This window comes from Corynebacterium sp. HMSC078H07 (assembly GCF_001812805.1).
In the GTDB taxonomy this organism is placed as follows: Bacteria; Actinomycetota; Actinomycetes; order Mycobacteriales; family Mycobacteriaceae; genus Corynebacterium.
Genome location: NZ_KV810455.1, coordinates 1 through 107566, shown reverse-complemented (window position 1 = coordinate 107566; position 107566 = coordinate 1). Strand labels below are relative to the sequence as shown.

Here is a 107566-nt window from a genome sequence, read left to right as displayed (position 1 = left end):
TGGGACTTCGGCTTCTCCCCCTCGGACGGAACCTCGTCATTGTCTTTCTCTTGGCCGCAGCCCGGGGCGAGATTGAGGGTCAGCTGCGCGCTGTCCACCTCTGGGTTGTAGTCGTGGCTGTACATACCCATGAACAGGAAGTCAACGCCCTCGACGTCACCAGAATCATTCGTTCCGGGCTGTCGCTCGTACATCACGTCGGAAGCATTAAGCGTGAGAGTATCGCCGTCCTTGCTCCACTGTGCCTTACCTTGACCGAACGCCCCTTCACCAGTACGCTTGTTGGCTTCAACGCGGTCCTCCGGGGTGTACTGCGTCATGTGCTTGCCTTCAACAAAGTAGGCCTCGTAGCCGGAGCCGAGCTGGGCCTTATCGCCTTCGGTCTGCACGAATGGGTTCGTCATCTTGGAGTACAGCGCTCCGTGGTGTCCAGTGAAAGTAATCGAAGAGTCCTTGGCCTTGATCTTCGATGCAGTGACATTGCCGGCCTCGTCCACAGAGACTGTGGACGCTTCCGGATCGACTTCGAAACCGAAGGTGAAATCGCTGCCTGTCGGATCGCCGTTTTCCTTCACCGTTCCGGTCGTCTCCCAGTCACCGTTAGCGATTCGTCCCTTGATGTAGGAGCGCCAGGAGTGCTTGATACCCCAGTTGAAAGTGCCGGATTCGATGGTGCAGGATTCTGCTTCTGCCGCGGTTGCCTGCGGCACAGTAATCGCCGTCGCTGCGATAGCGGTCACCAAGATTTTTTTAAACATGGAAGTCCTCCAGTTGATGCGAGAAAAATGAATTGATTGTGGGCGCGGCACGCTGTGGTTGTACCTGCAGCCCGTCGACGGAGATCGGCCAGCCGTACACCTCTGACAAGATGGGACCGGTGAAAACCTCCGCCACGCGCCCTTGAGCTGCGATCCCCCCGCGTGAGACGCACACGATGTGATCGCAATATGCGGCTGCCGCGTTCAGGTCATGGAGCACCACGAGTGCGGTTACTCCTGCCTCGCGGGCTAGGGCTTTCGCAGAACCCAGTAGCTGTTCTTGGTGGCGGATATCGAGGGCCGCTGTCGGTTCATCCAGCAGGATTATTGGAGTATTTTGTGCAAGAACACGGGCAAAGGCCACCCGCGCACGTTCACCACCGGAAAGCGTGCTGATATCGCGTCCGGAGAGATGCGCGGCTCCAGCTGTTTCAAGGGCAGCTTCGATAAACTGCTCGTCAAGTTCGGCGTGGGGCGTTCCGCGCCAAGGGCGGCGGCCCATCGCGACAACATCGCGTACCAGAAATTCAAAGGACACCGAAACATCCTGAAGCATCACCGCACGTTTGCGTGCGAGCTCACGGGGCGAGGTCTTCGGCGACAAACCGCCGACACTGATTTCACCGGAGAAGTCGATATCACCCGCGATCGCGCCAAGGACAGTTGACTTCCCCGCACCATTCGGGCCAATTAGTCCGGTGACCTCGCCTGGCCGGGCATTAAAGGTCACGCTGTCAACGAGGGTAACCCCGTCGACTTGGACGGTGAGGTTGTCCACGTTCAGCATCAGTGCACCCCCTTTCGCATCATGCGGCGCAACAGGATGAAGAAGGTCGGTCCGCCAACTAAGGCGGTAAAAATACCGATTGGGAGGTCCGCAAAGGGAATCAAGGTTCGTGCTGCCACATCCGCAAAGCCGATGAGCACCGCACCACCTAAGGCGGATGCAGGAATGAGGATGTGGTTTTGCGGTCCTACGATGCTGCGTAACAAGTGGGGAACGATGAGCCCAACGAAGCCGATGAGGCCGGCGAAGGACACAGCAGCTGCGGTAAGCACTGCGGATGCCACAATTGCCACGATGCGCAACACAGACACATCTACGCCAGTGTGCACAGCAGCGCGTTCGCCCAGCGCAAGAATGTCAAGTTGCCTGCCCAAACGCAGGGCTACTGCTATACCGATAAGGACGATGGGAAAAACAACCCATACGTGCTTCCACTGCGAGCCATTGAACGAACCCATCTGCCAAAAAATGATGGCTTCCCGGTTGGCGGTCGGTGCTAGGTACACCATGAAGGAGATGATTGCATTGCACACTGCATTAATGGCGATACCCGTGAGGATCAGGTGAACCACCGTGACGCGACCGTTATAGCGTGCAAGTTGGTAGATAATGAAAGTAACTAAAAGTGCGCTCAAGAAAGCCAGCGCTGGCACAGTGAAAGTTCCCACGAAGGTGAGGTTGAAGACGAATGCTACAGCCGCCCCAACACCTGCACCGGAGGTCACTCCGATGATGGATGGCTCCGCCAGAGGATTGGCAAAGATGGCCTGCATCAACGTGCCGGCAACGCCTAGAGCAGCACCTACGAGTAGCCCCAAAACCAAGCGCGGCAGGCGAATATTCCATACCACGCTGGCTGTGAGGGACTCTTGCCCCGGCCCTAAGGCCAGAATCGGGAACAGATCAGAAAGCGCAATGTAGTACTGTCCGAGGACGATCGAGATGAGTCCCGCTAGAACAGCAAGCACCGCTAAGAATATGAATACCGATATCCGCTGAGTGCGGCGTCGTGTGAAGACGTCGCTATGCATTGTCTGGGTCATATACAGCCTTTGCGAGTTTGACCAGTGTCTGACCGGTCATGGGGCCGAAGGCCAGGGACTGGCCGTCAGGAATGGTGACGATGCGCTGCTTTTGACCAGCAATGGTCTGAGCCACACCAGGACGTTCCAGTAGTCCGTCGACTCCGCCAGTGGATTTCAAACCATCGGTCATCATGATGATCACCTCTGGGTTGATGCGGGCCAGCGCTTCTGCGTTAGCAGGTTCGGCATAAGAAAGGTTGTTCTCCGCAGCGAGGTCGACTCCCCCTATTCCTTCGATGAGGTCTTGGGCGCCGGTCCCCTCCCCCATGATGAAGAACACGCCACCGTTCCCGCGGGCGTAGAGGAAGGCCATACGCATTGGTTCCTCGGGGGCAATGGTCTTAATGGCTTCCTTCGACTCATCAATTTCCTTGATGGAGCGCTCTGATAACTTGCGGGCCTCGTCCGGAAGCCCGACGGTCTCACCCAGCGTAATGATGTCTTCGTCAACCGAGTCGATGGTCCGCTGCGGTTCCATGACCACAGTGGTCACGCCTGCTTCACGGATCTGATCGATCGCATCACGGGGCCCAATGGAGTGGTCCACGATAACGAGCGTCGGATTAAGTTCTAGGACTGCCTCAACATTGATATTGTGGCCGCCTTCAGTCACGACAGGACGATCCGCCAGATTCGGTTCAGTGGAAGAGACGGTGCGGCCAACGATATTGTCCGCGAGCCCCAATCCACTCAGCGTTTTGGTGTAGGTCCCATAAATATCGAGCGCCAGAATCCGCGAGACGTCCGTGACGGAGACGTCATAACCATCAGCGTCAGTAAGTTCCACCGGAAGGGCGGGCTGGACTTTAGTACTTACCGGCTCGATATCGGCGAAGTCACTTACCTCAGTAACGCCTTCGAAGGAGCGCGGGTCGGAAAGGTCCTGCGGGTCCGGTAGCTGGTCTGTATAGCTTCCTTGCACGCCACAGGCAGTCAATCCCACGATGCACAGAAGCGGGAAAAGGAGACGTAGGAGAAGTTTCACGGCGATCTTTCTAGGAGTTGTTCATAATGAGGCGGCTGGTGGAGCCTCCGGCGATAATGAGCCCGGCGATGAACAGGAGGAGGTAGGTAACTAGGTCATCGGTGGTGCCGTTCTCGGAGTTCGCGGACTTGATCTGGAATTTCTTTGAACCATCTTCGTAGCCCTGCGACGAGTCACTGGCCAGCGCGTTGTCTACTGCTTCGGAGTTGACGCCGCCACTGCCCTTCGCCTCGGAGCCGGCACTGTCTCCCGCACTGGACGAGCCGCCACCACTATTGCCGCCAACAGCGTCGTTGCAATCGGCGTTTCCGCCCAGGCTGGCGTTGAAACTTAGCGGATCGAGTTGTGTTCCAGGTTCATAGAATTCGGCGAATGCCTTGGAGCCAACGTCAGTCAGGGATACTGTTGCTTCACCCGAAACGGCATCTGTCCCCACTTCCAGAGACGTGAAATTCAAGTCGGCGATGGCGGTGCGTCCGAAGTCCTTCTTCTCGCCTTCCATGTTGGAGGAGCGCACGTCGCCGATTAGTTTTCCGGTTTTACCGTTGAAGGAGATTTCTAGATTCGCAATATTGAGGTCGAGCTTGCCGTGGTGGCCGGTGAACTGGATGCTTCCGCCGTAGCGCACGGAACCCGCGCCGTCCTTAACTGCGCCTGAGTTGCCGGAAAACTGGAATCTACTATTGCTGTATCCGACTCCCGAGAGATCCCATTTTCCTTGCGCAATGGAGCCGGTGATATAGGACTGGAATGACTTCTTCACTCCCCACTGCGCCCTAGCTTGGGTCACACCGGTGGCTTGGCAGGTTTCGTTGGCTGCAGAGGCTGCCCCTGACGAAGAATCCGCCGAGCTCGTCGCCCCCGAAGCACCGGAGTTAGGCACTCCAGCTGTCGACGCTCCCACGCTGGATCCGTTGCCAACTGCTGCTGTTTCTGGAAGGCTGTTGGCGCTTCGGCCCGGGGTACTGGTGCTACCGGAGGTAGAGTTGCCAGACTGCGCGCTAGCCGACACCGCTGGAGCCGCAGCCGAGTTGGTGTCGCCTCGCTTCTTGAATGAGTCCAGCTCGTCCAAGAAGGCTTGGGTATTACCCATAAACGTGGTGACACCGTTCATGGTGTCGTTGGTTTCGGACAACATAGCCATGACTTCCTTGTTGAAGCCCGTAAAATTGCCGGTAATAGAGTTCAGCTGCCGTTTCGAGCCAGATCCATTGTCGGCTGCACCGCCGGAACCAGAGCAGGATCCATCCAACGCGATGGTGCCTGAGGAAGGATCGAGTTCTTCGCCCTGCTCATAGAAGCCCGTGAAGAGCTTGACTCCCCCGGCGCTAAGAGACGTGGTTCCCGTCAGGTTCACTGCCGAGCCGTTGTCCTTGACAGGCTCCTGCAGATTAATGGTGGCGATGACCTCATCGTCGCCCTTAATCTGGGCCCCGCGGGTGTAGTTGCTTCGGTTCAGTTCATAAGAAACGTAGTCAACCGTCACTTTTGCTTGGTCACCGGAAGCAATGACCTTGAAGTCCGACATTGTCATGTCGAGAACCCCGTCATGTCCTGTGAAGTTCAGCGTGCCTTGGAACGGGATGGTGACTGTACCGCCAGAGGACGTGGGCGCGCTGGCTTGGAACACAAAAGCACCGTTGCCTTTTTCATCACCGCTAAAGCCGATACCGCTGGCTCCCCAGCCGCCGCGGGCGATATTGCCTTTGATGTAGCTTCGGAAGGATTGCTTGATCCCCCAGTTCCACGTACAGGAAGTCTCTGCGTGAGCTACCGGGGCGCTGTTCAAAAATGGAACGGCGCCGAGAGCAAGGGGAGCTGCGATCATCACACCGCATGCTGAGCGCCAGAGATTGCGAATCATGTTGAGAACCTTGTTTCATCCAGGACTAATTATAGGCTAGGCTTGCCTTGGTAAGGTCAGCCTGCCCTAAATTAACAGGTTTGTCAACATATCAACTAAACCGGAGGAAACAGCATGCACAGCCACCCCCACACCGATATCTTCAGGAGCATCTACCCCGACGTAGATCCGGCCCAAAAGTTCCCCCCTACTCTGTCGGAACGCGTGGCGTTAGCGTTCGCCGTCGGCGTTTTCATGTTCGGCGGAGTGAAGGGAGACCTACTCATCGCTGGCGCAGGGCTGGTGTTTGTTGTGGGCTGCGTTTGGACGCTTTCCCGAAAGACTCCCCGGCGCATCCGTGCCGAAGCGCGTAGCCGGTTCCCCCAAGAACCATGGGTGGAAAACCCTAGCCCCCTTATCCCCGCTTTATGGCTCGTGCTCGGTGCACTCGCCGTATCCGCGTGGTGGTTTACCCCTGATGAGTTTCTCACATGGAGCGCTTCCGCAGTGGCTATCCTGGCAGCCGCTGTAACGTGGTACATGCCGGCTATACAAGCTCGTCGCACGGATGTACCTGAAGGACCTGATTCAAACCCATAACAACCCCGAGCTTCCGTGATGCCGCGAGCCCGATCCTTGAAGCTAGCAGGCACAAATGGGCAGGTTACCCACCCCACAGGAGCCCGGTTCCGCAAAGTTCAGCACATCAATAGGACAGTAGGCGGGGAATACAGCTACCATGCCATCTGTGTCTGATAGATTCCGCCAATTGCCGCCGCCTGGCCCCGCTTGGGGAGGCAGTCTCATGGGTACCTCGATCGTATCCCGCCTCCTTGTCGAAAACGGTTTGATGATTGGCTCCGCCGTGTTTGCTGGCATTGCCTGTGTCATCTTCTTGGTTCTCACCATCGGTTTTGCGCGCTACCGCCAGCCCAGCTTTGCGCGCACAACAATGGCGGAATGGTCGATGTACTTTATTGGAATCTTGGCGCTCGGCGCGGCACTGTCGGGTCTAACGGGTATTCCAGCGTTCCGGCTCGTGGGTTTCTGGATCGGTGCTCCCGTCACCGTTGTCACGTGGGCTATTCAGCTCACCCGCTTCGACGGCCAGCCACGGTTTACCTGGGGATTGCCGCTGGTGGGACCCATGATTTCCTCCTCTGTCGCCGGGTTCTGTGCCCGCGATTACGGCCAGTTCTATCACTTGTTGGGCACGGGCTTTTTCGCCATGTCGATTCTCACGGCCGTCCCAACGTTCATCCGTGTGTACTGGGCCGCGTGGCACAGCAAAGTGGATCTCAGTGGCCCGAACTCCGCCACCGCCTGGGTGCCGCTGGGTGTGGTGGGACAGTCCACCACTGCGATGCAGATCCTCTACCCAGGTAAGTTCTCCGTGTACTACGGTCTCACCGCGATGATTATCGCTATCCCCCTTGCTCTGTGGGCAATGGCGAAGTTCTACCCCAACGTCGTACGGTGGGCGGAGTACACACCGGCCTGGTGGGCATGCACCTTCCCGCCGGGAACGGTGAGCATGGGAGGCCACCAAGTCGCTCTCGTCAACGGCTCTGAGCTTTTAGATCTCATCTCCCTGAGCCTGCCTATCTTGCTCATTGTTCACTGGACAGCCTGTTCCAGCCGCTTTGTCAGCTGGGCAATCGAGGGCCGCCGAATTGCTGAACGCACAAAAGAAAGTGGCCAGCCCGTTGCGGGCTAGCCACCGTGCAGCGCAGTTTGTTTACTTTATTTACTCCGCAGCTTTGACGAACTGAATGACGTGTCCCTGGGTGACGAAGGCAATGGTCGAATCGTCGATGGCGTAGACGTGTGGCTTGGCGTAGACAAGATCGGTGAATGCCTTAGCATCCTCCATCACGGACTTTTCGCAGCCCTTTTTCGTGGTCATCACGTCCTTCAATTCCACGGTGCCGTTCTTTTCGTCGACCGCGTAGGTGCCGCTGCCGCCGTTGCAGCCGTCATCAACGGCAACGGTGCCGTCTTCTTGGAAGCCGATGGTGATGTTCTTGTTCTTCTTGGCTTCAAACGGGCCGTCAAGGAGAACCTTGTTGGCCTCATCGGCAGAGAGTGGTGCCTTCAGGCCCTCGACGTCATCGATCTTTTCGACAACGCCGGAGCCCTTCTCATCATCTTGGCCGCCAAAGATCTTGGAGCTCAGCTGTGCGAACTGGCTGGAGCCGGAGGCGAAGGGGTTGGTGGGGGCAGATTCCACAGCACCAGCAACGCCGGTGCCAAAGGCGCTGCAGGTCAGTGCTGCGAACGCGGTTGCAATGGTCGCTTTCTTGAATGTGTGCGTCAACATGGTTTCACCCTAAAAAGCATCACGCTACAAACACAAGGCTTTTCATGGGTTTGTACTACAACTTTATACTTTCCCCAAGGAAACCATTTGTCTCACAGCTTTGACACGCACCGGCAAGATTTTACTTGTCTTCAGACTTGACGAACTGAATGACAATACCCTGGGCGCCCAAGGCATAGGTGGAATCGTCGATAGGGAAGACTGCAGGCTTAATCTCTAGAATCGACTTGAAATCCTGGGCATCAGCCATCACCGGCTTATCGCATGCCATCCTGGTCTCAGTGAGATTGTCAATGACAATCGCATCAGCCCCGTCGAAGTGGTAGGTGCCAGAACCGTGGTTGCAGCCATCGTTGTAGGACAGGGTGCCGTCCTCGTTGAAGGTGACAGATACGGCATCGTTCTTCTTGGCCTTGAAAGTGCCGACAATCGCCTTCTTCGCTTCATCGGCAGGAAGCTTGTCCTTGAAGCCGTCGACCTCCTCATACTTCTCGATGAGGCCGGAGCCCTTCTCATCATCCTTGCCGCCGTCATTGTTGCCGCCCTTGTTGCCAAACAGCTTAGAGCTCAGCTCTTCGATCTGGCTGGAGCTGGAGGCGAAAGGGTTAGCGGAGGTCGGTTCCGCAGCACCAGCAACGCCGGTGCCGAGGGCACCGCAGGTCAGTGCTGCGAGTGCGGTTGCAATGGTCGCTTTCTTGAGTGTGTGTGACATCATGGTCTTCACCCTAAAGAGCGCCCCACCCGCGTCTCAAGGGATTTCATTTGTTTGTGCTACTACTTTATGCTTCCGCCAAGAAAACAATCTTTCTCCCAGCTTCGCCATGACACCACCACTCACCTTCATCGCGCTCGACGGCGCCGACGTTGATGCGGTGCGTGCTCTTCTTGCGGGCTTGCCCAGGGAGGGTATATATCTGCGCCGCGGCACCTTGCTGCTCGAAACCTCCTACCTAGGGCCGGGCGCGCGAGATGTGTACGCCACAGCATGGGGCTATGGGATGAGCGATGTTACCTTGCTCTTTGCCCTGTCCTGTCACGGACGGCTGCTGATGACCGTGGGACAGCTGGTCTTGGTAGGCGTCGACAAGCACAGCCCCTGGATTGGCCGAGAAGAACTGGAGGACTCCATCGTCGACGGTGAGGTCAGTGTGGTGACGGAGCCGAAAGAACTGGCTTACTGGTTACGCTTGACGTAGCCCATGCGGGGCCGGAAGCCCTGTGGGTGTTTCATCTGCGCCACAGCATCGCCGATAACCATGCGGTGGCGGGCGCTGACGGACGTCGGCATCTGCGCCACGGAGAACCACTGGGCATCCAGGTTTTCCTCGTCAGAAACGACGGGTTCAGCATCGTCCGGAACAGACACGCGGAGGGTGGTGTCCATAAACATGCACTGATCCCCATTGGGGAAGGTAACGGGGCCGACCTGACCCACGCCAAGGAGAGCCTCAATGCGCCCATCGAGGCCGATTTCTTCCTTGACTTCGCGCAGCGCTGTGGTGGTGATTTCCTCACCCGGCTCGCAGATTCCAGAGACCGGAGCCCAGGCACCATTATCGGCACGCTGCGCCAACAGCACCGAAGGCAGCTCCCAGATAGCGGATCCGGTAGGCACCGCGCGCACAATTACCGCGGTAACAGCGGGAAGAAAGAGCTGGTCGTGGCCGATTTTCTCACGCAAGGACACAATATACTCAGGAGTGGGCATGGCCCTTATCCTACTGGTTTAGAGGGGGTCCAGAATCTTCGGGAGGACGGCATTGATATCGGCTGCCACGGTAAAGGACATTTCCGCGCCGGCAGCGGGCGCGCACTCGGCGCCGTCGATAGCCGCATCAGTCGTACCGGAAAGCACACCCACGATGACTCCTTCCTGCGGGGTTCCTGGCGCTCCATACACCGGCGCGCCGGAGTCGCCGCGGGCCGAGCAGGCCTGCGCCCGCGCGGACATCGTATCCACCGTGCGGTCGTCATACGTGAGCTTGCCAGGGCCCGCGCGGTGTGTGAGTTGACCGCACGTCTCTCCTGTGATGCGCCCCAGCTTGCACACCTGGTCAGGCAAGGTACTCTCCCCCGCCGCGGCGACGGAGGTCGGCATATCCTGTGGCGTGTAGAAGTCAACGTCGCGGGTAATCTCCACCAATGCGAAGTCGAGCTCGTGTGTTTCCGGCGCCAACAGATCCGAATAGATGATGGTTCCCACAGGCTCCGCTGGGTACGTGAATTCCCCTTCGGCGTTGCCGGCCCACACGGTATCGCCAGGCTCACCGCAATGGGAGGCGGTGACGGCGATCGTGCGGCCGTCGCCAAGCACAAAGCTCCATGCCACCGTGCACAAGTTGAAGTCGAAATTCTCCCCTGGAACGGGCTCACCGGAGCTGACATCCAGGGCGGCGCCTGGAGGCACCGGGGATGCCTGCGGTGTTGTTGCCTGTGGTGGTGCGGCCACCACGGTCGAATACGGCGCGCTGCCTGCCGCAGAGAGGGGTTCCTCCACAGGAATGCAGGAGGCCGTAGCGAGTCCCACGGCGAACAGGACGCCGGGGAGGATGCGCCTAGTCATCCTGCTCGGGGCTAGCCTCTTCCGTGTTCTTGGCCTTTTCTTTTTCCATCTCCGCGACCTGTTTCATGTCACGGATGAACTTCTCTGGATCAAACTCGGTGTAGTATTCCGGTCCTGAGAACTGTTCCTGTGCCATGGTTTAGACCTCCGTTGTGCTAATCGACGCCATAATGTAATCCTTCACCGCTGCCGCATCATTTGGCAGTTCCTTAACGCGGCGCTCAGAGTCGAGGATGCCCTGGAAGCGCTCAGGAACCTCTGGTTCTTCACCGATGGCCTCCACGATAGTCTCGGAGAACTTCACCGGCAGGGCCGTCTCCAGACACACAATGGGGCTTTCCACTCCGTATTCTTCCTTCACAGTGCGGGCCACCTTGATGCCGTCTGCGGTGTGTGGGTCGACGAGGACATCGTACTTCTCGTGCACGTCCTTGATGGTGGCAAGACGGTCTGCGTGCGTCGAGGCACCAGACAGGAATCCATAGTCCGCGTGGGCAGAGTCGAGCACGCGCTTGTCGACGCTAAACCCGCCTTCCTTCACCTTGGCACCGAAAAGCTCGTCCACCTGCGCGGCATCGCGGCCAAGCAGATCGAAGACGAAACGCTCAAAGTTGGAGGCACGGGAAATGTCCATCGACGGCGAGGAGGTCTTGTGCGTCTGCGCCGAGGAGCGCGGACGGTAATTACCCGTGCGGAAGAATTCATCCAAGACGTCGTTCTCATTCGTGGCCACGATGAGACGGTCAATCGGCAGACCCATCTGGCGGGCAATGTGCCCGGCACAAATATCACCGAAGTTACCGGTCGGGACACTGAAGGAGACTTTCTCGGTGTTTTCCGCGGTGACTTTGAGGTAGCAGTTGATGTAGTAGACAATCTGCGCCATGAGGCGAGCCCAGTTGATGGAATTCACCGCACCAATGCGGTATTCCGCCTTGAAGTTTGCGTCAGCGGACACAGCCTTAACCACGTCCTGACAATCATCGAAGACACCATCGAGGGCGATGTTGAAGATGTTGGGGTCATCCAGGCCGAACATCTGAGCTTGCTGGAACGGGGTCATGCGCCCGGCCGGGGTCAGCATAAACACGCGGATGCCCTGGCGCCCGCGCATGGCGTACTCCGCAGAAGAACCCGTATCACCCGAGGTAGCGCCCAGAATATTGAGGGTTTCACCCCGGCGCGCCAGCTCGTACTCGAAGAGCTCGCCGAGCATCTGCATCGCCATATCTTTGAACGCAGCGGTGGGCCCCTCAGAAAGGTGGCCGATGTACAAGTCCTCCCCCAGCTCGCTGACCGGGACGATCTCCTCGTTGGCGAACTTCGGGAAGGTGTAGGCGCGCTGCGCGATAGCCTCGAGATCCTCTTCCGGAATATCATCCACGAAGAGTTTCAGTACCTCCGCCGCCAGCGCTGCGTACCCGCCCTCCGCGAGCGTGTGGCGCCACGAGGTCAGGGTGGCATCGTCGATGCGCGGGTAGGATTCCGGCAGGTACAGGCCTCCGTCAGGGGCCAGGCCTCCCAGGAGGATGTCCGTAAAGGAAGCCGGCTGGCGGTCGGTGTCTCGGGTCGAAATGTACTTCACCCCCTGCATCTTAGTGGGTTGGGCGTAAAGTATCAGCCATGTCGGCTCCTCATCCTCGCGAAGTCATCACCACTAAAGCCCTGTCTGTGTGGGTTGCCGCGATGATGGTGTACATCGTGGCGATGACTGGCCGTACCTCCTTCGGCGTGGCAGGGTTGGAAGCTATTGACCGCTTTGAGGTGGATGCCTCCCGGATTGCGGTTTTTACCTCGGTTCAGCTGGGCGTTTATGCTCTCGCGCAGATTCCTACTGGGTTGCTCATTGATAAGTTTGGGCCTCGGCGCTTGCTCGTCATCGGCTCCGTCATTATGGGTATCGGCCAAGTGGTCTTGGGTTTTACCGCCAACTATTGGGTTGCCATCGCCGCGCGCATTTTAATCGGCTTAGGTGATGCCACCGCCTTCCTCTCGGTGATGCGCATCCTGCCTTATTGGTTCCCGCTGCACCGCACTCCTATGTTTACTCAGGTGACCTCATCACTAGGTCAGCTGGGCCAGTTCATGTCCGCCATCCCGTTCTCCCTGGTGCTGGGGTGGGCTGGGTGGACCACCGCTTTCGTCACCCTGGGCGCGGTGGGCATCCTTATCGCTGTGGCCGCTGCGGTGGCGGTGGCAGACTCGCCTGAGACCCTGGGCATTGTTTCCGCCCCGAAGGAGCGGCCTAATGCTCAGCCACACCGCTTGGGCTCACTGCTAGCCTCGGTGCTGCGTTCCCCGGTGGCCTGGCAGGCTTTCTTTATCCACTGGGTGGGACTCGCTGCCACCAATGTTTTCGTCATGCTGTGGGGAATGCCGATGATGACCGCGGGTCTGGGCTTTTCCAAAACGGAGGCCGGATGGGTACTCACCTGGTTTAGTGTGTGCATGGTCCTCGTTGGACCTCTCCACGGCAAGATTTCCTCCCGTGCCAGTGGCTATCGCCCGTGGCTCACGCTTGGTTTCGTCGCGGTTAATATCACTGTTTGGATTGTCTTCTTCCTAGCGGGCGGCAGCTACTTGTCCTTGTTTATCCTCATCAGCCTGGTGTCGTTGTGCACGCCCGTGGCGAACTATGGTTTCGATATCGTGCGGGAAAACCTTGACCGCACCGTGGTGGCCACCGCGACTGGCCTGGGGAATATGGGCGGATTCATCTCCTCCATGCTCGGCGCGCAACTGTTTGGCGTGGCGCTCGACCACCTGGGTCACGGCCCGGACTACCCCATGACGGATTTCAAGCTTGCTGCGTTCGCAGTGCTGGGCGTGTGGTGCATAGGAATCGTGGGCGTCATCGTGACCCATTTCTTGCGTGGAAAGGACTCTGGCCCACGCGCCACCATCGTGCAGGTGGGTTAATCTGCGGGCAGCGCGCTTATCGCCGTTTCCAAGGGCACCCCATTCGCCACCGCGAACATTCCCAGTCCCCCGCCGATAGGAACGAGGATAGCGAGGCTTACGCCGCACACGGTTCGCAGGAACTCTCGCAGTTGTCGCCGTTTCTCCACGTCAACGCACCAACCTTTATCGTTTCGTTATCTGTGCGTTTGAGAATAAGGCGTCCTCCTGCCAAGAGCGTGCTGGGTTTCTGCCGACTACCTGCCAGAAGCTGGGGGTTTACTGCGCTGGGTTAGATTCGGCGACGATGGGCCCCATGGCCGGGGTCACCAGGCCGGCGTCAAAAGCAGCGAGCGTGCCCGCGGCATCCTCCTTGGTGATCTTGTTGTTGGCCACGGCTTTATCCAGCTCGGCTTTGAGAATCTGGCGGGAGCGATACACATCTGAGGACACCGAGAGGATTCCGCGCGGCACGGATTCCGCGGGGATGCCGAGCGCTTCTGCCAACGCCACGATGCGGTCTTGCTCCGCTGGATCCACGTACGCGTTAAGCGATTGGTCTTGGGGCACTCCACCATCGACGACGTCCTTGACGGTGAGAGCACCTTCGGATACCTGCTGACGCTCTGTCACCCACCAACCAGTGACGACAACAGCGACAACCGCCAGCACCACCGCGATCCACACGGCGATAATTTGCTTGGACTTCACGCCCATCAGTCTAGTTCGCTCTCATCCGCACGGCTTAATCCGTGTCGGGGTCAAACGTGCCAAAGGAGCTACCACGCGGCGGGTACGGCCGGTCGAGGCGCTCGGAAAGGGCATCAATGATGGAACGGATGGTGTTTTCGGCAACGGGACGGTCAAAGTGTGAGCGCTGCTGTGTGTCCTTCTGCGGTTCGACTGGGCGCACGCGTGGCTTATCGACGTCCACCCGCATCACCGTTCCATCCACACTCAGCGCTGCGTGCGGATCACTATCGGCAGCCCGCGCTGCGGCGAGAAATGCTTCGAGGTCGGCGAGGGTGGCATCTTTCAGGTCGAGGGAAAGGTTAAGGCTCATGATGTGGTGTTCCTTCTCTGTGGATTGAGTGTGGTCTGTTGTTTGTGCTTCTGTGGGTCTTCAGGATATGAGCAGTGGGAAAATCTTTTCCTAGTGCTAAGGATATAGATTTTTAGGGAATCGGTTTAGTCATGTTCAAAGGACTCCGCTTCTCCCCAGAACACCTCATCCACCACTTTGCGGGCATGGCGTGTGACTTTGAGATAGTGCTCGAGGAAATCTTGGTTATTCTCTGGCGCCCACCCAGCAGCACCGGCGACCTGCGCCAACTGCGGTCCTGGTGCCGGTAGTTGGTCCACGCGTTTGCCGCGAACAAGGACTAAAGCATTTCGGGCATCGGTGGCCAGTAACCAGGCTTCACGCAGCTCCTGGACCTGCTGTGCCGGAATAACCTCATGTTCCTCCAGCGCATCCAGCACGCGGAGCGTGGAAGGATCATGTAACTCCGGTACCTCGTGTGCATGCATCATTTGCAGCAGCTGTACGGTCCACTCGATATCGGTCAGACCACCTCGCCCCAGCTTGGTGTGGGTATTGCGGTCAGCACCGCGCGGCAGGCGCTCATTATCTACGCGTGCCTTCATACGGCGAATATCACGAAGCGTCTTCTCGCTCGCTCCTTTGTCTGGGTAGCGGAACGTATCGATCATGGCCATAAACCGCTCTCCTACTGCCTCATCGCCGGCAACAAAGGCGGCGCGCAACAGGGCTTGTATTTCCCAGGATTCGCCCCATCGCGAGTAGTAGCGCTCATAAGATTCAATCGAGCGTGCTACGGCGCCTGACCTTCCTTCAGGCCGCAGGCCCAAATCGACCTCAAGTGGCGGGTCTCCAGAGGGCTTAGCAAGGCGACGACGCAGCTTGTCGATGATGCCAATGGCCCACGCCATGGCCTCTGATTCCTCATTGCTTTCAGTGGGCTCAGCAACGACGATGACGTCAGCGTCCGAGCCAAAGCCTAGCTCCATTCCGCCTAGACGCCCCATGCCGATGACCGCGATACGTGCAGGAGGTTCCGCGTCCTCGTTGTCTATCCGCCACGCGCGGACTTCAGCCCTCAGTGCAGCTTCAAGGACGGCATTCCAGATCGTGGAAAGCTCGTGACACACCTGCTGGACCGGTAGGAATCCGAGAAGGTCTGCTGACGCAATACGGGCAAGTTCCACGCGGCGCAGCGACCTCGCGACGGCCACAGCCTTATCCGGATTGGCATGACGCTTGCTCGAATTGATGAGTGCCTTCGACACCTGCTCCGGCTTAGTCTCCAGTAGCTTCGGCCCGGCTGCTCCATCAGAAAGCTGCTTGACCACATCTGGCGCTTTGATGATGAGCTCCGATGTGAACGGCGAGGTGCCCAGAATCTTCATGAGGCGTTGTCCTACGACACCTTCATCACGCAACATGCGCAGGAACCAGTTACGGTCATAGGCTGCTTCCGATAGTTTGCGGTAGTTCAACAGCCCCATGTCGGGGTCTGCAGTAGCGGAGAGCCATTCCATCAGTGTGGGCAGCAAGATGGCCTGGATACGGGCCTTGCGTGAGCTGCCTGCTGCCAAGGATGTGAGGTGCTCGAAAGCGCGATCTGGGTGCCGGTATCCCAAAGCTGCGAGCTGCAAAAGCGCGGCTTCTCGGGAAAGTTTGAGCTCGTCTGCCGACATCGACGCCACAGAGTTGAGAAGTGGGCGATAGAACAGGCGCGAGTGCAGTTCTGAAATGAGCAAGCGGATTTTTCGCAGATGCTCATTCATTCTGTCCGCGGCTGATTGCTGGCCGTGGGAGTGAAAACCTGCGTTAATAGCAAGCCACTTAAGTGCAGCGGCATCATCATTTGCCGGCATTGTGTGCGTGCGGCGGAATCGCTCCAGTTGTAGACGGTGCTCTAGCAACCGCAAAAACTCATAAGCTTCAATGAGCTGTGTGCCGTCTTCTCGCCCCACGTAGCCCGCACGCACAAGAGCTGCGAGCGCATCGACGGTGGCCAGCGAGCGAAGCGTTTCATCAGAGCGCCCATGCACCAACTGAAGCAATTGCACTGCGAACTCAACATCGCGCAAGCCGCCTTCGCCGAGTTTGAGCTCGCGATGGCGCATGTCCTCCGGTACATTCTCGAGGACGCGACGACGCATGGCTTGAACATCCTCAACAAAGGACTCACGCTGGGATGCCGTCCAGACCATGGGTCCGATTGCGTCGAGGTAGTCTTCCCCAAGCGGTAGATAGCCGGTTTGTGGACGTGCCTTGAGCTGTGCCTGGAACTCCCACGTTTCTGCCCACCGCTTGTAATACGCAACGTGCGAATCCAAGGTTCGTACTAGTGCGCCAGATTTTCCCTCTGGTCGCAGGTTCGCGTCGACCTCAAAGAAGCAGGCCGAGCCGATGCGATTGAACTCTGAAGCCAAGCGCGTTACTCGAGGCGAGGCGTCCGAACCAACAAAGATGACGTCAACGTCTGAGATGTAGTTAAGCTCCCCTGCTCCACACTTGCCCATTGCCAGGACGGCCAATTGCGCATCAAGCGGTTGATCACCATAGACAACGCGAACTGCGCCTGCTAGAGCGGCCGTCAATGCGGCGTCTGCCAGAGCCGTCGTAAGCCGCGTCACCTCGCGGAAACCGACGCGAGGTTGCGGTCGCGACTGTCCCTTTCGCGAGTGAAAGGTACCAGCAAGGTCGTGCGCGGCGATGCGCATCATCAGAGTGCGGTACACGGTTTTGAGTTGCGTCTTATGATCTCCTGGCGCGGCGCGGTAGGTTCCGGGGGTCGTCAGATCTTTACTCGCGGAATCAGGGCGCTCTGGCTCCTCGACGAAAGTTGCGGGTTCTGCCCCCACCGTAGTGAGCAGGGTATGAAGCATCTCGGTAGGCGTCGGCAGTGCTCGCTGCAGTTCCTTCCACGTGTCCGGGTGCGCTGCGAGATGATCACCAAAGGCCGAAGAACCACCAAGTAGTGCAATAAGACGCACGCGGAAAGTCTCGTCTTCCTGCATCGCGGTAATGACCTCGGGTGCTCCGTCAACAACCCGCATGAGGGTATTGAGCGCCATGTCAGGATCGCCTGCCGCAGCCAAAGTCCACAGCACATCGAGTGACTCGGCGTTGTCCCACCCTAATTGAGCAAGGTCTTCGGCAGCAGTTGGCCTCGTCAGCCCGAGAGTTGCCGGTGACGGTACAGATGCAGGACGCATGCTTCTCCTAGAAGTTCAGGTTGTGGCGCAGCTCAAAAGCCGTAATCTGCTGCTGGTATTCGTGCCATTCATCCCACTTAGCGCGCAGGAAGTACTCAAAGACATGCTCTCCCAAGACTTCCGCCATAAACTCAGAGCGCTCAAATTCACGAAGCGCCTGATCCAAGCTCGTAGGCAAATCCTTGTAGCCCATTGCGAGGCGTTCCCGTCGCGTCAGCTGGTGGACATCGTCTTCTGCTGGATCTCCAAGCTCGTATCCTTCCTTAATTCCTCGAAGACCTGCGGCGAGCAGCACCGCGTAGCCCAAGTAGGGGTTCATTGCCGAATCCAGCGAACGAATTTCTACCCGGCGCGACATTTCCTTGGACAGGCGGTACGTGGGCACACGCACGAGTGCAGACCTGTTGGATACTCCCCAGGTCACCGACCCCGGAGCTTCGCTACCGAACATGAGGCGCTTGTAGGAGTTTGTCCACTGGTTGGTGATTGCGGTCATCTCGACGGCATGCTCGAGAATTCCAGCAATAAATTGCTTTGCCGTTTCCGACAGAGAAATTTCGTCATCCGGATCGTGGAAGGCATTCGAGTCACCCTCAAAGAGGCTCAAGTGCGTGTGCATACCGGAGCCCGAACGGTGCTCGAAAGGCTTGGGCATAAAGGTGGCATGCACGCCTTGCTGAGAGGCTACCTCCTTGATGACGTATCGGAAGGTCATAATGTGGTCTGCCATCGTCAGCACATCCGCATGACGGAGGTCAATTTCCTGCTGCCCTGGGGAGGTTTCGTGGTGACTAAATTCCGTAGCGATCCCCATGGACTCCAATGCATACATGGAGCGACGACGGAAACTGGGCGCGTTGTCATGAGTGGCCTGGTCAAAGTACCCGCCGTTGTCCGTCGCAACGAGGTTGTTGATATCGCGGGCATCTTCGAGAAGATAAAACTCGACTTCCGGCGAGGCCATACAGGTAAAGCCCTCGTTGGCGGCCTCGGTGACTTGGCGGCGCAGTATATGGCGCGGATCCACCATTGAGGGTTGGCCATCAGGCTGGGCAATATCGCAGAACATGCGCGCCGACAACAGCTCCGGTTCACCTTTGTCGAAGGGCATGATCTGAAATGTCGACGGATCCGGCATCGCAATGGTGTCCGCCTCAGAAATGCGTGAGAACCCCTCGACCGATGAGCCATCGAAGCCAACGCCTTCTTCAAACGCAGATTCCAGTTCCGAGGGGCTCATTACCACGGATTTCAAGGCACCCAGGATGTCGGTGAACCACAGACGGATGAAGCGGATATCGCGTTCTTCAACCGTGCGGAGGACGAATTCGTGTTGGCTGTTCATGCTTTAAACCCTACCGGCGGTCACTGCACGCGAGCCGAAAGTTGCCGTGATTGCCCCCGCGCTGTCAATCGTTGTTCCTGTTCGCAAGAGTAACTCGGGGGCAAAGAATTTCTAACTCACAAACGCCTATCCAGACAGCATGCTTGAATGGCAGCACACCCCGAACACATGTACCAAACAGAAAAGGGCAATTATGAACGCTTACCACTCAGCTCTCTGCGACCGAGCCATTGAACTCGTCATTAGCGCCGCGCAACGTGGCTGGTCTCCTAAAGACCTTCTCCACGTACTTGGAAACTACTGCTACCCCATTATCTACCGTGCCGCTGGCCGGATACCGGCCCACATTACGTCCACGGTTCTCCGCAAAGAATGGCTCACCCTCGAACCGCCAACATCCATGGCTATGAGTACTCAAGAGGTGGAGACTCTCGTTGAAGAGGTAACGAGACTTCCTTGGCTGCGTGACGTCGATGTTCTCGCAGAGAAGACCAATTCCAGTCCTTTACGCAACAGAAAGGAAGAAAAGATTCGAACCAAAATCATCAATCTTCTCAAGAAGGCAGAGTCGACTCCATACGAGGAAGAAGCCAGTGCGCTCATTGCCAAAGCTCAAAGCCTTCAGCAACAGCATCGCCTCGACGGACTGTGTAGCGATTCCCCTCTAAAATTCGTCTCCAAACGAATTCACATCAGCGCGCCGTACATCAACCATCAATCGACATTGCTCAGTGCTATCGCTGACAGAAATGGCTGCTCCGCGCTACAACTTCACCCTAAGGGAATTATCACTATTTTCGGCGCTGAAGATGACCTCGACCATGTCATCGATCTCTTCACATCTCTTCAGCGGCAGTGCGATTGGCATATGCGCCACGGCGAACACGCCGAGATTGCGCAGCAATTAGGAAATCTCGCTTCATACCGCCGCAGCTTCATCTTGTCCTACGCTTCTCGCATTGGAGAACTCCTCGATGAAGCTAATAAGTCTTTTACGCCTCAGGACGCTGACGACACTGACTCAGGACCGTCAGCACAGCAGGATGCTCAAAACGCACTAGCTCAATCGCGTCGCGCACTTCATGCTCTGGATCAGCGAAGACTCGATGCAGAGGCAATCCGTGACCGCTACTTTCCACGCGCACGGACGATATCTCTGGCCATGGGAAGCCATGCCGGCGTCTCCGCAGGGGCATCTGCGGCCGAAAAATCTCACCTCAGCGGCGATTCTGCAGGGGTGAAAGGACGCCGACAGCTAACACGCTAAGCAAATAGAAGGACGCACAAATGGGTCCCGTACCCAGGTAAACTAGGTACATAAGACAGGGCATTTTCCGCCCGACAATGAACAATCCCTCCTGCCGACGAAGGTGTGTGTATGTCTCCGAAGACGTTCTTAGAAGTCGAAGCCAAGTTCGCCGTGGACGAATCCACCCCGGTACCTGATCTCACCCAGCTCGAAGAGGTCGCACGAGTCGCGGAAACCCGTCATCACTCGATGTCCGCGATTTACTATGACACCGAGGATCTTCGCCTTACCCATGCGAAAATCACGTTGCGTCGTCGTACAGGCGGCAATGATGATGGCTGGCACATCAAGATTCCAGGCGATGCGGGACGCACTGAGATTCGTGCCGAGTTGGGCGAGCCGGTTGACGGCCGCTACGAGGTTCCGGCAGAACTCATCCACGAAGTTCGCTCTGTAATCCGCAATCATCCTCTGGCCCCCATCGCACAGGTCGACAACAACCGCACCGAGTTGTTGTTGGTCGACGACACTGACCAGCCTGTCGCGGAGTTCTGCGATGACCACGTCACCGCTTTCTCCTTCCTTCCCGGCGGCACGCAGTGTGCATGGCGCGAATGGGAAGTTGAACTCGCGGGAGAACTTCCTGCCACCAAGAAGGGCGGCTCACTCCTTCGTCACGCCACTTCGCTTCTTATTAGCTCTGGGGCTCGCGTGTCGTCTTCACCGTCGAAGCTAAAGTCAGCCTTGGGTGACTCCATCAACAGTGTTGCGTTGCCGCCGGCTCTTGCAGTGTCGAATCTTGACCCGGACTCCCCCGCTGCTGCTGTTGTAAACGCGCTCAAGGCTAACCGCGACAAGCTCGTGGAGTACGACCCACGCGTTCGCCGCGACGAGTGGGATTCCGTTCACCAGATGCGCGTTGCTACCCGTGAGCTTCGCAGCCACCTCCAAACGTTCCACGGAATTGTTGTCGGTCCGGAGATCGAACGGTTGGAGTCGGATCTCAAGCAACTGGCCAGTATGTTGGGCGTTGCCCGCGATGCTGAGGTTGTCGAAGAACGGTGGCAGAACCTCCTTGCTTCCGAAGATTCGGATGTGCTGGATGAGGCAACCCGTGAGCACATCGCGCATGACATGGGCCGCGACTACCGCCGAGCTCATCGTCGCGTCATTGCCGCTCTCGATTCCGACCAGTACCTTGACCTCCTCGATGCTCTGGATGCATTCCTGGCTAACCCACCAGTCGCGGGTGAGGACACCGAGTTCGAGGGCGATGCAACTGATTCCGATGCGGAGTCTGCAGCATCCGAATCGGCAGAAGAGATTGAATCTCCAGAGAAGCAGGAACAGCCGAAGGAATCCAAGCCGAAGCATGCTAAGAGCGAGGATGCGGAGCACCATGACCTCGACACCGTTATGGCGTTGCACCTCAACCAGGCTTACGACAAGCTGGTGAAGCGCCACAAGAAGGCGGTTAAGAACTGGGATAACACCGAGTTGACCTTGCATGAGCGCGAGGAGTACTTCCACGACATGCGTAAGGCTGCCAAGAAGCTGCGCTATGCTGCTGAGGCTGCGGGCTCTGCCACTAACCTCAAGACCAAGAACCTTTACAAGGCCTGCAAGAATATGCAGTCGGTCTTGGGTGACTTCCAGGATTCGGTCACGTCCCGAGACAAGCTCATTGAACTGGCAGAAACGGCACGTCGCCGGGGCGAAGACACCTTTGGCTATGGCCTGCTCTACCAGCGTGAGCGTGCCATCGGCTTGGAAGCACTCGACGCTTACGCAGAGAGCTTCAAGGCGATTAAGTCAGCCTTCAAGCCGCTGCGTAAGAAGCTGGATAAATAACTCTGCCTACTCGAGCGGTGTAGAACGACACTGACCCCGCTGTTTCCCTTATCACCCAGTGTGCGAGGCACTCGGTGGATGGGATTCAGCGGGGTCTCTTCTTTGTCAGCAGTCGCCGATCAAAGGTGTTGCTTTAGTAATCGTCTTCGGCTGCGTCCTCGGCATCGGCCGCGGCCGTGCGGGCATTGGCAATCTCGATGGCGTGCTCGGCTTCCTCACGGGAGTCATAGGGGCCCATGCGGTTTTCCCAACCGGAAACCTTGCCCTGTGATACCTCACCGGTAGAGGGATCGTAGAACCACTTCTTGTCAGCGTCAGCCATTGTCTTCTCCATTCTGGGATGCTCATCCCTCATACTGTGAACCGCGGGAATTCGCTCACTTCTCTGGCGCGGTGGCCGGAAAGGTGGGCTTTCGGGTCTCGGTGCACCCCACACTACAGACCGGCGGCGCATCGTGCGGCTAGAATAGACAGGTCACTCTCTTCTGCACCTGTGCAGAGAACCTATCGCCACCAGCAAAGGAGTACCTTCCCCGATGCCCCAGTGGACTGCCCCTTCAACACCGGTCGTCGACCGCGCACGCACCGCTCACCGCGATAATGTCGGCACCGAGCCAACACACATCGCGAGTGCCCCGGCCACGTGGTCACTCATCGGCGAACACATCGACCACTTCGGCGGCATCGCCATCATGGGCTTGGCGGATCTTCGCGCCGCAGTTGCCGTTAGCCCCAGAGGCGATGGCACCGTGTCCGTTCGCTGCCTGTGCGCTGACGGCAGCACCACCGAAGATTCCATCACCTTGGAAAAGGTGTCCGCTCTTGCTGCCGAGCAGCAGCCCAGCGTCGATTCTGAGGGCCAGCCTGTTGTACCCCCTGCACCGAAAGGTGGGCTGGCAGCCCGTCTGGGCGGCATCGTCCACACGATGATCAACCGCCAGCTGCTGTCCCGCGAAACTGCCGGTGCAGACATCACGGTGGTCACGGACATTCCAGACAACGCGGGCTTGGGTGCTGCTGCAGCAGTCGATATTGCGACCGCTCTTGCGCTGCTGGGAGGGGCTGATGAACCGTTCGATGCGCCTTTGCGCGCACGTCTGGCTGAGGTCTGCTCACAGGCCGTAGGAACCTTCGCGAGCTTCCCCGCCTTGCGTGCCCGTCACTCCGCGGCACTGCGCGGAACGGGTGAATCCATCACCATCATCGACTACGCCGATGGTTCCGTCACTCAGGCACCACATGCGGTGAACCAAGACCTCGTAGCTTATGCGCTTGCTGTCCCCGGCGACTTTGACTGCGAGGAAACGATCGCTGATATCCGTGCCCGCGAGCGTTTCATCGATGATGCCTGCCATGCCTTCGGCACGGAATCGCTACGTCTCTTGCCGGATGCACCACAGCGTGTGCTTGATTGGTTGGCAGCCGTCCATAAGATTCACGGCCCTGAGAATCAGCCCACCATTGCCCAAGCCACGGCATGGTTGACGTTTTATGCAGAGGAAACCCAGCGTGCCCAAGGCGTGGCCCGTGCGCTGCGCTCACGCCGCGGCACGGAGCTTTTCCCGTTGCTGACGCAATCGCAATCTGCCCTTGCTACGGTCTATGGTTTTGATTCTGCGGAAAAGCTTGCCCAGCTGGCGACTGCCCGCGGTGCTGCTGCCGCACGCTCAGCGCATGCGGGTACCTCAACAGCGGTCATCGCGTATGTCCCGAGTACTAAGGCCACCAACTTTGCCGCAGATTTGGCTGAGGATGGGTTGCTCGTGGTTCCACTGAACGCCGGCGCACCGGCGGTGACCGAAAGCTAGTCGGCGGGCCAAGCAAAGAGCACGTCGCGCCCAGCGACATCAGCCTTAACCAGCGATACGGTGGTCTCGCTACCCGTGGGAGGCTGGCCCACAGCCTCCCCCATCACGGGCGGCTCAAGGATAAACAGGCGTGCCTTGTCACGCTTTTCGCCGCCATCGACCACGACTGACTCGAAATTGGTGCCTACCCAGGGAGCGAGCACGGTGGCCTCAGTGAGATTGAGGCAGGCTCGGTCTACCTGCGAAGCTAGCTGGGACGTGGAGCGCATCGTAGAGATGACATCCCCGGCGCGGTTGCGTACCCATTCAGGAACCTCGTAGCCGCCACTTAACGCGAGGCAGACTTCGGTGGCGAAGCGATCGACGAGTCGACGCAATGGAGCGGTGACGTGGGCGTAGTAGCCGCCGATACCCGCATGAACGTCAGCTGGAGATTCTTCGAGCCACACATAATCAGCACCGCGTAGCAGGCGCTGGGCTTCGCGCATAACTGCCATGCCGCGGGGAGAATCAGCATCGACTGAGTGCAAGAACTCAGAAATCGATTGGCCTTCCAACGAGAAACCCAGTGCTTGGGCTTCGGAACGGAACTCAGCCTCAGCTTCCGGGGTAGCAGCTGCCAAGGTGCGCAAGAAACCAACGCCATGGGATTCCATGAGGCGGCCCGCGCACATGCCAGTCAGCAGGGAAATCTCCGAGTTATAGTCCATGACTTCGTAGCGCGGCTCGATGATGAGCTCATAGTGGTCTTGGTCCTCGCCTGCTTCTGAGTCGGAGGCCTCGGACACTCGCTGAGACGGCAGGCGGAGGTTAATGGCGTCGCGGCGCAACGAGGAGGCTTGGCGTAGCTTGCCTACTTCCGGTAGCAACGCAATGGAGGAATGCAGGGAGCCGTTCTCCAAATCCTCGTGAACCCGGTCGTAGTCCAGCCGTGCGCGGTTGCGCACGAGGGCACGCTCCACCGAGAAATCTTCCACCTCACCGGCGGAGTCGAGGTCAAAGGTCCACAGGACGGCGGGACGGTCGACGTCGGCAAGCAGCGAAGCCCTATCCTCCGAAAGCTCAGCCGGGTGCAGCCGCGCGGGCTCATCGGGAAGGTAGATGGTCTGCCCGCGCTTGAGGGACTCCTCTTCCAGGGCTGAGCCGGGTTCGATGAAAGCAGCGACGTCGGCAATGGCATAGAGCACGCGGTAGCCGCCATCGCGGGCTTCGATGAACACCGCCTGGTCCAAGTCCATAGAACCTACCGGGTCGATGGTGACCAGGGGAATATCGCGGGCATCGCGGCGCTGGTCCGCGTAGCGGTCCTGCGCGGAGGCAGCCTGTGTGGTGACCTCTTCGGGGAAGGTGGTCGGGACGGAAAACTCCTCCGCGATGGCGCGGAAATCCAACGGTGCGGCATACAGCTTCATGCCGCCCCATTGTTCCAAAAAATAAAAGTGTGGGCACGAATGAGCCAACCTATAAGCCGGATTCTGTACCGCGCACCACGGCGCGGTGGTAAACATCCATCCAGGCCAACCGTTGCCAGTTGGCTCAAGCAGCTACCTTCAGGCTTCGGCGAGCAACCTACTAACGCCTGATCGGGCCCGCTAGCGTGGCGGGCCGTGATGCCTTGCTCCCAGTGGGGTTTACCCAGCCACCGCCATCACTGACGGTGCTGGTGCGCTCTTACCGCACCGTTTCACCCTTACCGCTTGTCCTACGCCGCACCGAAGCGAAGCGGAGGCACGCGGCGGTTTACTTTCTGTTGCACTTGCCCGCGGGTCACCCCGGGTTGCTGTTAGCAACCACCGTGCTCTGTGGAGTCCGGACTTTCCTCGGCCCGCGCCTAGCCCCAGGAAGGGGCCGGTTCGACGGAACGCGTTTACCCGGTCGGCTCATTCGCGCCTGTTAGTTTATCCCAGTGCTGCCAAATGCCCCACATCGTTGAATCGGTGCAGGACACCGCGGTCATCGAAGAACTCGACTTCGCTAAGAGAGGCCAGGCCCAAGAAGAGGTGGAGCGGGGTCTGCGGCCCCGAGTCAAGGGCTTGGCGGATAAAGGACTTAATCGGGTTGACGTGGGAAACCACGAGGACCGTCTTGCCTTCGTAGCGCTTCTGCAGCTCACGACGGGCAGCGCTGACGCGGCGGTGGACCGCACGCAGGGACTCACCACCGGGGCAGGATACGGAGGTATCCTGCAGCCAGCGCGCGTGGAGCTCAGGGTCTGCGGCGTCGGCTTCGGCGAAGGTCTTGCCTTCCCAGCGGCCAAAGTCCACCTCGATAAGCTTCTCCACGGTCTCAACCTGCAGGTCCCGGCCCTCCACTACCGCGGCCGCGGTCTGCTGGCAGCGGCGCAACGGGGAGCAGACGACGGCGTCGATGTGGGTATCTGCCAGAGCCTGGGCGGCAGCGAGTGCCTGCTTCTTTCCCAATTCGTTGAGCTCCGGGTTCGCGCGGCCGGAGTACTGCTTGGCAGCGGGCATCGGCGTCTGGCCGTGGCGCAGCAGGATAAAACGCGTCACGGGGCCGGACTCGAGGCGCCAATCGGAGGCCGTCGAGGAATCGGTTGGGGTTTCCGCAGGCGCAGTGCTTGGCGACGCCTCCCCCGCCTCCCCACTACCCATATCGAGGATGCCAACGGGCTCGCCCTTCGCTGCGGCATCCATGGCGACGTTGGAGAGTTCATCGGCCACCGAGTTCTGGGCGCGTGGAACCCACTCGAGGGTGTAGCTGCCAATCTGGTTGAGCAGGCCACGTGCCTCAAGGGCGAGTTTTTGCATGTCGGGGTGCTTGATCTTCCAGCGCCCGTTCATCTGTTCCACTACGAGCTTGGAGTCCATATAGAACTCCACCTCGTCCGCGCCCAGCTCCACGGCGGCCTCCAGACCGCGGAGGAGGCCATGGTATTCGGCCACGTTGTTGGTGGATTGCTGGCCTACCACGTAGGCGATTTCCTTCAGCAGCTGCGAGCGGTCCTCGTTGTAGACCGCAGTACCGGAACCGGCGATGCCAGGGTTGCCGCGGGAGCCACCGTCAGCAAAGATGACGAGTTTCATGATGCCGGGCGCACCAGGTAGGAACCGCAGTCGCCGCACTGCGGGAGGACGTCGGCAGCCGCGTTGCGCACCGCATTCTGTTCAGCCGGCGGCAACACGATGAAGCAGCCGCCGCAGGCACGGCCGGTGAACGCCGCTGCACCTACGCCGTTTTCTTCACGTACGGTCTCGTACTCGTCGAGGACATCCGCCGGCAGCTGCTCACGCAGCTCGTTGATGCGAACCTGCGGGTCCGGCTGGTTTGCGGCGGCTTCCTGGGCAGCTTCCGCCGCGCGTTTGAGTACCTCGAGCTTGCGCTCAGAATCGGAGACCCTGGCGCCGTGAACATCCAGGTTGGCGCGCAGAGCGTGAATTTCGTTGTGGGCTTCCTGCAGCTCGCTCATCAGGTCTGCGATGCGGGACTTGGCTGCATAAAGGTCGTGCTCAAGATCCTTGCGCTGCTCGGGGTCGGTAGCAGCACCAAGCTGGGCCTTGTCGTCGCGCTCGCGTTGGCGCAGCTTGCGCTCATCTGCCTGAATGCGCAGGATTTCCAGCTCCATGTCGTCGACGGCGAGTTGGGCGGAGCCAGAGGCGTCGATAAGCCGGGCGTGTGCGGCCTGGGCCTTCTCGTATTCCTCTTGTTCCGGGATCGTGGCGGTACCCCCCAGCGCCTGGGAGCGCTCCAATGTGGCCAGTTCGAGCAAGGTCTGCTGCAGGTCCTGTGACAGCTTCATTTAGTTCTCCTTCTGCGCAGAAATAGTCCAAGGGTCAGTGCGGAGATCAATAATCTCGGTCTTCACGCGCAATACGCTCTCCACAATATCGCGCGCCTGGGCGGTCCAGGGAAATTCGCTGGCCCAGTGGGCAGTATCCACCACGGCTGGGCCTTCCGGATCCATGAGGTGGGCAGCACGCAGGTGCTCATCCACCGGGTGGTGGCGCAGGTCAGACGTGACATAAACATCCACGCCCAGCGCTGCTGCCTTATCGAGGAAGGAGTCTCCCGAACCGCTGGAGACTGCCACGCGCTTGACCATCCGCTCCGGATCACCAGCCGCACGCACTCCCCACTCGGTCTTCGGGAGGGCCTCGGCCACGCGCTGGGTGAACTCCCGCAACGTGATGGCCTCCGGCAGCTCACCAATGCGCCCCAGCCCTAGGGCTTCGTCGAGGTTGTCATAAGGCTCTACCGGAACGATGGGGCGGCCGGGTGTGATACCGACGAGTTCCGCCAGCTTGTCATTGACGCCGGGGCGAGCCTTGTCAGCATTGGTGTGCGCGGAGAGCAACGCCACGCCATTGCGGATGAGGGTGTGGATGACCTTGCCCTTCGGAGTATCCGCGGCGACTGAGGTCACCCCGCGCATGAGCAGCGGGTGGTGCACGATGAGCATCTGCGCGCCGAGATCCACGGCCTTATCCGCTACCTCTTGTGTGCAGTCGAGGGCGAAGGCCACAGTGCTGACGTCATCCTGCGGGTCGCCACAGACCAAGCCCATCGCGTCCCATGATTCGGCCAATTCTGGTGGGTAGGCCTCATGGATCACGCGGCGGATTTCGCCGACAGTCGTGCGTTCTGCCATCTCGTTTGCTCCTTAGTTGAAGGTAGGTTTCACGTCAGTCGCGTTGCTGCTATATCCTAGCTTTCGTTCGCCAGCGCACCCTCGATATTGTAAGGAGTCCCCTCCATGACGCCTCCGGAGAACGATAACCAGCTCCACATCGTCTTTGTGTGCACTGGCAATATTTGCCGCTCACCGATGGCGGAAATCATCACCCGCGATGCCATGGAGACCGACATGCTCGATCTTCTAGCTCGCGTCTCCTCGTGCGGCCTCGGCGGCTGGCACGTGGGCCAGGGAGCCGATGAGCGCGCTGTGGCTGAGCTGCGCCGCGGCGGCCACGATGGTGCAAGCCACCGTGCTGCCCAGCTCAGTGAGGAGCACATGGATGCCGACCTGTTGGTGGCCATGGATACCGGCCACCGCGATGCCCTCCTTGAGCGTGGCATCCCTGAGGAGAAGGTGCGCCTCATGCGCAGCTTCGATCCGAATTCCCCGGAGGATGCCAGCGTAGAGGATCCCTTCTACGGCACCGAGGAGGACTTTGAGCGCACCCGCAAGGAGATTGATGCCGCGGTGCCGGGCCTGCTCGATTGGATTCGCCAGCAGCGCGACTAGACTGGGCCTCATGCTCAAGACGTTCCTCAAGCCTGGGTGGGTACTCCTGCTCATCTTTGTCGTCGCTTTTAGCTACTTCACCTTCACGGTGCTTGCACCCTGGCAGCTGGGCAAGGACGACCAGATTGTGGAGCGCAACCACCTCATTGAGGAAGCCTACGACTCCGATCCGCAGCCAATTGAGGAGGTCTTCTCCGCCGACGGCACTCTCAACAAGGAGTGGACGCGCGCTGAGCTGACCGGCCACTACCTCCCCGACCAGGAGGTCTTATTGCGCTTGCGCCCGGTGGGGTCGAGCCCTGCGTTCCAGTCGCTCGTTCCTTTTGAGACCACCTCGGGCATGACGCTGCTGGTCAACCGCGGCTGGGTGCCCACAGATGAGGGCAACGCCGTGCCCCACATCGACAAGGCTCCGAGCGCGGAGGTCACCATCGAGGCCATGGCCCGCGCCGATGAGCCCCAACACACCTCCGCCCCGACTGAACAGCAAGGCTACACGCAGGTCTATTCCATCAATACGGAACAGATCGCGGAGCTTACCGACGTCCCCCTTGCCCACGATTACCTCCAACTCACCGCCGATCAGCCAGGTGAGCTCAATACTCTCCCGATCCCGAAGCTGGACCGCGGCAACCACCTGTCTTACGGCTACCAGTGGATTGCCTTCGGAATCATGGCGCCGCTGGGCTTCGCATATTTCGTCTGGTCTGAGATTAGGGAACGCCGCCGCGCCCGCGAGGAGGAAGCTGCACTTGCTGCCGCTGCCGCTGCAGTCGATGGCCCCACCACCGACGAGACTGCTCCTTCCGAGGCAGAGTCCTCGCAGTCTCTTACTCCGAAGCAGGACGAGCCCGACACCACAGCACCCTCCACGGAAGCAGCTCCGGTCTCCTCGCGGCGTACCCGCTCACGGTACGGCGCCTCCAAGCCGGACTTCTACGAGAAAATCCGCGAGCGCGGCCACGAACGCTTCTAGCGAAGACATGCCAGAAGCAGTGTGGCCAATCAACGGTAGTGAAGAAGAATGTCTCCGAATCGGCAAGCAGGCCTTCTCATTCACTCCCGACGCTACTAAATACGGGTCAATGAGGATACCGATGCACCTTCCTGTGCTCGAACCAGGCCCAAATCAAAGAAGCCAAGAACAACAGTGGCGTAACCCACGCCAGACGATGCCACCAATGTGCTCCAAAGTATGATTCATCAGCACTTAGTCCTGCTAGATAATTGATTACAAGCGTTGCGATAAACAGCACTACAACGGCAGTAACGCTCCACCAGTAGGCTGCGCTTTTCTGTTTACGCATCAATGCCATCCCTCTCAATACGTGTTTGCTGTTCTAGCGCGGGCGCCGTCCGAGCACGACGAAACCCCTCTCCAACTTAACGGAAAGGGGTTTCATTTGGTGCGGCCTGAGGGGATCGAACCCCCGACCTACTGGGTGTAAACCAGTTGCTCTTCCAGCTGAGCTAAAGCCGCAGTGCACTTGGTGCGCTCGCACAAGATTAGCCTATAGGCACCCGCAGCAACAAATCAGGGTTCCTCTTGTTGCTGCGAATGCCACCTGAGCAGGCTTTTCGCCTTAATCCTTAAGGCTTCTTGGTGTAGCCGCGCGCAACGAGGCAGGAGCCCTGCCACTCACCGAGACGCTCAGCCTTGGTCTGTACGAGGCCGGCCAGCTGAGCGGATTCAGAAATCTCGCCCGGCTCCAAGTTGCCCGGCTTTCCAGCGCCCGGGGTCATCAGCCAAATGCGGCCAGAGTCCCCGAGGGGGCGGGTAGCGTCTACAAGGCCGTCAACCAAGTCGCCATCCTCAGCGCGCCACCACAGCAGCACAACGTCACACAGCTCGTCGGTTTCCTCGTCAAGGAAGTCATCTCCCAGTACGTCCTCAATGGACTCGGAAATCGTGGAATCGCAGTCCTCATCCCACCCGAGCTCGAGGGCAATCTGTCCCTCTGTGATGCCGAGCTTGGCTGCCGTTCCGGTCACGCGTTGAGTTCCTTCCGATGGAGTCGTCGTTGTCATGCAGAGTATTTTAACGTCTGCGGTGCAGTTTTTCGCGTCGAACCGCCCCCAAATCTGCCTAGAAGTGGACATTTTCCCCTGTAAAACCACCCGTGGGGGCCTCGACGTGTCTCCCCAAAAGGAGGCGCGTATCCTTGTGACAGATCTTTGTACCACGAACCAGGAGGATTCCATGGCCGACTTGGACGCTGTCAACGGCGACTCCAACTTCCCCATCGTTCGCGATGGTGTAGCCGCGTACTTGCACGATAACGACCCGGAAGAGACCCGTGAGTGGATGGACTCCCTCGACGGTCTGCTGGATTCTTCCGATCCGGAGCGCGCCCGCTACCTCATGCTGCGCCTGCTGGAGCGCGCCACGGCAAAGCGTGTACCGCTGCCGTCCCTGACCTCCACAGACTTTGTAAACACCATCCCCACGTCTCTCGAGCCGGAGTTCCCGGGCGATGAGGAGTTGGAGAAGCGCTACCGCCGCTGGATTCGTTGGAATGCAGCCATCATGGTGCACCGCGCACAGCGCCCAGGCATTGGCGTGGGCGGCCACATCTCTACCTATGCGGGCGCTGCCCCGCTTTACGAAGTTGGCCTGAACCACTTCTTCAAGGGCAAGGACGATCCGTCTGGTGGTGACCAGATCTTCTTCCAGGGCCACGCTTCCCCGGGTGTGTACGCCCGCGCATTCATGGAAGGCCGCCTGACCGAGGAGGATATGGACAGCTTCCGTCAGGAGCACTCCCGTGGCGAGGACAAGGGACTGCCGTCCTACCCGCACCCGCGCCTTATGCCGGACTTCTGGGAGTTCCCGACTGTGTCCATGGGCCTCGGCCCGATTAATGCTATCTACCAGGCTCGCTTCAACAAGTACCTGGAGACCCGCGGCATCAAGGACACCTCGAAGCAGCACGTCTGGGCCTTCCTGGGTGACGGTGAGATGGATGAGCCGGAGTCGCGCGGTCTGCTGCAGATGGCGTCCCTCTACGAGCTGGATAACCTCACCTTCGTGGTCAACTGTAACCTGCAGCGCCTCGATGGCCCCGTGCGTGGTAACACCCAGATTATCCAGGAGCTGGAGTCCTTCTTCCGCGGCGCTGGCTGGTCCGTCATCAAGGTCGTGTGGGGCCGTGGCTGGGACAAGCTTCTCGACGCCGACAAGGAAGGCGCCCTTGTCAACATCATGAACACCACCTCCGATGGTGACTACCAGACCTTCAAGGCCAACGACGGCGCCTACGTCCGCGAGCACTTCTTCGGCCGCGATGAGCGCACGCTCAAGCTGGTCGAGGACATGACTGACGATGAGATTTGGGCACTGCGCCGCGGTGGTCACGACTACCGCAAGATCTACGCTGCGTACGACAAGGCTCTGAGCTACGCCGGCACCGGCCGCCCGACCGTCATTCTGGCCCACACCATTAAGGGCTACGGCCTGGGCCACAACTTCGAGGGCCGCAACGCTACCCACCAGATGAAGAAGCTGACCCTGGAGGACCTCAAGCTCTTCCGCGATAAGCAGGGAATCCCGATTACGGATGAGCAGCTGGAGGCTGATCCGTACCTGCCGCCGTACTACCACCCGGGTCCGGAGACTCCGGAAATCAAGTACATGCTGGAGCGTCGTAAAGAGCTCGGCGGCTTCCTTCCGGAGCGCCGTGAGAACTTCACTCCGTTGACCACCCCGGACCTGTCTAAGCTGCGTTCGGTGCGCAAGGGTTCCGGCAAGCAGGATGTGGCTACCACCATGGCTCTGGTCCGTACCTTCAAGGAGCTCATGCGCGATAAGGAACTGGGCAAGCGCGTGGTGCCGATCATCCCGGATGAGGCCCGTACCTTCGGTATGGACTCCTGGTTCCCGACCCTGAAGATCTGGAACCCACGTGGCCAGAACTACGTGCCGGTGGACCATGACCTCATGCTCTCCTACCGTGAGGCCACGGATGGCCAGATCCTCCACGAGGGTATTTCTGAGGCCGGCGCTGCTGCCTCCTTCACTGCGGCAGCAACGTCCTATGCTACGCAGGGCGAGGCCATGATTCCGCTGTACATCTTCTACTCGATGTTCGGCTTCCAGCGCACTGGCGACGCCTTCTGGGCCGCCGCCGACCAGCTGGGCCGCGGCTTCATCATCGGTGCTACTGCCGGCCGCACCACCCTGACCGGTGAGGGCCTACAGCACATGGATGGTCACTCCCCGATTTTGGCGTCGACCAACCCGGCTGTCGAGGTTTACGACCCGGCCTTCGGCTACGAGATTGCTCACCTTGTTCCGCGCGGTATCGAGCGCATGTACGGCGAGGACCACGAGCCCGTCATGTACTACCTCACCGTGTACAACGAGCCCGTGAAGCAGCCGGCTGAGCCGGAGAACCTCGACGTTGAGGGTCTGCACAAGGGTATCTACCACTACAACACCGCTGAGTCTGGCTCCATCCCGGCCAACATCCTGGCTTCCGGCGTCGGTATGTATGAGGCACTGCGTGCGCAGGAGATTCTGGCTGAGCAGTTCGACGTCAAGGCTTCTCTGTTCTCCGTCACGTCCTGGGTCAACCTGGCCCGCGATGGCGCTGCCCGCAACCAGGAGGCCCTGCGCAAGGGTGAAGCCCCGACCGAGGCCTTCGCCACCACCCAGCTCAAGGGCTTCGAGGGACCGTTCATCGGTGTCTCCGACTTCGCCACGGACCTGCAGGAGCAGATTCGCCCCTACGTCCCGGGTGATTACATCGTCCTGGGCACAGATGGCTTCGGCTTCTCCGATACGCGCGAAGGCGCTCGCCGCTTCTTCAACAACGATGCGGAGTCCATCGTTGTCGCAGTTCTCGAGGGCCTAGCTCGCGAGGGCAAGGTCGAGCGCAGTGTCGTGCAGCAGGCTGCTCGCGACCTGAAGCTCGATGACCCGACGGCCACCACCTCCCGGTCCACCGATGAGGACTAAGCCTGATGCGGAATAAGGCTTAGGGCTTAACAGCCCCAAGCCCTCCAGCCCCTTCTGCCCCATTTTGGGAGGGAGGGGCATTCTTCTTGCCTAAACCCAGGGGAGCCAACTGTCGTTGTTGCCAAAGATCTGGCCAGATCTTGAATCAGAGGCTATAACTTTGGCAGAACGGGCGGTTCGACCACCACAGGAGACCCAGCCAACGCCAATACAAAGCCCAACCGCCACCAGCAGCGGGGACTAGCCGCCAAGTACGCGATCGAGAACTCGGCCCAACGCCTTGGACACCTCGCTGGGCTCTTCCAGGATGACCATGTGCCCAGCACCATCGATAACGGTGAGGTTGGCGGAAGGCCAGTGGCGGGCAATGACCTCGGATTGGCGGTGAGGGGTGACAATGTCCTGTTTGCCCACAACAATTTCGCCCGGAATATCGCGCAGACGCGCGGCGGCACCGAATTCGGAGTGCTCCACGAGGTCATCGAAGAAACCGGAATAGCTCGACATCGGGGTATCGAGCAGCATGGACACGTGGAACTGTAGCTTGTCCATCTGGGGGAAGCCCTGCAAGAGCGCCGCAAAAGCTGGGGCCACCACGGCGGCTATCTCAAAGCGCGCGGTGTTTGCGCGTTCTGGAAGCCGCAAGCAAGTCCGGTACACCGCCTTCATAAACTGTGTTTCGAGGATTCGCGCAACCCCCTCTGCGGCAAAGCGCTGCATGGAGGTCGACACCAGCACCATGCCGTCAATGCGCTGGGCCACCTGTCGAGGTGCGCGCCGAAGGAGATTGAGGGCAATCATCCCGCCCATAGAATGGCCCAGCACGACGAGAGGGCCGGAAGCGGCACGTTCAGCAATAACGGCAAGCACATCGTCGGCTGCGCCCCGAACCGTGCACTCGGAGGGGGCGACGTGGGTGGTGAGGCCGTGGCCGCGGACGTCGACAAGCAAGCAGCGTACCGAGGGGTAATTCGCGCGGACGTCCTCGACTTGGGAGTAGAAGCTCTCCGCAGACAAACAGTATCCGTGAATAAAAACAGCGGTCACCGCGGCATCGGAGGGCCCGACTTCATACCAGGCCACGCGCACGCCATCGTTGTCCACGAAGCCATGGTCGCTGACCTGCGTCAGCCCTGGTTCCGTGGTGAGATCGTGCAATTGCGAATAAACAGTATGCTCGACGCGGCGCATCTGTGGGCGGACCCGGCGGGTCCAGCTGCGGGCGATTGCGGAGGAGCGTGCTCGATAAACCATGACATTTCAATACTAGACTGAAGCACATGGCTAACGACCTTTCCGCACAACTCGCAGCCCGCTTCGGCTCAGCACCGGCCGAGGACACCGATTCGGCACCTGCCGGCGACACGTACGGCGAACTCACTCGCCTCATCACGAAAGTCACGGGCATCGAGGAAGGCTTGGAGCGCGATGCCCTTCTAGAAGACCTTGGGGTGGAGTCACTAGAGCGCATTGAGCTGGCCGTTCGCCTCGAAGAGGCCTGTGGGGTGCGCCTTGATGAAGAAACGATACTCTCCGTGACTACGGTGGGCGACCTTGCTGATTATCTGGAGGAACACTCGTGATTTCTTATCTCTCTGACATGGACGGCGTCCTCATCAAGGAAGGGGAGATGATTCCCGGCGCGGACGCCTTCATCCAGGCGCTGAAAGATAATGACATCGAGTACATGGTGCTGACTAACAACTCGATGTCGACGCCGCGCGATCTCTCCGCACGCCTGAAGAACACCGGCCTGGATATCCCGGCGGAGCGCATCTGGACTTCGGCTACGGCTACCGCTGCGTTCCTCTCGAACCAGGCGGGGCTGTCCACTGCCTACGTCGTAGGCGAATCTGGCTTGACCACTGCCCTGCATGAGGCGGGCTGGATTCTCAATGACACCGACGCGGATTTCGTGGTCCTGGGTGAAACGCGTACCTATTCTTTTGAGGCCATCACCACCGCAATTAATCTCATCCGCAACGGCGCGCGCTTCATCGCGACGAACCCGGATGTCACTGGTCCAGCGCCCCAAGGTGTGCTTCCGGCAACCGGTGCGGTGGCCGCGCTCATTACCGCAGCGACGAACCGCGAGCCCTACTACGTGGGCAAGCCGAACCCAGTCATGATGCGCAGTGCGCTGAACAACATCGGCGCGCACTCGGAGAACACCGTCATGATTGGTGACCGCATGGATACAGACGTCAAGTCTGGCTTGGAGGCCGGCATGCGCAGCATCCTCGTGCGCTCAGGTATCAGCGATGACCGCGAGATTGAGCGCTACCCCTTCCGCCCGACGCGCATCATCAATTCCGTGGCAGACCTTCCTGAGCGCATCTTCGATCCTTTCAAGTATTAGGGTTCAGGCGGCGCGCTTGACGACGGCCCGAAAACCGTACTCCCCTGCCAGCATCTCCACCGCACGGCCCAGGGCCTCCAGCTCACTGGGCGTGCCAGTGAGCACCTGACGGCAGCCGATTCCTACGCCGCCCGCAGCGCCGCCCAGCGACGTCCCGCTGACGGGGTCCCAATCGGCATCGCGGCACCAGCGGGTGCACCACTGCGCGGTGAGGGGATCATCGCCGGGCACGATGAATTCACTCTCGCTGCGAATGCAGCGCGCCATAGCCCGCTCGATGGCTGGGCGCAGGCAGCGGGGCATGCCTGAAATCTGCAGCACGGCTGTGCAGACCTCACCGCTGACACGATTCGGCCAGCTGCTTGCCGGGCAAGCTTGCGAGTCACCGACTGGACTCGCTGACGAGACCGACGCAGATGCGTCAGCCTGTTGCGGGTGAACGCGTAGATTCACTCCTGTGTCTCCTTTGACATCCGTGTGATGGCACGCCGACTCAAGCCGACGCAAGACGAGCTTCGTCTTCCCCTACGAACTTGTCTGCATCACGTGCGGTGCGTCTGAAGTGTGACCACAATTTTCCCCTTGCCACTCGCGCCCCATCAACCCTCAACCTGCACTTAAACCCCCACAGCCTCAAGTGGAACTTGAGACTTCCCCCTCTAAAATCGCCCCACGCGCCACTGAAATCACAAACGTTTACATAAGTCACGTAGATACATCGCGGCCACAGCACCCCCACTACCCCCTGTGCGGACCAGCTTCACCAACCGCGCGGGGACTTCCCGGCGCGGCTAGCGGGACTGGCATTCCTCCCAGATGGCCGTGTTGGTCTCCGCCCACAGGGGCTTGCACCAGTCCCCAAAGTCGCGGTCAGTCAACGCCACCATGGCCCACTCGCCCGCCACCCAGAGAAAGGTGCCGCTCATGCCGAAGTGGCCAACAGCATCGGAAGGCAATCTCCCCATCCACTGGTCTTTCTCACCATGAATCTCAAAGCCCAGGCCCCACGTGCAGTCTTTGAAGCTGCCATAGCCCGGAACAATACCGCGCAGACCAGGGAATTGGACGCGTGTCATCTCAGCCACCGTTGAGGGATCCAGCAACTGTGGCGACTGCGCCTCACGGGCAAAAGCAACAAGGTCCTCTACCGTAGACGTCAGACCATGCCCAGCGGATCCCTCAAGCGTGGTGGCGGACATGCCCAAGGGAGCACAGACACCTTCAGCAAGGTACTCAGGGAAAGGAATCTCGGTTGCCCTCTCCACTACCTCCGCAGCCCACTCATAGCCCGCAGAGGAATAGATGCGCCGCTCCCCTACGGGTTTTTGCGGTTCGCGGGAATCAAAGCCCACGCCGGAGGTATGCGCCAAAAGGTGGCGCAGCGTGGAGCCTTCGGGACCAGCTGGTTGGTCCAGCTCCACCGCACCTTCTTCCACGGCCACCATCACCCCATAGGCGGCCACCAGCTTGGTCACTGACGCGACGGGGAAGCGGCGGGAGGTATCACCCACCTGCTCCACTACCTCGCCGCGGTGCAGCAGCGCACCGGCGACGGTATCGACAGGCCAGGACTCGATGGAAGAAAAAGCGCTCATGCGCTCTAGCTTAACGAGGATCGCGCTCGCAACCTACGCCATCACCATCACGGTCAAACTTGGACTGGAAGCCCGGGTCGCTCGGGTAGATGGGACGGCCCAGTGCGTTCCACACATCGAGGCAGCGACCGTAGGTGGCAGGAGCCGGACGCGGTGCCGGGGCAGGTGCAGGTTTCGGAGCCGGCTTCGGTGCAGGAGCTGGCTGAGGCGCTGGCTTAGGGGCCGGAGCAGGCTCGGGCTTAGGCGCCGGGGCCGGGGCGGGAGCCGGCGCAGGAGCAGGAGCCGGGGCCGGAGCGGGTGCTGGCTTCTGCGGCGACGGGATGACTCCCGGCAGCGGGTTCGGGATGATGCCCTGCTGCACGGCCCAGTACACGCCACCAGCGACGGCGGCGAGAACAGCAGCAGTGATGCCCACGCCCAGAGCAATCTTTTCGCCCTGAGAGGATTGCTGGCCTTCAGCATCGCCGGCTTCTTCCTTGCTGGACGATTCCACGTTCAGGTCAGACGACAGCTCACCGCCGAGTTCAGACACCGAGGATTCAGTCGGAGAGGATTCAGACACCGAAGCTTCCGAGGCGGCCGGCTCCACGGCGGGAGCGTCGACCTGTGCGTGTGCGGGAACGACGGACAAGGACAGAGATACAGACAAAGATGCGGCGAGAACCGCGCGAGAGAACTTCTTCATAAAAATAAGTTATAGCCATAAACCTCTACTTCTGGAAATCCTTCCACCCCTAGGGGTAAAGCCTTCGTAACATGCGGGAAAACGGTTTTTAACCAGCGGGCGAATTCTCACGCCTCAAGTTGCACTAATGCTTCAGTGGAGAAACCGTGGAGGCATGCGCCGTTCCTTCTCTCGTCGCCGCCTCCTTCACGCCTCCGGCCTGGCCACCGCCACGGCCGCTTCCCTCGCCGCTTCTTCCGCCTCCGCTGCTGACCCCAACTCCACCGCGTCCCTCGGCTTGGTGGACCCGCCGCAAGGCGAACTCCCCTTCCTCCACGGCGTGGCCTCAGGAGATCCGATTCCGGATTCGGTCATCCTCTGGACGCGCATCACGCCCACCGACGAGGCTCTCCCCGGCAGCGGGCGGGGCCCCGCAGTCACCGTGGAGTGGGAGGTGGCCCGGGATGGGGAGATGGGGGACGTCGTCAAGCGCGGGCACACCCTAGCCACCGCGGAGCGTGACCATACCGTGCACGTGGACCCGCATGGTCTGGAGCCGGACACGGTATATTTTTATCGCTTCCTCATGGACGGGGTGTCCTCCCCCATCGGCCGCACCAAGACCGCACCGGCGGCGAGTGCGTCACCGGAGAAGCTCACTTTTGGGGTGGCGTCATGTGCGAATTGGGAGTCGGGCTTCTTCAGCGCCTACCGTGACATTGCGCAGCGCGCTCATGCGGGCCAGCTTGATTACATGGTCTTTTTGGGCGATTACATTTATGAATACCGCTCCGGGGCCTATTCCGGTTTCGGCCCGGTGCGCCTGCACCACCCAGCGCACGAGATTACGACGCTAGCGGATTACCGCACGCGCTATGGCCGCTATCGTACCGACCCGGACCTGCAGGCCGCGCATGGCGCGCTGCCGTGGGTCGTGGTGTGGGATGACCACGAGATTGCGAACGATAACTGGTCCGGCGGCGCGGAGAACCACGACCCAGCTACGGAAGGCCCGTGGGCCACGCGCCAGTCGGCGGCGATGCGCGCCTACTTCGAGTGGATGCCGGTGCGCGCTACTGCGCCGTCGGAGGCAGGGCATCTCTACCGTTCGCTGACTTTTGGTGATCTGGTGGAGCTGACCATGATGGACCTTCGCACCTACCGCGATGAGCAGGTCTCTTGGAACCCCGTGGCGTTCACTAAGGAAGGCCGCTCGATGCTGGGTTCGGAGCAGTACACCTGGCTGCTGGGCAAGATTGAGACCTCACAGGCCATGTGGAAGCTGCTGGGCAATTCCGTCATGTTTGCCCCACTCAACCTGGTAACGCTGCAGGAGAATTCCGTCACCGCGCAGGTGGCCAACGCCTTCACGAGCAATATCACGGGCATCCCCGTCAATGGGGATCAGTGGGATGGGTATTCCGCGGAGCGCCGTGCGCTTATCGACGTCCTCCCAGACCATACCCTCTTCCTCACCGGGGACATCCACACCGAATGGGCCCACACCATCTCCAAGGGCGACCGCATCGTAGGAGCAGAGATGGTGTGCGCCTCCATTTCTGCACCCAATATCAACGAGGCGCTCAACATGCGCCCGGGTAATGCCGTCTCCCACACCGCACAGCAGGTGCTGCGCGCAGCCAATCCACACTGCAAGCACGTGGACTTAGACAGCCACGGCTATAGCTTCGTCACCGTCACTCGCGAGGAAGCCCGGATGCGGTGGCTGCGCGTCGACGACCTACTCACACCGGATTCCCCGGTTCATGAAGCAGTGTCGATGACCTTTAAGCCAGGCGTGGGTTTTATTAATTAATTAATTCCCCGAATCCAGTAACGAAGGGTCCTCGGGGACCGATAAGTCAGATGTAACGCTTCACCGCGTTGCATCCCTATCACTCATATGTCTCATGCGCTCTCTCCCGAGCGTCTCCCACGGTGAGCCTCCCGTTAATTCGCGGTAGAAGGCTCGGTGGCGTCGGTGGTCGCCACCGCCGTCTCCGGCACGTGGGATTCCTCGAAACCCGTGGCGGTCTCCGTGGCACCCTCAGTGCCCGAACCGCCACCATCAACCGCTTCGGTGGTGTCTACCGGCGCTGGTGCAGGGGAGGTCTCGTCCTGCGGGGCTTCCGCCGTAGTCTCTTCCGTCACCTCTGCGGTGGGCTCTTGACCTGTGCTTGCCGGCGTCTCGTGCTCACTCGGCGCGGGTTCCGGCGTAGCGGACTCGGTGGATGGGACTGCGGATTCCGTAATCTCACTCATCCAGCGCGATGGAGACAGCCACCCGGCATCCACACCATCCGGGTTCGCGGAGGCCAGCCACAATGCGCCAACAACGCCGAGGCCTGCTAGGAGGCCGGTTGTCGACGCCCTCACGCGCCCACCTACCGTCCAGAAATAGGCCCACCTATTCTTCGGCTTATCCGCACGCCAGATGCCTCGCCCGTACTCGTCCGGTTCTTCGTCTTTGTCGTTGTCCGAATACGCCGGGCGGCCCGGCCCATTGTCATTGCTCGTGTCCGTCTTGGCCACGGCCCCCGACACCGCCTGTGACGCTTCCTGCGACTCTACAGCAGACTCTGCGGCCTTGTCCGCTTCCTGCGCTTTCGCTGCCGACATGACCGTCGTGGGCGCCTCGTTCAGGTCCACAGGGATATCATCCGGAATAGCTTCCGACTTCGGCAGCTTATACAGGTCCCAGAAGGAGGCCAGCAAGGCTGAGCGAATGGCGCGTTCCACTGCCCACTGGCGCGCAGGGTTGACCTGCACGAGCACGCGATACTTCACCTGCCACGGCTGGCCGGCAACGGTCGGCGCCACGATTCCGGTAGCGGGGAGAACATCCAGCTCGCCGGCCACATCCGCGCGAATGTCTGGGGTACGGATGGCATGTTCCGAAATCTTTTCCACGCGCGCAGTAATGTCCGGCAGGTTATCGCCCTCATGAACCGGAATGGCAATATCCACCACCGCACGTGACCACTCTTGCGAGAAGTTCGTCACCACGCCCGCCGAGCCATTGGGCACCATGACCACCTCGCCGGTAGGGGTACGCACTGTGGTCGTGCGGAGGGTCAAGGACACCACGGTGCCCTCCACGCCCGTCACGCCATCAAAGCTCACGTAATCGCCCACACCGAACTGCTTCTCCGACAGAATGAAGAAACCTGCGAGGAAATCACCAATAATGCTCTGCGCGCCGAAACCAACGGCAGCAGACACGACCGTTGCGGGGATGGCCGCTCCCAGGGGCGGCACGCCGAGGTTGGCCAATGCCGCGACGATAAGAAGGAAGTACGCCACCGCCTGGGCCACGTACACCAGCGCGCCGGCCAGCGCTAGGCGCGCCTTGGTGGACTCCTCGTTCTCATCAAGCCGAGACTCGATTACGCGCACGGCCAAACGGCCGATGCGAGGAATGAGAATCGCCGTGAGCAGCATGCCCAGAAGCGGCAAACCGTGGTCGACAACAGCCTGCCAAATGGCGAACATGTAAAACTTCAGCATTGCACCAAGAGTAGACCTCAATGCTGCCAGAAGCCTTGGAGAACCAGACTGCCTTAGCGCTCAGCGCGGTGAATCAGATAGTAATTGGGCGTTGGCTTCCATGTGTATCCTGCCGGAACAATATCCTTGCCATACGCGCCCAAGGACTTCGACGTCCACAACGGAATCGCTGGCATCGCCTCCACCAGCAGGTCCTGAGCTTGGGCATAATACTCGTGGGCCTCGTCCTTGGTTCGAGCCTTACCGGCCTTCTCCAGCAGTTTATCGAACTCCGGATTCTCAAAACCAGACTCATTTGCCGCCGAGTAGGAGGCAAACAGCGGCGCTAGGAAGGACGACTCGTCTGGGTACTCCGCCTGCCAAGAGGTGCGGAACGCGCCGGTGATATGGCGCGCGGTGACCTCTTGACGCAGCTCCTTGAAGGTATCGATGGGACGGCCTTCCACCTGCACACCGAGGGTATCCGTCATCTGCTTCGCCACTGCATCGACCCACTCCTTATGGCTGCCGTCGACGTTGTAGGCAATGCTGAAGGTCCCTTCGAAGGGATCCATCTTCTCTGCCTTGGCCCAGAGCTCGCGGGCCTTGTCTGGCTGGTGAGTCAACGCCTCCGCATCTTGCGGTGCTGGCGGCATCTCTCCATGCAGCGGCGCGATAAAACCATTCGCTGGAATCACCGTGTCATAAAACAGCTCGGTGGCCAGCTTGTCGCGGTCCACGGCCATCGACAACGCTCGGCGGCGCAGGCGACCTGCCTCGCCGGTGAAGTTGGAATCATTAGCCGGGATGGTGATTTCCATCATGGAACCCACTGGCCTGCTAAAAGCTTGCGAACCCAACTCCTCCTCAAAGGTGCCGAGCTTCTCCGCCGGAATGTGGACGAGCACGTCCAAGTCTCCTGACACCAAGTCCTTATAGGCCTGCCCCTCGGAAGGGTAAATCACGAACTTGATGCCCTCATTCTGCGGAGTGCGCGGGCCCGTGTAGCGCGGATTGGGCACCACGGTCAGCGCTTTTTCGTGCTCCCACGAGGCCAAGACATATGGCCCGTTGCCAATGGGATCGGTACCGCGTTCGCTGAGCTCATCCTGATCCTCAGAACGCATGGGGAAGAACACCGAATAACCTAAGCGCTCGAGGAAGCCGCTGGTGGGGCGGGAAAGCTCAATGCGGAAGGACTTCTTCCCTGTCACCTTCAGCCCGCGCATGTTCTTCTGGCCTTCATGGAATCCCAGGATCGGCTCGAAATGATGGGCGGAGAGCAGGGACTGGCGCACAGCAGTATTCCACGTATCCACGAAGTCCTCGGCATCGACATCGGAGCCATCGGCAAAGACTGCGTCGTCTCGGATGACCACGTCATAGGTCGTATCGTTGACCTGGGTCACGGACTCCGCCATGTCGTAGTGCGGGGTCCCGCGCTTGTCCAGGTACATCAGGCCGGAATACACCAGATTGATAATGGTGTGTCCGCAAACATCATTGGAGTCTGCTGGGATGAGAGAATTTGGTGGTTCCAATATATCGGTGGTGATAAGGTCTAGGCCTTCAGTGTCCACGGGTGAGGTGTCCGCAGTACACCCAGTAGACACAGCTGCCGCAGCACACACTACGGTCAGCGCTGCCACTACTCTGTGGCTCAGCCGAACAATTCTCACCTTTGACTCCTCTCGCACCCACTTACCTTAACGTATTTATTAGCTTCTAATCATCTCTTTTCTCATAGCGCCGCATAAGTTTTTCCACCAGCTCATCGGTGAGCTTGTCATCAGACAAAATTCGGTCCAACAGCTCACGCGGCGTGGGGCCATCAGTGTTCTGAGCATCATAAGAATCACCAGAAAGGTCTACGCCGAAGTCAGAGTCGGTATCGGAGGAGGCCGCCGCCATCTCCGCGGACATCTCGGCGACCTCTTCGTTGAAGGAATCGAGGAACTCGGAGGCGTCGATAGTCGCGTCGGCCCTGCGCTTGCCTGCGCGCACCTCACGTTCAATTCGGCGCTGTAGGGCTTTTTCCATCTGATTGTGGCGCCACGCGCGCAGCTTGGTCGGCTCCAGGCGGCGGCCGACGGCACGGCCCTTATTCTCCGCCTTGCGCGCCATGACCATGACATAGGCCGCGGTGTCATTCACCGGCGCCCACTCCTGACGAGCCGGCACTCGCCAGCCCGCCCAAATACCCAGCATGGTCAATACAAAGGAGACAATGGGGCCAATAATGACGCCCAACGCCAAGTGCCCCGTGGAATTCGCACCCAGCACCACCAGCGCGCACGCCACCGCCGGAATCACGGTGGGGGTGTTGTCACCGAACACCGCCGGCTCACGGCCCATCGCAATGTCACGGATCATGGAACCACCCGTGGCCGTAAACACGCCCATCATGATGCAGGGAATGAAGGGCAAGCCATAGGCGATGGCTTTGAGCGCGCCTGTCGACGCCCACAGGGCCGACACCACCGCATCACCATGGGACTGCACGTAATCCCAGGTCTTTCCCTTGAAGTAGACAAAACGGGCAATGAGCGCACCCGTGAAGGCGAGGTACAGGTACTCCGGCTGACTCATCGCCGCCACCGTGCCGCGGTTAATGAGCACATCACGAATCATGCCGCCGCCCAAGGAGGAAAACATCGCGATGAAGAAAAAGCCCACGATGTCATAGCCGCGCTGGCGGGCCATCGTGCCGCCAATCATGCCCATGAGAAGGACGCCGATAATGTCGGACCAGTAATACAGCGACTCGATTAACGGGTCCATCTCAACACTCATGTGGGTCATCGTAACGGGTAGCGCGCCGATTCTCGCATTAAGGGCACGCTGACCCGCAGGCTTCGCTACACCACACCACATCGGTAATGGAAGTGGGGCCACCGGGGCTCGAACCCGGGACCAACGGATTATGAGTCCGTAGCTCTAACCGACTGAGCTATAGCCCCGCGTATTCCCTGCTCCCATGTTCGCACCGGGCCTCAAGCCAGCCGCGCCACGTTCAGCAGTGAATCCGCTCCCCGCAACATTAATCGGCAGGCCAAGAAAACAGCAATTTGCCGCTCCTCGTCGTTGTTCTTAAAGGCCGGTACGGATCGATCATTTAAGGCCCTGGATCTTCGAGTTTTTGGGGCGTTATTTGTTAGAAATGTACTTCGCCACGGCACTAGTCTGCGGATTCCTGCGCCGACGCACCAGGCCCCTCACATACGACCGCACAGGCTTGTGTAGCGTAGCGGACATGAGGCTCCTTTCCTTCAGCGTGTCGAACTTCCGCAGCATCCGCGCGACGCAAACGCTGTCGTTTTATCACCACTGGACGCACTCGACGCCGCCCGAAGATGGCTGGGCCACGGTAAGCCAGCCCATCACGGTGCTGGTGGGCCCGACGGCGTCGGGAAAGAGCAGCGTGCTCGACGCGCTGAACTTCGCGCTGCGAGCTATTTCCTTATCTGCCACAAAGTGGCTAGATAATGCCCCGCCTAACCAGCTACCCCACGCGCCGTTTCGGCTCAACCCCACCACCCAGCGCCGCCCCAGCACCTTTGAGCTGGAGTTTGCAGTCGATGGTGTGCGCTACCTTTACGGTTTCCAGTGGAGCTACACCGGTGTGCATACCGAATGGCTCAGCCGCGTCCCGGCAAATCGCTGGACTCCCTGCTTTGTGCGCAGCCGCGGGGAGGAGACGCAGTGGACGCGGACGTTTATGGATACGGGGGACGTCGCCAAGCTTGGCCGCGTTGAGGACACCGAGCTGATTCTGTCTGTCGGTTTGCGCGATGAGCACCCCGTGCTCGCCCCGTTGGCCCGCGCGCTGGTGCATGATGTGGCGTACCTGCCGCATGCGCATTCCGCGGCTAACTATGCCGCGCGGTTTACCGCCCTTATTCGTGAGGGCAAGCTGCGCCTGCACGAGGCTGCCCCGCTGCTGCGCGCGGCCGATGCCGGCATCCATTCCGTGCGGCTCAACCAGGACCAGATCCCACGGCATGTCTTCTGCCAGATGCGCCCGGTCATTAATGCGTTGAGCAGCACCGATGGCGCTATCCGACGTCCCGACGCCTTCCGCGCCTACTCCGACGCCGAAATTGAATCCCTGCTGCATGCAATCATCGTCGAGCACAAGGGCGAGTCCGCACACTATTCGCTGAGCCTTACCGATGAATCCGGCGGCACGCAGACGTGGATGGCCACCGTGCCGCTTGTGCTCGATGTCCTGCGCCGCGGCGGCATCCTGGTTGCTGATGAGCTCGATTCTTACCTACGCCCAGCCCTTCTGGACTTCATCATTCAGGCCTTCCGCGAGCCCAGCATCAACGTCAACGGCGCGCAGCTCATCTTCGCCTCCCACACCTTCAGCGTGCTCGAGCGCGCCGCCGAGCTCGGACTTAATCCGGAAAGCTTCTGGTCCGTGGAGAAGACCGCCGCCGGCGAATCCGAGCTGCACAACCTTGCCGATGTCTCCCTCGACAACCCCGACACCACCCACCGCTTCCTCACTGAGCGCTACGGCACCGCCCCGCGTGAGGCTCTCGACGCTCTCAAGGAGCTCGTCACCACGAGCGAGTGAGCTAGCCTATTTTCCCGCGTACAATCGGCGGCCACAGAACCCCTCAACGAACAAAGGAGTTACGAATGACCGCCGCGTATACCACCGAAGCACTCTCCACTGGCGCCGGCCGTGATGGCCGCACCGTAGTCCAGGATTCCGACCTCGACTTCACCATGACCGCCCCGAAGGAAATGGGCGGCAGCGGCGAGGGCGTCAACCCCGAGCAGCTCTTCGCCGCCGGCTACGCCGCCTGCTTCCACTCCGCACTCAAGGCCGTGGCCAAGGACAAGGACGCTGACGTCACCGACTCCGCCGTCGGTGCGCGCGTGACCCTCCACAACGCTTCCGAGGGCTTCTTCCTCAGCGTCGAGCTCGAGGTCACCATCCCCGGCGCGGACCCGGAAGACGCCCAAGCGCTTGCCGACGCCGCCCACGAGATGTGCCCCTACTCCAAGGCCACCCGCGGCAACATCGACGTCAGCGTTACCGTGGCCCAGGACTAAAGGACTAAACCTGCACCAAGCCAGGCTCTAGGTCCCATCCTCAGGGGCCAGTGCCAGGTATTTCTCCCGCGACGTCTGCCCCCGTTCCAGTGAACCGGCGTGGCTACTGGCGTGCGAGAGTCTTCAAAGCTTCTCTCACCGCTCGTGCAAAATTGGGGCAGTCCGCACGCCTCAGAGCATCATCCAAACCCCTGAAGTTCTCTTGGGTCTGCCAATAATCGAGCTGCTGCTTCGTACACGTCAGGACTAGCTGAGGCGCGGAGTCGTGAACAAGCATTAAGAATTCATCCGCACCTAGGATCTCGTAATGCTGCACATCGGGAGACCTTGTTATATCTTCCTTCGAGTTATTTGTAAGGATGATGTCGGCATACGAAGCAACAGCGGCCGCATGAACGTGGTAGTCGTCGCGGTCCATACCATCGAAAGGCAGCTCGCCTGGAAAGTCCTGAATGATCTCTTCCACCACAGCACTAATTTTCGTGATGCGGTGGTCAATTATTCTTCCGGGAGCAAAGGGATACTTTCGCCGCAAGGCCCGCGAAGTCTCCGCGAGCACGTCCTGCGAGGTATGAAAAGTAAACATCCCCCTTGATAAACACTGCAACGCAAAAAGCCAATCAAGAATCGTCCGGCTCGCTAAGACGTTTGCATCAATGAATACTCTCTGCGGCATAGTCACAAAGATAGTAAGTTCGCTCGCCCCTCGCAGAACCTCACGATTCGCCCTGCTGCCCTGCCTTGGACTCCGAGAAAAAGCCCTGATTCTCTTCTTCGAACGCGCGCCACTCGTTGAAAGCACGCATACGCTCTTCAGCCCGCTTCCGCTTCAGGTCCAGCACGTTATCGCGCTTAAAACGGGTGTGCGTTCCACACTTGTGAGCCACTATCTTTCCCTCTTTAACCCATTTCATAAGGGTGGGACGGGAGACACCCAAAATCTCCGCTGCGACGGTGCTCGTAAGCTCCTCGGGTACGCGTGAAATGGTAACTTCACCGCGCTGCGCGACAGAAGCTAAAACTTGAGAAATCAGTCGCTGCACATCGATAGGCAGCGTGACCGCGCGCCCTTCCGCATCTGTCGCTCGAAAAGTCGCAGTACCAAGAGAAGGTAACGACTTAAGGTCTTCGACCGTAGCATCGTCGATCATCACCCGATCATTAATTAAAGTAGCGGAGTTCACCGGCGCTCCTTCCTCTCTATCACGCCAACAACATTTTTACACTTACAAGTGAAATCCCCTCCAATCGTAGCCATACCGCACGTACGTAACCACAAACTACCCCAATTCGGCACCCCCTAAGCCCTTTGGTCAAGCTAGACGGCGGTTAAGATCCGCGGACCAATTGGCAATCTCCCGCCCTAAGTACTCGACGTAGCGGCGACGGTCTTCCTCATCCATGTTCTGTACCTGAGCTACAGAAGTATTAATGTTGTCTGGCTTTGAAACGGTTGACTTTGTCAATTTAATCCGTCCTTTGTCCTTCAGTAGTCAGTGCCTGCTTATCTCAGAGATTAGCGCTCGTGGAGAATCTGCGTAGAGGAAGCCTTCAGCGCTCCTTTCCCAGCATGACACTTACACCTGAAGCGTCTTTCACCTAGCAGTGAGACTCTTCTCAAGAACAACCGAGTTGTGCGCGAATGCCTAGAGGCCACTCCAGTGCTCCACTTGCTGCGTATATCCGGCACACCTGTCAGAATCAAGGCTTGACTGTTAAGGCACGCTCTCCATCTCTGCGCCCTGAAGGCCCTCCACAAAGCTCTGGAGCCTACGCGGCTCCAGGCGACAACGTTTCGGTAGCCGGCTCGTCGTGCGATTATTCTAAGTAATACAACGCCAAGCCGACAAGGTTTATAACGGCGTGCCGTCCGATAAACTAGTTCCGACGCACAAGGAACACGCACCATGACTGAACAGGAACGCCTCCGAGCGCTTGAGACTCGCGTTAGCGAATTGGAGTCCCAGGTAGCTCAACTACTACAGGCCCTCGGTCATACTCCTTCCCGCCCCAGTACTGCAGACACACCGCCACCGGCAAACGTTCATACTGTAAGGCGCTCACCGGAGGAGAAGATCACGCTCTTCATGGATTACTTCACGGGGAGGACAGACGTCTACGCAGTCGCCAAGAATACTGCGGAGAAGAAGGCCTGGTACCCGGCCAGCAATGGCTACTATGACCGAAGAAATCCCGATCTAAAGCCCCTAACACCGAAGGTGATCGAAGGACACCTTCGCCGAGACAACCGCTTCCACGTCGGCCTTTATCCACTGTGCATAGATGATAGTTGCCGGCTATTGGTCTGCGATTTTGACGATGACGACTTCAAGCAAGCTGGCCGTGCCTACGCGGAAGAATGCAAGAACCAGGGCCTCGATCCGCTCATTGAAGTATCGCGTTCTGGGAACGGAGCTCACGTCTGGGTATTCTTCGGCGAACCTATTCCCGCCAGCCTCGCTCGTTCTGTAGGGATCGGGCTTCTTGCCAAGGCTAGTCCGGATTCATACTTCTCTAGTTTCGACCGGTTCTTTCCATCCCAAGACACACTGCCGGCGAAAGGACGCGGTTTCGGTAACCTGATTGCTCTCCCGTTGGCTGGCCACCATCGATCCGAAGGTACAACGGTCTTCGTCGACAGTGAGTTTCATCCTTTGCCAGACCAATTCGAAGCTTTGGCCGGGACGAAGAAGTCAACGCTTTCCGAGCTCAAGAGAATCTACGCTGAGCTGCAGCCCGATCCCGAGACATCCCTCCCCCAGGCACCCACCCGCGAAGAGCTGAAGAAACTCAAGGCATCTGGAAAAGTCCATGTTACGCACGATTCACATGTCCACGTCGATTTATCGGGCGTCGACGCCACCACCCGTACGGCCCTGCGGCACCTAGGCACTCTTGCCAACCCGCAGTTTTATATAAAGCAAGCTCAGCGTTTCTCCACTTTCGGCACTCCACGGCTCATCGTACGTTTTGATGAGAAGGACCAAGTCCTCACGCTCGACCGCGGCACGCTCGATGACGTCCTCGACATTTTGAAGACTGCAGGATATACCGTCACCCGCCGCAGCCGAACGCCCAAGCCTCGGCGCATCGATGCATCATTCGTCGGCGAACTACGTCCATACCAACAGTACGCCGTCACACAGATGCTCAAGCAAAAGTCTGGAATGATCGTTGCTCCTCCCGGCACTGGAAAGACCGTCATGGCATGTGCCATCATCGCCCAGCGTTCAGTCCCCACTGCAGTAATCGTTCCATCGAGGGAACTTGCTACCCAATGGCGCCAAGCTCTGAAACAATTTCTCCCTGATGTTCAGGTGGGACAATACTCGGGCGCCAAGAAGAAGCTCAGCGGCGTGGTAGACATTGTCACAGCCCAGTCCATTAGCCGCAATGATTCCAAGACTGATTTTCTCTCTGCCTATGGACAGATCATCGTTGACGAATGCCACCGAGTCGGCGCTGCGGGTTTAACCAACGTTCTAGCTCACCTCAACGTTCGTTTCATGCTCGGCATGACCGCGACGCCCTACCGTTCCGACGGTCTCGATAAGCTGCTTCCCCTCATTTGCGGCCCTATCCGCCAAACCGTCGAACTCGAACGCCCTGGGCGCCGCGACTATGTAGTCCACAACACGGAGTTCACTTACGATGCTCCTTACCAGTTCTGGCCCGATCTCGACACCGCTCTGGCGGCTGATGCACACCGCAACCAACTCATCGCCGATGTCATCACACAAGCAGCGCAGGACAAGCACACGGTCCTCGTCCTGGTGAAACGACGCGAACACCTCACTGCCCTCAACACATTGCTTGCCGACGCCCCCTTCCCCGTCCTTCAGCTACACGGCGGGCAAAAGGCAAGCGAGAGGCAAGCCGTTCGTGAGAAACTTGCCGCAACACCGCATTTTGTCCTTTTGGCCATGTCCCAGGTAGCCGGCGAAGGCATTGATCTTCCCGCACTCGATACTCTTGTCCTGGCAGCGCCTGTAAGCTTCCGTGGCGTTGTCATTCAACAGGTTGGCCGAGTCACTCGTGATACCAAGGACAAAGAGAGCATCTCTGCCACCGTGCACGATTTTCTCGACGCCAACGTCCCTGCCCTCGCCTCGGCCTTCAGAAAGAGAAGTTCGACCATAGCCAAGCAGGGATTCACTCGCAATGATATTTAGGGTTTCCCCGTGCATGGCCGATTCCTACTAGATTAGGGGCCGTGCACAACCAAAGTCCTTGTTGGACAGCCAGATGAATCGGAGCAGCACAGTGGCTGAATTTGTAATAACCTACAAACGTCGCTCAGGCGAGTCTTTCATCAAACAACTTTCGGATTCAGCTGAAGCGCTTAAGGAACGCCTCCGCCGCGAAGCAGCAATTAACGATCCTGACGTGGAGATCGCCCACATTTCAGCGCCCTCCCTGGAATCCTTGAAAAAGTCGCATTCGCGCTATTTTATGGGCAGCGTTGAGGTGCAAGGCGACCAAGCGGACGCAGCCTAAAGCCTCGCTCATGGCCCCGCCTCCGTGGGCGTGATTATTTTGACCTGCGCTCTGCAGATCGAATGCCAGACAGCGGGCTTCGAATATTTGAGCCAGTCTTCGCTGCGCATGTCCGCCCCACCTGTCAGAATCGAATCATGTCTGTTGAAGCACGCGCGCTGTCACTCCGGCGCTTGATGCACGATTCCGCCGCGATTCGGCTCCTCGCTGCGGATAATGCGCCGGTGATTCTGGCGTTGATTGCGGAGTACTTTCCCCGCGGCACTCGGGCGCGCCCGGCGGCGGAAGTCTATGAGCTCATGGTCACCGATTTCGAGGTGATTGCCAGCGAGTTTCCCATGCCGCGCACCCCACAAAACTATTGCAATGACTGGGTCAAGGCCGGTTGGTTGTTGCGTAAATCCGGAAGGAGCTCGCGGGGTGAAACACTAGAGCCCAGCGAGGAAGCCCTATCGGCGTTGGAAGCTATTGAGCGCTGGGAACAACCGGTGACCACGGTGACGGCCTCGCGTGTGGAATCCATTAGCTCGGCTCTGCAGAGGTTGGCGCGGGATACCAATGAGGACATCGCCAGCCGCGTGGCCAGTTTGGAGGCAGAACGCGCACGCATTGACCGCGAGATTGAAAAAGCACAACTGGGTCAGTTTGAAAGGCTCACTGCCGCCGAGACTGAGGAACGAGTCCAGGATGTGCTCAATATGGCTATGGCGGTACCGAGCGATTTCGCCAGAGTTCGCCACGATCTTGAAACGCTCAACCACCAGCTGCGCCGGCAGCTTTTGGATCCGGAGGGCTACCGCGGTGACGTGCTGGAGGAGATCTTCAACGGCGTGGACCACATCGCAGAATCGGATGCGGGCCGCAGCTTCCAGGGCTTTTATTCCCTCCTTATGGATAGGGAGCGCAGTGCCTGGCTGGACCAGTGGATTGAGCAGGTGCTCGATAGTGAAGCGGGCCAGGATTTGGCACCGGAGAGACGAAGGCAGCTGCGTCGTCTCTTCCGCGATATGGAAGAAACCAGCTTTGAGGTCAACCAGACCATGACGGGTTTGGCGCGCAGCCTGCGCCACTACGTGTCCTCGGAGCAGTTCGCGGAGGACCGGCGCATGATTGAGCTGCTGCGAGAAGCCCGCGGTATGGCTATTGATGCCGCGCAAGCAAGAGAGCTTAAGGCCTTTCACCGGATGGACACGCCCCTGCAGCGCATCGGCATGTCCATCCACTCGGTCTCCCGCATCCGCTTGGCTAACCCGGGACGGGAGGTGGTCGAGGAAGCACCCGTGGCCTACCAACCGGGCGAAGACGACGCACACGCCCTTTACGAGCTGGTTCGCGAGTCCGAGATCGATTTCGAGGAGCTGCACGAGGCGATTCGGCAGACAGTGAGCGACTCCGGCCCGAGCACCATCGCCCAGGTGTTGCAGGCCCATCCCGCAACACAAGGATTAGCCAGCGTGGTGGGACTGGTCCACATTGCTGACCAAAATCCGCTGCCCGCTGTGCGGGAGTCGCATGAAAAGGTGACGTGGACCGAGGAGGACGGCACCGTGCGCGCCGCGCAGATTCCCACCATGTATTTCGATCACACAACCGTTGAGGAGCTTCAGTGACCGCCGCCAACAGCCCCCGCGTGGATTCCGCGCACGAGCCCCCGCTGTGGGAGCACGATAAAGGAACGCTGACCTACCACTCGCGTCGCGCCTTGGTGCAGCTGCTCCAGGGCCCACTTATCCGCGCGCAGAAGGAGCCGGTGCTGTGGTCAGCGATCATCTCAGATGAAGACAATCTCCGCGCCCGGTTGCATGACGTCTTTTTGGAGCTCGTCGTCGATGAGACCGAGGGATTTGCCTTTACCCGCATGGTGGAAGAGGAGAGCTTGAGCATCCCGCAGGTGCTGCGCACGGACAAGCTCAAGCACATCGATACCGCCATCTTGTTGAACCTGCGCCAAGAGCTAGGACTGGCTCTGCCGGGTGAGCGCGTCATCGTGGACGTAGAAGATCTCCGGGAGAGCATCGGCTATGTCCGCGCAGTGGATAACCGCGACGAGGCCGGATTCACCAAGCGCTTCAACGCGGCCATAAAGCGAATCCAGAATGACTATTCCCTGCTCAGCGCCACGGAGACCGAAGGCCGGTTGGAGGTCTCCCCGGTGCTGCGCCAGCTTTTCGACGCCTCCACGGTCACCGCCATCCGGGATGAATACGCCCGCTTGGCACGCACCGAGGACGCTGAGGAGGACATCTCAGATGACTAAACACACGGACCTTTACCCAGGCCAGTTCCGCATCAGCCGCATCCAACTCATCAACTGGGGCACCTTTCACGGCTACTTTTCCATCCCGGTAGCGCGCAAAGGTTTCCTCATTACGGGTGGCTCGGGCTCAGGTAAATCCACGCTGCTGGATGCCATGTCAGCGGTCCTTGTCCCCCAGAACCACGTGAAGTTCAACGCGGCCTCGCAACAAGACCTCGGACGGCACAACGGCCGCAACTTGGTCTCCTACGTGCGCGGAGCGTGGCGGCAGCAGGAGAATACGCAGACCGGCGAAATTACCCCGGAGTACCTGCGCGAAGGTGCCACCAACTCGGTGGTGGCGCTGACCTATGACAATGGCCAGGGCAAGCAGCACACCCTCATCGCCATTTTCCGCCTCAACGGCGGTGAGAACTCCGTAGGCCAGGTAAAGAAGTTGTATGGGCTGGTGCCGGGCGATGAGGACGTCGATAAGCTCAGCCCCTTGCTCACCCGCAGCCTGGATAGCCGCAAGATCAGGGCGCTGTATAAGGGCCCCGGCGCGTCCTTCACGCCGACCTATGCCACGTTTGCGGACCGCTTCCGCAAACGCTTAGGGATTAAGAATGTGGAGGGCCAGCTCCTTCTTCACCGCACGCAATCCGCGAAGTCACTGTCCAGCTTGGACCAGCTCTTTAGGGATTACATGCTGGATGTGCCAGATACCTTCACCAGAGCGGATGAAGCCGTGGAGCAGTTTGAGGATTTGCGCCAGGCCTACCTGCGGGTAGAGGACGTCAAAGCGCAGATTGATACGCTTAGTACCCTGCCCCAACTTCACTCTCAGCGGTCTAGCGCTGAAGCGGATAAGGAGAAAGCAGAGGCCATGAGTGAGGCGCTGCCGGCAGTACGCACGCGCCTGGTGGCGGAAGAATTGGACTACCTCATCCGCGCATTCACAGCACAGCTGGCGGAGGCCCAGTCCCAGGCTGAGGCCCTCAACGCTGACGTCGCGCACCTGGATGATGCCGAACGCCGAGCCGCGCTGGCCGTGACCCAGCTCAGCGCCGGCGAACTCGATGCTTTAAGCGCCAAGATGGAAACTGCGGACAAAGAGATTGAGCACCGCAGAAAGGAACTCCAGCGGCTGGCTGCAGCAGCTGGCGCGTGGACGGAGGATTATGAGTTCAGCCCGCACGGCTTTGCAGAACTCCAGGCCAACGCGAAGCTGCGGATCGCGGACTTTGAGGCTGACTTCGCCAACCTCATCAACGAGCAGCAAGAAGCCGGCGTGGCCGCCCGCGACGCTGCCACCGCCTGCGCCGCGCTCGATAGCGAGCTGCGTTCATTTAGCTCGCGGCGCACCAACATCGACAAAGCCTTAGTAGAACTGCGCGCACAGCTGGCTCGCGATACCGGTTATGCCGAATCCGAGCTTCCCTTCGCCGGCGAGCTCATCGATATCAGCCCGCAGCAGGCGGAATGGGAGCCGGTGATTCAAAAGCTCCTCCACGGTTTTGCCGCCACCCTGCTCGTTCCCGAGGCTGCCCGCGACACCATCAACCAGTGGGTCAATTCGCGCAACGTGGGCACCCGTTTGGAGTACCGCACCATTCCGGAGTTTGCATCACCACCGGCGTCCGCGCGCAGCCCGCGGCAGCTTATCCACAAGCTGGAATTCCAGGACCACGCCATGGCGCACTGGGTGCGGCAGCACATTTCGCGCCGCTTCAACTACGAGTGTGTGGACTCGGTGGCAGAGCTGGACCAGGTCACCAGCACCCCGGCGGTGACCCGCGATGGCCTGGAAAGCCGCCCCAAGGATAAGGACGGCTCAACCCGCTTCATCAAGGATGACCGCAAGCGCTTTACCGGCACCGCCTGGTACCGGGTGGGCTCTACCAACACCGCCAAGATTGAGCTCTTGCGCGCCCAACTCACGGAGGCCAAGGCCACCGCTCGTGCCACGGCCAAGCAGGTCCAGAACTTGAACCGGAAGGTGGACATTCTGCGCTCCCAGCGCGATAAAGCCCAACAGGTGCTGGAAACCTCCTTCCAGGACATCGACACCGCCTCCGCCGAGGCTCGCCGGCGGGATCTGCAGGAGCAGTATGACTCGCTGGCCTCCTCCCCGGAGGCCCAAGCCCTCGCCGCGGCCCACGAGCAGGCCAAGGCCAAGCTCAAGGCCGCACGCGCCCGGCTTAACGACGCCCAGAAGCACCTGGGCAACATCGAAGGCGAGCTCGAGCGCTCCACGGAGCGCCGCCGCATCATTGGCACCGTGCCTGAAATCGAAAACCAGGACATCGCGAAAGCAGTCGAAGAAGCCCTGCACAAAGGCAAGCGCAAGCTCACCATCGATGACATCGATGCCCGGCGCGATGAGGTCCAGGCCAGCCTCCAGAACACCGCCCGCACCGCCACGCGTAGCATCGAGGACGCCAATGCCAAAATTGTCTCTGTCCTCCACACGTATCTGGCCCAGTGGTCGGCGGAGGCCGCGGACCTTGAGCCACAGGCGAGCTTCGCTGGCGAAGGCATTGAGAAGCTCAAGTTCCTCCGCGCTGACCGCCTGGCGGATTTCCGCGCCCGCTTCCTCGAGCTGCTCAACGGCTCCACCGTGCGCAACCTCTCCCACCTCACCACCGACCTGCGCCGTGCTCGCAGCGATATTGAGAGGCGCATGGAATACATCAACAAGTCCCTGGAGCGCTCGCCCTTTAATGGAGAGCGCACCCTGCGCATTGACGTCAAGGATGCCCGCGGCCAGGTGGTCCAAGACTTCCAGCGGGACCTGGATGCTGCCACTTCCCACAGCTTGGGCGAGATCAACGCCGATGATCAAGAGGCTGCTCTGCAGCGCTACCACGCGTTGGACAAGATCTTGAGCCGTTTGGGCTCGAGCCAGCCAGAGGATATCCGCTGGCGCAACGTGGTGCTCGATACCCGGCGGCACGTCAGCTTTATCGGCCGCGAGTTGTACCCGGATGGCACCACGGCCAACACCTACCAGGATTCGGCCTCGCTGTCTGGCGGCCAGGCCCAAAAGCTCGTCTTTTTCTGCCTGGCAGCGGCCCTGCGCTTCCGGCTGGCGGAGCCGGACCAGGACGTGCCCACCTATGGTTCCATCATTCTGGATGAGGCCTTTGACCGCGCCGATCCTACGTTTACGCGCACGGCCATGTCCGTCTTTACGTCCTTTGGTTTCCACATGATTCTGGCCACGCCTTTCAAGCTCATCCAGACGCTGTCTCCTTACGTGGATGGCACGATTGTGGTCAAGTACGACGAGCCCACCATCAATGGTCGCCCGCAGGCGCGCACGGGCTATTCGCTTATCGACGCCTCCACCTACCAGGACCCCGATCATGCGCAGCCCTAAAGATCTGCACGACCATGCCGCAAAGTTCCTGCGCAACCACTTTGCCCAAGCACTGGCTGACCCGGATTCTGTGTGCGTCGACTGGCCCCTGCACCCACCCACCGCCGCTGCTGCCGCCCGCGATATCGACGCCGCACAGGACTTTGTCCGCGCTTGGCAGCGCTGGCCCCACCAGGAGGAGGTTATCTACGCCTCCCGCAATTGGTCACGCGCGGGCCTCGGCACGAACACCATCCCGACCCGCATCACAATCACCGGCGCCGAGCGCATCGCCACCGCCGCCGGCTTGGAACGCGAGTATTCCACCGCCCGGCAGCGCGCCCGGAACATCGCCGCCATTTTCCCGGACTCCCCTGACTTCGCCCACACCGTCCGCCGGGCTTATACCCAATGGAAGGATTTAAGCGCCTATGACCTGGAGTGCCTAGGGCCGTGCCTGACCTGGCTGCGCGCCAACCCTGACTCCGGCGAGTGGGAGCGCGCCGTGCCGGTCGAAGGTGTGGACGGCAAGTGGATTGGTACCCACCGCCGCCTACTCCTCACACTCCTCGCGCCGTTTGGCATCACAGACTTAGGCCTGCGCCGCAGCGACTCCCGAATCCGCCTGCGCTACCTCAACCACGCTCCAGCGCTCAGCGATATCGAAATCCCCCTAGCCCACGCCGCCACGCTTTTCCCGCACACCCCTCCCCGCGTCCTCATCGTGGAGAACAAACAAACCTTCCTGGCCTTGCCCATGCTTTCCGACGCCTCCCCTCCCACCGTCGCCCTCCTCGGTGCCGGCACCGCCGCCCGCCAACTCCACGCACTGGGCTGGCTTAGCCACACCGACATCACCTACTGGGGCGACCTCGACGCCGCCGGCTTTGCCATCCTCAACGCCGTGCGCGCTCACTTCCCCCACACGACGTCACTGCTCATGGACACAGCCACCGTCACCGAATTCCAGCACCTGGCCGTCCCCGACCCCGGCGACGGCTCCGCCACACTTACCCACCTCACCACCGAAGAGCAGCGCGCCTACCTCCAGCTCTTCACCGCGGGCCGGCTGCGCATTGAACAGGAGAGGATTCCATTTGCGCATGTGAATGCGGTGATTCATGCAGCGCTCGCAGCAGCGTGACGCTGCCAGCCCCCACGAACGCTGGACAATATCGCCTCTTCCTGCAGTAGCTATTCTTCCTTTTCTCTTTTTCTGGCCTGTCTGCGCTCACGCCTTCGGGCACGCTTTGCTGTGCGGATATCGGCGACCCAACGCGGAACAAAAGGCCATGGAAGCGGAACCCCGACCGCGCCCGTAAAACCAATGACTCCGATAACGAAAGCTGCCGCGAGCCAAACCTTCAGCAGCGTGTAGACAAACTCGGGAGGGTTGACACTTGCGACCAACCCCATGGCGCCGCCAGCGCCCATAATGAGCGAGCAGTAAGGATAAATGAAAAGGACACCATCACTTGCTGCGCCTACAGAGTCGACATCGTCGTACCACTTTTCCGATCTGGGTTGCCTCCGCACGCACCTAATGTAGTAGGTCCAGTAGAGCACCATGACAAGCACTAACCCGGCGTATACAAGCAACTCAGTAAGTTCGCCGTTCACAGAATAGGCCTCCCGTGGCTGCCGGTTGCGGTATGTATAAAAGCTACCAGCGCCTGCTGAGATGAGGCTTAGGATGAAAACGACACATGGATGCGGGCAAGCGCCCGAACCACGGACGCAGACTTTGACCTTTTGGAAGCTGATCCCGCCACCGGAAATAATAGAAATCAAGGCAAATGCCTAAGAACAAAACTCGGGGCACTTCAAACCGTCCATCGACGTCGACCGTTTTGAGAAGGGCCCCAAGTCCGATCTCGCCTTGCTGCACCTCGAAATACCGAAGGAGCTCGACAAGTACGCCAAGGTCGCGGACGGCCATCAGTACCACGACGGTGAGGAAGCCGACTTCTACGGCTTCGGCAAGGGCTTCAAGGACGAAGACGTGGACTGGCTACAAATGGCACGTATGAAGGTCATCGCCCAGCGCGACAACATCAATGCCGGCGAGGTCACCACCATGCACGGCATCACGGGCAGCTCCAACCACGGCGACTCCAGCGGACCGGTGTTCACCAAGGACGGCGAGCTCATCGCCATCGACGTCATGGGCTCCCGCTTCGTGTGATTTGACCCCTACACCGTATACCTCAAGTATTACCGCGACCGGACTCGCGATACGGCGGGCGTCTAACGCCTCCAGACCCACTGCGCGAGCTTCCCCCGGGGGTCAGTTCCCGACAGCAGTCGATTTTGATGTTTGCGCTCCTCTTATTCGAGGCGCGATTTGGGAGTTCGCGGAAAAGATCGCCGTTAAGGTCCGGTCTACAACTGCGGCGGGCAGGTTAGAACGAGGGGGTTCATACGCTTTTTGACATGGACTCCGGTGGGGCCATCTTGCGAGAAGCAGAACTTCCAGATACATCTTAACGGCGCGGTGGGCCGACGTTCGAGTATGACTGCTGCCGCGCTGCGCAAGACGCGAAGAACTAGACCCAGTGGTAAATCGAGGCTATTGAGCTATAGTTCTTCGTCAACCTCAGCGGTTTGTTCCGGAGTAGTTCCATATAAAGGATCGTCTTGATTCTTGGGTGGTTTGAGAACGCACTCACGGACACCATCAACATGTTCATTTAAGCTCTCAGAGACTGAGGCCCAGAGCGGGTCTAATATGAAATCGATTCCTGACCTACGCGCATGCTTAGCTGCGGGGACGAAATCGCTATCACCTGAAATCATGATGATTTGATTCACAAGTCCGCGTTCTGCCAGGGAAGCTATATCCAAGCCTATCCGCATATCTACTCCCTTCTGAGTGATATCCAGTGAGAAGTCTCGCTCAGTCAGATCTGAAACTTCAATTTCCCCGCGACAGAGCCTCTTTAGCGGCCTAGATTTAAGGGTATACCCATTTTGGGTTTCAAGTTCTTCGCCTCGGCGTAAAGCGACTTTTCGCTTCTTTACGATTTCTTCTAGAAAGTCTATCATCCAGCGGTATTCCTCAGTTTTTCCGAGGTTCTTCTGTGTCTGCGTTAGCGGATGAAACAGCACCTTCGATGAAGGCTTGCAGTCGTAGTAGAAGATTCTATAGAGACTGCTTCCGGACTCCCGTATGTGCCTATGGCAATACCCTAAAAGTTCGTTTGCTCGATCTCGCGGATTTTTCTCGCCGAAGAGAACTCGCGCACGGTGTCTGTAAAACCCTCCGTCTACCAATATGGCCGTGACAATTGGTCGCCGAGGGAAATCATTAGCCGATTTCCCTGAAGAGTGCTTTCCCATTTTAACCTTCTGAAGAACTAGTTGGGGCCCAGTCATCGGCGCTCTCCTTATCGGTGGAGGGTCAACGGCTAGGCCCAGTAAGTCGATAATATCACAGGTTCCCTCGTCAAAGTCAATATTCGTTCCGTCCTGTGGTTCGACGAGATGCTCAAAGAATGCTCTACGACATGGGAGCGAGGCTGTCGGGGAGCGAGAACGGTCAGTCCATATTAAAATTCCGGGGGATATAACTGCTCCATTAATGGACGGTAAAACAGCCAGACTTCAGCGCATCGAGAAGACCGGCGTGCTCGTAGCTTATCGATCGACCTGGCTCGAAGCTGACATCACATCACAAGTCAATCCTGACCAAGCCTGACCTCGCTCGAGCCATAAGGCATTAGTGTTGAGAAATGAACGATAGGTGGTGCCGAGAATGGTGGCGCCGCAGCCTGTAGTGGAGAGCATGGCGCCATAAGAGGTCAATCTCGCCGTGCTGATCGGAGCCTTTAGAGGGATAAACTACGTACAAGTAGGCCGGATGAGGGATAAATGAAGGTCACGAGTGTTCCCAAACGAACGCTACCGCACGCAAAGAATCCTTTCACCCTTTGCAGGTCAGGGCTAAGTAACAAAAGTGTGTCTGATTCCAGTCGTTGATCCTGTCCAGGGTTAAGACCAATGCGCCGTACTTGGTGCACGCCAGTCCCTGGGCGCGGTGGGAACGAGTGCCGATAAAGCCCTGGTAAGATCATTTGTTGTCGCCTTAAAGCGTAAATTCCTGCGTAACCGGAAAGTCTTTGAGAATCCCCATCACCTGCCGCCAAGAATTCTCCCGAAAGTGCTTGCGCTACAACTCGCGCAGACGACACTCCTACTGCAATCTTCTAGCCTCCCCGGATGACTTCGAAGCACTCACATTAGCTACGCTATCCCAAAACATAGCTAGCCGCCGACATGTCTACTTTCCGGGGTTCAGGCCCGCCATCGTGAGGGCTTCTTCGACCAACTCCGTGCGCATGTGGTCAGCGACCGCGAAACCGGTCAACTGCCGCCAATAGCAGTCGATGACGGTTGCCAGGTACATATTCGACCCGTCCGCGATCGGCAGGTACGTGATATCGCCGACGTAGATGGTGTTCGGCTTCTCCGCGGTGAACCGGCGTTTCAGCAGGTCGGGCAACTTCGGAGCCCGTTTCGCAGACACGGTGGTTATCACCCGGCGTTTTTTGGTGTAGCCGAACAGGCCCATCTGGCGCATCAACCTGGCGGTGCGCTTGTGATTGAAAAGGTCGTCGTTGGCTGGATCGGAGTTAATGGCCGCCGTCACGCGTTTCGCCCCGTAACAGCCGTTCTCGGCCGTGAACACGGCCTTGATCCTCGCTTCCAGCACCGCGTCGTCAAGGGCGCGTCGCCGGCGGGCAGGAGCAGCAGATTTCCATTTGTAATACGAGGACCGGTTGATCTTTAAAAACCTCACATAACCGCTTGACCTCGTAGAGGCCTCGGTTGTCATCAACGAACCGGAAGCGGTTTATCAGTTCGTCTCTTCCGCAAAATATTTGGCCGCCTTGCGGAGGATCTCTCGCTCCTCCCGGAGCTTGGCGTTTTCGCGTTCCAGCACGCGGATGCGTTCGGCGTCGGAGAGTCCTTCAGCAGGCGTGCGTGCGCTGTTGGCTGCGGCAATGGGGCTGGCGACTTTTTCACCGTTGGCGTTGGTTTTGGTGCCGGTGCCGAAGGCGTCGAGCCAGGTGCGCAGGGAGTTGCGGTTGACCCCGAGATCGGAGGCGATCGCGTTGAGCGTTGCTCCGGGGGTCGACTCGTACAACGAGACTGCGTCGCGCTTGAACTGCTCGGTGTAGGTCTTGCGTGGCACGGTGGAAAGGTACCTCACTTCCCCAGCGAGATGCTGGTTTCAACGTGTCCACCACCAGGGGGTCAGGTCCGGTCAGACTTCCAGGCGCGGCGCACGAGGTCCGCGGAGCTTGCGCCTAGGGCACCGGCCCAAGCGGTGGCCAGTCTCTTATGCTTCGAGCGGAAGAAGAGGCCGCTCCAGCCGGCGTTCAATGCGAGGTTCGCACCGAGAGCCGCGGCATGCTTGCGCGCTTGGAAAGGCCATCCGCCTTATCCCAAGGAACGGCACGGACTACTCCGTTTCCTTGTCCGCAGCGTCTTGGCGTAGGGCTTCCAATTGCTCTTGCGGAATCGAGGGTGCTGACACGCCAAACTTAGGCGCTAGGTTTTGCAATTCGTAATTGACCACAGCAACGAGCTCATCAAGCTTGTAGCCCAAGAGAAGCTGAGCCAATTCTTCCGGCGTTAACTCTTTATGTTCCGGCTTTGGCCAGTTACCACGCAGGGCCAGCGCCAACTTCGCGCGCTCCGGCACGTCAACATCAATGCGAACTTCAAGCACCAGAGTCTCACGAGTCTGACCTTGCGAAACCTGGAAAGATACTTGGCCTTTCGTTTGCACTACATCCTTCGACTGTTGTTCCCCGATGCGCTGCCCCTCAGCACGAAGCAACTGCCACGTCGCATAGCCAGCCCGTTGTTCTTTAGACAAGAGTCCCCTCCATTGTGTAGTCCATCTGCTGCAGTACTCCTGTTTCGGCGGACTCTACCGGGGCAGCGAATACAAAGTCCGTTCCCAGCTGACCACGGCCAGCCTCTGGGAATTGTTCGTGAGCCTCATTCGCGTTTGCCAAAGCGGTAATCCGCCGAGCAATTTCTTCTTTAAGCTCGGCATAGGGAGCACTTCCGTGCTGGATACGACCATCTACTACAACGTGCGCCACATACGCTTCAACGGAGTTTGCGTACGCACGAATCATCTTCATTGTGTGGTTCTTCTTCCCAAGTCCCACCAATGATTCAAACTTGGTGACAACAGAGCGGTCGACACCCATGCGCGATGCCACCTCGCTTTGCGTCATGCCTCGCAGTTTTCGAAACTCCACGAGTTGCTCAATGAGGTCCATTTGCGACCCGATGAGGTCCCCGGGCAACGCATTCTTCGGCTTGATCGTTAACTTCGCCATTATCAATTCACCCATGCTTCCCTATGTTCCATCCCATCATAAGCTATGTGCATTTTAATGCACATCCCTATTTCGGCGGCCATGGCCGAAAAGTGACCCGATTTTTCTGACACCATTGCTTACCTAGACGCATAGCCAGCAAAATGTCTCGATCCTGCGCCTCGTTAGTCTTACGAACCCCCTGACGCGTGTTATCAAAGATCCGCTTTTCTTTACACAAGCTCACAAGCATCTGGTGGGCCGGTTCACCCGGCCTCGAAGAAATATCGAGGAAGTACAGTCGAAAATGACGGTCCTCGCCATTCCCACCAGTTCCCCACCCTTTCAACTCGCCTAACCATGGCGGGTTCAGAATTTCCTTGAGAACCCTCCTGCCCGATGGCTCCACCAATGCAACGTCATCCTCTCGGGCGCCACGTTCGCCCCAACGCAGCAAAAGTTGTTGCATCTCGAGAAAAGCATCTTCATCGATACCCTCAAGATTCTGGAACTCATCCAACGCCCCCGGCAGAAACTCCCAACGCGTCAGCCCCTCGTCCGCATTGACTGCCGGCAGATACACGTGAGGCATCTCCGGAAACTCGAAATCATCCACTAGTTCCTCCCGAACTCCCCTACGCAGATATGCCCTTCAAATCTCACCTTCCGCCGTGACAAGCTCCAGCCGTGCCTGCACAGCGGTATCGTTATTCATGTTTTCTCCTGACCCCGGCACGCGTCGGCGAGTGCGATGTTGTCAATACTTTCGACAGTACGCGATTACACTAAATCATGACCTCCCGCGTCGAGCCTCTCTTTGATTTCCCCACTGTGAAAGGCCTTCATGCCGCACGTCGATGCCACCGCCGGGCCCGACCCGCTTTCACCCTGCTCACTATTGAGTCCTCTGCCGCCGCCCAGCTTGCCGACGCCCCGACCATCCCCTGGTACATAGCGCTTATCCAGAACTTTTGGGCTGAGGTTTACCCTCGATGGTGTGCGCTGCCTCGACGGCTTCAAGCGGAGTGTCACCGGCGTTCATTCAGTATGGCTCAGCCTCTAGCCACTTACGCGGTGGAGCCTCTGCTTCGTGCACAGCCGCGGTGAGGAGGTGCAGTGGACGCGGGCCCTGATGTATGAGGGCCTCGCTAAGCGAGGTCCCGTTGCGGACACCTAGCAATGGGAACCCCGCCCCACGCGCCCGCACATTGGTGCACGACGTGGCCTACCTGCCGCACGGCCGCACGCTGCTCAGCACAGGCTCCCGCATCACCACCCTCATACGCACCGGCTCACTGTACCTTCAAGACCGCCCTAGCTGCGCCCAGAGTGCTTTCGGAGTGTAGAGAAGACCAACACCGATGAATCAGAATTCCACAGCCTCAGTGAGGCGTTGACCGCGCTGCGGGAGCTCGTTAGAACTGGGGTATGGAAGGAGCGGGCGCTTAGCAACGCCTTTCTCAGGCCCCTCTACCCTAGTCCTGCAGCAAAACGACTGCCCATTTTAATGGTGCCTGCGTTACTCTGAGTAACACTACAAGATACCTTGGTTGCACAGCCGAACGGAGGTAAATAAGACAGTGAAAAATTTCATCATCACATACCGCAGGAAGTCCGGCGAATCCCGCATTACGCAATTTCACGACTCGGTTCAAGCAATCAGGGAGCGCCTTCGCTTCGAAGCTGAAATCAGCGATTCTGACATCGAGATTGCCCACATTTCCGCGCGGTCACTCGAATCCCTAAAGAAATCCCATTCGCGCTACTTCATGGGAAAAGTTGAGCTTGATTGCAAGCTGATGGACGCAAACTAAGGCACCATTAGTTTACTTCCCATGGTCGGCTCCTCGGTACCCCAATATCGATCCCTACGTACCAAATGGTGAGCGTTGGTGGCACCTTGATGTTCAGCGCTACAACGGCGAATACATCGGCCTCGTGCACGTTATCCCGAGCGAAACTGTCCAGAGGGGCAACCTGTACCTACTTCGCTCCAAAGACGGCATCACTTGGAAGCGCTCAGAGACGCCAATCATTTCACATGAGGAGTCCGGCTACCCCAACCTCTATAAATCCGCCCTAGTCCCCCACGGCAACGGGGACGACCTCACCTTCGAGCTGTACTACTCCGGTTTTAGCGAAGACCGTGCTGACTGGCGCAGCAACCGCACCGTAGCGGAGCGTGTCCACGCGGACTTCTAATCAAGAAACTCGTCTACCCACTGTGCAAAAGTGGGGCATGCTTCCTTCAGGATGGGCCATGGAACCTCATTGAGTATTCGTGGCCCATCAATTTGTTTTTCATAGCGCTTGCCTAGCTTGTCTTCCCACCACTTCGCCACACGATGAGACGGTGAAGTTACTACTGAGCCGTTAATAGCTTCTACATCACCGTGCGCCTTCGTTACAGCTGCTTGCGCTTCTCGGACAACAGCGGGCTTTTCCTTGGTGGTTTCAGAAGCCAGTGCCGCAATCACGAGTGTCTCAAACTCATAGAGGACGGGGCCAACCACTAATTTGTTTCCGTCAACGTCAAGACCTTTGAGGATCGATTCCGTTGCGTCACGTTTCACCGCATTCCGGAGTTCGGAGCCAACAAGCTCAGAATGCGTCTTCTGGAATTCTGACCCGTAGACATCGAAGAGAACACCTACTTTGTCTATCCCCGGGTTCCTCAAGAAATTGCGCGCAGGATCCACCATATGCTTCCACGCGCCTCCACCACGAGCGCTGATGCCACGTTTATTCGTGCCAGTCTTTGGAGGATTCGTGACTACATAGATGCCTTTGGAAGCCGCTAGCTGAACCAAAATACGCTCGGCAAACTGCTGTTCCGTTTGCCCCTCGACAATCAGGTGACGCACGGACATATTCACAGTGCTTCCTCGTACCGTAGATTTCCGCCCAAGAGGTTCATCCGCCACATCTCTCCTAGGGTGTAGTCGCTCAAGAACGCTTCCAGCTGTTCTTCAGATGGAGAAACTACTTGACTCTCTCCATTATTCCTCGTTAGTACCGCCACGTTGTGCACAGAGAATTCATCAAGAAGGAGTGCCGACTGCGTAGCGACCACGCATTGACGGCCTGCATGGGCAGCCTTGCGCAATAGTGCCGCCAACTGCACGATGGCATGTGGGTGCAGGCCCAACTCTGGCTCATCAAGAACAATGCACTGTGGTCTATCAGGCGCAAGCAACAACGTTGCAAGGCAGATAAATCTCAGCGTGCCATCACTAAGCTGCGCCGCGTTAAAAACCGTATCAAGGTTCTTCTGCGCCCACCTCAAACGCACGTTGTCTTGCGAAGCTCCTTCCGGGACCAAGACGAAGTCATCGAAAAAAGGGGCCACGTTGCGTATTGCCGAGACAATCTCAAAATAGTCATCAGGAAGCTCGGCCTTTAGCCGCAGAAGGTACGCAGCTATATTGCCAGCATCGGGATGAAGACTTAAGTTGTCGGCCACCGAAGAAAAGGTTTTCGGTGGGGCCTGGGAACCGACTTCGTCGAAGTGAAATACCCGAATACCGGCAAGAAGTGGGCGAACATATTCAGCAAAGCGCTGCTCCTTACCGCTGAGTTTCTCTAAAGCAGTCTCAGTTCCAGCCGGCAGCGGGCTATCGTACGGCGCCGCATACTTCTTGCGGTCGTGGAAGGTCAACCACTCCTCGAGAAAAGCGCTATCCTCATCTGTGCTCCTGAGACGCGCAATATATCCATTTGATGTGTCGGCATCGTTGGGGCTGAACTGCACATTCAAGGAAAGAGCTGAATCACGCCCTTGTGGTCCAACGTGGAGGAGATTATTCATCCCGCCACGTGCGAGCACATAATTTTGAAGTCGACTCTTCATGATGTGGGCCATCAGTTCAAAACTTCGGATGATGTTGGATTTGCCTGCACCGTTTGCACCGATGAGAACTGTCACGTCCGGTGCCAAGGTGAGCTTTACATCCTTGATGGACGCAAAGCCTTTAACGGCGACGTACTCAATTGGCTGAATGGTGCTCATACAGGAAACAATACAATCTTGTTCCCCGCCGGGCGCGTCACCGTGAGCTAAGCCCGCCGTCGGCATACCCCCGTTCAATTGGGGCGGAGAGTGCCCACACGCTTTTGCGTTCAACATCATATTCGAACAAGTAAGTTTGGACTCCACTATTAATGCGGAGTACCCGCTTGCCGGCCCCATAGTCCTTGAACTTGTACTCCACCTTCTCCTCTGGCCCAGCCACCGCAACAGCGGTGAGCAGTCCGAAGTCCCGGCTCGCGCGTCCGAAGCCCACACTTCACGTGTCAGTAGGCTTTTCGTTGCGGAAAATAATGCCCCGCAGCTTCACGCCGATAATCCGGCGTGTACTTCTTGCGCTGTTGCCTCACAATGAACATCCTCTCCTACGGACAAAAGATCCGTACAAATAGGGTGCCCACTAAACGGGGGTTACCTCATAGAGGTTCATGCCCTAGCTTTCCAGTGTTATCCCCAGGACAAGAAGAGCTCCAACAGAGCAATTAGTAGCTCTATTACCTCCACCGCCGCCTGCGATACTCAACCCGAACTGGAATCTCGTTGGGTTCTAATGGTCTGTCAGGGGTCTCGCGGATAGTATACGGCGTTATCTGCTCCGCAAGTAGTTCCTGCCGGTACATTTGGGCAATCTCTGGTTGTTTCTCTTCAATAATCTCGATTAGCCGCTTAGCCAAGTCGAAAAGCCTTGCCCCCTCTGCTTCTGCCGCAAGTTCTCGTTCGTACTTCCGTACCGCAGCAAACCCGCACCATTCACGCCAGAGTTCAAACATCGGCCGGTAGTGCTCACAATAGGATTCCCATTCCCATCGCGCAGAAATAATTCCCTGATGCTCTCGGAGCTTAAATTTCCACTCCTTCTCTTCTTTTTCCACGACCTCAAGCACTTCATCAGGAGAGACTTCCGCGAATCTTTGCACAATGCGGACCCCGCCTAGAGGAGATATTTGCAGCCCTTCCTCGCAGGGGGCGGTTAGCACTCCCTCCAAAAGCACGTCCAATGGGGAATCTACTAGTTGTTCAAGCGCTTTCGGATCGGTGACTATGAAATCATCGTCGCTTCCCAGCTCCATGGCTTCTCCTAGGCGGCAACTCTCAATCATGAAACTTGCGGCACTGTCTTCCTCTTCCCCACTTCGTTGCGCGTGAAGCCTGACCTGATGATTCACTAGTTCATCAATCTCAGCGGCCTTGGCCCACGGTCCCTTAATTCGCGGCCGTGGGACCTTTCGGATGGATCCATCCTCAAGCTCTAAGGAGTACCGAAACGAGGCCTTCCCCGAAGGCTGAATGTCCACAACCCGAGCTTTTAAAGATTGTCCGACGATGGAATCGCTTTCCCTAAACGCAACGACGTCTCCAACCTCGACCTTGTCCATTAGCCCATTCCTCGCTTCTCGACGCCAACCGAACACTGCCCTTTCAAAGTCTAGTGCTAATGCGTGTGGTCAGCGCCGTGCTTGCCGACGTCTCCCTCACCAATTCGACCACGCAATCCCAGGACACCGCACTTTTCTAGGACTACAGTCTCCCCTATGCATAAACTCTCTTCTCTCACTCTCGCCGCCGCAACGGCATTGACACTCTCCGCTTGCAGCGACAATGATCCGATTACGTCCGAGTCCCCAGATCCCGTCGCTGCCGAAGAAACAACAACGGCTGAAGAATCAGCTTCGGCAGACATCGCCGACAGTGCTTCAACCACCACCGAGGAAGACGAAGGTCCCTCCCCCACCCGAGCTGACGAGCAGCAAGAGGAAGACGCTGGCGAACAGACCATCAACGCCAGCCAAGTCGGCGGCGACTGCGGCGTGACACCAGAGGGCGACACAATCTTCGCCGGCAGCGCTACCTCTTGTGAGTTTGCCGCGGCCATGTTTGGTCCTGCCAAGAAGGCCAGCTACGCCCTCTACCAAGCAGACCCCACGGTCAATCCTCTTTACACTGCAGACATCACTGCTAAAAGCCCCGTTACCGGTGAGAGCTACCCGCTCACCTGCCAAATTAGCAGCGATTTAGCTGGTCTGAGTTGCCGCAAACCTGGCGATAACAGCGTGCTCGCCATCTTCACCTCGGATGCCCGCGACTGGCCGCAGCGTCTGAACACTGCGGACTAACCACCCCAGCTATTCCAGAATCAACGATGCCGTCTTCTCCGGCGGCACGTCCCGCAATTGCCGGCGCTTAACGGACCACGACGCCAGCCCCAGCACAATCCAAACCACCAGTGCGATAAGCGGCGCTGTTCCCAGCATGCCGGGCGAGCCAGGGATAAAGAGCAGCGCCATGAACGCGACGGAAAGGATGCACCCGACCAAGGCAATCAGCTCGTAGAACTTGTTTGGTTCAATGGGCTTCGTCATTCCAGGCACGTGTCCAGTGCGGGCAATCTTCCATGCACAGAAGCATGCGTAGAAGTAAGCCACTGTAATACCGGTGCTGGACATATCGACGACCCAGGTCAGGGCTGCACGCCCAAACCATGGGGTGACGAGGCACACTGCGCATACCAAGAGAATCGCGTTGCGCGGCGTGCGCCCTTGTCCTTTGAGCTCGCCCAACCGGCGCGGAACCAAGTTTGCGCGGCCCAAGGTAAACAGCACTCGGCTTGCCGCTGTATAGAAGCCATTGAGTCCGGTGAGCACGCCCGCGCTCACGGCAACGACCATGAGCACCAATCCAGCGGGTCCCATCACTTCGCTAATGGCTGCAGCCGGCGGCCATGCATCGCCCTCGAAATCACTGTGGTTGGCGCCCACGGCAATCGACGTCGCCAGCATCATCGCGATATAAATCGACGTCGCCACGGAAATACCCCACAGCAGAAGCCCAAGAGCCTTCCGCGGAGAGAAGTTAAACTCGCCCGCCAGCTGCGGAATGGAATCAAAGCCCACGTAGGCCCACGGGGCAAAAGCGATGATGGTCGCCACCGCCGCAACAGGCGGCACATCTACGGGAAAAGCGGGAGCAAGCTCCGGGCGCTCGACGACGTAGTAGATCACCATCGACGCCACAATGACCACCACCGCCAGGATCATGAGCACAACAGCAAAGAACTGGAACTGGCCAGAGAGTGCTGCACCTTTAGAGTTCAACCACGCAAACCCAATGATGAACAGTGAGCAAATCACTACTTCGGGGAGATAGATGGGCCACCCGGCGACGTCGTAAAGCGCGCCCTGCATAACCAGCTCAGGGAACGTGACGCGGAAGACGAGCGTGACCGCCGACGCATTCAACGCGACAACGCACGAATACCCAAGTGTTAGCGCCCACCCCGCGATAAACGCATGAGTCCGGCCGAGCGCAGCCATAGCGAACGCCACACCACCACCGGTCAGCGGCAGCGCGCGAATGGTAAAGCCGTAGCTCAAACCGATAACCGCAATCATGAGACCACCGATGACAAAACCGATGAGTGTTCCAGCAAGCCCCGCCTTCTGCATCCAGTCGAACGGCAGGATATAGGCGCCCCAGCCAATCGCCGCGCCCAACGCCATGGCAAAGACCCACGAGGGCTTCATCGTTTTCCGCAGTGTCGCATTCTCCGACATGTAGTTTCACTCCAGACAATTCACCTTGAGCGCCAGGACCTTGCGGACGATCCCAGCGCGCGTATCTGGCAAGTCTAGAGATTCTTGATTAGGTGTGCTGCAGATCTAAGAGATTTAACGCGGGGTTCCACCTCTCATTCCATGAACGCAACCGATGGTGGCCATTGGAGAGCCCGGTTACCAAACACTCGCATGCCCTGCGCTCTTGCGAAGTCACTACGGGTTGGCTCAAGGATCGCACCCCAACTCCCGCACAAGGCGCTTGACGACGTCCCCCTTGTGTCTAACCCCCCCCGTCGCATAGCGCCGGCAACTGTTGCAACCCAACCGCCACCCAGACTGCGTGTCGCTTCGCCAAGAAGCCGCACCGATCCGGGGTCCTTCATAAACCAAGACGCACGTGACGCTAGTTCGCCGAGAAATTCCGTTTCCTCTCGCCGCATCGTCCCCGCGCCAACTCTATGCATTCTCCCCAGGTATCGACATCCGCATGCTTATTTTCGTCGGGCAATCTCCGCACTGAGAAACGTGGCATCACCCTCAAAGACCTCCACCTGTCCGGCGCCGGCTCCTGGCAGTTCTACCTGGCCACGTTCTTTACCGCCGCCATCTGGCTGGGTACGTGGCTGAAGTGGGGCGACCGCCGGTGCTTTTCCGGCGCCGCCCCGCGTGAATTGGCCCGGGGTGCCGGCATCGGCATCGCGCTCATCATCCCGTTTCTCCTCGGCGCCCTTATCGTGCGCTCCATCCCTGCCTTGGCCGGGCCGGTGAGTGACCTGCCGGACAACATGTGCCACGGCAGCGTCCCCATGACGCTGGCCACGCTCGTCATCAACGGCGTGGGCGAGGAACTCTTCTTCCACGACGTGGCACGCCGCGCGCTTTCCGACATCTCCTCCCCCACCCCCTCACTCATCTCCCAGGTTGCTCTCTACATCGCCGTCACCGCTGCCATGGGCGTTTCAAACATTTTTCACGAATAAGCAGGTCAGACCACCATTCCCGTATATACTTCTGTGCTATGCATAAACTCTCTTCTCTCACACTCGCTATCGCCACAGCATTCGCGCTGACCGCATGCAGCACTGACACCTCTTCCCCAGCCACATCACCTGACACCGACAACGTCGACGACACCACGGTTACCCTGGAGGAAACGACCACCGAAGACAGTGATGACGACACGAGCACAGAAAAAGACTCCACTCCCTCCCCAACTACCACCACGGACGACGATGACGCCGACGATGAGGTTGAAGACGACGCAGAGGAAAACACCACGAATGCCAGCCAGATTGGCGGCAACTGCGGTACGACCCCGCAGGGCCACCCCATCACTGCCGGAAGCGCCACGTCCTGCGAGTTCGCGGTAGCCATGTTCGCCCCGGCCTCAAAGGCCACCTACACAATGACCCCGTACGACTCTTCAAACCCCACGGTCGGCTCCCTCTACACCGCTCACATCACCGCCAAGAGCCCCGTGACTGGTGAGGACTATGACCTCATCTGCCGCATCGCCAGCGACCATGCTGACCTAACCTGCCAGAAGCCCGGCGATCGCAGCGTTTCCGGTTCCTTCAACTCCGCCGCACACGATTGGCCGGAGCGGGTGAATACGGTCGACTAGTTCGGCAGCGGGTCGCTTCCGCTATTCCAGAATCAACGATGCCGTCTTCTCCGGCGGCACATCCTTCAACTGACGGCTCTTGACGGTCCACGACACCAGCCCCAACGCAATCCAAACCACCAGCGCGATAAGCGGAGCCGTTCCCAGCATGCCGGGCGAGCCCGGGATAAAGAGCAGTGCCATAAACGCAACGGACAGAATACATCCAGCTAGAGCGAAGTACTCGTAAAACTTGCTGGGAGTGGTGGGCTTTGCCATGCCGGGAACCTTTCCAGTACGAGCGATCTTCCATGCACAGAAGCAAGTGTAAAAGTAAGCCACAGTGATACCCGCGCTCGACATGTCAACGACCCATGACAAGGCCGCACGACCAAACCACGGGGTAACGAGGCAGACCGCAGACACCAAGAGAATTGCGTTGCGCGGGGTGTGATGTTTGCTGTCGAGCTCACCCAAACGATGAGGAACCAAATCGGCTCGGCCGAGAGTGAACAAAACACGGCTAGCTGCAGTGAAGAACCCATTAAGCCCAGTCAGAACTCCGGCGCTCACCGCGACCACCATCAGTACCAATCCAGGTAACCCCATGACTTCGCGGATAGCCGCCGCGGGCGGCCATGCATCGCCTTCGTAGGCCTCGTGGTGTGTTCCTACAGCGATAGAGGTCGAGAGCATCATCGCCAAGTAAATTAAAGTGGCTGCAACTATTCCCCACATCAAGAGACCTAGAGCCTTCTTCGGAGAAAAATTGAACTCACCTGCTAGCTGCGGGATTGAATCAAAGCCAACATAGGCCCACGGAGCAAAAGCGACAATGGTCGCCACCGCCGCAACAGGCGACACATCTACGGGAAAAGCGGGGACAAGCTCTGGGCTCTCAGCGACGTAATAGAGCACCATCGACGCCACGATAATCACCACTGCCAGAATCATGAGCACAACGGCAAAGAACTGGAACTGTCCGGAGAGCGCAGCACCCTTAGAGTTTAACCACGCGAACACAATAATGAACAACGAGCAGATCACTACTTCGGGCAGATAAATCGTCCACCCGGCAACGTCATAAAGCGCACCCTGCATCACCAGTTCAGGGAACGTGACACGGAAAACGAGCGTGACCGCCGACGCATTCAACGCCACAACGCACGAGTACCCCAGCGTCAGCGCCCAGCCTGCGATAAACGCATGAGTCCGGCCAAGTGCAGCCATAGCAAATGCCACACCACCACCGGTCAGCGGCAGCGCACGAATGGTAAAGCCATAGCTTAAACCAATAACGGCAATCATCAGGCCACCGATGACAAAACCGATGACCGTTCCAGCAAGCCCCGCCTTCTGCATCCAATCAAACGGCAGAATGTAAGCTCCCCAGCCAATCGCCGCACCCAACGCCATGGCGAAAACCCACGAGGGCTTCATGGATTTCCGCAAAGCCTTCTGTTCCGACATTAATCCTCACTCCAAGCGTCTCAACGATTCGCGCTCAGCCCTGCAGACTTTCCACGCGAAGGTTTCCAATAAGTCTAAACGCTGAAGTTTCATAGCGCTGAACACCGAACGATATGGGTTCTTAATCCTAGATCAGCAGGAAATTCACGCTTCCTTTGCTAGCCGAGCTCGGACCGATACTTTTCCATGATCGATTCCAAGTCATGGAATAGAGCCGGTCCGTACTTCGGATGGCGCAAGCCAAATTCCACGCTGGCCGGGATAAAGCCGGCTGGGTTGCCAAGGTCATGGCGGATGCCGTCGTGGACCACGACGTGAACGGGATGGCCTTCCGAGATAAGCAAATCAATTGCGTCAGTCAGTTGAAGCTCCCCGCCTTTGCCTGGTTCGATGCGGCGAAGGGCATCAAAAATCGCACGATCCAGCAGATAGCGTCCCGTAGCCACCAAGTTTGACGGTGCATCCTCAGCTGCAGGCTTTTCCACCATGCCCACGACCTTCTTCACGCCGTCCTCGTCGGTGTCCTCAATGTCAAACACGCCGTAGTTCGACACGTGCGCTGGGTCTACCTCCACAGCTAACAGCACCGATCCTCCATGCTCCTGGCGCACCCGAATCATCTCACTCATGGCAGCAGTTGGCTCAATGACATCGTCAGGAAGCATGACAGCAAAGTAGTCCTCGTCATCGTCCAAGACAGACTCCGCCAAACCAACAGCGTGCCCTAGGCCCAAAGGCTTGTCCTGGACAATAGCAACGGGGTCAATGATCTGCGCGGCGCGCTCAACCTTCGCTGCCTGCTCATCCTTTCCACGAGCACGCAGGATCTCAACTAGGTCAGGAAACTCATCGAAATGGCGCATGACCTCATCCTTGTTAGGCGAGGTCACAATAGCTAGCCGTGTTGCCCCGGCCCCCGCGGCTTCCTCAGCAATCATCTCAATGCCGGGAGTGTCGACGACAGGCAAAAGCTCCTTCGGGACAGTCTTCGTCGCAGGCAGGAAACGCGTACCCATACCCGCTGCGGGGACAACAACAGTGCGGACGGTAGTGGAATGAGCCATAGCTCAATCTTAATGCACTGGGAACCCAGCATCCGGCCTCGGCCTACTAAAGAACGTAAGTTGTGGCGCACGCGCTTGTCGATGTCCACCCGTTCCCCTGCCTCACACGTCACCACAAGCTAGACTTCGATTTGTCTCGTCCTCGTGCACAAAGGAGTCTCAGATGCGTCGACCGCCACGCACCGGGAAAGCACTCGTTGCCTTAGCCCTCACCGCCTCTCTGGTTACCGGACAGGCAACCACCCCAGCACCTGCAGAGGCACAACAATTCCCATCCTTCCAGATGCCTGCCCTTCCCCAGTTCAATGAGGAACAGGTTCGGCAGGCCGTTGCTGCACTCGTAGCGCTTGCTGCAAGCGTTGGCGGTTTGGCTCTCATCGCCGGCATACTGCCCGGCATCGGCTCCTCCAACGGCTCCTCGTCGACCCCAGCGCCGAAAACCACCCCTGCTGCAACTCCAAGCACTCCCACTTCCACGCCTGAGTCCACTAAACCTTCAACCTCCCCGGCACCTACTGAGGAACCCAGCTCCTCGACGGAACCGACCACAAGCACAGCTCCTGCCCCAGTTACTTCCGTGGAGCCCTCCCCTGGTTTTGCGCAGCACGTAGCCGGCATCAAAGACAGGCTCGCCATCAGTAAAGATAAAGATCCTTTGTGGGCGTGGACCGCTCCTCGCGGCCCGCAGCTGACACTGCCCACCCACGAAGGCAGCGGCCAAGCCACGCACCCTTCAGTCCTCTACTTTGAGAACGGATGGAATGGCTGGAAATACTGGATGGCAATGACCCCGTACCCAGCCAGCGATGAAGGCGCTGAGGATCCCAATGTGCTCGTCTCCAACGACGGCTGGACCTGGCAGGTTCCAGACGGACTAAACAACCCCATCGATGACCAGTTGGGCAAGCCTAACCCGCACAATTCCGACACCCAACTCGTCATGGCTCCTAGCGGCGAAATGTACCTGACTTGGCGCATGGTCGATCGCCCGAACGGAAAAACCAACCGCATCTACCTAGTGAAATCCGACGACGGAGTGCACTGGTCTGAGAAAGAAGAGATCTGGACCGGTGAGCCTCAGTTCATGTCTCAAGCCCTCATCTGGACAGGAGAAAAGTGGCGCCTCTACGGTGTAGCCAACGGCGGTGGTGTACCTAACCGCGTGGTCTTTTACGAAAGCTCGAATCTCAAAACCTGGTCTGAACCAACCACCGTGTCGTTTGACCCTGGCCTCACGTCTGGGCAGCGCCTGTGGCACATCGACGTCCAACTCCACAACGGTGAATACATCGGCCTCGTTCACATCATCCCGGGCACGGTCAAGCAAGGTAACCTCTACCTTCTGCGTTCTCAGGACGGTGTCACTTGGAAGCGCTCGGACACCCCGATCATCTCCCACGAGGAGTCCGGCTATCCCAACCTATATAAATCCGCCCTAGTCCCCCACGGCAGCGGGGACGACCTCAGCTTCGAGCTGTACTACTCCGGCTTCAGCGAAGGCCGCGCTGATTGGCGAATCAACCGCACAGTGGCGGAACGCGTCAGCGCGGAGTAAGCCCACCGTCCGCGTACCCTCGTTCAACGGGTGCGGACAAAGCCCGCACTCGTTTGGACTTGACGTCATAATCAAAGAGGAAGGTCTGGCTCCCACGCACGATACGCAGTACGCGTTTGCCGGGATCATTCTCCTTGAAGGTGTACTCCACCTTGTCTTCCGGCTTGGCAACAACCACCGCGGTGAGAACACCGAAGTCCCGGCTGGCGCGGCCAAAGCCTAATGCCCACGTATCAGTGGGTTTCTCGTTACGGAAGACAAGTCCACGCTGGCCCTCACGATTGCCTCGGGCGAGATTCGTATCCGTAGGCTCGAAGTAGCGCGAGCCGTCGATACCGTAGCGGATGAACACCAATTGGGTTCCATCGACAACAGATTGGAATCGAACTGTCTCGTACTGCGAGCCCACGTATTTGAACTCTGGGGCCACATTCCAACGTTGCTCCGCGTACTCCACAGTGCGCGTCGGTTCAAGGCTGTCCGAGACCACAAAGGGGCCGCAGTCAACAAAGCACGCACTGCGATTCCAGCGAAGGCCTTCCCAAGCAGTGTCCTCAAGATCGAACGCCGACCACGATTCTTCGATCTGGTGATCGACCAGTCGTGAGGCTGCTTCAGCGTCGTGTTCCTTTCCACGAACAGTAAGCACATTATGAGCTAGGCGGCTCTGGGCATAGGAACGCAACGGGCCTCTCACATAACCTGGATGACCTGCATCAACGATGATGTTCCTTCCGCGGTCCCAGTAAGTCAGTGACAGGTGGTCAAAATGCCCATGAATCTGACGCGGCGGCCCAAAGCGCAAGGTGTAATAGCTTTCCAAATCCTTAGGCCTGCGCTGACCAAACCCGGAGCGTCCAAAAATGTAGCCCGCTTCGTATACTTTGACACGCGGTATCTCAGCCCCAATGGCACCATTCGATAGCGCGAATTCCAACGCCCCTCCACGAACATACTCTGGACGCCTCGGCATCGAGTCGCCTACCTCCACAAATGTTCCGCCAGGGGTAAGGGAATGGGCAATAAATTCCTCCAGAGGCTTTTGCTTCGCACGCAGCTTTTCCGCACCCGGTGCCCCAAGCATTTCTAAAGCGTCAACAGCAGTCTTACGTAAACGCTCAATGTAGTTCGAGTACTCCGGTGCTTGTTCGTTGATAGCACCTTCGCCATCAATCATGACCTCCAGGCACGCTACAGCGCGTTCAGAACCGGTGGAAAGCATCGACTCATTACTCAGCCTATCCCCCACCACGAGCAGCGCAAGAGCCTGAGAGAGCCCATGGTTCCAGTAGCCGTCAAAATGCTCCATGAGCCACTGCCCGTGATAAGCGATAGCTTCGTACAACCATTCGTCTTCAGGGAAGATTTCACTGAGAGCACTCAGCGATGCCGCTCTAATCGCGACCGCGTGTCCTCCCCACACATGCTCATCGTCCTTCCATCTGGGAGTGGCATGGTTCATCTCCCACCAATTCCACGCCACCGCCCAGACAAACTCTACGCCTGCTGCAACTTCCTCAGTCCAATCCAACTTAGGAAGCTCTGCTGCACGGTCCACAACGAAGTCGATCCAATTAAGAGAGTGCAAATAAAAGCGCACCGTTGGGTGTAGCTTCATCGATTCGATCTGCGGCCAAAACGGTTCATTAATGTCAAATACGACAGGATCGTACGAATGAATGACGAGATTGCCGCCCAACACACGCGAAATCGAATTGACTCGCCCGAGTCCACCGGAAATCAAAATATGACGACCACGGTCAGGAGCAGAATAGAGAGTCAATTGGTTTCCTTTCAAGACATCACACGTGAATCTTTATACAGTCAGCTTCAGCGACTCTGCAATCACTAACCCTCATGTTCAGAGCGATACAAAACAGTGAATCGAAATGTTACCGCGTAGGTACCACCTCCTGGGAACATCCCACGGACTAGATACCAGTGGGATCCAACGGGTACAAAACAGTAAAGCCGTCACGCGAAGTATTCACCGACCAGATTCTACCGAGGTGCCCCAGCGACGAACAGGATTAATTCGGTCGCGCTAGCAGTTCCAAAAGAGGAGACTCTTCACAGAAAACACGCGTGGTAGTCTGGAAAAGACTCGAAACGTCTTCAATCCCCGCAGTTTTCACATGATTGAAGAATACGCCAGTCCATACCGAAGAGGAACACAATGACAACTTGGGTTGAACATATAAAGAACCGATTGAGCAACAATGAGGAGAACATTCCTTGGTGGGTTAACGACAAAGCCAAGCTCCATAGCTTTGCTGATTCAATTGGCATACCGATGCCGAAAGTCTACGGCTATTGGGAAAATCCTGGCGAATTAACAAGTCTCGACAATCTACCCCAAAAGTTTGTGCTCAAACCCACAGTAATGCACTCGAACTGGGGGGTTCAACTCCTCGAGAAAACCGAAAATGGCAAGTACTACGATTCTTTGAACGGAACCGAGTACACGTTTGAAGGAATTAAGGAAGTACAAAATTCCGCTTACGAAAAATGCAATTACAAAGGCCAATATAAGCTTATGGCTGAGGAGCTAATCGAGAGCCCAGATCCACAGAAACCAATTCCCTTCGACTACAAAGTCTACTGTTTCTATGACACTCCAATGCTCATCCAACAAGTAGATCGAAATGGTTCGAAAGACGAGCACGCGTTTTTTGACGGTGAGTTTAACCCGCTACCACGGATTGGTTTTGTGGAGAGCAACTGGAAGCATATTAAACAGGGAGACCCTATCGTCCCCAGAGATCCACAGCAGTTGCTCGACTCCGCCATCAGAATTACACAAGCTTTGAACACGCCATTCATGAGAGTTGACATGTTTCACGGTACGCGGGGAACTGTTTTAGGAGAACTGACCCCTGCACCCGGCCCTCTCTACTACAAAAAGATAATGTGGCTAACTGATGAATTCGACTCCAAGCTTGGTGAGGCTTGGGATGACGCCGCTACACGAATCTCGTCGAAATCGACATTCCAGTAGAACACAGGCAATAGGAGTCCACGCATGATTTACACACCAGCCACGGTCGAGCTGCCAGTAGACGCGCCGATAAAGAGGGTACCCCCTCGCAACCCTGATGATCGCCAGCCCAACTATCTAAAAAAATTCGATTACCACACGGTCTTTTCCGACATATTTGTCAACAATGGGACACTTTGGTTCATCGGGCCTCGCTGGGAGAATCTCGAAAGAGAGCTAAGAGCAACTCGATTCGAGTGGAACTGGAATGACATCACTCAAAACATTACGTTTGAGTCACTGAATCGAATGTCCCGTGCTACAGCGCCAGTATCGGATACGCCAGGCATTCTTATCATCGATGGCCCTCTTGGGTATTGGGAGGTAGAAGTTCCCTGTATCTCCGAACACCCTCTACCCAAAGGGCACATTCTCGTCACCCAGCAAAAAGACAACCGCCTCGAGTGGATTGCTTATTGGGCGTTTTACAATTCCTTAGTAAACGACACCGACACCATTATCGTTTACGACAACAACAGTTCGCTCTACTCAGCCGAACGCGTCGATCAGGTGCTTTCACTGATCCCCGGTATTAAGCGCCACGTTGTAGTCAAATGGGGTATGCCATTCGGCCCAACTGGGGGCCCAAATGATGTTTGGGATTCAGACTATAACCAGCACGTAGCATGGGAGCACTCTCGCAGGTTTTTCGCCCCGAGCGCCAAATCTGTACTTATGATTGACATAGACGAGCTACCAATTCACGTAGCCGGAAAGTCACTTCCAGAGGCTCTTGAAGAATCAAATCAACCCGTTCTGCATTTCAGTCGCCAACCGATTCGCCAGTTCCCAAATAGGTCCAAAAAACTGGATGGCATTCGAGTCCATGCCGACTACTCGCTGGGAGAGAAGCGGGGTGCGTGGCTAGCCCCGAAATACATCTATAGTCCATCTTTAATCAAGGAAGACGACCAGCTAATGGTTCATGTGGTTGTAGGTGAAGACACTACACCCGCCCCCTCTGACCACGTTTTTGCAGGTCATTTTGATGCCATTCGTATTCGTTGGCGCTTTGAAGAAAAGACTCAAATACCGAATTTCAACAAGGTGGAAGATATCGTCGAGCCTACGGAACTATCCCGCGCATTTAACGAAAGGTTCGACAAACTCGACGAAGCATGGAGGGAACTATTGCCCAAAATCGCCCCAATAATTAACAGCCAAGGCCTCCCCCATATTGATTAACACCGATTGGTTCCCTGCCTAACAAATCATTAGGCAGGGAATTACATGTATACGCCTCAACCCTAGAGATTTAGGGCACTGAACATCAAGTTATTCACCAAATCTTGGTTGTTACCCGTCTGCACCTTGTCACGAGCAACTCTGACGGCTTCGTTGTATCGGTGTGGATCTGAAAGCAGATTGAGATCAGATCTCACATCAGTTTTTTCAAATCGTTGAACACCATGGTCACCAAAATTCGACCACAAGCCAGCTCGTAGGTTACGGCCCATTTGAATGCCAACGGTATCTTTAGCGCCTGCCCCAAGACATAGCGATCCCGCGGCAAGTGCACGCATTCCGGCCATTCCCGCAGTAACAGTCAAGTAGGCTCTATTCATGAGAATCGGCACTTCGTGAGGCGCAACCCATCCGTGAAACTTATAACTTACATTCGCTAGACGACGTGATAATACAGCATATCGCTGCTCGTATATCGCTTTAAGCGGGCCATCACCGTAGATGTCAATGACCCATTTGATATCGGGATAGAGCCGACTTAGGCTCTCCGCAGCCTCTTCGACAGCAGCGATTTGGGGAACCTTATCTGGCGAAAGACGCGAGGCAGTTAAGATTCTTCCTACACCACCACTGAGTTTCTCATCATGTGAAACTAGCGGAAGGTTAAAAATTTCGGAGGGCGCCGCATTCGGAAGATTGGTTACCTTCCAGGGTGCTACTCGTCCAAAGCGCTGTACGAAATGCACCAGTGATGGACTTGCTGCGACAAAAGCATCGACTCTGTCAGACCACTCGTACATATAGTCGTGGTAGGCGCCGTGAACCATAACGACGTGTTCTTTGTTGGCAATTTCGTTTACGGCGAGGCCGATCTGTCGACCACCGGGGGCATGGGAGAATATCAAATCAAAATCGACATCTTCAGCGATTCGTTCAATATCGTTGTCCCATTCGTTCCAATCGATTTCAAAGAACGAGGCTCCGACCGCTTGCGCTCTTTCTCTAAAGGTGTCACCTTGCCCAACAAAAGTGACGTCGTTACCGCGAGCTACTAGTGATGAAGCGGCGTCGACAGTCCACTCGTGAACACCTCCCCATTCGGCGACAGTTCGAACAGGCATTAGGATCTTTTTACTTGGCATAGACAAGCATCTCCTCCATTTGCGCTGTATTAAGTACGCGAAGCTTTATCCCAATCGACGCACAGAGATCAATAAGGTCTCTTTCATCGAACCCTGAGTTATTGATTTTTGGACGCTCCACTACAAGTTCTGAAGAACGCCAATCACCGCACAGTAAGAGTGCGATGGCCACACGAAAGGCTAAATCATCCTCGAATCGCTTCCCGAAAGCAGAAATGTTAGCTGCAAATTCTACACGGTCGATCGAAAACATCTTTCCAGTCCAGTACGCGCTATCGCGTACCTGAAGTAACACCTGACGCGGCTTTTCGATTGATTGGATGGGAACAGCGTGTGGGCGGTTATCACAAAGGATCAAGACAGTGTGATTGTCAGGAGTCCAGCTGGGAGTCTGGTCGATTTCGAAGCGAGGAGCCAATTCTCCCCACGCTCTTCTGACACTATCGTCAAATTCAAGGGAGGCCTGCGGCCAGCTTATTCGCTGTCGAGCTATGTCCTGACTGAAAATTAGCATTCCTCCCAAGAGAGCTATTGACTTATTCATACCAGTCAGCACAAGATCCAACTTTAACTCTCTTGGGAAAGAGACCGACTCGTTCGGGTATTCTGTCCGCTCCCGAAAAGCAAATTTACCAGTTAAAGAATTCTCCCAACCGAACCTCATTAAAGTCCCCTATCAATACCAGAATCGTTCAATTCTACGCTTATTTCTTTCTCATTTGTGCTAGAGAACTCTTTTGCGAATGTTGCGCTTGAAACTCCCATTCGGTAGGTCGAATTCCGTGGATAAGCCGCACGCAAGTAGGTCTCCAGCTCGTGTGCTGTGTAGTGATCCTTGGTGACAAAAATATAGGCAGAACTCTTGTAGCCGAACTCGCCGACGCTCACAATCTTCCTTGCCTCTTGTAGCAGTCCTTCAAAAGCTTCTATAGAGACCGCTTCAACGCTTTCTGGGAAGTAAAGAACGCTCATCTGTACTGTCCCGTCGTGTTTACGGAGCATCTTGCTGCTCTCTAGTAAACGCTGCTGCAATGATTCGTCGACTCTCGTTTGCGGCGGTATTGGGGCTTCTTGTGCTTCCTCCGTACTAGCATTGGCATGAAGTTCAATTTGATCACGAACGCGAAGTTTAAACGACCTAAAGCCAATCCGACGAAGATTCACAATGTCGTCCTGGCTAACGTCTTCGATTACAGCGGTTTCAAAGACGGCACGATCACGTAAAATGTCACGCTCCGTGACAATCGTCGTCAATTTGTCCGGCATATCGGCATCGATAGCGAGATTTACTGTGTTCCCTTGCAAGATGATGTCTCGTGACACCAGTTTGTCCGGAAGATACGCACCGAAGGCATTAAAAAGATCCGTTCTTCCCGGGACATCTGGATATTTTAGTTCCTCGCCTTTTTTCCTCAGAGAAGCTTGGCTCGGTCCGGAGGTCAAAAATCTATTCGCGAGTCGAGAAAGCGTATGCCCCGCCTTTTGGTTATCGGAATCTTGCGCGGTGATCTGCAAGTCATGCACACGGCGTAAGTACATAAACCTTTCGACGTGACCCCAATTTACACCAGCATTCATCAGACGGGTAGCTAGTTCATGATCGACCGAAGAGGTTAGCCTCTCATCGTAAGAGAAGTCCCTAATCAATTGAGTTGGCAAAGTCCAAGTGCTGTGGCCGGGCCCTGCCCCATTAAATGCCACCATCGCTGCGCTGAATCCCTTCAAAGTCAAGAAACCCCGCAATTCACCTGTGTCATCTTGGAAATTAATCCAGCCACCGTAGGTAGCGTCGACAGTTTGAGACAATCCATCAATACCAATTTCGAGACGGTTAGGAAGCATGATGTCGTCATCATCATGCACAGCGGTCAGCAAACAACTTGAATGGGTTGCAGCAGTATTCCGAGCAGCAGCGACTCCTCGAGACCGATCGTGATGAATCAGCTTTATTCTTGCATCATCGATGCTGGCGATTACCTGTTCCACTCGAAGGGGGTCTTCCGAACCATCGTCGACTACAATGATTTCGAACTCTTGGAATGTCTGGTATAGAACAGAATTGATACTCTCAACCAGCATCTCGTAGCGGTCTTTGGTTGCAATCGCTACGGAAACCAGAGGTAGACGTTCATCTTGTGGAACAGACCAATCGATCAAGTTTGGATACAGACTTTGCCTGTTATCCACGCACTCCATAAGACGAATTTCATCTTCGGTAGGTACTGATATTGACTGTTCTTTTGCCACAGCCTTTACACCCCGAACGCTCGCGACTTTTCCGCCGCGGCGTCGCTGTCGGAGAATAAAATCATAGCCGAGCGCTTCACAAAACGAAGCGTTCTCGTCAAAACCACGAACTTCCAAGAAATGAGCCCGGTCAATAGCAAAAACTCGGCCAAGCGAGGTATCTGGTAGGCGGGTTAGATACTCGGGTTGACCTAGTACTTCGTTTACCTGACTATCGAGACTCCTAAATCGACTGATTTCAGCAACCACTCCGCGCTGTAGCTCGTCCAAGCTGAGCATGGTTTCGCTGTCTCGGACAACCGTAAACCCCCTCTCCACGAACAACAGAACATCGCCTCGAGACTTGACCGCGGAATTATTCATGCACGCAGAACTTGAGAAATCAGACGGGCAGACCTCAAACCTAAAGAACGAGTCGGCTAGAGCATCCGCAGTTTCGAAGAGGCCGGATAGTGCTGGGCCATTAAGTAAATTAGGCAGACTGAGAATGCACTCCTTCACGCCCTCAATCCCCTTGAAGCTTTCAATATAGGCGCGAGCCTCTCCAACATCCTCGGGTATCAACTGGAGAACTACCGATACCGACATTACTGCGCCACCTTCCAAATTAGGCTTTCCTTGCTTTCTGCCGTAATCGCGTGAGCATATATTGATTCCGTGATTAACTCGAGAACGCTAAGATTTTGACTCTTCCAAGGGTGCACCGTGAGATCGATGGCTTTAATGCATGGATTAAACCTAGCCACATTTGTCTCCAAAAATACCCCTTCAACACCCGACTCCTTTAGGTACATAAAGGGCTCATTGAACGCCTCAGTCACAGGCGCGCTACATACCGCCGGCGGAAATTCAACGCCGTCAGCGTCAAAGAAGCGAAAACTGACAAGAAAGTCACGAAATTGGAAAGGTACGGATGCCTCTCCAGGTATGAAAAGGTAAATGCTACTTACCTCGAATGGAAATACCGTTCTGTGAGAGTTTTCTGGCATAGGGCAAGTGTAATGCAATAACAACGTTTTTGCAGGGCATCTGTCCGCACCCAAAGCTTATCTAGCCCGGCCTTAACGGTTGACAGCTATTTCACCTGCCCATCGAAAAAGCCAACCGTTTCTTTGATTCCAGCTTCTAGTGTCAGACACGGTTCCCAACCAAGTAGTTTCTTGGCTTTCGAGGAATTAAGAGCGGATCTCGGCACATCACCCTTTCTTGCGGGAGCAAAGATAGGTTCGTCCGGTGCTCCCACAGCCTTCGCTACCAATGTGTGGAGTTCGCGGTCGCTAGTTTCAATTCCGGTGCCAATATTAAACCGCTCGCCGTTTGCTTCATTCTTCGATGAAAGATAAAAGGCTCGTGCAACGTCCTTGACGTAGACGTAATCACGAGTATTTGAGCCTGAGCCAAACACTTTAGTTGGTTCACCGTTGAGAAGACGCTGGCTGAAAATTGCCACGACACCCGCTTCACCGTGGGGATTCTGGCGCGGCCCGTAAACATTTGCAGGGGCCACGAAGCTACAACCAATGCCGTAGAGGCGGCTAAACATTTCCAAATAGAGTTCACCCGCAGCCTTCCCAGCGGCATACGGTGATTCTGGTGCCACGGAAGTCTCCTCGTCAACGGGGAACGATTCAGGCTGTCCGTAAATAGACCCACCAGAGGAGGTATGGACAATTTTACGAACGCCATGGCGCCTTGCCACGTCAGCAAGCTTCACCGTGGCCAGAACGTTCGTCTCACAATCGTTTACGGGATCCTCAACAGACTTACGCACATCAATCTGCGCTGCTAGGTGGTAGACAACCTCCGTTGGGTGCTGCGTAAACAGCTCATCGTAGTCAACGGTACGGATATCGCCTTCAATTACGTTGACATCACCGTTCTGTCGAGCAGATGCAAGGTTGACCAGACGACCGGAGGACAAGTTGTCCAAAACTGTGACTGTATGGCCTTCTTCAACGAGAAGATCGACGAGATGGGAACCAATAAACCCGGCGCCGCCGGTCACGAGACAATGCATAAATGTGATGATAACACTGTCGCTCGTCACTGCATCTAATATCAGTTCGCGAGTATTTGCTCCCACTGCGGCATTACAGCAGTCACATCCCAGCTGCGAGAATATTCTCTCGCTGCTGATCCCATCTCTTTAAAGGATGCGTTTTCCCGGCCTTTCAGAATGACCTTAATGTGAGCCTCTGGACTGCAGTCTTGGGCATAGTCACCGAATACTTCCTTGACGCCTTCGCGCTGCCAGAAGACTGGAATCGTCCGAGCGGCCATTCCCTCAGCTGGGGCGAGATGGAAGCTCTCCAGCTCGCTTGGAGACAAAATATATCCAACGCCACGATGCCAAGAAGCAATATCAGCACTAAAAGGATCAAATACGACGTGCTCAGTAAGTAACTCGCTTCGGGCAATACGCTCAAAGAAGTCTAGGTAAAGTTGCTTTTGGACGGGGTCACTCCATACATGTGGATACTCCCACGGCATTCGTCCCTTGATACGCAAGATATAACGTTCGTCGATCTTCGCAAGTTGCTCAATTAAGTCGAGCGCACGATCCGGACGCTTGAGAAACGGAACCATGCCGACGAGCCCCAGTGCAAACTGCGCGTCACTAGTCTTCGGGCGATCAAAGTCAAGTAGATCGATGGTATTAGGCAAAACCATGGTCTTACTTTCGGCAAGTCCGAATCGCACAATCGCCTGTTTACGGACCCAATCCGAGACAAATATCATTTTGTCAACCTTGTCCCAGGCGACGCCTTCCATCCACGGACCGTCAAGTTCAAAGCGGTGCAGTCTGGCGACCAGTCTCGTCTCATCGGGAAGGTTATTCGAATACCAAGCCAGCGAAGGTCCTGCCCATTCGCAAAATACTGTGTCGGCCCATTCTGCGAGTTGCCGGCTAGTCTCCTCGTCATGTGTGTGGAGCGTTGGCCATTTGTCTTGGCGCACTTCAAATGATGGATTTCGGGTAAGGAACTCCATCAGCTCGCCCATGAATTTTAGGTCATGAGACGCAACAACTATCCGCCGCTGCCGAATCTCTTCGGACTCTAACGTCGTGGATAAGGAGCCAGCGCGTTCGAAGTATGACATAAACCTTTCACGGGCTTTGCTCATCGAGAAATACTCGCTAGCTTCTGCCGCCTTCTGACGTGCTTCGGATATAAGTGGAAGGCCCGCTGCGACTCTTCTCGCGACTTCCTCAACTGTGTCATCGGCGCGAACAAAAAACGGGTAATTTTCGCCCCAGAGCTGTCGATGATCCTCAGTTTCGTTGACGATTGGTGCTGCGCCGGCCGCACCATACTCTAGCGCCTTCGTTGAGACCTCAAGGCTCGAATCTAATTCCGCCGTTCGCCATCCAAAACCGAGGTCAGCTGCCATGATCCGCTCGATGGATTCTGTACGGGGAAGCGCTCCCAGCCACGTCACCCCGCTATCAGCGTTGGCATGTGCCTTCTCCAGTGCTTCTCGCATTTTCCCAACCCATTGGGGGTCATCTTTGGCCCTGTTAAATTTCGCCCCCACCACATCGAGCTGAGCGTCAATACCGAGTTCCTTTAGTTTCCGCGGAAGCTCCAGCATTTCAAGGGTCCGCCACTCACGAGCAAGCTTTCCTGCGTACACGATTTTGAGTGTACGATGCGTTGCGTTCTGCGGGTTTCTCGCAGTATTGAACGCGAAGTCCGGAATCATTGGAGGGATGAGCAGAACTTTTCCGGCCGCCTGCGGAACCAAGGCTTCCCAATACGAGCGCGCAGCCTCGGTTTGCGCGAAAATCCGACGCGAACACTCTGCAATGTGTTTTAGCCGCTGTACATTGGTTCCGGATAGCTTTTTCGGGGGAAAGGGCAGGTCAGTAACATAGGACCACAGCATCGGAGAGATTTTCTCGTTCAAGCTGAAATCATAGACTGCTTGGAAGCCTCTCACTACGACCGCGCTAGCACGGTTCTCCTTAACGAGCCTTTCCACCAACTCAGCCGCAGCCGTCGTACTAAGGGCCGCGTCGTCTGCGATACCTTCGGGGGCATGGATGTAGATGTTTGCAATCCCATCGATTGCGCTCAGCAGAGTACGGTTCTGCGGATGGCTTTTCAGCTGGATATGGACCTCATCGAAAACGCCAGAAAGCACTTCAGAAATTGACATCAGCCAGATAGAAGAGCCATCGATAACGTTCGGACTTACATCGCCGTAGACCACAACTGAGCTCATTATTCTGTCCCCTCTTCCGTACTATTGCGTTCTGTTTCGCCGTGGAGCAATGCTCTAAAGACCGGTGCGTAAATATCATCATCCCAACTCCACGTAGTGGAGCTCTTTGAATTCACCACTGTCGCACGTTGACGAAGCTCTTCGCTGAAATGATTCGAGGTTTCGCTGGGGCAGACGATAACTACAGTTCCGTTTTCCTTTGCTTTTGTCATGTGGTCTAGCAATCGGAGAAAACTGCTCGTCTTCTGCGTCGACAAAAGGCCCGACCACAAACCACGCTCGAACTGGCTTTCTTCAATTACGAGATAGCTAGCATCTCTCAACGGTTTCCCTAAGAGGTGAGGCGAGGAGATGCGCTCAACACTCGCCAAGTTTTGCAAGGATTCCGCAGATTCGTGTGAGCCAATAAGCTCAATACGTCGCGTCCACATTTCAGAACGCGCGCTCATCAATGCGTGTAGAACTTCAGAGCTATCACTGTCCATAGTCTGTTCAGCAGCCAGGCGTCCAGCTGTATGTGCGTCAGGGCGTCCGAGGATGTGCGACGCCGGAATAGTTGATGGCGCAAATATGCTTTGTTTAGTGTGCCTCTCCTCATCAGGCTTTTCAGACAGGTCCGCTGTCAGCAATGACATGGGTTCCCTCGCAGCACGCCGGTCCTGTTCTTGGATAGCCGTGTAAATTTCCTGGAGTTGCTTTTCCAAGCGCGAATTGCGGCGTAAGGCTTCTTTGGTCAACCCTTCCGACTTCTTGCGTGCGGATATCGACATCACGGCAAACACAAACCCGACCACAACTGCGCAAACCAGAAGCACCCTACCGATAGCGCTGCTCGCCACTACAATCGCGCCAATAAGAAGTACAGTCGCCAATCCTGCGAGGATAATTAATCCCCGTCCGCGGCGAAAATAGTCAAGGCTCATGGAGTCATTCCTTCAAACGATTTCTTGCTTACAGGGTGGCGGATTTTAGACGAGCCACATCATAAGCAGTGACCTAGCTTTGGACAGGTTTTTCGAGAAGCACCATCGGTGGTTGGTACGCAGCTGTGACTTCCTCGAGATAGTCGTGAGCCGGCTGCTTATCGTCTTTGCCCATGAGTCGGGCCCACTCGTGATATTGGGGTGCAACGACACCGGTCGGGCCATCAGCAATAATACGTCCCTTTGAGATCCAGATCGTTCGTTTGCAGTTGTTCTCGATTTCCTTGATGGCATGCGAGACTAAGAAGAGGTTACCGGCGCGCTCTAGGAGCTCGTGCATTCGAGCACTAGCTTTGGCTCCAAACGCCGCGTCACCAGTTGAAAGTGCCTCGTCAATCATGAGGATGTCAGGCCGCACCGCTGTCGAGATTGCGAAGGACAACCGCGCGGACATTCCGGACGAATACGTTTTCATTGGGCGTTTAATCGCATCTCCGAGTTCTGTCCATTCAGCAATCTCACCTATTTGAGCCTTCGCTCCTGAAGGGCTCATTCCCAACGCCAAACACCCCAAGTAGATGTTGTGTTCTCCGGAAAGATCCGGCTGTAGTGCAGGTGAGACGCCCATAAGTGTGGGTTGAGAGCGAGTTAGAATGCGGCCTGAGGTCGGCGCCAAGCCGCCAGCAATCATGCTGAGAAGAGTCGATTTTCCCGAGCCGTTAAGGCCAATGATGCCAATTGATTCGCCGGGTAGCGCAATGAGTGAAGCATCGACAATGGCATCGACTACTGTCTTGCCGCGGCTGACACGAGTCATACTGGCGTCTGAGGAGCGCCCCTGACTAATTACATATCGTTTGGACACGTTGTCTACGACGACGTTGGCTCGCTCCACATAATTGATGTCTGGAACGGATTGCATCTGAGTCGTATCCGTAGACACCTCGCTCGAGGATTCAGAAGTTTCTTGAACGTCTTGGTCGGCAGGTTGTTTCTCAAGGTCCTTTTTGGCGTCGAAGTATTCCCCTGGTGCGGGAGGCAGCTTAGACGAGTCGAACATATTTATCCTCCGCTCTCCAGAAGAAGATGAAGCCAAGTACAAATGCGCCTAAACTCCATGCCAGAAGCTCTCCCCAAGTCGAAAGGCTTGGAGCGGTGCGATAAATCGAGGAATCGCGGACTGCGGTGAGGAAAATATAGCAGGGGTTGGCAGTCATTATTTGGTGAACGGCTGAATGCTCGGCAAATCTATCGACAGAAAACATCACGCCAGATAAAAAGAACAATCCGCGGGTCAAAAGGCCCAGTATTGTCTTCGCCTCCGGGACCTGGGCGGTGAGGCGCGCGGTAATCATCATTAACCCGCACCCAAAAACGTGGATTAAAAGGAACAACGGAATGACGAAGATCAGGGTCCACGAGGGGCCCGTTCCCCACTGAAAAAGAAACGCCGCTGTCAGCGCGACAATGGCGGGCAACACGTTATCGATCATCGACCGCAATGTGGTCGAGAACGGAATCGAAGCTCTAGGAAACTGAAACGCTCGGATCATCGATCGAGAGGATTGCATGAGGCTAATGCCAGAATTCATGAGCCCCGTCATCATGGTCATGAAAATGATGCCGATGAACAGAAAGCCAATGAAGTTCTCAATACCACGAGAAGTCTTCAAAAGCATGCCGAAAAGGAATCCATACAACGCCACATCGAAAAGAGGATTCAAGACAAGCCACAATTGCCACAGGCGGTAGTCACGCGTCGTACGGAGTGCCTTTGCTCCCGCATCTGCAACGATGAAGAAGCGGCGTGCCCACAGCTGTGAAATGTACTCACGCAGCGTCGGTCGTGTGGCAAGTGGATGCAGACCTTCCGGGTTAACAATCTGCACTCGGCCTTGGTGTTTCGCAACTTGTACGTTGAGGTCTTCGACTCCTCTCTGCGAAGTCTTGGAGCTTCGCCATGTATGCCGTGCCAAATGCATCAGCCCTTCCAGATCAGTTGTTGAAGAATCAGCGTCAATACTCGCGGTCTGCAATGTGTAGGCCGAGAATTGCTAACGGGCATTGTACCTAGCCTGCCTGAAAAGTTCGTCGAGAACACTGCGAGCTTGTTCTATGTCACCTGCCGCCGATGAGAATGTAAGCGGAAGCTTCGAGAGTGGCGATTCGTCCACCGTGACACCCCACACTGCTACACCGCTACCGACGTAGTCAGCGTATTTTGAAGGCAAAAAGGGATTAACCGTGAAGGTCGAGCTACTCGTATCAGTATCATTCACTACCAGTGCGTCGAAGTGCGTGGCTACGTTGAGAAACGTGAGGTACGGCATATACCCGTTGATACGGAGCCGGCTGAACACTGGATGGTTCCATAATTCGCGGGTAAGTTGCTCGGGCTTCGAGGTAAAGATGTGAAGAAGAAACTCATCAGCATGAGGATGGTGTTCTAGTGCGGTAAGGACATCACCGATTCCTCGATTTGCGTAAAAGTTTCCGAAGTAGCCGATATTGATGCGTTTTGAGTCAAGCTCGTAGTCCGCTTCCACTAGGTGGTACATCTCTTCCGTGGGTACCGCATGATGGCGAATCGTCGATTTAGAGCGGACAAAGCTCTGTAGGTCCTCTGGATAACGCTCTAACATCACCCGCTGCTGATTCTCGTTGGTGAAAATGACCTCATCAGCGTACAGCAGTGTGACAAGCTCAGTGAGCTCGAAGTGCGTTGAATACGATATTTCGCGCCAATCAGAACGCTCAACCATTTTCTTCATCTGGTAGGTGGTCGCTCCCCGCGTGAGCTCACCTGAGCGGGGCGTACCGTCGACGCCGACACTCAATGGGTCTGAGAATTCTGCTTCCCACCGCGTTCCAGGATGTTTGCCTTTGAAAAGGGCGGCAGCAACGTGGGAACCGGGCCAAAGGGCGCGCGAGTACATTGAGTCATAACCATCTTGGCTCTTTGCCCGTTTAGCGGCCTTTCGTGCGGCTTGGCGCGCGTAGGAGCAGATTGCGCCCCAATGCGCGAAAGACGGCACAACATCGATCTCTTCGGCGTGTACGAGGAACGGATCAACAATTAGCCGCGTCGACTCGTCACGTCCCCGGACGCGCTCCATATCGGCGTAGTAAACGTCCACCAGCTCTGCATCATTTCTGATGACTTTCGCCGTCACATTGGCTGAGGTATCCGCGTACGGGGGGAAGCAATAAGAGAAAACCAGCCGGTTCGCTTTTTCCCGGCGTAGACCTTCCCAGTCCAAACCGGGAACGCCGATAGCCACTGCGGTATCGATAGCGCGCTGGGTATCGTAAGGGTTCGCCTCGAGGTAACTTTTGACGAATCCAAACTGTGCTTCTTCGAGCTTGTGGAGAGCACGGTGCTTCGGGTCAGCTTCATTGATTGTGCGGAGCTGCGCAATGCATTCAAGACGCTGGGTGACGTTAAAGTCGAAGCTTTCGCGCTGGCGCGACACCGAGTCCGCGCGAAGTGTGCGCACATAGGCAGAGCCCTCCCCTGCCTTCGGTGTGCGTAAGAGCAGTCCTGGAATCTCAAGTAAGTGCGCAAAATACGCCACATCTTCGCCTGAACGAAGCAACTCGTCGTAACGGTACTTCTGAGCCATCTTCGTAGGGATGATTTTGCTGGCATTGAAGCCCATAACCCACGGAGCGGAAGCAATCGGAGCAGTGGTACCACGCAATGTCGTAATTCGGGCGTTGAGCGAATTATCCCGGAAAGAGCGACCGACAATGGTGTCGACGATGGGCAAGAGCGTGACCACCCCGTCATCGGCCTCTTTGAGGCCTGATTCGAGGTAGCGTGGTTGAAGAACATCATCATCATCGAGGAACGTGATGAAACGTCGGCGTGCGGATGCTATGCCAAGGTTACGAGCACGACCGGCCCCCGGGGTAAGACTGCGCAGTATTCGTATGTTCAATCCGGGAAACTGGCTAGTGAGCGCTTGGTCAAATTCGTGAGAAGTGCTTGCTTGCGTTGAAGAAACTCCGTCGCCGTTGAGCACAACGAGGACTTCGACGAGATCCTTCCTAATACTCTGCTTTGCAAGCGAAGCAAGAGCAGAATAGAGGTTCATCTCTACAAGATTCGTTCCGTCTGTGCCCACAGCACCAGAGACGAAGGACGGGATGACAACTGAAATACCAGGATCATAGAAACTCATCGAATTCTCTCCAGAACCTTATACATCAGGATTACTACTGAACTCGGCAAGTACTTTTTAAAAGGCTTAGCCAGAGGCGTGACTCGCGAAATGAGCAAGCTTCGCAATGTCACGGCGGTTGCGGCAGGAGTGACCGGCTCTTGAGGAGCCGTGGACGGAGTCGCAGCAACCGTAAGCCCGTCAAGCCAATCCTCACTAGAGCGGTCCCCATTCTTCGCCTGCTCAATACGCACTTGAACCCAGCCATCACTGAGGTTGACCCCGGCAACGGACATGTGCTCGCCGGTGTAATCTGCGACGAGCTGGCGAAGATTCGACGAATCCGTTCGTGGAGACCAATACTCGATGCGGCGGCCCGTATCCACATAGCTCCGAAGGATATCCATAGCCACATCCGGTTGAATGTCTAACAGCACTACTGGAAGAGGATCGACATCTGAAAGTTGCTTCCTAGTGAAACAGAAAGTTACAGAGCCTGAAGCTGGGGGCAGAACGTGGGGAATTTCAGAGGATTCCAACAGCACAGCGTAGTCGGAGTCCACGGGAGGAAAACTCTTAAGAGAGGAAATACGCACTGGTGCTCCTTCTTCCCACGCTATGCCTTAGCCTGCTGTCTGGTCACGGTGGTGACGATTCCCAGAAAGGCTTCGGGTACTACCTCATCACGCTGGGTGGCGACCCACTCGCGCCCAGACGAGGAAACGGTGAGCTTCGAGCGATCGTCGATAAGCGTTGTCCATGCCTCCGCAAGCGCCTCGGGATTCTCTGGTGGCACCACGATTCCTGCACCGAGATCCTCAACGATTCGGGCCGCTTCCCCCTGCACCACTGCAGTGGTGTGGACACCTAAAGACATCAACTCATAGGTCTTGGACGGCACCGTGCGGTTGAGTGGCTCCCAATCGGTCAGGTGGACTAGAGCCGTATCCGCCCATTCGTAGATAGTCTGCAGCTCGTCAGCGGGCACTCGATGCTCGATAGTCGCGCTAATGCCGAGAGCTTCCATCGTCGCTTTTGTAGCATGCCACGTGGCACCGTCGCCGACGATGCGCAGATTGATAGTGTAACCGCGGTCTTGTGCGATCTTCACGGCCTTCACCGCATTATCGATTTTCTGCGCACGACCCACAGTTCCGGCGTACAGGACATTAAGCTCTGAAGAGAAACGCTGCGACTTATCACTAGCGATGAATTCGGTCTTGGGGGGAAATACATTGCGCACCGTCCGGATGTGACGCTTGCCTTCCGCTCCCCTATCCGCATCGTCTTTCTCCATATGCTCAGCAAGATCCTGCGAAGTCGTCATGATGCCATCCGCGCGGTGGAGTGCGCGGTTCATAGCACGCTCAGTCAACGCTGTCAGCAGTTGGAACGGGCCCTTGGTAAGAACGATCTCCCGCACAGAGCGCTTACCGGTACCGGAATTCCAATCACCCTTTTCTTTCAGCAATTCCGGCCAGGCATCACGCAAATCAATGATGTAGGGCGCTCGGAGCGTGGAAGCAACAATATGGGTAACCATAGCAGTGGGAAGCGCTGGGACGGTACCGATGACGAGGTCAGGTTTGAATTCCCGGAAATGCCGGCGTTTGGTCACCAGCATTAAGAGCATTGATACAGCAACAGAGGCTTGGTTAAGGATGCGGTGTGTAAGCGAAGGTCCCGCGGGGAAAAAGCCCGAACGCAAAATCTTCTCCCCTGAATTTCCTTCTTCAAGGTCATTAGCGCCCAGGACGTTTCTGCGGGAGAACCACTGTTTCAAACCGAGGCGGCGTTGATAGTGCGGCGGTGGCGCGATGACGAGGACTTCATGCCCGGCCTGCACCAGAATCTTGGATAACCACGACCAGCGGCGCTGAGGTACTCCATTCTCGGGAGCCCAATATTGAGAGAGAACGAGAATTCTCACGCTGCGTGCTGCCTCCTGGCTTTCAGGGTGATTGTGGGTGGCTAACCTGGCCGCTAAAGCTAGCGCCAAATGCCCTTGGTGTCGATAACTGTCTTGCCGTCGAGCAGAGATTGATCAAGGCCGACGAACTGCCGGTGGTTGACCAAGAGAAGGACGACGTCGGCAGCCGCAATGGCCTCCTCCGTGTCCTGCTTTGTCAGGTTCGAAAGGTTACTCAGAACCGGTGGCAATACCTCCACGTTGGGCTCGACAACGCGGATGTCTAGCTGCGGGTTATCCACGCCGAGGCGTTTGACGATCTCGAGGGACGGCGATTCACGCAGGTCATCGATATCATTCTTGAAGGCGATACCGAGGGCAGCAACAACAGGATTCTCCTTGCCTTCAAGTGCCTTGAGAACCTGGTCAATGACCCACTGCGGCTTTCCATCATTGACGTTACGCGCCGTTTGGATGAGCTTTGCCTCTTCGGGTGCAGCGGAAACGATGAACCAGGGGTCAACGGCGATGCAGTGTCCGCCCACACCCGGCCCAGGCTGCAAGATATTGACGCGAGGGTGGTGGTTGGCAAGCTCAATGAGCTCCCAGACATCAATTCCGAGGCGGTCACAAATAAGGGATAGCTCGTTGGCAAAGGCGATGTTGACATCGCGGAAGGAGTTTTCCGTCAGCTTTGCCATCTCAGCGGTTGTGGCATTAGTGACAAGCAGGTCTGCGGTGCAGAAGGTGGCATAGAGGTCTCGGGCGAGCTGAGCGCCCCTCGGAGTCAGGCCGCCAATGACACGGTCATTGCTTTCCATCTCCTCCATGATCTTGCCCGGAAGAACACGCTCTGGGCAGTGGGCGACAAAGATGGCATTCTCATCCTCGTCATTGAGAGACAGGTCAGGACGCAGCTCAATGAGGTGATTGGCCATATCCTCCGTGGTTCCAGGAGGTGAGGTGGACTCAAGCACTACAAGTGCGCCGGGTTTCAGGTAAGGAGCAAGCGCTTCAGATGCCGCACGAATGTACTTGGTGTCCACGCTGTGATCCTCACGAAATGGAGTGGGAACGCAGACAATGTAGGCATCGGCATCGATCTGGTCTGTCTGGGCCGATAAGGTTCCTTCCTCGACGACTCGGGCGAGCAGCTCCCCAAATCCTGGCTCAAAGAAAGGCACCGTGCCGGAATTGATGCTGTCCACCGCATCTTGATTCACGTCGATACCGACTACTGAGATCCCCTTGGAAGCTATAAAAGCGGCGGTGGGAAGGCCGATGTAACCAAGGCCAACGACGCTGACCCTGCCAAAGGCACGGGAATCGGTGTTGTTCGGAACCATGTCCGCCTTTCTATTAAGTCGCTGCCAATTACGGTAGCACGGTGACAGTTACCGGCTTGCGGTCGAATGGTCCCATGTCGGTGTTTTTCTCAACCCATATTTCATTCCTTCATCCTCTAGGTGAGCATTTCCCAGGTGTGCTGCGTGTGCGACTACAGTAGGCGGCTATGGCACTGAGGAGAAACTACGCGCGCTACGGCGCTTCAACGACTTTTTTCGATTCTGTAGAGGATTTTCTCAACTCATCCGTGCCTGTTAGCTCTTCCGAAGAGACTGAGGCCATTTCGATTCGATACGGCGCTGCATTCATGGATTTGCTCGTTGAGGATCGCGGCGCCGATGTCACTATCGTGCTGTTTCACGCGGCCATCGACCCGACGAAGACCACTCTCCCAGTCTTCATAGGGAGGCAGATGGTCGAAGGCATTGATGCGAACGTGGTGTACATCTCCGATCCATCGCTCGACCGAGGCGCAAGCATTGGATGGTTCACAGGTGACGAGTCACGCCCATTTCAGGAAGACCTCACTGCGTGCCTGACTCATATTTTCGCTAGCTTTCACCCTGATGTGCCGGTCGAGGAGATGGGCCAGAAGACAATCTTTTTCGGGGCATCAGCCGGTGGATTTGCCGCGCTGTACTTTTCGCGCCGCTTCCCCGGTTCATTGGCCGTGGTGTCTAACCCCCAAACCCATATTGGGCGCTACCTTGAGCCGCAGGTGAAGGCGTATCGCAAGAAGTGTTGGAGCAGCCGGAAGCTTTCCGAGACCACCATGACCTTCGACTTGGTTACTGAATACGGCAAGGGTTTCGATAATTACGTGGCTTACCTTCAGAACGAGGATGATGAGCTGCATTACACCCAGCATTACCTTCCATGGTCCCAGGCAGTGGCTGAGCACCCACAGCAGTGGAGGCTTCTCCTCGGGGATTGGGGCGAAGGCCATGCCCCTGCCCCACAAATGCTTCTCACCGGAATTCTCGGCTACGCAGCATCACTAGCTGGCGATTGGGAGCAACTCTTCGAGGACGAGATGTTTGCCAGCTCCGATTAGGGCCGCCCCTAGTTGCGCAGCTTCTTATTTAGCTTGTCCAAGCGCGCGATGACTTTGTTGGCACGGTCCTCCCCGAGAACGCTGCGCACGTTAGCCACGATGCTGGTCCGGTTCTGATAAACGCTGTCGATAGCTTGGTCAACAAGCCCACGCACGCCTTGGCTTCGCGCCGAATTCCAGCTCTCCTGACTGACGAAGCGCACGTTCCCGCCACGCTGCTGTATGACGATCTTTGCGACCCGAACCCCCTCGGCCCGCTCGCTTTGCGCCAGAATTCGGAAGCCTCGAAGGATGTAGCCGTGCTCCAAATGAAGGCTCACCAAGGTCCGAAAGGTTCCGCTCTCCGTGGGAACGTAGGCGAAATGCCCGATGCTTGGGTTATTGGAGGCAGCAAACCCCTCGACTGACTTGTAGGAGGGAACGCGTCGCCCACGGGAATCTTCGATCCACAGGCTCACAAGGAGCTCATTATCGAGCTCATCATCCGACTCGCCGTGGATGACGAAGCTGACATCCCCGCTGGCAGGCTGAAGAAGGTAGTGCTGGCCGCTGCCAACGGTGTCATCAATATTTAGCGATGTGCTCGTGCTCTGCATCTGCTTGGCAACCGAGGGAAAGGCCGACTCAAGGGCAGCTACATCTGTAAACGGAGGGAAAGCCGCCATGTTCTCCATGAGGCGTGCCATGACCACACCTGGCTCATGGCGCATGGCGTTGTCCTGGCCCGCGTGGATCGCGCGCAAGTATCCCACCTGGGAAGCGTCCAGAATCACGGGCGCATAGCGGTCTGATTTATCGTGTGGCCCGCTTTGGGGTTCCACAACGGACCCGTCTTCTTTCACCGAGCAGATAGACATTAAGCCCATCGAGTTCATCGGTGTGTGGGCCTCGCGCAGGTGAAAGAATTGGCCATCCACATAGACTGCTTCAATACCGAGAGGCAAACTAACGAGCATACCTTCAAACTCCGGCTTGATATAGGGCGCGGTGGTCTGGAAAAAATGAGCGGACAAGACATCATCGTCGTCTAGGCGGTAGCGACCGAACGTGCCCTTAAACCCAGTTGCTCGGACGTAGCGACGCACCGCTGTCCACCCGCTATCACCATCAGGAAGCTCATCGAGGTGCAAGACATCGAACTCGTCCGCTGCCTCCTGCAATTGTGCTTTGAACTTCTGAGGCAAAGACTCAGAGAAGGAGACAACGTGCTTCACATCGAAGCCTTCGGTGGCTTTCGCAAGTGTTGGCACGGTGTGGTTGAGAAAAATGTCCGTGCGTAGCGACAGGCGCGCATCGTCGTAGAGGTAGTCGCGGTATTCATCTTCCGAGAACCCGGACTCCTCGTTGCTCGCACGCCACGACGCCGAATCGGGGACGAAGAGACTAAAGCGAGTGTGTCCAACGAACATGAAGAAACCTCTACCTCTTCCCTGCGAGTGATATCTGACGGACAGTGTAGCTTTGCTTGGAGGTGGGCCTGTAAGGCGCCACACTGGACCGCTTGAAAAAGCGGGTTGTTCTGGCGATTTGTAATCATCACTGCAGACCTTATATAGTTACATCTCGTTGCAGCGAGCAAGCCTTTGTTCAAGCAACCCACACATATTCCTCCATAGCTCAGTTGGCAGAGCATTCGACTGTTAATCGAAGGGTCACTGGTTCGAGCCCAGTTGGAGGAGCCAAGAAAATTGACGTGATTGTGCAGGTCAGAGGCCTGCACTCACAACTATAGCACTCGGTTGGATAACGTCCGTGGCCACCAGGAGGCCTCAGGATTTTTGAGAGGTATCCAGTCGGGTGCTCTCTTGTCGTTTTCTGTCAGATGTGACTATACTGACAGGAGTGCTTAGATTTTAGCTCTGCCAGAAATGGATGGCTAAAAATGAAAAATTCTATAGAGATGCCGGTCTTAAGCGCTGATGACTTATTGCGCTGCTACACCGTTGAGCAAGTCTGCGAGAGATTGAATGTCTCAGCTCGCACGGTTGCGCGCATGCTTGATGAAGGCGTGTTAGAAACCGAAGCGGGCAGGAAACGCGGTCGCGGGAGATCGCCTCGCATTACGGCTTTGAGTCTGTATCGCCACATTTACGGTGAGCAAGTAGCTTGAGTAAGTAGAGAGAGTGGGTATCACGTGAGGTGATACCCACTCTCTCTATTTTTTGAGTTGTTTGTGCAGGTCAAAGTGGTTATTTGCGGACAAAGAAGCAAGCGCCGATTGATACCCTATTGTTAACAGGTTAAACTTATAGTAGTTTGTGCGTATACGTATAAAAGAATGTGTTACGTATAATGAAAAAGTTTAATAAGACTCTCGCTATAGCTTTGGCTGTAGGAGTTTCTCTCGGGGGATTTCAAGTACCAGTAGCTGGGGCGGTTGCTGGATATAAGGGTGGATTTTTCATTCCTGACTTCACTTCCGCACTAGAACAGCACCCGAACCTCTACGAACTCCCTCAAAACGAGATGAACGCGATCCTGGCTCAATACCCCAAAGCTAACGAGGAAAACCTTCCGGTATGGGGGTATACAGGAGGTTACTACGCTGATATTCGTATACCCGAGGGAACTGCTGATGGGTTTTCTGGACGTTCTTCCTCAGGTCTTACTGCGCTTGAGGCAAACAATGGGTACGGATCCCTTCAAGACCTGCTGTTGCTAAAAAACAGGTTCTTCAATAATGACCGTGATTTGAGCACCGATTCAAAAAAGGTGCTGTACGTTGCGTACTCAATTGTTCAAGACATCGTGAAAAATAACGGTTTGAGCAAAGAAGTTAAAAACAAGCTCGCAGCTGCGGGATATTCTGGCGACTTCGGTAAAAACAGAATCTCTAATGATGATCCCTCCGATTACATGGTCTTCCATGAAACACCTGTTCAAAAGTCCGACCTGCTGCTTGGCAAGGACGGAAAGTACAGGGAAAGCGTCACTCCAGTCACACCAGCAGACGCAGTGGCCGAGTCCGCAGCCTATGTTGCTGGAATGGCGATAGCTGCTGACACGAATTATGCGGAAGCGACATCATCAAATGGCCTTACCCCCGCCACGATTGATGACATTCAAGAAGCTTTTCTCCTCCAAGACGGTGGTGTGATTTATCTGACCGGAAGCTCAGACCTGGGTATTGCCATCATTAATCTTGCACGCGCTGTGACAGAAAAGGATCTCGCTAACGCAGACCTCAAGTTCCGTTTTGAAGCCTCGGTTGGGGACACTAACGAACTTAGTGAGTCCAACGAAGGTGCCTACTACCCTCTATTCTTCGACATCACCAACCCCATAAACCCGCGCCTGTCGAAGACCTTAAGGTGCCCGTTGACGATCTCCACGTTACTGACGTGACGAAGGACAAGGATGGGAACTACAAGGTCACCCGCAACGATGGCACCGAGTGGATTATCAACCTCAAGGACATTCGCGACAAGATCGCCGAGCTTGAAAAGAATAAGGCAGATAAGACTGAGGTAGCCAAGCTCAAGAAGGAGCTCGATGCTCTGACTAAGCAGGTTGATACAGAGTTTAAGCAGGTCAAGGGTGATATCACGACGTTGAAGACTGATATCAAGAAGCTGACTACTCGCGTAACCAACCTGGAAAAGCGCGTTGGTGATTTAGAAAAGAAGCAGATCACCAAGGTTGTTGGCGATAAGGGTAAGTACACGCTTGTTCGTGAAGACGGCTCTGTTGTCGAGGGTGTTATTGATACTTCCAGCAATGTTGTGAGCATTAAAGACAATGGTGATGGCTCTGTCACTATCACTCGCGTGGATGGCAGTAAAGAGACTGTCACTCTCACTCACACAAAGATTGTTGAGGACAAGAAGAAGAACACCGTTACCATCACAACTCCTGGTGGCAAGCCTGTTGTGATTAATACTTTCGATACCTTCATTTCGGATGTCAAGAAGCAGGCCAATGGCGACTACCTCGTCACCCGCAATGACGGTAAGAGTTGGACGATTTCTACCTCTGAGCTGCAAAAACAGATTGATGATCTAGGCTCCAAGCTTGATCAGACCAACAAGGATCTCGCTGATCTTAAAGAGACTGCAGCGTCCAAGGAAGAAGTTGCCAAGCTCAAAGAAGAGCTTGATAAGCACACTGAGCAGTTAGCTGACCATGAGCAACGACTCAAGGAGTTAGAGGCTAACGGCGCTACCAAGGATGATATTGCAGCTCTAGAGAAGGAGATCGCAGATAACAAGGCTGCAATTGACGGTATCACTGAGCAGATCACCACGATTATTACTCGTGTTGAGACTCTAGAAAAGGGTGTTGCTGACAATGCCGCTGGCATTGAAGGTCTCAAGAAGGATCTCGGAGATGTTGCAAGCCAAGTAGACAAGAACACTGGCGATATTGCTACCAACGGCAAAGACATCGCTGACCTGCGTGACAAGGTAGTCACTAACACCCAAGAGATCATGGATCTCAAGGAAAAGGCTGCGACTAAGGAGCAGCTGCTTGAGGTTATTAAGCAGGTTGAGAACCATGAGAAGCGCATTACTGATTTAGAGAATCAGGGTGCAAGCAAGGAAGAGCTCGCCAAGACGCAAGCAGAGCTTGATGAGCTGAAAAACAAGCTTGTAGAGCTTGAGAATAAGGCTGCTACCAAGGCTGATGTCGACAAGCTTGAGCGTGAGATTGCAGACCACGCTGACAAGATTGCAGCGTTGGAGACAGAAACAGCTGAGCTGAATTCCAAGCTGGTGGAGCTTACTCGCGTGGTTGAAGAGCGCTTTGAGAAGGTCACTGAGCGTATTGAGTCACTGGAGACCCGCGCAGATGAGACTGATAAGGCCCTTGTTGGCCTTGGTAACCGTGTAAGTGCGCTGGAAGTGTCCATTCAGAACATCAAGGTCGATATCACCAAGCTAGGTGACCGAGTAAGTGCGCTGGAAACCAAGGTTGAAGATTTAACCAAGCGGGTTGAGGGTCTAGAAGCTTCTGATAAGCGCCAGAACGACGTTCATGACGCCTGGGCTAAGTGCTATTCCGGCGCTTCAGTTGAGGGTATCGCAGCGCTTCTAGCTGCGCCGTTGTTGATGTTAGCGTCTGGGGCCGGCAACGGTAGCCAGATGAACACGGATATTCAAAAGCAGCTGGGTATCTTCAACCCGGAGATGGCAAAGTGGATGGCTGAGAATCAGTCTGTACTTCAAGCCCTTGGCGCTGTAGCTGGTCTTGCAGCGACAATTGGTTTGCTCAGCTACGCAGCTAATCAGTGCTCTGATTACAACAATACGAAGGAAGTCCAGAAGACTCCGATTGGTCAGCTGTCCTCGAAGGTAGCCATGCTGGGTAATAAACCAGCCGATAAGCCAGCTGAAGCTAAGTAACGCATTCCTACACCTGACGTAACACACTCTTTTAAGCCCCGTTGTACGATTAACGTACAGCGGGGCTTCTTCATGCGCTCATAACAGCGCGAAATACCGGCCTAGCGGCTTGTCTGAGCGCCTAACAGCTCCGCAAAAGGAATAACAGCCACGCGAAGCTTCACGCCCTTAAATCGCAGCCTGTAAAAGAAACCTATCCCCTCTTCCTCGCGCTAACGCGCTCGTCAAGGGGAAGAAATGCATGTGTCCCGGTCGCTCACGCTCCCGGGAAGATCATCATTATCGGATTTCACATGACAAAGGCGAAATAGCCTGAAAGTCACCAACACGAATTTCTTGCCCGTAACACGAAAAAGACCGTGACACCACTACGAGGTTCACGGTCTCGAACTTGAAGCTTGAGGCTCTGTAACACGAATTCGTCTGTCACAAGCAGTCTAACTCAAGCGCTTACAAGGCACTCTAATGCCCGAATTCGAGAAAGTCAAGGCCTTTTAGTCCCTTTTCACGCCTTTTCGACTTTCCTTGTTCAGTGCACTTCTTCACAATGCCTCCGGCAGCGCAAAATACTAGCCCAGCAAGGCGCTAGAGCGCCTAACAGCTCCGCGAAAGGTAAATGTAGCCATGCAAAGCTTCAAGCCCTTAAATCGCTACCTAGCAGCTATCACGCTTCTTTTGCCTGCTTGCCCGCCCACTCGCTCGCTCGTGGGGGATTTGCGAGATGTCGGGCGCGCTCACGCACGCCCGAAAATGATCATCAACGTCCTGACACATGCCAAAAAGGTGAAAATCATTGTCAATACGGCCTGAAAAAATCAAGCCTCCGGCGAATCAAAATTTCAAGTCTACGTCTCTGACCTGCGGTTATATACCTGCTATTTTTAAGGGCTACAATCTAGAATACCGAAGTTTTTACTATCTGACCTGCGGTTTTATCTAAACAGTATTCCTAGTAGACCTATTTTAGACCCCTTGAGGGGAGATATATATAAAAAAGAGAGAGGGCGCTCCGGGTGAAGCGCGAAAAACGGGGGTAGCAAAAGCGAAAAAGGGCTTTATAGCTTGAACCGGGTTTCCAGGAGGGGCCTCTAGAATACATGCCGATTGTTAACCCCCTGTGACCTGTGGGTTTAGAATGTAGTCCTATGTAACCCTTCCGAGCGGGTGCACTGAAAACAGCCGTTATCACTGGCGCGACAGCCCCCAAACGGGTAAAAATTACCCCCGTTACATCCATGCCATGCAGGCCTCTTTTTTCATCTCCGTGTGGAAGAAGACATTTTTTGGGGGATGCGCTGAAAGCGCAGACCCCACATATCCCCGGGCGCGCGTAAGCGTGCCCGGCATGCTTTCCCCGCGCGTGAGCGCGGGTATGACAGGTCAACTACTAGTGCGTACCTATCGTTCCCCAACCATGCTATACAACGCCCAAGTTTCGCGCTAGAATGTTATTAGGCCAACATTAGTTGCCTTTTATAGTTGTAATTAATACGAAAGTAGTCAAACGTGGAAAAGCTATCAGACGTTGCTGTTTTCCAGGAAGAAGCCGCTGAGATCCTAGGCGTATCCGTGCGCACTATGGAGGCATGGCGTCAGTGTAATGAGGGCCCTACCTACATCCATATAGGGCGTCGTGTTCGCTATCGCATTAGCGATTTAGAGGCTTAGGTGGCCGAAAAGACGGTTGTACCTCAGGGAGTCTTTGCATCTGCGAAATCGGTGATGCCTTAGGCCTAGACCACTTCTACTTTCACTTACCCTCGGCCATACGGGCCGAGAGAAGGAGACTGTTATGTCTAATAATGAAAAAGACCTCACTGCGGGTAACAGTGAGGCCCAAGAAAGTTCATTTTTCTACGGTGATGCTATTGATTATAGCATTGATATAGATGAAGCTGCAATAGCAATTGAAGAATGCGAGAGTAATTTACCTCCGGGACTCGTGGAGTATTTTGGCCGTACCACCGACGTAGGCGGTTACGATATAACTGATGAGGTTATTGCCGAGCGGATTCGTATCTTTCTTGAGCTTTCACGCGGTACGAAAGGTGCCGCCAAGAACAAGGTTCGCCTGACATACACGAACTTCATGAAGGTCTTCAGCGAGGATCCGGTCTTAAAGCACCTTGGTATCTCTGAAATGGGTTGCATTTGTTCGTGGGAGTTGGGGTTCGAGCGTCCATGGACAGCCGGTGCCCCAACTGCCGAGGATCCATCTGGGGATACTGACGCTACTGACGATGACGACGATGATATGTTCGTCACGATTTCTGGTAAGAAGCGAAAGAAGACAGAAGCCGAGAAGGCTTTAGGCAATCTCTATGTCACTGAGCGTGACAAAGCCTATATCTACGATATTCTCGCCAAGTACTTCAACAATAAGCTGCATAGAGACCTGTTTAAGTCTCACATGAGTCAGTGGTGTCAGATGAACTACTTCCACCCGTTGCGTGATTACGTCTTGAGTCTCGATGAGTGGGATGGCACACATCGCATTGAGCGCGCTATCCCGACGGTGGATGACACCCCGTATTCGCGTGCTTCTCTGCGCTACTTCTTCCTGTCCTCGATCCAACGGATTTTTAATCCAGGTTGTCAGGTGGACTCGATGATCGTGTTGGTCGGTGCTCAGGGATTGCGCAAAACCTCCTTCTGTCACTCCATTTTGCCGCTTGGTATTCAAGAGATTGGCGAGATTCCTGCTGGTGAGCGGCATAAAGACACTCTGCGCCGCTGTCATGAGGCCGGTATCGTGGTACTTGATGAGATCGATAAGTTCCACACGAAGGTGGAGGTTAGTGAACTCAAGACCTTCATTACTGCGTTGATCGATATCTGGCGTGCATCTTATGCGGAATCAGATACGCGTCTTGCCCGCTCCTTTACCCTCATCGGCACCACCAACGTGGAAAACTTCCTGCAGGATGTGACAGGTAACAGACGTTATTTGCCGCTGGTAGTCAAGGGCGTTATTCCCGATGAGTGTCTTACCCGCGAGTTTATGGATCAGGCTCTGGCTGAAGCGTTGTACTACTACCGCCAAGGCGAGCGTCCACGCTACGACAAGGAATTCCAGGAGATGGCAGCTGAAGCCCAAGCGAAACACCTCGATGACCCGTATGGTGACGAAACTCGTAGTGTGATCGATAGCTATTTCATGGATACGTGGGCAGCTTTTGAGAAGGTCGGGTACACCACTTTTAAGTCGCTTCCGGCACGTGTCAGCACGGCAGCTGTGTGCCAAAGGAGCGGGCAGCTGGGGCGAGTAGATTTATTGCGAGACAAGAAGGCGAATCGCGCTATCATGTACGCTCTTGATAATTGCGTCTACTACCAGCGTATGACAGGGGCTAAGACCTATAGGGTCGATGGCAAACCAGTCAGGATTGCGTGGGAGATAACCCCGCGACCATTTGATCCAGTGGAGTATCTCACACACTCGAAGTTTGAACCATCCGCAGGGATGCGGGGTATCAGTATGTTTGGCATCCCTGGGCAACCAGACTATGCGTATGTTGTCTATGACGTTCCGGAGCGTGTGGTTCCGCATGGTGGGCCGTTAATTAGCGTCCATCCTATGACAGATAAGATCCGACACTTCCTCATTCAGCACGGTGATGCAACAGCCCTTGAGCAGGAGTTGCTGGGTGCCACTGCCGCCGCATAGACCCCTTTGAATCACTCTAACGTCGTTATCTTCTAATACACTCTAACCATTTTTCCAGGGTGGGACTGCCAGTGCAGTTCCACCCTTTTTTACACCCTTCTCACCCTTGATGAGTGTGTAGTTTGTGCACCCCTGACAGGTGCTCTTTTAAGGCCTCAATGACAGCTTCTAGGCCCTTGTCTCCCACCGCCAGCAACCTCGACGTTGCCGCCCTTCATCGCGATCGCGAGCCTTAATACCGTCAAAGTGACGAAATGTGATGGTTACATCATCCTATAACTATACTGTCATTCATGATATAAAAAGCGTCCACTCCACTAGCTGCCGAGTGCTGCTTATATCATCCGATAACCATGTGCTAGCACATGATATAAGAATCATCCACTTCGCTAGCCAACCCCTGCTGTTTATATCATCCTATAACTATGTGTTAGCGCATGATATAAGAATCATCTCCGCCGCTGCTGCTTATATCATGATGTAACTGTGCCTTATATCATTCCGTAACCATGACGGGCCTGACCCCCGGAAAGTAGACACGTCGGGG

At 56.7% G+C, this 107566-nt stretch carries 93 protein-coding genes, 3 tRNA genes, 1 other RNA gene and 2 pseudogenes; 37 read left to right on the top strand and 62 right to left on the bottom strand.

Annotated features, from left to right (window positions below; translation table 11 throughout):
* From HMPREF2875_RS03510 to HMPREF2875_RS03490, 5 genes are all read right to left on the bottom strand, one after another.
* Positions 1-758: HtaA domain-containing protein (locus HMPREF2875_RS03510; protein ID WP_070670316.1), on the bottom strand; the 758-nt coding region annotated here is incomplete at its 3' end.
* Positions 751-1545: an ABC transporter ATP-binding protein gene (locus HMPREF2875_RS03505; protein WP_042531671.1), complete on the bottom strand. Its 795-nt coding sequence runs from the start codon at positions 1543-1545 to the stop codon at positions 751-753. The genes HMPREF2875_RS03510 and HMPREF2875_RS03505, both read right to left, overlap by 8 nt.
* Positions 1545-2588 (bottom strand): FecCD family ABC transporter permease, encoded by a 1044-nt coding sequence (locus HMPREF2875_RS03500; protein WP_042531673.1) that lies wholly within the window; start codon positions 2586-2588, stop codon positions 1545-1547. Before HMPREF2875_RS03500 ends, HMPREF2875_RS03505 begins: the two co-directional genes overlap by 1 nt.
* Entirely contained in the window at positions 2569-3615 is a 1047-nt protein-coding gene (locus HMPREF2875_RS03495) for a heme/hemin ABC transporter substrate-binding protein (RefSeq protein WP_042531676.1), read from the bottom strand. Before HMPREF2875_RS03495 ends, HMPREF2875_RS03500 begins: the two co-directional genes overlap by 20 nt.
* Positions 3616-3625: 10 nt before the next feature.
* Positions 3626-5479 carry an HtaA domain-containing protein gene (locus HMPREF2875_RS03490; protein ID WP_070670313.1) on the bottom strand — a complete coding sequence of 618 codons (1854 nt, stop codon included), beginning with the start codon at positions 5477-5479 and terminating at the stop codon, positions 3626-3628.
* A gap of 114 nt (positions 5480-5593) precedes the next feature.
* Here HMPREF2875_RS03490 and HMPREF2875_RS03485 point away from each other — a divergent pair, with 114 nt between their 5' ends.
* Together HMPREF2875_RS03485 and HMPREF2875_RS03480 are read left to right on the top strand one after the other, a co-directional pair.
* Positions 5594-6058 carry a hypothetical protein gene (locus HMPREF2875_RS03485; RefSeq protein ID WP_042531680.1) on the top strand — a complete coding sequence of 155 codons (465 nt, stop codon included), beginning with the start codon at positions 5594-5596 and terminating at the stop codon, positions 6056-6058.
* 139 nt (positions 6059-6197) lie between these two features.
* Positions 6198-7175, top strand: coding sequence for an SLAC1 family transporter (locus HMPREF2875_RS03480; RefSeq protein WP_083311835.1), 978 nt, complete (start codon positions 6198-6200; stop codon positions 7173-7175).
* A gap of 30 nt (positions 7176-7205) precedes the next feature.
* Here the strand turns inward: HMPREF2875_RS03480 and HMPREF2875_RS03475 are convergent, their stop codons facing one another.
* Positions 7206-7778 carry an META domain-containing protein gene (locus HMPREF2875_RS03475; protein ID WP_042531684.1) on the bottom strand — a complete coding sequence of 191 codons (573 nt, stop codon included), beginning with the start codon at positions 7776-7778 and terminating at the stop codon, positions 7206-7208.
* A 121-nt stretch (positions 7779-7899) separates the two neighbouring features.
* Positions 7900-8493, bottom strand: coding sequence for an META domain-containing protein (locus tag HMPREF2875_RS03470; protein WP_042531686.1), 594 nt, complete (start codon positions 8491-8493; stop codon positions 7900-7902).
* Positions 8494-8599: 106 nt separating this feature from the next.
* On the opposite strand from HMPREF2875_RS03470, the gene HMPREF2875_RS03465 reads away from it, so the two are divergent.
* Entirely contained in the window at positions 8600-8974 is a 375-nt protein-coding gene (locus HMPREF2875_RS03465) for a hypothetical protein (protein WP_042531688.1), read from the top strand.
* On the opposite strand, the gene HMPREF2875_RS03460 is transcribed toward HMPREF2875_RS03465, so the two are convergent.
* From HMPREF2875_RS03460 to thrC, 4 genes are read right to left on the bottom strand one after another with little or no spacing between them, the layout of a single operon-like run.
* The gene (locus HMPREF2875_RS03460; protein ID WP_070670310.1) at positions 8953-9486 is read right to left on the bottom strand and encodes an NUDIX hydrolase; all 534 of its coding nucleotides are present in this window, start codon (positions 9484-9486) and stop codon (positions 8953-8955) included. The genes HMPREF2875_RS03465 and HMPREF2875_RS03460 overlap by 22 nt on opposite strands.
* A gap of 18 nt (positions 9487-9504) precedes the next feature.
* Positions 9505-10341, bottom strand: a complete 837-nt coding sequence (locus HMPREF2875_RS03455) for a S1 family peptidase (RefSeq protein WP_070670307.1) — start codon at positions 10339-10341, stop codon at positions 9505-9507.
* Positions 10334-10477, bottom strand: coding sequence for a hypothetical protein (locus HMPREF2875_RS13655; protein WP_168165561.1), 144 nt, complete (start codon positions 10475-10477; stop codon positions 10334-10336). The genes HMPREF2875_RS03455 and HMPREF2875_RS13655 overlap by 8 nt, the downstream gene beginning before the upstream one ends.
* Before the next feature lie 3 nt (positions 10478-10480).
* The gene (thrC, locus tag HMPREF2875_RS03450) at positions 10481-11926 is read right to left on the bottom strand and encodes a threonine synthase (RefSeq protein ID WP_070670304.1); all 1446 of its coding nucleotides are present in this window, start codon (positions 11924-11926) and stop codon (positions 10481-10483) included.
* A 38-nt stretch (positions 11927-11964) separates the two neighbouring features.
* Between thrC and HMPREF2875_RS03445 the strand changes: the two genes are divergently transcribed.
* Positions 11965-13260: an MFS transporter gene (locus HMPREF2875_RS03445; protein WP_070670301.1), complete on the top strand. Its 1296-nt coding sequence runs from the start codon at positions 11965-11967 to the stop codon at positions 13258-13260.
* A gap of 258 nt (positions 13261-13518) precedes the next feature.
* Here HMPREF2875_RS03445 and HMPREF2875_RS03440 read toward each other — a convergent pair whose 3' ends face one another.
* From HMPREF2875_RS03440 to HMPREF2875_RS03425, 4 genes are all read right to left on the bottom strand, one after another.
* A complete protein-coding gene (locus tag HMPREF2875_RS03440) occupies positions 13519-13956 on the bottom strand; it encodes a hypothetical protein (RefSeq protein ID WP_070670298.1) in 438 nt (145 codons plus the stop codon).
* Positions 13957-13984: 28 nt separating this feature from the next.
* Complete coding sequence (locus HMPREF2875_RS03435; RefSeq protein ID WP_070670295.1) at positions 13985-14302, bottom strand: hypothetical protein; 318 nt, start codon at positions 14300-14302, stop codon at positions 13985-13987.
* Between the two features lie 125 nt (positions 14303-14427).
* Complete coding sequence (locus tag HMPREF2875_RS03430) at positions 14428-17487, bottom strand: bifunctional [glutamine synthetase] adenylyltransferase/[glutamine synthetase]-adenylyl-L-tyrosine phosphorylase (RefSeq protein WP_070670292.1); 3060 nt, start codon at positions 17485-17487, stop codon at positions 14428-14430.
* 7 nt (positions 17488-17494) lie between these two features.
* Complete coding sequence (locus tag HMPREF2875_RS03425; RefSeq protein WP_070670289.1) at positions 17495-18832, bottom strand: glutamine synthetase family protein; 1338 nt, start codon at positions 18830-18832, stop codon at positions 17495-17497.
* A gap of 406 nt (positions 18833-19238) precedes the next feature.
* On the opposite strand from HMPREF2875_RS03425, the gene HMPREF2875_RS03420 reads away from it, so the two are divergent.
* Positions 19239-20099: a DUF2786 domain-containing protein gene (locus HMPREF2875_RS03420; RefSeq protein WP_246817023.1), complete on the top strand. Its 861-nt coding sequence runs from the start codon at positions 19239-19241 to the stop codon at positions 20097-20099.
* Between the two features lie 111 nt (positions 20100-20210).
* Positions 20211-21932, top strand: coding sequence for a CYTH and CHAD domain-containing protein (locus HMPREF2875_RS03415; protein ID WP_070670286.1), 1722 nt, complete (start codon positions 20211-20213; stop codon positions 21930-21932).
* A gap of 133 nt (positions 21933-22065) precedes the next feature.
* On the opposite strand, the gene HMPREF2875_RS03410 is transcribed toward HMPREF2875_RS03415, so the two are convergent.
* The gene (locus HMPREF2875_RS03410; protein ID WP_039676191.1) at positions 22066-22254 is read right to left on the bottom strand and encodes a hypothetical protein; all 189 of its coding nucleotides are present in this window, start codon (positions 22252-22254) and stop codon (positions 22066-22068) included.
* Positions 22255-22468: 214 nt separating this feature from the next.
* Between HMPREF2875_RS03410 and HMPREF2875_RS03405 the strand changes: the two genes are divergently transcribed.
* Positions 22469-23740, top strand: coding sequence for a galactokinase family protein (locus HMPREF2875_RS03405; RefSeq protein ID WP_070670283.1), 1272 nt, complete (start codon positions 22469-22471; stop codon positions 23738-23740).
* Here the strand turns inward: HMPREF2875_RS03405 and HMPREF2875_RS03400 are convergent.
* From HMPREF2875_RS03400 to HMPREF2875_RS03380, 5 genes are all read right to left on the bottom strand, one after another.
* On the bottom strand, positions 23737-25152 hold the full coding sequence (locus tag HMPREF2875_RS03400) for a ribonuclease catalytic domain-containing protein (RefSeq protein ID WP_070670280.1): 1416 nt from the start codon (positions 25150-25152) through the stop codon (positions 23737-23739). The two genes, HMPREF2875_RS03405 and HMPREF2875_RS03400, sit on opposite strands and share 4 nt — an antisense overlap.
* Before the next feature lie 36 nt (positions 25153-25188).
* Positions 25189-25623: RNase P RNA component class A (gene rnpB / locus HMPREF2875_RS03395), an RNA gene on the bottom strand.
* A gap of 15 nt (positions 25624-25638) precedes the next feature.
* Positions 25639-26784 (bottom strand): bifunctional RNase H/acid phosphatase, encoded by a 1146-nt coding sequence (locus tag HMPREF2875_RS03390; RefSeq protein ID WP_070670277.1) that lies wholly within the window; start codon positions 26782-26784, stop codon positions 25639-25641.
* Complete coding sequence (locus tag HMPREF2875_RS03385; RefSeq protein WP_070670274.1) at positions 26781-27497, bottom strand: zinc ribbon domain-containing protein; 717 nt, start codon at positions 27495-27497, stop codon at positions 26781-26783. Before HMPREF2875_RS03385 ends, HMPREF2875_RS03390 begins: the two co-directional genes overlap by 4 nt.
* Positions 27498-28346: a Nif3-like dinuclear metal center hexameric protein gene (locus HMPREF2875_RS03380; protein ID WP_070670270.1), complete on the bottom strand. Its 849-nt coding sequence runs from the start codon at positions 28344-28346 to the stop codon at positions 27498-27500.
* A 105-nt stretch (positions 28347-28451) separates the two neighbouring features.
* Between HMPREF2875_RS03380 and HMPREF2875_RS03375 the strand changes: the two genes are divergently transcribed.
* Positions 28452-28943, top strand: coding sequence for a low molecular weight protein-tyrosine-phosphatase (locus tag HMPREF2875_RS03375; RefSeq protein WP_070670267.1), 492 nt, complete (start codon positions 28452-28454; stop codon positions 28941-28943).
* A 10-nt stretch (positions 28944-28953) separates the two neighbouring features.
* The gene (locus HMPREF2875_RS03370; protein ID WP_070670264.1) at positions 28954-29919 is read left to right on the top strand and encodes an SURF1 family cytochrome oxidase biogenesis protein; all 966 of its coding nucleotides are present in this window, start codon (positions 28954-28956) and stop codon (positions 29917-29919) included.
* A gap of 428 nt (positions 29920-30347) precedes the next feature.
* Here HMPREF2875_RS03370 and HMPREF2875_RS03365 read toward each other — a convergent pair.
* Positions 30348-30423 (bottom strand) — tRNA-Val (locus tag HMPREF2875_RS03365).
* 110 nt (positions 30424-30533) lie between these two features.
* Positions 30534-30971, bottom strand: coding sequence for a DUF3052 domain-containing protein (locus HMPREF2875_RS03360; RefSeq protein ID WP_070670261.1), 438 nt, complete (start codon positions 30969-30971; stop codon positions 30534-30536).
* 172 nt (positions 30972-31143) lie between these two features.
* Here HMPREF2875_RS03360 and aceE point away from each other — a divergent pair, with 172 nt between their 5' ends.
* Complete coding sequence (aceE, locus tag HMPREF2875_RS03355) at positions 31144-33900, top strand: pyruvate dehydrogenase (acetyl-transferring), homodimeric type (protein ID WP_070670324.1); 2757 nt, start codon at positions 31144-31146, stop codon at positions 33898-33900.
* A 240-nt stretch (positions 33901-34140) separates the two neighbouring features.
* Here the strand turns inward: aceE and HMPREF2875_RS03350 are convergent, their stop codons facing one another.
* On the bottom strand, positions 34141-35154 hold the full coding sequence (locus HMPREF2875_RS03350) for an alpha/beta fold hydrolase (protein ID WP_070670258.1): 1014 nt from the start codon (positions 35152-35154) through the stop codon (positions 34141-34143).
* Between the two features lie 26 nt (positions 35155-35180).
* Here HMPREF2875_RS03350 and HMPREF2875_RS03345 point away from each other — a divergent pair, with 26 nt between their 5' ends.
* Together HMPREF2875_RS03345 and HMPREF2875_RS03340 are read left to right on the top strand one after the other, a co-directional pair.
* Positions 35181-35483 carry an acyl carrier protein gene (locus tag HMPREF2875_RS03345; RefSeq protein ID WP_070670252.1) on the top strand — a complete coding sequence of 101 codons (303 nt, stop codon included), beginning with the start codon at positions 35181-35183 and terminating at the stop codon, positions 35481-35483.
* Complete coding sequence (locus HMPREF2875_RS03340) at positions 35480-36259, top strand: HAD-IIA family hydrolase (RefSeq protein WP_070670250.1); 780 nt, start codon at positions 35480-35482, stop codon at positions 36257-36259. The genes HMPREF2875_RS03345 and HMPREF2875_RS03340 overlap by 4 nt, the downstream gene beginning before the upstream one ends.
* A 3-nt stretch (positions 36260-36262) precedes the next feature.
* On the opposite strand, the gene HMPREF2875_RS03335 is transcribed toward HMPREF2875_RS03340, so the two are convergent.
* The 3 genes from HMPREF2875_RS03335 to HMPREF2875_RS03325 all read right to left on the bottom strand — a co-directional run bounded on the left by HMPREF2875_RS03335 (position 36263) and on the right by HMPREF2875_RS03325 (position 38539).
* Entirely contained in the window at positions 36263-36712 is a 450-nt protein-coding gene (locus HMPREF2875_RS03335; RefSeq protein WP_070670248.1) for a hypothetical protein, read from the bottom strand.
* 338 nt (positions 36713-37050) lie between these two features.
* Positions 37051-37854 carry a serine hydrolase domain-containing protein gene (locus tag HMPREF2875_RS03330; protein WP_070670247.1) on the bottom strand — a complete coding sequence of 268 codons (804 nt, stop codon included), beginning with the start codon at positions 37852-37854 and terminating at the stop codon, positions 37051-37053.
* A gap of 10 nt (positions 37855-37864) precedes the next feature.
* On the bottom strand, positions 37865-38539 hold the full coding sequence (locus HMPREF2875_RS03325; RefSeq protein WP_070670245.1) for an excalibur calcium-binding domain-containing protein: 675 nt from the start codon (positions 38537-38539) through the stop codon (positions 37865-37867).
* Positions 38540-38666: 127 nt separating this feature from the next.
* Between HMPREF2875_RS03325 and HMPREF2875_RS03320 the strand changes: the two genes are divergently transcribed.
* Positions 38667-40334: an alkaline phosphatase D family protein gene (locus HMPREF2875_RS03320; protein ID WP_246817022.1), complete on the top strand. Its 1668-nt coding sequence runs from the start codon at positions 38667-38669 to the stop codon at positions 40332-40334.
* 134 nt (positions 40335-40468) lie between these two features.
* On the opposite strand, the gene HMPREF2875_RS03315 is transcribed toward HMPREF2875_RS03320, so the two are convergent.
* The 4 genes from HMPREF2875_RS03315 to HMPREF2875_RS03300 all read right to left on the bottom strand — a co-directional run bounded on the left by HMPREF2875_RS03315 (position 40469) and on the right by HMPREF2875_RS03300 (position 44964).
* Positions 40469-42025, bottom strand: a complete 1557-nt coding sequence (locus tag HMPREF2875_RS03315; protein WP_083311834.1) for a mechanosensitive ion channel family protein — start codon at positions 42023-42025, stop codon at positions 40469-40471.
* A 53-nt stretch (positions 42026-42078) separates the two neighbouring features.
* Positions 42079-43653 (bottom strand): ABC transporter substrate-binding protein, encoded by a 1575-nt coding sequence (locus HMPREF2875_RS03310; RefSeq protein ID WP_246817021.1) that lies wholly within the window; start codon positions 43651-43653, stop codon positions 42079-42081.
* 76 nt (positions 43654-43729) lie between these two features.
* Entirely contained in the window at positions 43730-44806 is a 1077-nt protein-coding gene (locus HMPREF2875_RS03305) for a trimeric intracellular cation channel family protein (protein WP_371327551.1), read from the bottom strand.
* An 84-nt stretch (positions 44807-44890) separates the two neighbouring features.
* A tRNA-Ile gene (locus HMPREF2875_RS03300) sits at positions 44891-44964 on the bottom strand.
* 293 nt (positions 44965-45257) lie between these two features.
* Here HMPREF2875_RS03300 and HMPREF2875_RS03295 point away from each other — a divergent pair.
* On the top strand, positions 45258-46586 hold the full coding sequence (locus tag HMPREF2875_RS03295) for an AAA family ATPase (protein ID WP_070670236.1): 1329 nt from the start codon (positions 45258-45260) through the stop codon (positions 46584-46586).
* 65 nt (positions 46587-46651) lie between these two features.
* Positions 46652-47071, top strand: a complete 420-nt coding sequence (locus HMPREF2875_RS03290; RefSeq protein ID WP_070670233.1) for an organic hydroperoxide resistance protein — start codon at positions 46652-46654, stop codon at positions 47069-47071.
* A 103-nt stretch (positions 47072-47174) separates the two neighbouring features.
* Here HMPREF2875_RS03290 and HMPREF2875_RS03285 read toward each other — a convergent pair whose 3' ends face one another.
* The 3 genes from HMPREF2875_RS03285 to HMPREF2875_RS13650 form a co-directional block, all read right to left on the bottom strand.
* Positions 47175-47747: a PIN domain-containing protein gene (locus HMPREF2875_RS03285; protein ID WP_070670322.1), complete on the bottom strand. Its 573-nt coding sequence runs from the start codon at positions 47745-47747 to the stop codon at positions 47175-47177.
* A 40-nt stretch (positions 47748-47787) separates the two neighbouring features.
* Positions 47788-48255, bottom strand: a complete 468-nt coding sequence (locus tag HMPREF2875_RS03280; RefSeq protein WP_083311833.1) for a helix-turn-helix domain-containing protein — start codon at positions 48253-48255, stop codon at positions 47788-47790.
* A 129-nt stretch (positions 48256-48384) separates the two neighbouring features.
* On the bottom strand, positions 48385-48537 hold the full coding sequence (locus HMPREF2875_RS13650) for a hypothetical protein (RefSeq protein WP_158395941.1): 153 nt from the start codon (positions 48535-48537) through the stop codon (positions 48385-48387).
* A gap of 441 nt (positions 48538-48978) precedes the next feature.
* Here HMPREF2875_RS13650 and HMPREF2875_RS03275 point away from each other — a divergent pair, with 441 nt between their 5' ends.
* From HMPREF2875_RS03275 to HMPREF2875_RS03250, 6 genes are all read left to right on the top strand, one after another.
* On the top strand, positions 48979-51243 hold the full coding sequence (locus tag HMPREF2875_RS03275; RefSeq protein WP_070670228.1) for a DEAD/DEAH box helicase: 2265 nt from the start codon (positions 48979-48981) through the stop codon (positions 51241-51243).
* Positions 51244-51334: 91 nt separating this feature from the next.
* A complete protein-coding gene (locus HMPREF2875_RS03270; protein ID WP_083311832.1) occupies positions 51335-51568 on the top strand; it encodes a hypothetical protein in 234 nt (77 codons plus the stop codon).
* Positions 51569-51705: 137 nt separating this feature from the next.
* A complete protein-coding gene (locus HMPREF2875_RS03265; RefSeq protein ID WP_070670222.1) occupies positions 51706-53178 on the top strand; it encodes a DUF3375 domain-containing protein in 1473 nt (490 codons plus the stop codon).
* On the top strand, positions 53175-53825 hold the full coding sequence (locus HMPREF2875_RS03260) for a DUF4194 domain-containing protein (protein WP_070670219.1): 651 nt from the start codon (positions 53175-53177) through the stop codon (positions 53823-53825). The genes HMPREF2875_RS03265 and HMPREF2875_RS03260 overlap by 4 nt, the downstream gene beginning before the upstream one ends.
* A complete protein-coding gene (locus HMPREF2875_RS03255) occupies positions 53818-57186 on the top strand; it encodes an ATP-binding protein (RefSeq protein ID WP_070670216.1) in 3369 nt (1122 codons plus the stop codon). The genes HMPREF2875_RS03260 and HMPREF2875_RS03255 overlap by 8 nt, the downstream gene beginning before the upstream one ends.
* Positions 57173-58309 (top strand): DUF3322 domain-containing protein, encoded by a 1137-nt coding sequence (locus HMPREF2875_RS03250; RefSeq protein WP_070670213.1) that lies wholly within the window; start codon positions 57173-57175, stop codon positions 58307-58309. Before HMPREF2875_RS03255 ends, HMPREF2875_RS03250 begins: the two co-directional genes overlap by 14 nt.
* Positions 58310-58359: 50 nt before the next feature.
* Here the strand turns inward: HMPREF2875_RS03250 and HMPREF2875_RS03245 are convergent, their stop codons facing one another.
* Entirely contained in the window at positions 58360-58956 is a 597-nt protein-coding gene (locus HMPREF2875_RS03245; RefSeq protein ID WP_246817019.1) for a hypothetical protein, read from the bottom strand.
* A gap of 43 nt (positions 58957-58999) precedes the next feature.
* On the opposite strand from HMPREF2875_RS03245, the gene HMPREF2875_RS03240 reads away from it, so the two are divergent.
* Positions 59000-59350, top strand: a complete 351-nt coding sequence (locus HMPREF2875_RS03240) for a trypsin-like serine protease (protein WP_083280872.1) — start codon at positions 59000-59002, stop codon at positions 59348-59350.
* A 392-nt stretch (positions 59351-59742) separates the two neighbouring features.
* Here HMPREF2875_RS03240 and HMPREF2875_RS03235 read toward each other — a convergent pair whose 3' ends face one another.
* From HMPREF2875_RS03235 to HMPREF2875_RS03210, 6 genes and pseudogenes are all read right to left on the bottom strand, one after another.
* Positions 59743-60504, bottom strand: coding sequence for an NYN domain-containing protein (locus HMPREF2875_RS03235; RefSeq protein WP_070670319.1), 762 nt, complete (start codon positions 60502-60504; stop codon positions 59743-59745).
* A 961-nt stretch (positions 60505-61465) separates the two neighbouring features.
* Positions 61466-62359 (bottom strand): annotated as a pseudogene (locus tag HMPREF2875_RS13890) (IS3 family transposase); the annotation flags it as partial.
* A gap of 62 nt (positions 62360-62421) precedes the next feature.
* A pseudogene (locus HMPREF2875_RS13170) lies at positions 62422-62571 on the bottom strand (tryptophan-rich sensory protein); the annotation flags it as partial.
* A gap of 58 nt (positions 62572-62629) precedes the next feature.
* Positions 62630-63049, bottom strand: a complete 420-nt coding sequence (locus HMPREF2875_RS03220; RefSeq protein WP_070754675.1) for a hypothetical protein — start codon at positions 63047-63049, stop codon at positions 62630-62632.
* Positions 63042-63524 carry a helix-turn-helix domain-containing protein gene (locus HMPREF2875_RS03215; protein WP_168165559.1) on the bottom strand — a complete coding sequence of 161 codons (483 nt, stop codon included), beginning with the start codon at positions 63522-63524 and terminating at the stop codon, positions 63042-63044. The genes HMPREF2875_RS03220 and HMPREF2875_RS03215 overlap by 8 nt, the downstream gene beginning before the upstream one ends.
* A gap of 67 nt (positions 63525-63591) precedes the next feature.
* Positions 63592-64119 (bottom strand): hypothetical protein, encoded by a 528-nt coding sequence (locus tag HMPREF2875_RS03210; RefSeq protein ID WP_070670200.1) that lies wholly within the window; start codon positions 64117-64119, stop codon positions 63592-63594.
* Positions 64120-65083: 964 nt separating this feature from the next.
* On the opposite strand from HMPREF2875_RS03210, the gene HMPREF2875_RS03205 reads away from it, so the two are divergent.
* Together HMPREF2875_RS03205 and HMPREF2875_RS03200 are read left to right on the top strand one after the other, a co-directional pair.
* Positions 65084-65317 (top strand): hypothetical protein, encoded by a 234-nt coding sequence (locus tag HMPREF2875_RS03205; RefSeq protein ID WP_070670197.1) that lies wholly within the window; start codon positions 65084-65086, stop codon positions 65315-65317.
* 124 nt (positions 65318-65441) lie between these two features.
* On the top strand, positions 65442-65705 hold the full coding sequence (locus HMPREF2875_RS03200; protein WP_070670195.1) for a hypothetical protein: 264 nt from the start codon (positions 65442-65444) through the stop codon (positions 65703-65705).
* Here the strand turns inward: HMPREF2875_RS03200 and HMPREF2875_RS03195 are convergent.
* The 3 genes from HMPREF2875_RS03195 to HMPREF2875_RS03180 form a co-directional block, all read right to left on the bottom strand.
* A complete protein-coding gene (locus tag HMPREF2875_RS03195) occupies positions 65702-66373 on the bottom strand; it encodes a DUF4276 family protein (protein WP_070670192.1) in 672 nt (223 codons plus the stop codon). The genes HMPREF2875_RS03200 and HMPREF2875_RS03195 overlap by 4 nt on opposite strands.
* Before the next feature lie 2 nt (positions 66374-66375).
* Entirely contained in the window at positions 66376-67512 is a 1137-nt protein-coding gene (locus HMPREF2875_RS03190) for an AAA family ATPase (protein WP_070670189.1), read from the bottom strand.
* A 512-nt stretch (positions 67513-68024) separates the two neighbouring features.
* Complete coding sequence (locus HMPREF2875_RS03180) at positions 68025-68906, bottom strand: hypothetical protein (RefSeq protein ID WP_070670183.1); 882 nt, start codon at positions 68904-68906, stop codon at positions 68025-68027.
* Positions 68907-69062: 156 nt separating this feature from the next.
* Between HMPREF2875_RS03180 and HMPREF2875_RS03175 the strand changes: the two genes are divergently transcribed.
* Positions 69063-69644 (top strand): hypothetical protein, encoded by a 582-nt coding sequence (locus HMPREF2875_RS03175; RefSeq protein WP_070670181.1) that lies wholly within the window; start codon positions 69063-69065, stop codon positions 69642-69644.
* 9 nt (positions 69645-69653) lie between these two features.
* On the opposite strand, the gene HMPREF2875_RS03170 is transcribed toward HMPREF2875_RS03175, so the two are convergent.
* The gene (locus HMPREF2875_RS03170) at positions 69654-71081 is read right to left on the bottom strand and encodes an APC family permease (protein ID WP_070670178.1); all 1428 of its coding nucleotides are present in this window, start codon (positions 71079-71081) and stop codon (positions 69654-69656) included.
* A gap of 461 nt (positions 71082-71542) precedes the next feature.
* On the opposite strand from HMPREF2875_RS03170, the gene HMPREF2875_RS03165 reads away from it, so the two are divergent.
* Positions 71543-72064 carry a hypothetical protein gene (locus HMPREF2875_RS03165; RefSeq protein WP_070670174.1) on the top strand — a complete coding sequence of 174 codons (522 nt, stop codon included), beginning with the start codon at positions 71543-71545 and terminating at the stop codon, positions 72062-72064.
* Between the two features lie 38 nt (positions 72065-72102).
* The gene (locus tag HMPREF2875_RS03160; protein ID WP_070670172.1) at positions 72103-72708 is read left to right on the top strand and encodes a hypothetical protein; all 606 of its coding nucleotides are present in this window, start codon (positions 72103-72105) and stop codon (positions 72706-72708) included.
* Between the two features lie 21 nt (positions 72709-72729).
* Here HMPREF2875_RS03160 and HMPREF2875_RS03155 read toward each other — a convergent pair whose 3' ends face one another.
* Positions 72730-74157 carry an APC family permease gene (locus tag HMPREF2875_RS03155; protein ID WP_070670170.1) on the bottom strand — a complete coding sequence of 476 codons (1428 nt, stop codon included), beginning with the start codon at positions 74155-74157 and terminating at the stop codon, positions 72730-72732.
* Between the two features lie 158 nt (positions 74158-74315).
* The gene (locus HMPREF2875_RS03150; protein WP_070670168.1) at positions 74316-75221 is read right to left on the bottom strand and encodes a UTP--glucose-1-phosphate uridylyltransferase; all 906 of its coding nucleotides are present in this window, start codon (positions 75219-75221) and stop codon (positions 74316-74318) included.
* A 163-nt stretch (positions 75222-75384) separates the two neighbouring features.
* Here HMPREF2875_RS03150 and HMPREF2875_RS03145 point away from each other — a divergent pair, with 163 nt between their 5' ends.
* Positions 75385-76776 (top strand): sialidase family protein, encoded by a 1392-nt coding sequence (locus HMPREF2875_RS03145; RefSeq protein ID WP_070670166.1) that lies wholly within the window; start codon positions 75385-75387, stop codon positions 76774-76776.
* On the opposite strand, the gene HMPREF2875_RS03140 is transcribed toward HMPREF2875_RS03145, so the two are convergent.
* The gene (locus HMPREF2875_RS03140; RefSeq protein WP_141754557.1) at positions 76763-78559 is read right to left on the bottom strand and encodes a heparinase II/III domain-containing protein; all 1797 of its coding nucleotides are present in this window, start codon (positions 78557-78559) and stop codon (positions 76763-76765) included. The two genes, HMPREF2875_RS03145 and HMPREF2875_RS03140, sit on opposite strands and share 14 nt — an antisense overlap.
* A gap of 393 nt (positions 78560-78952) precedes the next feature.
* Here HMPREF2875_RS03140 and HMPREF2875_RS03135 point away from each other — a divergent pair, with 393 nt between their 5' ends.
* Together HMPREF2875_RS03135 and HMPREF2875_RS03130 are read left to right on the top strand one after the other, a co-directional pair.
* Entirely contained in the window at positions 78953-79774 is an 822-nt protein-coding gene (locus HMPREF2875_RS03135; protein WP_070670162.1) for an ATP-grasp fold amidoligase family protein, read from the top strand.
* 24 nt (positions 79775-79798) lie between these two features.
* Positions 79799-80998 carry a hypothetical protein gene (locus HMPREF2875_RS03130; RefSeq protein ID WP_070670160.1) on the top strand — a complete coding sequence of 400 codons (1200 nt, stop codon included), beginning with the start codon at positions 79799-79801 and terminating at the stop codon, positions 80996-80998.
* A gap of 62 nt (positions 80999-81060) precedes the next feature.
* On the opposite strand, the gene HMPREF2875_RS03125 is transcribed toward HMPREF2875_RS03130, so the two are convergent.
* The 13 genes from HMPREF2875_RS03125 to wecC form a co-directional block, all read right to left on the bottom strand.
* On the bottom strand, positions 81061-82119 hold the full coding sequence (locus tag HMPREF2875_RS03125; protein ID WP_246817018.1) for a glycosyltransferase family 4 protein: 1059 nt from the start codon (positions 82117-82119) through the stop codon (positions 81061-81063).
* A gap of 10 nt (positions 82120-82129) precedes the next feature.
* Entirely contained in the window at positions 82130-82804 is a 675-nt protein-coding gene (locus HMPREF2875_RS03120; RefSeq protein WP_070670156.1) for a hypothetical protein, read from the bottom strand.
* The gene (locus HMPREF2875_RS03115; protein ID WP_070670154.1) at positions 82804-84975 is read right to left on the bottom strand and encodes a glycosyltransferase family 2 protein; all 2172 of its coding nucleotides are present in this window, start codon (positions 84973-84975) and stop codon (positions 82804-82806) included. Before HMPREF2875_RS03115 ends, HMPREF2875_RS03120 begins: the two co-directional genes overlap by 1 nt.
* Positions 84975-85376 carry a hypothetical protein gene (locus HMPREF2875_RS03110; protein ID WP_070670152.1) on the bottom strand — a complete coding sequence of 134 codons (402 nt, stop codon included), beginning with the start codon at positions 85374-85376 and terminating at the stop codon, positions 84975-84977. The genes HMPREF2875_RS03115 and HMPREF2875_RS03110 overlap by 1 nt, the downstream gene beginning before the upstream one ends.
* 86 nt (positions 85377-85462) lie before the next feature.
* A complete protein-coding gene (locus HMPREF2875_RS03105; RefSeq protein WP_070670150.1) occupies positions 85463-86404 on the bottom strand; it encodes an NAD-dependent epimerase/dehydratase family protein in 942 nt (313 codons plus the stop codon).
* Positions 86405-86445: 41 nt separating this feature from the next.
* Positions 86446-88614, bottom strand: coding sequence for a glycosyltransferase (locus HMPREF2875_RS03100; RefSeq protein ID WP_070670148.1), 2169 nt, complete (start codon positions 88612-88614; stop codon positions 86446-86448).
* A complete protein-coding gene (locus HMPREF2875_RS03095; RefSeq protein ID WP_070670146.1) occupies positions 88614-89537 on the bottom strand; it encodes a hypothetical protein in 924 nt (307 codons plus the stop codon). The genes HMPREF2875_RS03100 and HMPREF2875_RS03095 overlap by 1 nt, the downstream gene beginning before the upstream one ends.
* A gap of 73 nt (positions 89538-89610) precedes the next feature.
* On the bottom strand, positions 89611-90597 hold the full coding sequence (locus tag HMPREF2875_RS03090) for an ABC transporter ATP-binding protein (RefSeq protein WP_070670144.1): 987 nt from the start codon (positions 90595-90597) through the stop codon (positions 89611-89613).
* Positions 90581-91426 carry an ABC transporter permease gene (locus HMPREF2875_RS03085; protein WP_070670142.1) on the bottom strand — a complete coding sequence of 282 codons (846 nt, stop codon included), beginning with the start codon at positions 91424-91426 and terminating at the stop codon, positions 90581-90583. The genes HMPREF2875_RS03090 and HMPREF2875_RS03085 overlap by 17 nt, the downstream gene beginning before the upstream one ends.
* Before the next feature lie 165 nt (positions 91427-91591).
* A complete protein-coding gene (locus tag HMPREF2875_RS03080) occupies positions 91592-93721 on the bottom strand; it encodes a glycosyltransferase family 2 protein (RefSeq protein ID WP_070670140.1) in 2130 nt (709 codons plus the stop codon).
* A complete protein-coding gene (locus HMPREF2875_RS03075; RefSeq protein ID WP_070670138.1) occupies positions 93718-94137 on the bottom strand; it encodes a hypothetical protein in 420 nt (139 codons plus the stop codon). Before HMPREF2875_RS03075 ends, HMPREF2875_RS03080 begins: the two co-directional genes overlap by 4 nt.
* Positions 94138-94316: 179 nt before the next feature.
* Positions 94317-95630, bottom strand: coding sequence for a glycosyltransferase family 4 protein (locus HMPREF2875_RS03070; RefSeq protein WP_070670136.1), 1314 nt, complete (start codon positions 95628-95630; stop codon positions 94317-94319).
* 59 nt (positions 95631-95689) lie between these two features.
* The gene (gene wecC / locus HMPREF2875_RS03065; protein ID WP_070670134.1) at positions 95690-96955 is read right to left on the bottom strand and encodes a UDP-N-acetyl-D-mannosamine dehydrogenase; all 1266 of its coding nucleotides are present in this window, start codon (positions 96953-96955) and stop codon (positions 95690-95692) included.
* Positions 96956-97122: 167 nt separating this feature from the next.
* Here wecC and HMPREF2875_RS03060 point away from each other — a divergent pair, with 167 nt between their 5' ends.
* The gene (locus tag HMPREF2875_RS03060) at positions 97123-98010 is read left to right on the top strand and encodes a hypothetical protein (RefSeq protein WP_070670132.1); all 888 of its coding nucleotides are present in this window, start codon (positions 97123-97125) and stop codon (positions 98008-98010) included.
* 8 nt (positions 98011-98018) lie between these two features.
* On the opposite strand, the gene HMPREF2875_RS03055 is transcribed toward HMPREF2875_RS03060, so the two are convergent.
* A complete protein-coding gene (locus HMPREF2875_RS03055; RefSeq protein WP_070670130.1) occupies positions 98019-99419 on the bottom strand; it encodes a glycosyltransferase in 1401 nt (466 codons plus the stop codon).
* 197 nt (positions 99420-99616) lie between these two features.
* On the opposite strand from HMPREF2875_RS03055, the gene HMPREF2875_RS03050 reads away from it, so the two are divergent.
* The 6 genes from HMPREF2875_RS03050 (at position 99617) to HMPREF2875_RS03030 (ending at position 107019) form a co-directional block, all read left to right on the top strand.
* Positions 99617-99692: transfer RNA gene (locus HMPREF2875_RS03050), tRNA-Asn, on the top strand.
* A gap of 200 nt (positions 99693-99892) precedes the next feature.
* The gene (locus tag HMPREF2875_RS13430; RefSeq protein ID WP_371327550.1) at positions 99893-100120 is read left to right on the top strand and encodes a helix-turn-helix domain-containing protein; all 228 of its coding nucleotides are present in this window, start codon (positions 99893-99895) and stop codon (positions 100118-100120) included.
* A 182-nt stretch (positions 100121-100302) separates the two neighbouring features.
* The gene (locus HMPREF2875_RS03045) at positions 100303-101355 is read left to right on the top strand and encodes a hypothetical protein (protein ID WP_070670128.1); all 1053 of its coding nucleotides are present in this window, start codon (positions 100303-100305) and stop codon (positions 101353-101355) included.
* Positions 101322-103352: a hypothetical protein gene (locus HMPREF2875_RS03040; protein ID WP_141754555.1), complete on the top strand. Its 2031-nt coding sequence runs from the start codon at positions 101322-101324 to the stop codon at positions 103350-103352. Before HMPREF2875_RS03045 ends, HMPREF2875_RS03040 begins: the two co-directional genes overlap by 34 nt.
* Positions 103353-104858: 1506 nt before the next feature.
* A complete protein-coding gene (locus HMPREF2875_RS14120) occupies positions 104859-105020 on the top strand; it encodes a helix-turn-helix transcriptional regulator (protein WP_210388146.1) in 162 nt (53 codons plus the stop codon).
* 124 nt (positions 105021-105144) lie between these two features.
* Entirely contained in the window at positions 105145-107019 is a 1875-nt protein-coding gene (locus HMPREF2875_RS03030; protein WP_070670122.1) for a VapE domain-containing protein, read from the top strand.
* Positions 107020-107566: the final 547 nt, after the last annotated feature.

What these genes read in the sequence shown, in the direction of transcription:
- aceE (WP_070670324.1), top strand. Translation starts at nt 31,144, where the DNA reads ATGGCCGACTTGGACGCTGTCAACGGCGACTCCAACTTCCCCATCGTT.
- HMPREF2875_RS03500 (WP_042531673.1), bottom strand. Translation starts at nt 2,588, where the DNA reads ATGACCCAGACAATGCATAGCGACGTCTTCACACGACGCCGCACTCAG.
- HMPREF2875_RS03150 (WP_070670168.1), bottom strand. Translation starts at nt 75,221, where the DNA reads ATGGCTCATTCCACTACCGTCCGCACTGTTGTTGTCCCCGCAGCGGGT.
- HMPREF2875_RS03275 (WP_070670228.1), top strand. Translation starts at nt 48,979, where the DNA reads ATGACTGAACAGGAACGCCTCCGAGCGCTTGAGACTCGCGTTAGCGAA.
- HMPREF2875_RS03430 (WP_070670292.1), bottom strand. Translation starts at nt 17,487, where the DNA reads ATGCGTCCTGCATCTGTACCGTCACCGGCAACTCTCGGGCTGACGAGG.
- HMPREF2875_RS03265 (WP_070670222.1), top strand. Translation starts at nt 51,706, where the DNA reads ATGTCTGTTGAAGCACGCGCGCTGTCACTCCGGCGCTTGATGCACGAT.
- HMPREF2875_RS03030 (WP_070670122.1), top strand. Translation starts at nt 105,145, where the DNA reads ATGTCTAATAATGAAAAAGACCTCACTGCGGGTAACAGTGAGGCCCAA.
- HMPREF2875_RS03350 (WP_070670258.1), bottom strand. Translation starts at nt 35,154, where the DNA reads ATGGTTTATCGAGCACGCTCCTCCGCAATCGCCCGCAGCTGGACCCGC.
- HMPREF2875_RS03080 (WP_070670140.1), bottom strand. Translation starts at nt 93,721, where the DNA reads ATGAGTTTCTATGATCCTGGTATTTCAGTTGTCATCCCGTCCTTCGTC.
- HMPREF2875_RS03045 (WP_070670128.1), top strand. Translation starts at nt 100,303, where the DNA reads ATGAAAAAGTTTAATAAGACTCTCGCTATAGCTTTGGCTGTAGGAGTT.
- HMPREF2875_RS13430 (WP_371327550.1), top strand. Translation starts at nt 99,893, where the DNA reads ATGAAAAATTCTATAGAGATGCCGGTCTTAAGCGCTGATGACTTATTG.
- HMPREF2875_RS03405 (WP_070670283.1), top strand. Translation starts at nt 22,469, where the DNA reads ATGCCCCAGTGGACTGCCCCTTCAACACCGGTCGTCGACCGCGCACGC.
- HMPREF2875_RS03475 (WP_042531684.1), bottom strand. Translation starts at nt 7,778, where the DNA reads ATGTTGACGCACACATTCAAGAAAGCGACCATTGCAACCGCGTTCGCA.
- HMPREF2875_RS03160 (WP_070670172.1), top strand. Translation starts at nt 72,103, where the DNA reads ATGCATAAACTCTCTTCTCTCACACTCGCTATCGCCACAGCATTCGCG.
- wecC (WP_070670134.1), bottom strand. Translation starts at nt 96,955, where the DNA reads ATGGTTCCGAACAACACCGATTCCCGTGCCTTTGGCAGGGTCAGCGTC.
- HMPREF2875_RS03060 (WP_070670132.1), top strand. Translation starts at nt 97,123, where the DNA reads ATGGCACTGAGGAGAAACTACGCGCGCTACGGCGCTTCAACGACTTTT.
- HMPREF2875_RS03425 (WP_070670289.1), bottom strand. Translation starts at nt 18,832, where the DNA reads ATGAACAGCCAACACGAATTCGTCCTCCGCACGGTTGAAGAACGCGAT.
- HMPREF2875_RS03125 (WP_246817018.1), bottom strand. Translation starts at nt 82,119, where the DNA reads ATGCCTGTTCGAACTGTCGCCGAATGGGGAGGTGTTCACGAGTGGACT.
- HMPREF2875_RS03055 (WP_070670130.1), bottom strand. Translation starts at nt 99,419, where the DNA reads ATGTTCGTTGGACACACTCGCTTTAGTCTCTTCGTCCCCGATTCGGCG.
- HMPREF2875_RS03285 (WP_070670322.1), bottom strand. Translation starts at nt 47,747, where the DNA reads ATGCCGCAGAGAGTATTCATTGATGCAAACGTCTTAGCGAGCCGGACG.
- HMPREF2875_RS03105 (WP_070670150.1), bottom strand. Translation starts at nt 86,404, where the DNA reads ATGCATTGTCTCGTGACCGGCGGCGCCGGGTTTATTGGTTCCCATCTC.
- HMPREF2875_RS03090 (WP_070670144.1), bottom strand. Translation starts at nt 90,597, where the DNA reads ATGTTCGACTCGTCTAAGCTGCCTCCCGCACCAGGGGAATACTTCGAC.
- HMPREF2875_RS03470 (WP_042531686.1), bottom strand. Translation starts at nt 8,493, where the DNA reads ATGATGTCACACACACTCAAGAAAGCGACCATTGCAACCGCACTCGCA.
- HMPREF2875_RS03370 (WP_070670264.1), top strand. Translation starts at nt 28,954, where the DNA reads ATGCTCAAGACGTTCCTCAAGCCTGGGTGGGTACTCCTGCTCATCTTT.
- HMPREF2875_RS03290 (WP_070670233.1), top strand. Translation starts at nt 46,652, where the DNA reads ATGACCGCCGCGTATACCACCGAAGCACTCTCCACTGGCGCCGGCCGT.
- HMPREF2875_RS03460 (WP_070670310.1), bottom strand. Translation starts at nt 9,486, where the DNA reads ATGCCCACTCCTGAGTATATTGTGTCCTTGCGTGAGAAAATCGGCCAC.
- HMPREF2875_RS03250 (WP_070670213.1), top strand. Translation starts at nt 57,173, where the DNA reads ATGCGCAGCCCTAAAGATCTGCACGACCATGCCGCAAAGTTCCTGCGC.
- HMPREF2875_RS03110 (WP_070670152.1), bottom strand. Translation starts at nt 85,376, where the DNA reads ATGCCAGAAAACTCTCACAGAACGGTATTTCCATTCGAGGTAAGTAGC.
- HMPREF2875_RS03180 (WP_070670183.1), bottom strand. Translation starts at nt 68,906, where the DNA reads ATGGACAAGGTCGAGGTTGGAGACGTCGTTGCGTTTAGGGAAAGCGAT.
- HMPREF2875_RS03235 (WP_070670319.1), bottom strand. Translation starts at nt 60,504, where the DNA reads ATGGGAAAGCACTCTTCAGGGAAATCGGCTAATGATTTCCCTCGGCGA.
- HMPREF2875_RS03190 (WP_070670189.1), bottom strand. Translation starts at nt 67,512, where the DNA reads ATGAGCACCATTCAGCCAATTGAGTACGTCGCCGTTAAAGGCTTTGCG.
- HMPREF2875_RS03385 (WP_070670274.1), bottom strand. Translation starts at nt 27,497, where the DNA reads ATGAAGCTGTCACAGGACCTGCAGCAGACCTTGCTCGAACTGGCCACA.
- HMPREF2875_RS03360 (WP_070670261.1), bottom strand. Translation starts at nt 30,971, where the DNA reads ATGACAACGACGACTCCATCGGAAGGAACTCAACGCGTGACCGGAACG.
- HMPREF2875_RS03455 (WP_070670307.1), bottom strand. Translation starts at nt 10,341, where the DNA reads ATGACTAGGCGCATCCTCCCCGGCGTCCTGTTCGCCGTGGGACTCGCT.
- HMPREF2875_RS03315 (WP_083311834.1), bottom strand. Translation starts at nt 42,025, where the DNA reads ATGCTGAAGTTTTACATGTTCGCCATTTGGCAGGCTGTTGTCGACCAC.
- HMPREF2875_RS03120 (WP_070670156.1), bottom strand. Translation starts at nt 82,804, where the DNA reads ATGAGGTTCGGTTGGGAGAATTCTTTAACTGGTAAATTTGCTTTTCGG.
- HMPREF2875_RS03100 (WP_070670148.1), bottom strand. Translation starts at nt 88,614, where the DNA reads ATGAGCTCAGTTGTGGTCTACGGCGATGTAAGTCCGAACGTTATCGAT.
- HMPREF2875_RS03195 (WP_070670192.1), bottom strand. Translation starts at nt 66,373, where the DNA reads ATGTCCGTGCGTCACCTGATTGTCGAGGGGCAAACGGAACAGCAGTTT.
- HMPREF2875_RS03305 (WP_371327551.1), bottom strand. Translation starts at nt 44,806, where the DNA reads ATGACCCACATGAGTGTTGAGATGGACCCGTTAATCGAGTCGCTGTAT.
- HMPREF2875_RS03345 (WP_070670252.1), top strand. Translation starts at nt 35,181, where the DNA reads ATGGCTAACGACCTTTCCGCACAACTCGCAGCCCGCTTCGGCTCAGCA.
- HMPREF2875_RS03095 (WP_070670146.1), bottom strand. Translation starts at nt 89,537, where the DNA reads ATGAGCCTTGACTATTTTCGCCGCGGACGGGGATTAATTATCCTCGCA.
- HMPREF2875_RS03410 (WP_039676191.1), bottom strand. Translation starts at nt 22,254, where the DNA reads ATGGCTGACGCTGACAAGAAGTGGTTCTACGATCCCTCTACCGGTGAG.
- HMPREF2875_RS03505 (WP_042531671.1), bottom strand. Translation starts at nt 1,545, where the DNA reads ATGCTGAACGTGGACAACCTCACCGTCCAAGTCGACGGGGTTACCCTC.
- HMPREF2875_RS03155 (WP_070670170.1), bottom strand. Translation starts at nt 74,157, where the DNA reads ATGTCGGAACAGAAGGCTTTGCGGAAATCCATGAAGCCCTCGTGGGTT.
- HMPREF2875_RS03485 (WP_042531680.1), top strand. Translation starts at nt 5,594, where the DNA reads ATGCACAGCCACCCCCACACCGATATCTTCAGGAGCATCTACCCCGAC.
- HMPREF2875_RS03400 (WP_070670280.1), bottom strand. Translation starts at nt 25,152, where the DNA reads ATGAAGCTGTATGCCGCACCGTTGGATTTCCGCGCCATCGCGGAGGAG.
- HMPREF2875_RS03435 (WP_070670295.1), bottom strand. Translation starts at nt 14,302, where the DNA reads ATGAGCCTTAACCTTTCCCTCGACCTGAAAGATGCCACCCTCGCCGAC.
- HMPREF2875_RS03330 (WP_070670247.1), bottom strand. Translation starts at nt 37,854, where the DNA reads ATGAGCGCTTTTTCTTCCATCGAGTCCTGGCCTGTCGATACCGTCGCC.
- HMPREF2875_RS03135 (WP_070670162.1), top strand. Translation starts at nt 78,953, where the DNA reads ATGACAACTTGGGTTGAACATATAAAGAACCGATTGAGCAACAATGAG.
- HMPREF2875_RS03415 (WP_070670286.1), top strand. Translation starts at nt 20,211, where the DNA reads ATGTCTCCGAAGACGTTCTTAGAAGTCGAAGCCAAGTTCGCCGTGGAC.
- HMPREF2875_RS03175 (WP_070670181.1), top strand. Translation starts at nt 69,063, where the DNA reads ATGCATAAACTCTCTTCTCTCACTCTCGCCGCCGCAACGGCATTGACA.
- HMPREF2875_RS03380 (WP_070670270.1), bottom strand. Translation starts at nt 28,346, where the DNA reads ATGGCAGAACGCACGACTGTCGGCGAAATCCGCCGCGTGATCCATGAG.
- HMPREF2875_RS03255 (WP_070670216.1), top strand. Translation starts at nt 53,818, where the DNA reads ATGACTAAACACACGGACCTTTACCCAGGCCAGTTCCGCATCAGCCGC.
- HMPREF2875_RS03130 (WP_070670160.1), top strand. Translation starts at nt 79,799, where the DNA reads ATGATTTACACACCAGCCACGGTCGAGCTGCCAGTAGACGCGCCGATA.
- HMPREF2875_RS13655 (WP_168165561.1), bottom strand. Translation starts at nt 10,477, where the DNA reads ATGGCACAGGAACAGTTCTCAGGACCGGAATACTACACCGAGTTTGAT.
- HMPREF2875_RS03465 (WP_042531688.1), top strand. Translation starts at nt 8,600, where the DNA reads ATGACACCACCACTCACCTTCATCGCGCTCGACGGCGCCGACGTTGAT.
- HMPREF2875_RS03375 (WP_070670267.1), top strand. Translation starts at nt 28,452, where the DNA reads ATGACGCCTCCGGAGAACGATAACCAGCTCCACATCGTCTTTGTGTGC.
- HMPREF2875_RS03145 (WP_070670166.1), top strand. Translation starts at nt 75,385, where the DNA reads ATGCGTCGACCGCCACGCACCGGGAAAGCACTCGTTGCCTTAGCCCTC.
- HMPREF2875_RS03295 (WP_070670236.1), top strand. Translation starts at nt 45,258, where the DNA reads ATGAGGCTCCTTTCCTTCAGCGTGTCGAACTTCCGCAGCATCCGCGCG.
- HMPREF2875_RS03390 (WP_070670277.1), bottom strand. Translation starts at nt 26,784, where the DNA reads ATGAAACTCGTCATCTTTGCTGACGGTGGCTCCCGCGGCAACCCTGGC.
- HMPREF2875_RS03325 (WP_070670245.1), bottom strand. Translation starts at nt 38,539, where the DNA reads ATGAAGAAGTTCTCTCGCGCGGTTCTCGCCGCATCTTTGTCTGTATCT.
- HMPREF2875_RS03440 (WP_070670298.1), bottom strand. Translation starts at nt 13,956, where the DNA reads ATGGGCGTGAAGTCCAAGCAAATTATCGCCGTGTGGATCGCGGTGGTG.
- HMPREF2875_RS03165 (WP_070670174.1), top strand. Translation starts at nt 71,543, where the DNA reads ATGCATTCTCCCCAGGTATCGACATCCGCATGCTTATTTTCGTCGGGC.
- HMPREF2875_RS03115 (WP_070670154.1), bottom strand. Translation starts at nt 84,975, where the DNA reads ATGTCGGTATCGGTAGTTCTCCAGTTGATACCCGAGGATGTTGGAGAG.
- HMPREF2875_RS03320 (WP_246817022.1), top strand. Translation starts at nt 38,667, where the DNA reads ATGCTTCAGTGGAGAAACCGTGGAGGCATGCGCCGTTCCTTCTCTCGT.
- HMPREF2875_RS03490 (WP_070670313.1), bottom strand. Translation starts at nt 5,479, where the DNA reads ATGATTCGCAATCTCTGGCGCTCAGCATGCGGTGTGATGATCGCAGCT.
- HMPREF2875_RS03480 (WP_083311835.1), top strand. Translation starts at nt 6,198, where the DNA reads ATGCCATCTGTGTCTGATAGATTCCGCCAATTGCCGCCGCCTGGCCCC.
- HMPREF2875_RS03170 (WP_070670178.1), bottom strand. Translation starts at nt 71,081, where the DNA reads ATGTCGGAGAATGCGACACTGCGGAAAACGATGAAGCCCTCGTGGGTC.
- HMPREF2875_RS03215 (WP_168165559.1), bottom strand. Translation starts at nt 63,524, where the DNA reads ATGGCGAAGTTAACGATCAAGCCGAAGAATGCGTTGCCCGGGGACCTC.
- HMPREF2875_RS03420 (WP_246817023.1), top strand. Translation starts at nt 19,239, where the DNA reads ATGAGTACTCAAGAGGTGGAGACTCTCGTTGAAGAGGTAACGAGACTT.
- HMPREF2875_RS03445 (WP_070670301.1), top strand. Translation starts at nt 11,965, where the DNA reads ATGTCGGCTCCTCATCCTCGCGAAGTCATCACCACTAAAGCCCTGTCT.